At 40.3% G+C, this 115,343-nt stretch carries 113 protein-coding genes and 1 riboswitch (1 of these 114 only partly in view); of the genes, 52 read left to right on the top strand and 61 right to left on the bottom strand.

The window, feature by feature from the left end:
* Positions 1-1,202 carry the 3' portion of an ABC-F family ATP-binding cassette domain-containing protein gene (locus tag ACK8HY_RS03830; protein WP_416132820.1) on the top strand. The gene continues 424 nt to the left of window position 1, outside the view, so the window shows 1,202 of its 1,626 coding nt (coding positions 425-1,626); the start codon falls outside the window, past its left edge; its stop codon occupies positions 1,200-1,202.
* A 153-nt stretch (positions 1,203-1,355) separates the two neighbouring features.
* Here the strand turns inward: ACK8HY_RS03830 and ACK8HY_RS03825 are convergent, their stop codons facing one another.
* Positions 1,356-2,339, bottom strand: a complete 984-nt coding sequence (locus ACK8HY_RS03825) for an endonuclease/exonuclease/phosphatase family protein (RefSeq protein WP_416132819.1) — start codon at positions 2,337-2,339, stop codon at positions 1,356-1,358.
* 204 nt (positions 2,340-2,543) lie between these two features.
* Here ACK8HY_RS03825 and ACK8HY_RS03820 point away from each other — a divergent pair, with 204 nt between their 5' ends.
* Genes ACK8HY_RS03820 through ACK8HY_RS03810 form a run of 3 tightly spaced genes read left to right on the top strand, consistent with a single transcriptional unit; the run spans position 2,544 to position 5,831 of the window.
* Positions 2,544-3,719 (top strand): glycosyltransferase family 4 protein, encoded by a 1,176-nt coding sequence (locus ACK8HY_RS03820; protein ID WP_416132818.1) that lies wholly within the window; start codon positions 2,544-2,546, stop codon positions 3,717-3,719.
* A complete protein-coding gene (locus ACK8HY_RS03815; RefSeq protein WP_416132817.1) occupies positions 3,707-4,708 on the top strand; it encodes a lysylphosphatidylglycerol synthase transmembrane domain-containing protein in 1,002 nt (333 codons plus the stop codon). The genes ACK8HY_RS03820 and ACK8HY_RS03815 overlap by 13 nt, the downstream gene beginning before the upstream one ends.
* The gene (locus tag ACK8HY_RS03810) at positions 4,695-5,831 is read left to right on the top strand and encodes a glycosyltransferase family 4 protein (protein WP_416132816.1); all 1,137 of its coding nucleotides are present in this window, start codon (positions 4,695-4,697) and stop codon (positions 5,829-5,831) included. Before ACK8HY_RS03815 ends, ACK8HY_RS03810 begins: the two co-directional genes overlap by 14 nt.
* Before the next feature lie 19 nt (positions 5,832-5,850).
* On the opposite strand, the gene ACK8HY_RS03805 is transcribed toward ACK8HY_RS03810, so the two are convergent.
* The 7 genes from ACK8HY_RS03805 to ACK8HY_RS03775 all read right to left on the bottom strand — a co-directional run bounded on the left by ACK8HY_RS03805 (position 5,851) and on the right by ACK8HY_RS03775 (position 13,283).
* Positions 5,851-7,080: a sterol desaturase family protein gene (locus ACK8HY_RS03805; protein ID WP_416132815.1), complete on the bottom strand. Its 1,230-nt coding sequence runs from the start codon at positions 7,078-7,080 to the stop codon at positions 5,851-5,853.
* A 347-nt stretch (positions 7,081-7,427) separates the two neighbouring features.
* Complete coding sequence (locus tag ACK8HY_RS03800; RefSeq protein ID WP_416132814.1) at positions 7,428-9,011, bottom strand: MDR family MFS transporter; 1,584 nt, start codon at positions 9,009-9,011, stop codon at positions 7,428-7,430.
* 2 nt (positions 9,012-9,013) lie between these two features.
* On the bottom strand, positions 9,014-10,117 hold the full coding sequence (locus tag ACK8HY_RS03795) for an HlyD family secretion protein (protein WP_077435174.1): 1,104 nt from the start codon (positions 10,115-10,117) through the stop codon (positions 9,014-9,016).
* A gap of 14 nt (positions 10,118-10,131) precedes the next feature.
* Positions 10,132-11,442, bottom strand: a complete 1,311-nt coding sequence (locus ACK8HY_RS03790; RefSeq protein ID WP_077435176.1) for a TolC family protein — start codon at positions 11,440-11,442, stop codon at positions 10,132-10,134.
* Positions 11,432-12,049, bottom strand: coding sequence for a TetR/AcrR family transcriptional regulator (locus ACK8HY_RS03785; RefSeq protein ID WP_077435178.1), 618 nt, complete (start codon positions 12,047-12,049; stop codon positions 11,432-11,434). Before ACK8HY_RS03785 ends, ACK8HY_RS03790 begins: the two co-directional genes overlap by 11 nt.
* A gap of 474 nt (positions 12,050-12,523) precedes the next feature.
* Positions 12,524-12,907 (bottom strand): DoxX family protein, encoded by a 384-nt coding sequence (locus tag ACK8HY_RS03780; RefSeq protein ID WP_077435180.1) that lies wholly within the window; start codon positions 12,905-12,907, stop codon positions 12,524-12,526.
* A 43-nt stretch (positions 12,908-12,950) separates the two neighbouring features.
* The gene (locus ACK8HY_RS03775) at positions 12,951-13,283 is read right to left on the bottom strand and encodes a VOC family protein (protein ID WP_077435182.1); all 333 of its coding nucleotides are present in this window, start codon (positions 13,281-13,283) and stop codon (positions 12,951-12,953) included.
* 213 nt (positions 13,284-13,496) lie between these two features.
* Between ACK8HY_RS03775 and ACK8HY_RS03770 the strand changes: the two genes are divergently transcribed.
* On the top strand, positions 13,497-14,555 hold the full coding sequence (locus ACK8HY_RS03770) for a tetratricopeptide repeat protein (RefSeq protein ID WP_139351079.1): 1,059 nt from the start codon (positions 13,497-13,499) through the stop codon (positions 14,553-14,555).
* Between the two features lie 21 nt (positions 14,556-14,576).
* Here ACK8HY_RS03770 and holA read toward each other — a convergent pair whose 3' ends face one another.
* A complete protein-coding gene (holA, locus tag ACK8HY_RS03765; RefSeq protein ID WP_077435186.1) occupies positions 14,577-15,584 on the bottom strand; it encodes a DNA polymerase III subunit delta in 1,008 nt (335 codons plus the stop codon).
* Between the two features lie 188 nt (positions 15,585-15,772).
* On the opposite strand from holA, the gene ACK8HY_RS03760 reads away from it, so the two are divergent.
* The 8 genes from ACK8HY_RS03760 to ACK8HY_RS03725 all read left to right on the top strand — a co-directional run bounded on the left by ACK8HY_RS03760 (position 15,773) and on the right by ACK8HY_RS03725 (position 25,992).
* Complete coding sequence (locus ACK8HY_RS03760) at positions 15,773-16,234, top strand: type I restriction enzyme HsdR N-terminal domain-containing protein (protein WP_416132813.1); 462 nt, start codon at positions 15,773-15,775, stop codon at positions 16,232-16,234.
* 170 nt (positions 16,235-16,404) lie between these two features.
* Positions 16,405-17,106 (top strand): ATP-dependent Clp endopeptidase proteolytic subunit ClpP, encoded by a 702-nt coding sequence (clpP, locus tag ACK8HY_RS03755; protein WP_077435190.1) that lies wholly within the window; start codon positions 16,405-16,407, stop codon positions 17,104-17,106.
* 2 nt (positions 17,107-17,108) lie between these two features.
* Positions 17,109-18,359 carry an ATP-dependent Clp protease ATP-binding subunit ClpX gene (gene clpX, locus ACK8HY_RS03750; RefSeq protein ID WP_077435192.1) on the top strand — a complete coding sequence of 417 codons (1,251 nt, stop codon included), beginning with the start codon at positions 17,109-17,111 and terminating at the stop codon, positions 18,357-18,359.
* A gap of 239 nt (positions 18,360-18,598) precedes the next feature.
* On the top strand, positions 18,599-19,423 hold the full coding sequence (locus tag ACK8HY_RS03745) for an AMP nucleosidase (RefSeq protein ID WP_416132812.1): 825 nt from the start codon (positions 18,599-18,601) through the stop codon (positions 19,421-19,423).
* Positions 19,424-19,903: 480 nt separating this feature from the next.
* The gene (locus ACK8HY_RS03740) at positions 19,904-21,067 is read left to right on the top strand and encodes an efflux RND transporter periplasmic adaptor subunit (protein WP_416132811.1); all 1,164 of its coding nucleotides are present in this window, start codon (positions 19,904-19,906) and stop codon (positions 21,065-21,067) included.
* A gap of 70 nt (positions 21,068-21,137) precedes the next feature.
* Complete coding sequence (locus ACK8HY_RS03735) at positions 21,138-24,290, top strand: efflux RND transporter permease subunit (RefSeq protein ID WP_416132810.1); 3,153 nt, start codon at positions 21,138-21,140, stop codon at positions 24,288-24,290.
* Positions 24,287-25,753: an efflux transporter outer membrane subunit gene (locus ACK8HY_RS03730; protein ID WP_077435200.1), complete on the top strand. Its 1,467-nt coding sequence runs from the start codon at positions 24,287-24,289 to the stop codon at positions 25,751-25,753. Before ACK8HY_RS03735 ends, ACK8HY_RS03730 begins: the two co-directional genes overlap by 4 nt.
* A 26-nt stretch (positions 25,754-25,779) precedes the next feature.
* A complete protein-coding gene (locus ACK8HY_RS03725) occupies positions 25,780-25,992 on the top strand; it encodes a DUF6965 family protein (RefSeq protein WP_077435202.1) in 213 nt (70 codons plus the stop codon).
* Between the two features lie 149 nt (positions 25,993-26,141).
* Here the strand turns inward: ACK8HY_RS03725 and ACK8HY_RS03720 are convergent, their stop codons facing one another.
* The 7 genes from ACK8HY_RS03720 to dinB form a co-directional block, all read right to left on the bottom strand.
* Positions 26,142-26,510 (bottom strand): response regulator, encoded by a 369-nt coding sequence (locus ACK8HY_RS03720; RefSeq protein ID WP_077435204.1) that lies wholly within the window; start codon positions 26,508-26,510, stop codon positions 26,142-26,144.
* Positions 26,511-26,762: 252 nt separating this feature from the next.
* Positions 26,763-26,966 carry a YwbE family protein gene (locus tag ACK8HY_RS03715; protein ID WP_077435206.1) on the bottom strand — a complete coding sequence of 68 codons (204 nt, stop codon included), beginning with the start codon at positions 26,964-26,966 and terminating at the stop codon, positions 26,763-26,765.
* A gap of 66 nt (positions 26,967-27,032) precedes the next feature.
* Positions 27,033-28,358, bottom strand: a complete 1,326-nt coding sequence (gene rseP, locus ACK8HY_RS03710; RefSeq protein WP_077435208.1) for an RIP metalloprotease RseP — start codon at positions 28,356-28,358, stop codon at positions 27,033-27,035.
* A gap of 15 nt (positions 28,359-28,373) precedes the next feature.
* Positions 28,374-29,531: a 1-deoxy-D-xylulose-5-phosphate reductoisomerase gene (locus ACK8HY_RS03705; protein ID WP_077435210.1), complete on the bottom strand. Its 1,158-nt coding sequence runs from the start codon at positions 29,529-29,531 to the stop codon at positions 28,374-28,376.
* A gap of 15 nt (positions 29,532-29,546) precedes the next feature.
* Entirely contained in the window at positions 29,547-30,353 is an 807-nt protein-coding gene (locus tag ACK8HY_RS03700) for a beta-carotene 15,15'-monooxygenase (protein ID WP_077435212.1), read from the bottom strand.
* A gap of 153 nt (positions 30,354-30,506) precedes the next feature.
* On the bottom strand, positions 30,507-32,633 hold the full coding sequence (locus tag ACK8HY_RS03695; protein ID WP_416132809.1) for a DPP IV N-terminal domain-containing protein: 2,127 nt from the start codon (positions 32,631-32,633) through the stop codon (positions 30,507-30,509).
* A gap of 118 nt (positions 32,634-32,751) precedes the next feature.
* Positions 32,752-33,849, bottom strand: coding sequence for a DNA polymerase IV (gene dinB / locus ACK8HY_RS03690; protein WP_416132808.1), 1,098 nt, complete (start codon positions 33,847-33,849; stop codon positions 32,752-32,754).
* Positions 33,850-34,160: 311 nt separating this feature from the next.
* On the opposite strand from dinB, the gene ACK8HY_RS03685 reads away from it, so the two are divergent.
* Entirely contained in the window at positions 34,161-34,565 is a 405-nt protein-coding gene (locus ACK8HY_RS03685) for a hypothetical protein (protein WP_077435220.1), read from the top strand.
* A 22-nt stretch (positions 34,566-34,587) separates the two neighbouring features.
* Here the strand turns inward: ACK8HY_RS03685 and ACK8HY_RS03680 are convergent, their stop codons facing one another.
* From ACK8HY_RS03680 to ACK8HY_RS03650, 7 genes are all read right to left on the bottom strand, one after another.
* Positions 34,588-35,541 (bottom strand): exonuclease, encoded by a 954-nt coding sequence (locus ACK8HY_RS03680; RefSeq protein ID WP_416132807.1) that lies wholly within the window; start codon positions 35,539-35,541, stop codon positions 34,588-34,590.
* Positions 35,542-35,545: 4 nt separating this feature from the next.
* Positions 35,546-36,127, bottom strand: coding sequence for a dephospho-CoA kinase (coaE, locus tag ACK8HY_RS03675; RefSeq protein ID WP_416132806.1), 582 nt, complete (start codon positions 36,125-36,127; stop codon positions 35,546-35,548).
* 9 nt (positions 36,128-36,136) lie between these two features.
* Positions 36,137-37,087 carry a hypothetical protein gene (locus tag ACK8HY_RS03670; protein ID WP_120258309.1) on the bottom strand — a complete coding sequence of 317 codons (951 nt, stop codon included), beginning with the start codon at positions 37,085-37,087 and terminating at the stop codon, positions 36,137-36,139.
* Between the two features lie 137 nt (positions 37,088-37,224).
* Positions 37,225-37,521 carry a hypothetical protein gene (locus ACK8HY_RS03665; protein WP_416132805.1) on the bottom strand — a complete coding sequence of 99 codons (297 nt, stop codon included), beginning with the start codon at positions 37,519-37,521 and terminating at the stop codon, positions 37,225-37,227.
* A 340-nt stretch (positions 37,522-37,861) separates the two neighbouring features.
* On the bottom strand, positions 37,862-38,344 hold the full coding sequence (locus ACK8HY_RS03660; protein ID WP_416132804.1) for a hypothetical protein: 483 nt from the start codon (positions 38,342-38,344) through the stop codon (positions 37,862-37,864).
* Between the two features lie 232 nt (positions 38,345-38,576).
* Entirely contained in the window at positions 38,577-39,557 is a 981-nt protein-coding gene (locus tag ACK8HY_RS03655) for a BtrH N-terminal domain-containing protein (protein ID WP_416132803.1), read from the bottom strand.
* Between the two features lie 131 nt (positions 39,558-39,688).
* Positions 39,689-40,351 (bottom strand): ATP-binding cassette domain-containing protein, encoded by a 663-nt coding sequence (locus ACK8HY_RS03650; RefSeq protein WP_416132802.1) that lies wholly within the window; start codon positions 40,349-40,351, stop codon positions 39,689-39,691.
* A 778-nt stretch (positions 40,352-41,129) separates the two neighbouring features.
* On the opposite strand from ACK8HY_RS03650, the gene ACK8HY_RS03645 reads away from it, so the two are divergent.
* Positions 41,130-41,765, top strand: coding sequence for a hypothetical protein (locus tag ACK8HY_RS03645; RefSeq protein ID WP_416132801.1), 636 nt, complete (start codon positions 41,130-41,132; stop codon positions 41,763-41,765).
* 138 nt (positions 41,766-41,903) lie between these two features.
* Here ACK8HY_RS03645 and yajC read toward each other — a convergent pair whose 3' ends face one another.
* The 4 genes from yajC to ACK8HY_RS03625 are packed head-to-tail and all read right to left on the bottom strand — an operon-like array spanning position 41,904 to position 44,814.
* The gene (gene yajC / locus ACK8HY_RS03640; RefSeq protein WP_077435254.1) at positions 41,904-42,224 is read right to left on the bottom strand and encodes a preprotein translocase subunit YajC; all 321 of its coding nucleotides are present in this window, start codon (positions 42,222-42,224) and stop codon (positions 41,904-41,906) included.
* Positions 42,225-42,250: 26 nt separating this feature from the next.
* The gene (locus ACK8HY_RS03635; protein WP_077435256.1) at positions 42,251-42,712 is read right to left on the bottom strand and encodes a DUF1573 domain-containing protein; all 462 of its coding nucleotides are present in this window, start codon (positions 42,710-42,712) and stop codon (positions 42,251-42,253) included.
* A gap of 14 nt (positions 42,713-42,726) precedes the next feature.
* Positions 42,727-43,674: a transcription antitermination factor NusB gene (gene nusB, locus ACK8HY_RS03630; protein WP_077435258.1), complete on the bottom strand. Its 948-nt coding sequence runs from the start codon at positions 43,672-43,674 to the stop codon at positions 42,727-42,729.
* 60 nt (positions 43,675-43,734) lie between these two features.
* On the bottom strand, positions 43,735-44,814 hold the full coding sequence (locus ACK8HY_RS03625) for a Glu/Leu/Phe/Val family dehydrogenase (protein ID WP_077435260.1): 1,080 nt from the start codon (positions 44,812-44,814) through the stop codon (positions 43,735-43,737).
* Positions 44,815-44,995: 181 nt separating this feature from the next.
* Here ACK8HY_RS03625 and ACK8HY_RS03620 point away from each other — a divergent pair, with 181 nt between their 5' ends.
* A complete protein-coding gene (locus ACK8HY_RS03620; protein ID WP_416132800.1) occupies positions 44,996-46,777 on the top strand; it encodes an ABC transporter ATP-binding protein in 1,782 nt (593 codons plus the stop codon).
* A gap of 131 nt (positions 46,778-46,908) precedes the next feature.
* Positions 46,909-47,253 carry a DUF4870 domain-containing protein gene (locus tag ACK8HY_RS03615; protein WP_416132799.1) on the top strand — a complete coding sequence of 115 codons (345 nt, stop codon included), beginning with the start codon at positions 46,909-46,911 and terminating at the stop codon, positions 47,251-47,253.
* A 128-nt stretch (positions 47,254-47,381) separates the two neighbouring features.
* Here the strand turns inward: ACK8HY_RS03615 and ACK8HY_RS03610 are convergent, their stop codons facing one another.
* The 6 genes from ACK8HY_RS03610 to ACK8HY_RS03585 all read right to left on the bottom strand — a co-directional run bounded on the left by ACK8HY_RS03610 (position 47,382) and on the right by ACK8HY_RS03585 (position 54,828).
* The gene (locus tag ACK8HY_RS03610; protein ID WP_416132798.1) at positions 47,382-48,626 is read right to left on the bottom strand and encodes an MFS transporter; all 1,245 of its coding nucleotides are present in this window, start codon (positions 48,624-48,626) and stop codon (positions 47,382-47,384) included.
* Positions 48,627-48,976: 350 nt separating this feature from the next.
* Positions 48,977-50,068: a dipeptidase gene (locus ACK8HY_RS03605; RefSeq protein WP_416132797.1), complete on the bottom strand. Its 1,092-nt coding sequence runs from the start codon at positions 50,066-50,068 to the stop codon at positions 48,977-48,979.
* 1 nt (position 50,069) lies between these two features.
* Positions 50,070-51,176 carry a D-TA family PLP-dependent enzyme gene (locus ACK8HY_RS03600; protein WP_416132796.1) on the bottom strand — a complete coding sequence of 369 codons (1,107 nt, stop codon included), beginning with the start codon at positions 51,174-51,176 and terminating at the stop codon, positions 50,070-50,072.
* A 15-nt stretch (positions 51,177-51,191) separates the two neighbouring features.
* On the bottom strand, positions 51,192-51,656 hold the full coding sequence (locus ACK8HY_RS03595) for a RidA family protein (protein ID WP_120258327.1): 465 nt from the start codon (positions 51,654-51,656) through the stop codon (positions 51,192-51,194).
* A 33-nt stretch (positions 51,657-51,689) separates the two neighbouring features.
* Positions 51,690-53,018, bottom strand: a complete 1,329-nt coding sequence (locus tag ACK8HY_RS03590) for a gluconate:H+ symporter (protein WP_416132795.1) — start codon at positions 53,016-53,018, stop codon at positions 51,690-51,692.
* A gap of 343 nt (positions 53,019-53,361) precedes the next feature.
* The gene (locus tag ACK8HY_RS03585) at positions 53,362-54,828 is read right to left on the bottom strand and encodes an aminoacyl-histidine dipeptidase (protein ID WP_416132794.1); all 1,467 of its coding nucleotides are present in this window, start codon (positions 54,826-54,828) and stop codon (positions 53,362-53,364) included.
* Positions 54,829-54,957: 129 nt separating this feature from the next.
* Between ACK8HY_RS03585 and ACK8HY_RS03580 the strand changes: the two genes are divergently transcribed.
* Positions 54,958-56,442: a glycoside hydrolase family 130 protein gene (locus ACK8HY_RS03580; RefSeq protein WP_416132793.1), complete on the top strand. Its 1,485-nt coding sequence runs from the start codon at positions 54,958-54,960 to the stop codon at positions 56,440-56,442.
* Here ACK8HY_RS03580 and ACK8HY_RS03575 read toward each other — a convergent pair.
* Positions 56,414-58,627 carry a glycosyltransferase family 4 protein gene (locus ACK8HY_RS03575; protein ID WP_416132792.1) on the bottom strand — a complete coding sequence of 738 codons (2,214 nt, stop codon included), beginning with the start codon at positions 58,625-58,627 and terminating at the stop codon, positions 56,414-56,416. The two genes, ACK8HY_RS03580 and ACK8HY_RS03575, sit on opposite strands and share 29 nt — an antisense overlap.
* A gap of 157 nt (positions 58,628-58,784) precedes the next feature.
* On the opposite strand from ACK8HY_RS03575, the gene ACK8HY_RS03570 reads away from it, so the two are divergent.
* Entirely contained in the window at positions 58,785-59,372 is a 588-nt protein-coding gene (locus tag ACK8HY_RS03570) for a sugar O-acetyltransferase (RefSeq protein ID WP_416132791.1), read from the top strand.
* Between the two features lie 262 nt (positions 59,373-59,634).
* Here ACK8HY_RS03570 and ACK8HY_RS03565 read toward each other — a convergent pair whose 3' ends face one another.
* On the bottom strand, positions 59,635-60,033 hold the full coding sequence (locus tag ACK8HY_RS03565; RefSeq protein ID WP_416132790.1) for a GNAT family N-acetyltransferase: 399 nt from the start codon (positions 60,031-60,033) through the stop codon (positions 59,635-59,637).
* Positions 60,030-61,538, bottom strand: a complete 1,509-nt coding sequence (locus ACK8HY_RS03560; RefSeq protein ID WP_416132789.1) for an NAD(P)H-hydrate dehydratase — start codon at positions 61,536-61,538, stop codon at positions 60,030-60,032. Before ACK8HY_RS03560 ends, ACK8HY_RS03565 begins: the two co-directional genes overlap by 4 nt.
* Before the next feature lie 209 nt (positions 61,539-61,747).
* Here ACK8HY_RS03560 and ACK8HY_RS03555 point away from each other — a divergent pair, with 209 nt between their 5' ends.
* The 3 genes from ACK8HY_RS03555 (at position 61,748) to ACK8HY_RS03545 (ending at position 64,590) form a co-directional block, all read left to right on the top strand.
* Positions 61,748-62,584: a DUF4846 domain-containing protein gene (locus tag ACK8HY_RS03555; RefSeq protein ID WP_416132788.1), complete on the top strand. Its 837-nt coding sequence runs from the start codon at positions 61,748-61,750 to the stop codon at positions 62,582-62,584.
* A gap of 250 nt (positions 62,585-62,834) precedes the next feature.
* Positions 62,835-64,037 carry an NO-inducible flavohemoprotein gene (gene hmpA / locus ACK8HY_RS03550; protein WP_416132787.1) on the top strand — a complete coding sequence of 401 codons (1,203 nt, stop codon included), beginning with the start codon at positions 62,835-62,837 and terminating at the stop codon, positions 64,035-64,037.
* Positions 64,038-64,104: 67 nt separating this feature from the next.
* Entirely contained in the window at positions 64,105-64,590 is a 486-nt protein-coding gene (locus ACK8HY_RS03545) for an Rrf2 family transcriptional regulator (RefSeq protein WP_317041797.1), read from the top strand.
* A gap of 606 nt (positions 64,591-65,196) precedes the next feature.
* Here the strand turns inward: ACK8HY_RS03545 and ACK8HY_RS03540 are convergent.
* On the bottom strand, positions 65,197-65,439 hold the full coding sequence (locus ACK8HY_RS03540; protein ID WP_416132786.1) for a hypothetical protein: 243 nt from the start codon (positions 65,437-65,439) through the stop codon (positions 65,197-65,199).
* Between the two features lie 762 nt (positions 65,440-66,201).
* Here ACK8HY_RS03540 and ACK8HY_RS03535 point away from each other — a divergent pair.
* Entirely contained in the window at positions 66,202-66,822 is a 621-nt protein-coding gene (locus ACK8HY_RS03535) for a hypothetical protein (protein ID WP_416132785.1), read from the top strand.
* Positions 66,823-66,863: 41 nt separating this feature from the next.
* Here ACK8HY_RS03535 and ACK8HY_RS03530 read toward each other — a convergent pair whose 3' ends face one another.
* Positions 66,864-67,262, bottom strand: a complete 399-nt coding sequence (locus ACK8HY_RS03530) for an SRPBCC family protein (protein WP_416132784.1) — start codon at positions 67,260-67,262, stop codon at positions 66,864-66,866.
* 199 nt (positions 67,263-67,461) lie between these two features.
* Between ACK8HY_RS03530 and ACK8HY_RS03525 the strand changes: the two genes are divergently transcribed.
* Positions 67,462-67,971 (top strand): GNAT family N-acetyltransferase, encoded by a 510-nt coding sequence (locus tag ACK8HY_RS03525; RefSeq protein ID WP_416132783.1) that lies wholly within the window; start codon positions 67,462-67,464, stop codon positions 67,969-67,971.
* Positions 67,968-68,813, top strand: coding sequence for a metallophosphoesterase (locus tag ACK8HY_RS03520; RefSeq protein ID WP_416132782.1), 846 nt, complete (start codon positions 67,968-67,970; stop codon positions 68,811-68,813). Before ACK8HY_RS03525 ends, ACK8HY_RS03520 begins: the two co-directional genes overlap by 4 nt.
* 48 nt (positions 68,814-68,861) lie before the next feature.
* On the opposite strand, the gene ACK8HY_RS03515 is transcribed toward ACK8HY_RS03520, so the two are convergent.
* Positions 68,862-69,443, bottom strand: coding sequence for a TetR/AcrR family transcriptional regulator (locus tag ACK8HY_RS03515; RefSeq protein ID WP_416132781.1), 582 nt, complete (start codon positions 69,441-69,443; stop codon positions 68,862-68,864).
* Positions 69,444-69,501: 58 nt separating this feature from the next.
* On the opposite strand from ACK8HY_RS03515, the gene ACK8HY_RS03510 reads away from it, so the two are divergent.
* Both ACK8HY_RS03510 and ACK8HY_RS03505 read left to right on the top strand, forming a co-directional pair.
* Positions 69,502-69,690, top strand: a complete 189-nt coding sequence (locus tag ACK8HY_RS03510; RefSeq protein ID WP_077435300.1) for a hypothetical protein — start codon at positions 69,502-69,504, stop codon at positions 69,688-69,690.
* Positions 69,691-70,259: 569 nt separating this feature from the next.
* A complete protein-coding gene (locus ACK8HY_RS03505; protein WP_077435302.1) occupies positions 70,260-70,550 on the top strand; it encodes an RNA polymerase alpha subunit C-terminal domain-containing protein in 291 nt (96 codons plus the stop codon).
* 137 nt (positions 70,551-70,687) lie between these two features.
* Here ACK8HY_RS03505 and ACK8HY_RS03500 read toward each other — a convergent pair whose 3' ends face one another.
* A complete protein-coding gene (locus ACK8HY_RS03500) occupies positions 70,688-71,113 on the bottom strand; it encodes a cold-shock protein (RefSeq protein ID WP_077435304.1) in 426 nt (141 codons plus the stop codon).
* Positions 71,114-71,399: 286 nt separating this feature from the next.
* On the opposite strand from ACK8HY_RS03500, the gene ACK8HY_RS03495 reads away from it, so the two are divergent.
* Positions 71,400-71,681 carry a GNAT family N-acetyltransferase gene (locus ACK8HY_RS03495; RefSeq protein WP_077435306.1) on the top strand — a complete coding sequence of 94 codons (282 nt, stop codon included), beginning with the start codon at positions 71,400-71,402 and terminating at the stop codon, positions 71,679-71,681.
* A gap of 55 nt (positions 71,682-71,736) precedes the next feature.
* Here the strand turns inward: ACK8HY_RS03495 and leuS are convergent, their stop codons facing one another.
* Complete coding sequence (gene leuS, locus ACK8HY_RS03490; RefSeq protein WP_416132780.1) at positions 71,737-74,520, bottom strand: leucine--tRNA ligase; 2,784 nt, start codon at positions 74,518-74,520, stop codon at positions 71,737-71,739.
* Positions 74,521-74,738: 218 nt separating this feature from the next.
* Between leuS and ACK8HY_RS03485 the strand changes: the two genes are divergently transcribed.
* The 5 genes from ACK8HY_RS03485 to ACK8HY_RS03465 are packed head-to-tail and all read left to right on the top strand — an operon-like array spanning position 74,739 to position 78,437.
* Positions 74,739-75,617: a cell division protein FtsX gene (locus ACK8HY_RS03485; RefSeq protein WP_077435310.1), complete on the top strand. Its 879-nt coding sequence runs from the start codon at positions 74,739-74,741 to the stop codon at positions 75,615-75,617.
* 2 nt (positions 75,618-75,619) lie between these two features.
* Complete coding sequence (locus tag ACK8HY_RS03480) at positions 75,620-75,865, top strand: DUF3098 domain-containing protein (protein WP_077435312.1); 246 nt, start codon at positions 75,620-75,622, stop codon at positions 75,863-75,865.
* Between the two features lie 15 nt (positions 75,866-75,880).
* Positions 75,881-76,675: an undecaprenyl-diphosphate phosphatase gene (locus tag ACK8HY_RS03475; RefSeq protein WP_077435314.1), complete on the top strand. Its 795-nt coding sequence runs from the start codon at positions 75,881-75,883 to the stop codon at positions 76,673-76,675.
* Between the two features lie 9 nt (positions 76,676-76,684).
* Positions 76,685-77,407: a tRNA pseudouridine(55) synthase TruB gene (gene truB, locus ACK8HY_RS03470; protein WP_077435316.1), complete on the top strand. Its 723-nt coding sequence runs from the start codon at positions 76,685-76,687 to the stop codon at positions 77,405-77,407.
* 55 nt (positions 77,408-77,462) lie between these two features.
* Positions 77,463-78,437, top strand: a complete 975-nt coding sequence (locus ACK8HY_RS03465; RefSeq protein WP_077435318.1) for a bifunctional riboflavin kinase/FAD synthetase — start codon at positions 77,463-77,465, stop codon at positions 78,435-78,437.
* A gap of 189 nt (positions 78,438-78,626) precedes the next feature.
* On the opposite strand, the gene aroQ is transcribed toward ACK8HY_RS03465, so the two are convergent.
* Positions 78,627-79,046, bottom strand: coding sequence for a type II 3-dehydroquinate dehydratase (aroQ, locus tag ACK8HY_RS03460; RefSeq protein ID WP_416132779.1), 420 nt, complete (start codon positions 79,044-79,046; stop codon positions 78,627-78,629).
* Positions 79,047-79,231: 185 nt separating this feature from the next.
* The gene (locus ACK8HY_RS03455) at positions 79,232-80,905 is read right to left on the bottom strand and encodes a gliding motility protein RemB (protein ID WP_077435322.1); all 1,674 of its coding nucleotides are present in this window, start codon (positions 80,903-80,905) and stop codon (positions 79,232-79,234) included.
* A gap of 196 nt (positions 80,906-81,101) precedes the next feature.
* Here ACK8HY_RS03455 and ACK8HY_RS03450 point away from each other — a divergent pair, with 196 nt between their 5' ends.
* From ACK8HY_RS03450 to ACK8HY_RS03435, 4 genes are all read left to right on the top strand, one after another.
* Positions 81,102-82,517 carry a glycoside hydrolase family 125 protein gene (locus ACK8HY_RS03450; protein WP_077435324.1) on the top strand — a complete coding sequence of 472 codons (1,416 nt, stop codon included), beginning with the start codon at positions 81,102-81,104 and terminating at the stop codon, positions 82,515-82,517.
* Positions 82,518-82,571: 54 nt separating this feature from the next.
* On the top strand, positions 82,572-83,396 hold the full coding sequence (gene murI, locus ACK8HY_RS03445) for a glutamate racemase (RefSeq protein WP_077435326.1): 825 nt from the start codon (positions 82,572-82,574) through the stop codon (positions 83,394-83,396).
* A 68-nt stretch (positions 83,397-83,464) separates the two neighbouring features.
* Positions 83,465-83,710, top strand: coding sequence for a hypothetical protein (locus ACK8HY_RS03440; protein WP_343560067.1), 246 nt, complete (start codon positions 83,465-83,467; stop codon positions 83,708-83,710).
* Positions 83,711-83,879: 169 nt separating this feature from the next.
* Positions 83,880-85,130, top strand: coding sequence for a PQQ-dependent sugar dehydrogenase (locus ACK8HY_RS03435; RefSeq protein ID WP_416132778.1), 1,251 nt, complete (start codon positions 83,880-83,882; stop codon positions 85,128-85,130).
* A 553-nt stretch (positions 85,131-85,683) separates the two neighbouring features.
* On the opposite strand, the gene ACK8HY_RS03430 is transcribed toward ACK8HY_RS03435, so the two are convergent.
* On the bottom strand, positions 85,684-85,812 hold the full coding sequence (locus ACK8HY_RS03430) for a hypothetical protein (RefSeq protein ID WP_262507815.1): 129 nt from the start codon (positions 85,810-85,812) through the stop codon (positions 85,684-85,686).
* A gap of 44 nt (positions 85,813-85,856) precedes the next feature.
* Positions 85,857-86,330 carry a 23S rRNA (pseudouridine(1915)-N(3))-methyltransferase RlmH gene (gene rlmH / locus ACK8HY_RS03425; protein ID WP_416132777.1) on the bottom strand — a complete coding sequence of 158 codons (474 nt, stop codon included), beginning with the start codon at positions 86,328-86,330 and terminating at the stop codon, positions 85,857-85,859.
* A 137-nt stretch (positions 86,331-86,467) separates the two neighbouring features.
* On the opposite strand from rlmH, the gene ACK8HY_RS03420 reads away from it, so the two are divergent.
* Entirely contained in the window at positions 86,468-87,361 is an 894-nt protein-coding gene (locus ACK8HY_RS03420) for a DUF3078 domain-containing protein (RefSeq protein ID WP_077435334.1), read from the top strand.
* A gap of 128 nt (positions 87,362-87,489) precedes the next feature.
* Here ACK8HY_RS03420 and dnaB read toward each other — a convergent pair whose 3' ends face one another.
* Complete coding sequence (dnaB, locus tag ACK8HY_RS03415; protein WP_077435336.1) at positions 87,490-89,103, bottom strand: replicative DNA helicase; 1,614 nt, start codon at positions 89,101-89,103, stop codon at positions 87,490-87,492.
* Between the two features lie 414 nt (positions 89,104-89,517).
* On the opposite strand from dnaB, the gene ubiE reads away from it, so the two are divergent.
* The 6 genes from ubiE (at position 89,518) to ACK8HY_RS03385 (ending at position 93,843) form a co-directional block, all read left to right on the top strand.
* Positions 89,518-90,258 (top strand): bifunctional demethylmenaquinone methyltransferase/2-methoxy-6-polyprenyl-1,4-benzoquinol methylase UbiE, encoded by a 741-nt coding sequence (gene ubiE, locus ACK8HY_RS03410; RefSeq protein WP_416132776.1) that lies wholly within the window; start codon positions 89,518-89,520, stop codon positions 90,256-90,258.
* An 87-nt stretch (positions 90,259-90,345) separates the two neighbouring features.
* Positions 90,346-91,107, top strand: coding sequence for an SDR family oxidoreductase (locus ACK8HY_RS03405; RefSeq protein WP_416132775.1), 762 nt, complete (start codon positions 90,346-90,348; stop codon positions 91,105-91,107).
* A gap of 10 nt (positions 91,108-91,117) precedes the next feature.
* A complete protein-coding gene (locus tag ACK8HY_RS03400; protein WP_077435342.1) occupies positions 91,118-91,567 on the top strand; it encodes a GatB/YqeY domain-containing protein in 450 nt (149 codons plus the stop codon).
* An 85-nt stretch (positions 91,568-91,652) separates the two neighbouring features.
* On the top strand, positions 91,653-92,108 hold the full coding sequence (locus ACK8HY_RS03395; protein WP_416132774.1) for a GNAT family N-acetyltransferase: 456 nt from the start codon (positions 91,653-91,655) through the stop codon (positions 92,106-92,108).
* A gap of 9 nt (positions 92,109-92,117) precedes the next feature.
* Positions 92,118-92,492 (top strand): DUF423 domain-containing protein, encoded by a 375-nt coding sequence (locus tag ACK8HY_RS03390; RefSeq protein ID WP_077435346.1) that lies wholly within the window; start codon positions 92,118-92,120, stop codon positions 92,490-92,492.
* 6 nt (positions 92,493-92,498) lie between these two features.
* A riboswitch (Fluoride riboswitch) is annotated at positions 92,499-92,561 on the top strand.
* A gap of 34 nt (positions 92,562-92,595) precedes the next feature.
* The gene (locus ACK8HY_RS03385) at positions 92,596-93,843 is read left to right on the top strand and encodes a voltage-gated chloride channel family protein (protein ID WP_416132773.1); all 1,248 of its coding nucleotides are present in this window, start codon (positions 92,596-92,598) and stop codon (positions 93,841-93,843) included.
* 92 nt (positions 93,844-93,935) lie between these two features.
* Here the strand turns inward: ACK8HY_RS03385 and mgtE are convergent, their stop codons facing one another.
* The 4 genes from mgtE to ACK8HY_RS03365 form a co-directional block, all read right to left on the bottom strand.
* Positions 93,936-95,252, bottom strand: a complete 1,317-nt coding sequence (gene mgtE, locus ACK8HY_RS03380; RefSeq protein ID WP_077435350.1) for a magnesium transporter — start codon at positions 95,250-95,252, stop codon at positions 93,936-93,938.
* Positions 95,253-95,421: 169 nt separating this feature from the next.
* Positions 95,422-96,132 (bottom strand): dipeptidase PepE, encoded by a 711-nt coding sequence (pepE, locus tag ACK8HY_RS03375; protein ID WP_077435352.1) that lies wholly within the window; start codon positions 96,130-96,132, stop codon positions 95,422-95,424.
* 84 nt (positions 96,133-96,216) lie between these two features.
* A complete protein-coding gene (locus tag ACK8HY_RS03370; protein WP_416132772.1) occupies positions 96,217-96,393 on the bottom strand; it encodes a ribbon-helix-helix domain-containing protein in 177 nt (58 codons plus the stop codon).
* A 10-nt stretch (positions 96,394-96,403) separates the two neighbouring features.
* Complete coding sequence (locus ACK8HY_RS03365) at positions 96,404-97,267, bottom strand: SPFH domain-containing protein (RefSeq protein WP_077435356.1); 864 nt, start codon at positions 97,265-97,267, stop codon at positions 96,404-96,406.
* A 97-nt stretch (positions 97,268-97,364) separates the two neighbouring features.
* On the opposite strand from ACK8HY_RS03365, the gene ACK8HY_RS03360 reads away from it, so the two are divergent.
* The 4 genes from ACK8HY_RS03360 (at position 97,365) to rimK (ending at position 100,573) form a co-directional block, all read left to right on the top strand.
* A complete protein-coding gene (locus ACK8HY_RS03360) occupies positions 97,365-97,847 on the top strand; it encodes a DNA-deoxyinosine glycosylase (protein ID WP_077435358.1) in 483 nt (160 codons plus the stop codon).
* Positions 97,848-97,900: 53 nt separating this feature from the next.
* Positions 97,901-99,079 carry an AIR synthase related protein gene (locus ACK8HY_RS03355; protein WP_077435360.1) on the top strand — a complete coding sequence of 393 codons (1,179 nt, stop codon included), beginning with the start codon at positions 97,901-97,903 and terminating at the stop codon, positions 99,077-99,079.
* A gap of 61 nt (positions 99,080-99,140) precedes the next feature.
* Positions 99,141-99,578 (top strand): ATP-dependent zinc protease, encoded by a 438-nt coding sequence (locus tag ACK8HY_RS03350; RefSeq protein ID WP_077435362.1) that lies wholly within the window; start codon positions 99,141-99,143, stop codon positions 99,576-99,578.
* Positions 99,579-99,637: 59 nt separating this feature from the next.
* On the top strand, positions 99,638-100,573 hold the full coding sequence (gene rimK / locus ACK8HY_RS03345) for a 30S ribosomal protein S6--L-glutamate ligase (protein WP_077435364.1): 936 nt from the start codon (positions 99,638-99,640) through the stop codon (positions 100,571-100,573).
* Between the two features lie 106 nt (positions 100,574-100,679).
* Here rimK and ACK8HY_RS03340 read toward each other — a convergent pair whose 3' ends face one another.
* The 5 genes from ACK8HY_RS03340 to thrS all read right to left on the bottom strand — a co-directional run bounded on the left by ACK8HY_RS03340 (position 100,680) and on the right by thrS (position 104,256).
* Positions 100,680-100,973, bottom strand: a complete 294-nt coding sequence (locus ACK8HY_RS03340) for a hypothetical protein (RefSeq protein ID WP_416132771.1) — start codon at positions 100,971-100,973, stop codon at positions 100,680-100,682.
* Between the two features lie 99 nt (positions 100,974-101,072).
* Complete coding sequence (rplT, locus tag ACK8HY_RS03335) at positions 101,073-101,417, bottom strand: 50S ribosomal protein L20 (RefSeq protein WP_046674462.1); 345 nt, start codon at positions 101,415-101,417, stop codon at positions 101,073-101,075.
* A 99-nt stretch (positions 101,418-101,516) separates the two neighbouring features.
* Positions 101,517-101,717, bottom strand: coding sequence for a 50S ribosomal protein L35 (rpmI, locus tag ACK8HY_RS03330; RefSeq protein WP_002993964.1), 201 nt, complete (start codon positions 101,715-101,717; stop codon positions 101,517-101,519).
* A gap of 41 nt (positions 101,718-101,758) precedes the next feature.
* On the bottom strand, positions 101,759-102,319 hold the full coding sequence (gene infC, locus ACK8HY_RS03325; RefSeq protein ID WP_077435368.1) for a translation initiation factor IF-3: 561 nt from the start codon (positions 102,317-102,319) through the stop codon (positions 101,759-101,761).
* A gap of 11 nt (positions 102,320-102,330) precedes the next feature.
* Complete coding sequence (gene thrS, locus ACK8HY_RS03320; protein ID WP_077435370.1) at positions 102,331-104,256, bottom strand: threonine--tRNA ligase; 1,926 nt, start codon at positions 104,254-104,256, stop codon at positions 102,331-102,333.
* Between the two features lie 368 nt (positions 104,257-104,624).
* On the opposite strand from thrS, the gene ACK8HY_RS03315 reads away from it, so the two are divergent.
* On the top strand, positions 104,625-105,248 hold the full coding sequence (locus ACK8HY_RS03315; RefSeq protein ID WP_416132770.1) for a 7-carboxy-7-deazaguanine synthase QueE: 624 nt from the start codon (positions 104,625-104,627) through the stop codon (positions 105,246-105,248).
* A gap of 101 nt (positions 105,249-105,349) precedes the next feature.
* On the opposite strand, the gene ACK8HY_RS03310 is transcribed toward ACK8HY_RS03315, so the two are convergent.
* From ACK8HY_RS03310 to ACK8HY_RS03300, 3 genes are all read right to left on the bottom strand, one after another.
* Positions 105,350-106,597 (bottom strand): hypothetical protein, encoded by a 1,248-nt coding sequence (locus ACK8HY_RS03310; RefSeq protein ID WP_077435374.1) that lies wholly within the window; start codon positions 106,595-106,597, stop codon positions 105,350-105,352.
* Positions 106,598-106,739: 142 nt separating this feature from the next.
* Complete coding sequence (locus ACK8HY_RS03305) at positions 106,740-107,810, bottom strand: Gfo/Idh/MocA family protein (protein ID WP_416132769.1); 1,071 nt, start codon at positions 107,808-107,810, stop codon at positions 106,740-106,742.
* Positions 107,811-107,831: 21 nt separating this feature from the next.
* A complete protein-coding gene (locus ACK8HY_RS03300) occupies positions 107,832-108,422 on the bottom strand; it encodes a phosphatase PAP2 family protein (protein ID WP_416132768.1) in 591 nt (196 codons plus the stop codon).
* A 457-nt stretch (positions 108,423-108,879) separates the two neighbouring features.
* Here ACK8HY_RS03300 and hisG point away from each other — a divergent pair, with 457 nt between their 5' ends.
* Positions 108,880-109,731, top strand: coding sequence for an ATP phosphoribosyltransferase (gene hisG, locus ACK8HY_RS03295; RefSeq protein ID WP_077435380.1), 852 nt, complete (start codon positions 108,880-108,882; stop codon positions 109,729-109,731).
* A gap of 21 nt (positions 109,732-109,752) precedes the next feature.
* Entirely contained in the window at positions 109,753-111,045 is a 1,293-nt protein-coding gene (gene hisD / locus ACK8HY_RS03290) for a histidinol dehydrogenase (protein ID WP_077435382.1), read from the top strand.
* A gap of 163 nt (positions 111,046-111,208) precedes the next feature.
* Here the strand turns inward: hisD and ACK8HY_RS03285 are convergent, their stop codons facing one another.
* Genes ACK8HY_RS03285 through ACK8HY_RS03275 form a run of 3 tightly spaced genes read right to left on the bottom strand, consistent with a single transcriptional unit; the run spans position 111,209 to position 114,086 of the window.
* The gene (locus tag ACK8HY_RS03285; protein WP_077435384.1) at positions 111,209-112,123 is read right to left on the bottom strand and encodes a YARHG domain-containing protein; all 915 of its coding nucleotides are present in this window, start codon (positions 112,121-112,123) and stop codon (positions 111,209-111,211) included.
* A gap of 42 nt (positions 112,124-112,165) precedes the next feature.
* Positions 112,166-112,834, bottom strand: coding sequence for a DUF2306 domain-containing protein (locus tag ACK8HY_RS03280; protein ID WP_416132767.1), 669 nt, complete (start codon positions 112,832-112,834; stop codon positions 112,166-112,168).
* Positions 112,835-112,841: 7 nt separating this feature from the next.
* Entirely contained in the window at positions 112,842-114,086 is a 1,245-nt protein-coding gene (locus tag ACK8HY_RS03275; protein ID WP_175992005.1) for an ABC transporter permease, read from the bottom strand.
* 183 nt (positions 114,087-114,269) lie between these two features.
* Between ACK8HY_RS03275 and queA the strand changes: the two genes are divergently transcribed.
* The gene (gene queA, locus ACK8HY_RS03270; RefSeq protein WP_077435390.1) at positions 114,270-115,319 is read left to right on the top strand and encodes a tRNA preQ1(34) S-adenosylmethionine ribosyltransferase-isomerase QueA; all 1,050 of its coding nucleotides are present in this window, start codon (positions 114,270-114,272) and stop codon (positions 115,317-115,319) included.
* The last annotated feature ends 24 nt before the right edge of the window (positions 115,320-115,343 follow it).

The raw sequence follows: 115,343 nt of genomic DNA, 5'->3' as shown, positions 1-115,343 counted from the left end.
TGGGCATTAAAGAAGAGCTTCACTACAAGTTAGTATCTGAAATTGATGGTAATCAAAAAGTACGTGTTTTATTGGCACAGGCATTATTCGGTAATCCAGATATCTTGATTCTCGATGAGCCAACCAACGATTTGGACATTAATACCATTGCTTGGTTAGAAGACTTTTTAGCTTCTTATGAAGCAATTGTACTTGTAGTGTCCCACGACCGTCACTTCCTCGATGCTGTATGTACACATACCGTAGATATAGACTTTGGTAAAATGACGATTTATACTGGTAACTACTCATTCTGGTACGAGTCTTCTCAACTGGCATTAAAACAGCGTGCAGACCAAAATAAAAAGATGGAAGACAAGGTTAAAGAACTACAGGAATTTATCCGTCGTTTCTCAGCCAATGCATCCAAATCAAAACAAGCTACATCCCGTAAAAAAGCCTTGGATAAGATCAATATTGATGAGATCAAACCGTCCAACCGTAAATATCCGGCAATCATGTTCAATACCATGAACCGCGAACCGGGAGACCAAACATTACAGGTAGAAGGTTTGAGCAAAACCGTCAATGGTGAAGTATTCTTCAAGGATATCACATTTATGATCAATAAAGGTGATAAAATTGCGGTATTAGGTCCCAACTCTTTAGTCACTACAGCATTTTACGATATTATCACCGGTAGAGATACTGATTTCGGTGGCGAATTCAAATGGGGTGTAACAATCACTCCCGCTGATATGCCGATTGAAAATGCAGCCTTTTTTGAAGGCAAAAACGAAAATTTGGTCGATTGGTTAAGAGATTACACCACTAACCCTGAAGCCGATGAACAGTTCCTACGTGGATTCTTGGGAAAAATGTTGTTCTCAGGTGAAGAAGTCATGAAAAAAGTTTCGGTCCTTTCCGGAGGAGAAAAAATGCGCTGCATGTTTTCAAGAATGATGTTACAGGGAGCCAACTTCTTGATTTTTGACGAACCGACCAACCACTTGGACTTAGAGTCAATCACAGCATTGAACAACGGCATGGTGGACTTTAAAGGATCGATGTTATTCACCTCACGTGACCATGAGTTGACCGAAACTGTTGCAAACAGAATCATTGAATTGACGCCGAAAGGAATTATCGACAAGTTAATGACATATGATGAATACATCAATAGCGATGTCGTAAAAGCGCAACGCGAAGAGATGTATAAATAAGATAATTTATCCCAATTTTATAAAGGCTCCGTAATTTATTTTACGGGGCTTTTTTGTTTATAGGCATCTACAGGCGGGCGATCGAAAACATCAAAAAAAAGCACTGAAGGGGCTCAGTGCTAATCGCGATTGATATGAAAGAATTGAGAAAGTCTACTGTACTGAAGGTTTTATCAGACGCCATCCCAATTGTAGCGATACCGCACAATGGTCGGACAAATCCTGCCCCTCCCTATTTTGAAAAAGTTGCTTTTGAACCTGATAGTTCCTTGCTTCAAATACGATATGATCATTGTTCCGGTAATATATTTTATCAATTCCTTCACAATCATCCGTTAACTCCAATGCGGCCCGCGCAACAAAATTTTTCTCGCTCTGCGGTATTTTACCACTGTTTTTCAAATTTACCCATGCGTCCACCAGGTTTAATTCCCCTTGAAAAGAAACAATATTATCCAATGCATACGCATAATGAGCATTAAAATCTCCCATAATTAACAAAGGTTGCCCCGAAGAGTTCTTTTGAATATAGTCCTTTAACTGGTCCAAATTCTTGCGTCGGGCTGTTGCCGCATTAGGGTCATCCTGGGCCGTTGCATGTACATTATAAACATCAATAAAAACAGTTTTTGCCAGCTGTATCCGTGCATAAGAAAATCCTTTTGGAGTCAGACAGTCAGCGCCATTACATGCCTCCCAACTAACGCGTTCAAAGTCTTGGATCGGATATTTTGACAAAGTACTCAATCCATCCCCAAATGGTACACCACCTATATTTTCAGTTCGATAATTATGTCTATTCTTGCTGTACAAAAATTTATTGTAATTAAAATCCTCCTGTACATTGACAATATCAAAGGGATTCATCAATTCGCCGATGGATGTAATACTTGAAGCCCTTTCAGTTACAGCACTTGAAATTAATTCCGGGAGACCGGCAATATTATAAGTCAATAAACGAAGTTGCCCCTCGCTGACATCAGGCATATCGACATAGACCGTGTTCATCGGCCGAACTTGTTTGGGCTTCAGTTTGAATCCTAACGTGATCCCTGCAAAAGCACAAATGGATAAAATAAGAGCTTTACGAAGGCCTTTAAGCTTGGTTTTCCTTTCGAACAATAAATCTAACAACATGGACTGAATAATTTGTTCATTCCAAAAGTAAAGCCTCAAGATTAGGTTAACTATATTCTTAAATTAATTTTACTTATAAAAAATATTTACAAATTATTAATAATAAACAATTTATAAACACTTTAATGATAAAAAGTTAATATCAAAATAGCTTTGGGGTTATGCTTTTCGAATATTTTTACGAAACCCCTAATTAAGAATACAATGAGAAAGGTAGCTTTTTTTACGGAAATACTCGTTGAGGATTTCGACGGTGCATCTCGCACTATGTTTCAGCTGATAAACCGTATCGATCAACAGAATTTTAGATACTTCTTTATTTATGGTGGTGGCCCCACACAATTTCGCGACTTTCATTCCTATAAAGTACCTACGTTTAAAATACCGGTCAATGATGACTATTGTCTTGCCATTCCACAGCTTATCAAAAAAAAGCTCGAACTGGCTTTGGATGAATTTGCACCCGACATCGTTCATATCGCAACCCCTTCCCTGCTTGGCTTTTTTGCGTTGAACTATGCCAAACGTAGAAATATCCCTGTATTAACAATCTACCATACCCATTTTATATCCTATATTGCCTATTATTTCAAAAATATCCTCCCTTTGGTCAAACCCACTGAGCAATGGATCAAACGGGCAATGAATAATTTTTATAACAAATGTGACATTGTTTATGTCCCCACCAAATCCATCTTAGCCGAGCTGCAACAGATCGGGATCCAACAGCGAGGTTTAAAACTCTGGCAAAGAGGGATTGACACCCAACTATTTACTCCCAAAAAAAAGAACTCAAGCAATATCCAACAATTGACAAAAAATAATAAACCCACAGTATTATTCGTCAGTCGGATCGTTTGGGAGAAAAATATTAAAACCTTAATTGACATCTATCAGCAGATCCATGCCCAACAGCTGGACTATAATTTTATAGTCGTCGGAGACGGAACCGCCAAAGTAACAGCAATGCAAGAAATGCCCAATGCTATTTTTCTGGGAAAAAAGACACATCAGGAACTTGCGGTATTGTACGCTTCAGCCGATGTGTTTGTCTTCCCTTCTGTTTCAGAAACTTATGGTAACGTTGTCGTCGAAGCATTAGCTTCAGGTCTTCCTTGCGTAATTGCTGATGGCGGTGGCTCGGCATCGCTTATTCAACATGGTGTAACCGGATTTAAATGTCAACCCGAAAATGCTGCTGGATATGTTTATTACCTAAAGAAAATAATATCCGACAAGGCGCTAAAGAAGAACATGATTACCGCCGGACTTTCTTATGTAAGTCAATTGGACTGGACACGACTATCACAGCAGTACTTTGACGACATTGAATTACTTGTTGACAAAACGCAAGATGCAGATCTGGCATGGGCAAATTAACAACATCCCGTCAATTGATCAAAGTTGTCTTTTTACTTGTGATCTTGACATCCTTGGTAATTTTTGTAACTCACAGTGACCTTTCGGCTTTGAAAAAAGAGCTGTCAAGGATTGGTTACCGCTTTATTTTTATCGTATTTACCACTTTAGTTGCCTATCTTTTTGGAACGCTAGCCTGGTGGATTTGTCTAGGCCCTTCAAAAAAAAAGATCAATATTTTCGAACTTTTTGCCCTACGTCAAATCGGCGAAACAGTTGGACTCTTTAATCCCACGAGTATTATTGCCGGCGATTTACTGAAAGCCGAGCTGATAACCCGCTATGACATCCCTTTACAACAGGGACTCAGCTCTGTCGCCATCTCACGCATTACAGCCATACTTTCCCAGTTAAGCATTTTCTTACTGGCCATGATCTGGCTGATGCTTTCACCCTTAAAAAACGAGGTGATGCAGTATACGGGATACGCTATCTATGTCGTATGTGTAGTCTTGTTACTATTCGTCGTTTTAATATTCTACTGGTTAGTTTCCACCAAAACACCACCTAAAAATACCCCTGCTGATACTTCCTTTGTATCGAAAGCAAAAAATCAGCTCCAGAAATTAGTTTGGAATACGAAAGACTTTTATCAACAACAAAATAAAGTATTTTGGTACTCCTATCTGTTGTTTGCGATACATTGGGTTATAGGTAGCTTGGAATTCTATCTGATCTTAAAATTTCTGGATGTCGATGTCAAGGTTATTCACGGATTAATTTTAGATATGAGCGTCATCCTATTGAAAAGTGCAGGTGCATTTATTCCCGGTCAACTGGGCGTTGAGGAACTCTCCAACAAACTCCTGCTTAACATGATTGGACTTTCGGGCGGAAGCATCTGGCTGAGTGTCTCGCTCCTGCGTCGCGGCCGTCAGGTATTCTGGACAACTATTGGCGCTATATTTTATCTATGTATCAAAAAAAAAACCGTACATGCTACCGTCTGAAATAGAAATCTTATTTGTTAGTCACAAATATCCACCTGCAGTTGGCGGAATGGAAAAGCAGAGCTTTGAGCTTATTAACCATTCGGCACTCTATCTAAAAGTACACACGCTCTTGTATGACAACGAAGAATCCATTCTCACGTTCTTCTATCGCCTAAATCAACGTATTCTCTCCAAAATCAAAGCTAATCCCCATATTAAGCTTATCCATTTTAACGACGGATTAATCGCTGCTTTAGCAACTTTTCATAAGGGATACGATCATCTAAAGAAAGTAGTTACCCTCCATGGTCTTGATATTGTTTTTCCTCTACCTTATTTCCAACATAAAATAATTCCGCGTTTCAACATATTTGATCAGGTTATAGCGGTCAGTCAGGCCACCGCAGAAGCCGCCAGGTCACGTGGTATCGACCCTTCAAGGATAGCAGTCATTCCAAATGGAGTCGACCCAGTAACCCCGATATCCAAGCTGAAAGATGACAAATTACCACCCTATTTTATTACGCTGGGAAGACCTGTGAAACGCAAAGGATTCTCTTGGTTGATGCAGCAGGTCATTCCCGCCGTTCAAGGTAATTTCCGGCTCCTTATGGTAGGTCCATTTGACCAAGTCCCAACCTGGAAAGAACGCATGCTCAACCTTCTACCTGCCAGACTCTATCATCTCGCTACCCTATTTTTGGGCTATCCAACTGATCAACAGGAAATACGTAAATTATTGAGAATGCATCCCGAAAAAATCCAGCATCTGGGAAAAGTCCCCTTCGATCAGTTAAGGCATCTACTTACCAATGCACATGCTTTCCTGATGCCCAATATTCAAGTTCAGGGAGATATGGAAGGCTTTGGCCTGGTTTGTCTTGAAGCTTCATCTAGGGGCACTGTTGTTGTCGCCGCAGAACTGGAGGGTATCACGAGTGCTATTTCGCATCATCACAACGGCCTTTTACTCCCCAGTCAAGATGCCGATGCGTGGATCGGGCAACTCCAGAACATTTTGGACAATCCGGCTCATTACGAAAAGCTTGGACAGAAATTCCAGAAAAATACGAATGCGGATTTCAGCTGGGATATCATGGCCAGAGGATACTGCGATACCTTTATTAAATTGTGCCAATAAGCAGGGTGAAACGATAAACTTAACCCTTCGACAAATCAAGAATCCGTAGGTAGCGATCTCGCATCAATTTATACGAGATCACCTGCAGTATAGTCGCTGCCAAGAGAATGAGCAGGAAGGGAAAAGAAAAAAATGTAATCGTTATAAATAACAGCAACAGAAATAACCGCAGCATTTCGAGCGAAAAGACCCATCTTTCATGCTCCAATAATCCACCGATACAGATGACACTGCACAAAATAAAGAAGCCACCAACAAGCAATTGCCCAATATCTTGGTAATTGCCATACAGCAGAAAGAAAAACAGAAGGACCATCGTTAACATAGATTGGATAAAAATATATCGGCTCAGATTTTTACCATGCACCTGAGATCTAGTCCCTGCAAACATTTTTTGCTCTAATTCCGCCCTAATTTCAGGTTGTATATCGTCAGGGCTTCCAAATACCGCACGCATTTTGTTTTTAAATCCCACTGCACGCTTAAAAGAAAGCCCTATTTCAAATAGATAGTGGAAATGCTGCCAAAGGAAGGTGTACCGATGGATAGGTTTGGTCAGTCCGTAAACACAGGGGTCTTCTTTCTTCTCGGCGATAAAAGTCCCAAACATTTTATCCCAGATAATTAAAATATCACCATAGTTCTTATCCAAATAAATCTGATTGCTACTATGATGCACGCGGTGATGCGATGGAGTGACAAGTATTTTTTCAAAAATCCCGAGCTTATCTACCGTTTGCGTATGGGAGAAAAAGGGATAGACGCCATGAACCAATAAAATTACGGTCATCATGAAAGGCGGAAAGCCCAAAAGAGGAATAAAAGCCCAGAACAAAGAACGAAATACCGCCTGGAATATAGTAATCCTGGCGGCAACGGTGAAGTTATAATCTTCACTTTGATGATGAACTACATGTGCCGCCCAAAGCAAATTGATCTCATGACTATATCGATGATACCAGTACCACAAAAAATCCGTAAAAAGAAAAAGCAGGATCCATGTCCAGACGTTCGCCTCGATATGAAAAATCGCAAAATTCTGGTAGACCCAAATGAAAAAAAAGTAGAACAGGCTAACCGAAAACATATCGCACATACGCTCGACAATACCGACATTTAGATTAGAGATTGATTCATCGAAGGTATAATACCGCTTTTGTTTCTTCAGACTATACCAATATTCCAACAGCATCAGTACTAAAAACAAAGGGATAATAAAAGCTAAAAAATTAAGTCTTCCTGTGTACATACGGCGCTTATTTTAAACAAATAACTTCCTTGTAACGACTAGCTTATAGACGTAAAACTCAAAAAAAAAATCTTTTATTATTTTTAACAATCAATTCCGAATCAGGTTTTAGTTTTATGCCTTTCTGGAAATAAAAATCTTCATGTTATCACCGAGCGTAAGGACTATTTATCACGAAGACTAAGGGCTATTGAAATTGGCTAAGGGCTGTTTATAGAGGGATTAAGCCAAGTTTGCAAGCTGATGCGTTAAAAAATAAAAGCCCTCAAAAAGTAAAATCCTTTTTTTGAGGGCTAATTAATTATTATATCATTTTCTGGGCTAAAAGGCTCCAGTCCATGCGACCGCTAGTGCACGCTTGACATATCCACCTTGGTCTTACCCTGTTTGATCATTAGCACAAAAGGCACACATATCAAAAATGCAATTCCCAAATAGAGAAATACATCCATATAAGACAATACGGTTGCCTGTTTCATGACAGTCATATCCAGTATCTGGTGCGCTTTGGCCAATGCTTCATTTGGAGCAAATCCTTTTGACTGAAAACTCATTTGCAGCTGTTGCAAACGTTGTTGTACCTCAAACTTGCTGGGATCCAGATTAGCAACTAGGTCAACCCGATGCTTTTGAGAGTCGCGTGCAATAAATGTTGTGATCAACGCAATACCGAATGAACCACCCAACTGGCGCATCATACCTGTAAATGCCGCCCCCTCGCCGATCGACTTACCATGAAGAGTAGATAGCGATAAGGTCATTACTGGCACAAATAGCAGCCCCAAGCCTACCCCACGGAGGATAAGTGGCCAAAACATGTGTTCCGAACCCGTATCATTTGTCATCAGGCTGTACATCCAGAAACAAAAGCCGAAGAAAATGCTCAAACCCACCGCAACCATATATTTCTGCGGAACACCATTCTGGATCATTTTACCAATAAAAGGCATCATGATCCCGGTCATGATTGAGCTTGGTAGCAACAAGAGACCAGCATCTGTTGCTGTCCATCCCAATATGGATTGTGTATAGATCGGAATAATAAAAGTCGATCCAAACAGACCAAATCCAAGGATAAAACTCATCACAACCCCAACCTGTAGGTTTTTATCACGCAATACCCTCAGGTTCACGATAGGTTTTTCATAAACCAGCTCACGCCAGATGAAGAATAATAACCCGAATACCGATAAAATTGATAGTCCTAAAATAAGTGGATCATCAAACCAGTCATCCTGTTGGCCATGTTCCAGCACAAACTGAAGTGAGCCGATAAACATAATCAAAAAGATCATCCCGAACCAATCCACCTCTTTTGCTGATTGTTTCTGGCTATATTTCGGACTACGTACAAACGACAAAGTCAGCAACGTAGCAATAATTCCCAAGGGCACATTGATATAAAAAATATAAGGCCAGGAGAAGTTATCTATGATATACCCCCCTAAGGGCGGCCCCAATGTCGGGCCAATGATCACCCCCATACCGTAGATCGCCTGTGCCATACTACGTTTTTCTTTGGGATAGCTTTCTGTGATGATGGTCTGAGCAGTCACCAACAAGGCGCCACCGCCCATTCCTTGGAGAAAGCGAAATGCGACAAGCTCCCAGATATTGGTCGCGTTACCACACAAAAATGAAGATACGGTAAATATGATAATTGATGCCGCAAAGTAATTACGTCGACCAAACTGTTGGGATAACCAACTCGTCATCGGAATAACTATTACGTTAGCGATTGCATAAGCCGTAATAACCCAGGCCACGTCTGTCAATGTTGCCCCCAACGACCCTTTCATATCATTTAAGGCCACATTCACGATCGTGGTGTCCACGATTTCCAGCAGGGCACAGAGCACTGCTGTAATCGTGATGACCACGCGTCGAAAACCATATTCAACCAGACTATCCTGTTGATTTAAATTTTCCATAGTTATTGAACATGCACATCTACGTCAGCATTCATGCCCGGTCTGAGCAGAGCCACATTTTCAGCTTTATTATCTTTTGTCAATTTGATTTTTACTGGCAGACGTTGTACCGTCTTCACAAAGTTACCCGTGGCATTATCCGGAGGTAACAGAGAGAAACGAGAACCAGTAGCCGGCGAAAATGAATTGACTTCACCTTCAAATTCGATATTTGGATATGCATCCACTTTAATACCCACCTTTTGTCCCGGTTTCATTTTTTGTAATTGGGTCTCCTTAAAGTTCGCTACGACCCAAGTTTCTATATTATCAACAATGTAAAATAAAGACTGTCCTGGGTTGATCATCTGCCCTGGCTGCACTTTGATATTCGATACCTGACCATCTACCGAAGCTAATACTGCGGTATAAGATAGATTCAATTTCGCAGCCTCTAATTGCGCTTTCGCTCTTTTTATATTTGCCTCGGCAACAGATGTTTGCTTCGAAGCTACTGTAGTTTTACTCACGATTGCATTACGTTGTGAAGCACTGGCATTTCGTTGTTGTTGCAAGATCTCCACTTGTTTATCCGCCTCTAACTTCGCTGTTAAAGCCTGCTCATATTGCTGCTTCGTGATGGATTGATTGTTATATAAGTTTTGGTATCGGATATAATCGTTATTTGCCTGTTTTGCACGGATACGTGCCGCATCAATACTTCCTAAATTCGACTGTATCGTCGCGTCCGAGATTGCCACGTTTGCTGATGAAGCATATACATCCGCTTTAGAGACATCAAAGCTGCTTTCCGCAGCAGCCAATGCAGCTTCGGCCTCATCCACACGCACCTGATAATCCTGGCTCTCGATCGTGAACAAGGTATCGCCCTTTTTCACCAAATCGTTATCCTTAACATACACTTTAGAAATAAATCCCCCTACACGTGGAATAATCGGACTCATATTCTTCTCCACCTGCGCATCATCAGTAGTCTCATGCGCTTGACCATGCAGGTATTTATAACCACCGTAAGCCCCGCCAAAGATGACCAAAGCAGCTAGAATAATAGTAAATTTTTTATTTGTACCTTTTTTTTCAGGTGCGTTTTCAACTGTATTTTCCATGTCTAGATTAATTGCTATTTAATTTTTAACGACCCATTTGCTAACAATAGGTCATAGTATTTTTCAATTGTATTTGCTTTGCTTATTGCCAGATTGATTTTGCTCTGAAGCTGTTGTACATCAGCTGTCAATAAATCGTCCGTGTCGGCAATACCATTATCATATTTATCTTTTGTAATACGATAATTTTCAACGGCTTGATCTACCGCCTGATGGTACACCACATCCTGTTTTTGGGCCAGCATATAGTTTTCATTTGCCTGTTGCACCTGCACTTTTACCCGGTCATTGAGCAGTTCCAAATTCTCATCAATTTCCTTGATCCGGTTTTTGACGACATTGACCTCCCTCTTGTTTTTATACAAAGAACCAATATCATAGGATACCCCAATACCCACCATTGCTGCATTCGTTACCGTCACCACCTTCTGCAATCCAAAAGCATTGTAACCTGCCGTTGCCGCAATCGTTGGCAATGTCGAAGATCTGGTGACTTTCAATTGATCTTCGGCAACTTTACGTTGGGAAGCCAGCGATTTTAGATCCGATCGCTCCGTCTTTGCTGTGTCATAAGAAGCCTTCAATCCAAGGTCAATTCCAGTAACCTCAGCCAGATTAATCTGATCCAATTGCGTATCCTCCGCAATCTTTAGCAAATTGGCCAATTGATAATTCAGCACCTTAATATTCTTCTGTGCCTCCTGGAGCGACACTTGATAATTAGACAGTTGTAATTCCGCTTTAAGCAGATCATTTCTTGCGATCAACCCATTTTCTAACATCGCTTTAAAGTCCGAAACACGTTGCTCAGACTGTTTGATGTTTTCCGTAATCAACAAATTGGTTTGCTGCGCTTTATACAAATTCAGATAAAGTGCTATCGCACGTGAGGCCAATTGTTCTTTGCTTGCTACAGCGTTCCATTGTTCGGCTTGTAGCGCATCTTTTGCTATTGCTATTCCTCCTTTGATCTTACCTCCAGTATAAATAGGCATGCTGACAGATGCCTGCCCCAACCACAGTTGATTTGCTGCAATATCCGGAGCCGAACCTCCTCCACCAAGTGCTAACTTCAGATCCACATTCGGTGTAGTCATCGCCATATATTGCCCGCTCAATTTTGCATCCGGAAGCTGTTTCGATTTCGCACTTTCGACCTCTAGCTGTCTTCCCAATACTTTGGTATCGGCAGTTTTCGCTTCCACACTTTGGTTTGCAGCCATGTGAATTATTTCTTCCAAGCTCAGGTGTTTGTTTTCTTGTGCCAGCAAACCCAAAGGACTCAAAAGCAATAAAGCACTTAAATTGGCCAACTTATTTTTCATATGTCAATAAAGCTTTAATTGTTTTCTGTATAAATTCTGTTAACGTTGTTTCTATATATTGGCCATAGCCATCGTCATCGGCTATACCTAGTTGCTCCTGTAAAAAGACCTGATTCATCTGAAAATTCATGAAAGTTCCCATCATCATCGAATGGATTAATATGGGATCATTACCTGTCTTAAAGACCCCTTCTGCAATACCACTGTTGATGATAGAAGCGATGACCTCCAGGTTATGTATTTTTAATTTTTTGAAGGCTTCAGATATTAACATCCGTTGTTTTAAAGTACTTTCTATCGCAATAACCCGATAGAGCTTGCGATGTGAGTTCATCGATTTGACATACCTATCAACCATTACATCGACTTTATCAAGTGCACTTCCTACCAAAGAAAGCTCATCCACATTGATCATAAAATCTGGAACACGCCATTCAAAAAAGGTGTCCAGCAACTTATCTTTCGATCCAAAATAATAGTTGATCATGGCCACATTGACATTTGCCTCCTGCGCTATATCACGCACCGAAGTCCCGTCAAACCCTTTTGTTGCAAAAAGTCGCTCAGCGGCAAGGAGGATATCTATTTGCTTCTCGTTAAATTCCATTTATAACCCAATCTTTTTATAGATAATTGCATCCTACTTTCTCAAAAATGAGATCATCATTTGTTAAATGCGGAGCAAAGTTAAACAAACGTTTAATTTAAACAAGTGTTTAATTATTGAATTAATGTAAAAAATACACCGAAATCTGGGTAAAACCATCATTAACAACATTTAACAAACTATTTTACAGTGAATTAATATTTCAAAAAATAAAATCCGTTTATTGTAATTTCAAATGGAGTACAAATCGTATAGTTTCACATCTACTAAAATGAAAGTGGGGTATCCGAATTGTCGAAAGCCATGCTCTGGCCATAAGTTGCCGGAGAATCTTGCCGAGTTTAAGATTTGTTTGTATATCGCTCCTGGGTGAAGCGACAGAAAATATGAGTATAAAAAGCACATATTCGATCCACAGCCACCTATAATGTTTGGGCGAACAGTATAGGCGACTGATAAGGGAGACCAATGATTCTATAAAAACTTCTTCTCAGCAGGCCTAAAATACCAGGACACTGCAATAAGGACCAAATAAAGCAGCCCCGGGGCGAGCAAGCCAGCGGAATCTCCCACCATAGCATGTGAATAGAGCGCGCCCGTTACCGTAAAGAAAATACCAGCATACGCCCATTCTTTCAAAAGCGGTCTCTTTGGTGACAACAGCGCTACCACTGCCAAAATTTTCCATACACCGAGCAGCGTAAGTATATAATCCGGATAGCCCAGATGGCCCACATTTTGCACTCCTCCTGCTCCCTCAGTTTTTACCCTAAAGATTTGTATAATGGCCGTAGATACCAGCCCCAAGGACAACCATACCGTTGCAATCCAATAAATTATTTTATCCCTCTTTTTCATTATTATGTTTTTTTCGTTTACGATTGGTGGTGTATTGCCTTATTCAGATTTGAATAAGACCAATAATATTGTTGTTGCTGTCTTTCACACTCGCTACCAATTTTCCGCCACCGACATCAATTATATCCCGTATTATTTTGGCTCCCGCATCGACAAGAACCTCCAGACTGCTATTAATATTATCCACATGAAAAAAAGCAGTTAAACCCTCTTCCGGATTATTCGGCACCAGACCGATATCCTGATTATCGACCTTAAAGCCGATATAATACGGACTATCCACATACGGCTCCATAGCCAATAATTTTGTGAATAATGCTTTCGATTGCGCCATGTCCTTCACGGGATAAAGCACTGTTTTGACTCCTTGATTCATTGCTATTCTATTTTTGCCTATTCTTTTGGATTTTCATGTAGCTACTTGACTACAAATATACATGTAGTTATTTAACTACAAAATATTTTTTAATCTTTTTTGACTGATGTAGATTATAATAGCTTTTATTCGATGTGCCGATTCAGCTTATCAAAAGATTGGAACAACAATTGTATACAGTTGAGTCAATATTAAACTTTAAAAGTATTGCCATTGAAAACTTATTTCTTTATCCTATTTATGGGCCTTTCGTTGCTTTCGGCAGCTCAACCCAGACACATACAAATACTAGATATTCTTTCAGCAGACAATTTCACAAAACATTTTAATACAGATACAGTACAGTTACGCCAAATAAACACGAGTAAAACGCCTGCTGGAGTGTTTGTTGTTTACGAAAAAGCGGATACACTTAATTTCAAGCATGAATTTTATAAGAGCTTTGACGGCCCAGGTTACACTAAAGTCGGATTGGCCTTTTATGCGCGAAAAGGGAATGACTATCAGCTGTCTTTTCATAATGATAACGCTTTCTATTGTGCGTCATGCAATAATATGCGTGATTATAGTGTAAGTGCCAGTAGCGATACGGTGAACATATCAATTTCCTGGGGACCGAACGATTTTGGTCAAAGTGAGGGTTATTATTTTGTCTATCGACCGGCTTTAAAACGCTGGCAATTGGTAGAAATACATCGGTCTGGCTCAGGTGATGAAGGTGAAAATCACAGCGAGTACAGAACTTATTCTAAAAACACCGAGGTGTACCTGGACGACTACGATGCAGAGTCACTACCCTACGATTCCACGGTGATCAGCAGTCAGGAGATCAGTCTGAGCTACAAGCCTGGGGACTACGGCAGACTGCTTCGCTCATTAAAAGAAATACCTGACAACAGCCTATTCTTGCTATCTAAAGTTTTTAGCAAAGACGACGCTAAGTATTTCATGGAAGCGGGTCTGGACGAAGGACAGCCTGACAATGCAAACCCTATTTATGGTAAAAATGTCCTTGCGGCCAATGAGATCGGTTATTTTCTGGAGCAGGCAAATCAGCTTGATGCAGCACAAGTTTTTTTAGATAAAATAATTGAGCGTTTTCCCGAGCGTGAGGTTGCCTATTTAAACCGTGGTGATGTATTTTTCAAAAAAGGGCAATCTTCTTACAAAAAAGCCGAAAAAGATTACCGCACCTATGTCGCACTAATGAATAAACGTGGTTTGCAGGCAAAAATTCCACAAAGAATAGTGAACTTTTTGTACACACCATAGTCTTTAGTGACTTTCTAACATTTAATTTAAAATCCTATAGACCATCTCCTTAAGGATCTCTTCACTATTGAAATTACTTGGTACATTGACTCCCTTTGACTTTAGATCCGTCTCCTTAAGGACATTCAAAACATCAAAGGTTTTCCGACGGTTGTAATTTCGGGCCGCCAGTTCATACTCTTTTAGGAAAAACGGATGCACTCCCAATTCTTTTGCAGCAACGGATTTATCAATAAGGTAATGGTATTTTAGTATTTTGGTGAAATAGGTTGCTACCTGTCCGACGACCATCACCAGCGGATTATTCTTTGGATTCGCCACAAAATAATCCACGATCTGATAGGCTTTCAAAGCATTACGTTTGGCCAAAGCTGTGTTGAGCTCAAATACATTGAAATCTTTTGAAATACCGATGTTACGTTCGACATCATCCATACTGATCTCCTGGCTTTTGGGCACATTGAGCATCAATTTATCCAGCTCATTGGATACTTTCGCCAGATCATTCCCAAGATAATCCGCGATCAGCGCTGCCGCCTGCGGATGGATACGCCAGCCTGCATCTTTTAAATACCCTCCTATCCAAGGGGCAACTTTATCATCATATAATTTAGCCGCATCGATTACCAGTCCGGCTTTTTCAAATACCTTATAAATCTTCTTCCGCTTATCGAATTTCCCGTGTTTATAGCAAAAAACCAAAATGCTTGTCGGTGTCAGATGTTCAAGGTATTTGGTCAATAGCTCCTCCGTGTCCGATTTCCACTTTAGTTCCTGCGCTTCCTTGACAATAATCACCTGATAATCACTCATCATTGGATAGCGTTTGGCTGCATTGACAATGTTAGCGATATCGATATCCTTTCCATAAAAAATAGATTGATCAAAGCCTTTCTGTGCATCATTAAGCACTGTGGATTCCAGAGCCTCCGCAATGGTATCAATAAAATAGCTTTCCTCCCCCTGCAGTAAATACACAGGCTTAAAAGATCTGTTCTTAATATCGGATAAGATCGGGTTTATATTCATATAGGCGAAATTACGATTTTACTGTTAAATCCCTAGCAGTCCAGTGCGGAGAATCCGACTTATTATCCGGCCTATTTCAATAAAAAGATCTAACCGACTGATTAAAAGAAGCCATTCAAAAAGTAAAAAACAACGGGGAGAATCGTCTGAATCTCCCTTTTTTTGCTAAATTTTTAGTATATTTGTGTATGTTTTCACCGACACCACTCAATTTGCCACCCTTCAAAGCGAAGATATCCAAAAAGAATAATGCGGTTTATATTTTTGATGAGTTGCGAAAGAAAGAACTGGTATTGACTCCGGAGGAATGGGTCAGACAACATTGGATAAATTATCTGGCATTGGTCAAGAATTATCCAAAGTCGCTGATGAATATTGAGGGTGGAATGAAACTAAACAGTCTCCAGCGACGGAGTGATTTACTGATTTATAATAGTGTGGGGAATAAAGTTGTTTTGGCCGAATTCAAAGCCCCCCATATCAAGATCACACAAAAAGTATTCGAACAGATTGCAAATTATAACACGGTGCATCGGATTCCATACTTGCTCGTGAGCAACGGCATAAATCATTATTATTGCAAAATTGACTTTGAGAACGAATCGTATCAATTTATCGAAGACCTTCCCAATTATAACGAAATCGGCTAAGGGCTTCTAAGTGAAATGGATAGCGTAAAGGCCCTATTATAAAACGCTTTTTTTGCTGAAAGCGACGATATCGAAAAAATGTAAAGTAGATGTAAAACATCTTTTCACTTTATCTGATTTTTAAAATATAGTTTTATATTAGTCCTACATAATAGAAAAAAAACAAAAAGATGAATATAGATAAAAACGAATTCAGAAAATATGCCGTAAAGCATCACCGCATCGGAAGTCAGCATGTTGACAGTTTCATTGCTCGTACAGAGACCAGTATTCCGACCAATCTTACGCCATACATCGTCGAAGAGCGCCAATTGAACGTTGCACAGATGGATGTATTTTCACGTTTGATGATGGATCGTATTATATTCCTAGGAAGTGGTATCGATGATCAGGTCGCGAATATTATTCAGGCACAATTGTTGTTTTTACAGTCTACTGATGCTCAGCGTGATATTCAGATTTACATCAATTCACCAGGCGGAAGTGTTTATGCCGGCTTAGGTATTTATGATACCATGCAGTATATCACCCCGGACGTAGCAACAATCTGTACCGGAATTGCAGCTTCTATGGGCGCTGTCCTACTTGTTGCTGGAGCAAAAGGAAAACGTGCTGCTTTGCGTCACTCACGGGTAATGATTCACCAACCATCTGGCGGCGCGCAAGGCGTTGCAGCAGACATGGAGATCAACTTACGTGAAATGATGAAATTAAAAGAAGAATTATATACCATTATTTCAGAACACTCCGGACAGACCTATGAGTGGGTAGAAAAATCTTCTGACCGTGACTACTGGATGCGTGCCAATGAGGCCAAAGAATTCGGTATGATTGACGAGATTTTACTTCCTAAGAAGGAGATTATTAAATAACGATGGCGAAGAATAACGATAGAGACATTCATTGTTCGTTTTGTGGAATAAGCAAAAATGAAGCTCAGATGCTCATTGCTGGGAATGGAGCGCACATCTGTGACAGATGTATCCAACAGGCAGGAGAAATCTTGGCAGAAGAATTAAAACAACGGAAAAGCAAGACATTACAGACCGCATTAAAATTAATACGTCCCCAAGAGATCAAAACACACTTGGATCAGTATGTAATTGGACAGGATGATGCGAAGAAAGTAATCTCAGTAGCCGTTTATAATCACTATAAACGTTTGAATCAAAAAGTGGATAAAGATGAAATTGAAATCGAAAAATCCAATTTGATTATCGTTGGTGAGACGGGTACCGGTAAAACATTGTTAGCAAAAACTGTTGCCAAAATATTGAACGTTCCTTTTTGTATCGTTGATGCTACGGTACTGACCGAGGCCGGATATGTGGGAGAAGACGTGGAGAGTATTTTAACACGCCTGCTTCAAGCAGCAGATTATGATGTTGCTTCAGCAGAACGCGGTATCATCTATATTGATGAAATTGATAAGATCGCGCGCAAAAGCGACAATCCTTCTATCACACGAGATGTCTCAGGTGAAGGTGTTCAACAGGCGTTATTAAAGATTTTAGAAGGTACGGTGGTCAACGTGCCACCTCAAGGTGGCCGTAAGCATCCGGATCAGAAAATGATCGCTGTTAATACCAGCAACATTCTATTTATCTGTGGTGGTGCATTCGACGGAATCCAAAAGAAAATTGCAAACCGTCTGCGCACACAAACCGTAGGTTATAAGATGAATGAAGACGAAGAGGAAATCGACTTGAACAATCTATACAAGTATATCACACCTCAGGATCTTAAAAACTTTGGATTGATTCCAGAGTTAATTGGCCGTCTTCCAGTCCTGACCTATTTAAATCCACTGGATAAGGAAACATTGTTAAGTATTTTGACAGAACCAAAAAATGCGTTGGTCAAACAATACAAAAAATTATTTGAGTATGAGGGCGTCGAATTGAAATTTGATCCCGAAGTATACACATTTATTGTAGATAAAGCTGACGAATTTAAACTTGGAGCAAGGGGCTTACGTAGTATATGCGAGGCGATCATGCTGGACGCCATGTTTGAAATGCCGTCTACGAAAGAGCAAACGGGACAAAAAAGCTTGGAAATCACCTTGGACTATGCGAAGAAAAAATTCGAAAAATCCGATCTGAAAAAGCTCAAAGTCGCTTAAAAAAATCCCGTTCGCTGAACGGGATTTTTTTTTACCCCTTATGTTCGGACTGTTCCGCCTTGCCGCTAGGTCGCCTGACGGTTACTATCCAACAGCACATTTTGGAAAGAATTTAACGGATAAAAGCGCTTAAAGCATAATAAAAAAAGAATTAAAAATCTTATATTACAATAATAACATAGCCATAATGGAATGTTGACAGACAGATAAGAGATTCGTGAAATTAAAATTAAATGACTATGACAAAGAAAAGTACAAAAAATACAGTAAATAGCCCGATAACACCAGGTTTAAAAACCAAAGAAGAAATCGTGAACAACTGGCTTCCACGTTATACCGGAAGACCATTGGAAGAGTTTGAGGAATATATCTTATTGACAAATTTCTCAAAATATATTCACCTATTTTCAGAAATGCATGACAATGCTCCTATCTACGGCGAAGATAAACCAATGCAATCTGTGACTGCCGGCGGTATCACCATTATCAACTTTGGTATGGGCAGTCCAATGGCTGCGACAGTGATGGATCTCCTATCTGCAATCAGCCCAAAAGCAGTCCTTTTTTTGGGCAAAACTGGCGGGATTAAGAAAAAGATTCCTATTGGGGAACTGATCCTCCCGATTGCAGCTATCCGTGGCGAAGGAACATCAAATGATTACTTTCCACCGGAAGTACCTTCGCTACCGGCATTTGCGATGCAGAAGGCTATATCCACAACAATACGCGACCATCAACGGGATTATTGGACAGGGACAGTCTACACGACCAATAGAAGGGTTTGGGAACATGATAAAGCATTCAAAAAGTATCTGAAGTCAATCCGGGCCATGTGTGTTGATATGGAGACAGCGACCATATTCAGTGTCGGTTTTGCCAACAAGATTCCAACGGGAGCCCTACTGTTGGTTTCCGACCAACCTATGGTCCCTGAAGGCGTAAAAACATCTGTAAGTGATGTCACCGTTACGGCGAAATATGTAGAAGCGCATATCAGTATTGGCATTGATGCACTGAAACAACTTATTAATAATGGCCTGACCGTAAAGCATCTTAAATTTTAAGAATTGCCCTACAAAGCTAAAAATAAGCTACAGTAACGGCTGCGATATTAGACATGCCCCAAGACTTAAACACTTTTGGGGCATGTCTATTTATATTTATCAAGCCTATTTCTTCCACCCTCATTGAATTTTACCTACTCCTGTTTATTGAATTTAATAAAATGCCCTTATCCTCTTTCACCCCAATTAGCAATGATTTTTAAATCTTTCCCCCTTATTTTGCTCCAGTCAAATCATCGAAAACACCCTTTTCAGCTTTATGTTTCGTCTCAGACATTGATTGTATCGATTGATTTTATACAAACTGAAAACCAGTCACTTAAAACCAATACACGGCATACTTGATTATTAGCTGAACCATTATTAACTATAAATTGAAACGTTAACAAATGTTAATTTGTACAATAATTAAACGATTTGGCGTTTTAACTTGTAATAGTATTATTACAAGCACATACATCAAAAATTTAATCAAGCATTGTGAAGAAAAAAACATTATCTATTTTCAGCGTATCCTTATTGATTTGTTCAGTCTTAGCCACCCAGGTAAGTTGTTCTTCAAGTTCTTCCAAAGAAAATAATACCAATGAAAAACCAGTAGCCCTGCCCGTTTACACGGTTGTAAAATCCGATGCCACTACAATCAAGGACTACCTGGGTACCATCGAAGGGAAAGTCAATGTGGAAGTACGCCCCCAGGTTGAGGGTCTACTGCAAGAAATCTATGTTGATGAAGGTTCCTTTGTACAAAAAGGACAGAAGTTATTCAAAGTCGATCCTTCTACCTATCAGGAAAATTTAAACAACATGGTCGCCACCGAACAGGTTGCGCGGGCAAAACTTAAAAATGCACAATTGGAAGTAGACCGTTTGAAACCTTTGGTTCAAAATGACGTCATTTCCGATGTAAAACTGGCTTCAGCCAAATCCGACTATCAGGTAGCAAAGGCAACTCTGGATCAGGCCATTGCCGCCGTACGTTCTGCGCAGATCAGTAAAGATTTTACGATCATCACAGCACCGGTAAGCGGTTATATCGGGCGTATTCCCAAACGCATCGGAAATTTAGTTTCCAAAGGTGACAAAGAGCCTCTCACCTATCTTTCCGATATACAGGAAGTCTATGTTTATTTCTCAATGAATGAATCTGATTTTCTCTACTTCTCAAAAGCACAAGCAAAAAAAGACAGTATTGAAGGTAAAAAGTACAACCAAAATCAAAAACTGGTATTTCCTCAGGTCACACTGGTTCTCGCTGATGGCGAAGAATATGCAAAGAAAGGTATTGTGGACGCTGTCAATGGGCAGATCAACCGGACCACGGGGGCAATTTCACTACGAGCAACGTTCCAAAACCAAGACAATATCTTACGTTCTGGGAGTAGCGGTACACTGAAAATTGCTGAAGTAAAAAAAGATGTACTACAGATTCCACAGATTGCCATCAATGAATTGCAGGACAAAACCTTTGTCTATATATTGGATCAAAACAATAAAGCACAACGCCGCAATATCCAGCTTTCAGGCAAAAGCAAAGGCAATTATATTGTAAACTCAGGTCTCAAAGAAAATGATCGTATCATTACCAGCGGATTTGACAAGCTAACTGACGGTTCAGCTGTAACCCCTATTCCACAGAAATAATTATCGCACATTTTGACATTGCTTTGGGGCTTTTTTAGCTCCGTCGGAGCCATGTCTAAAATTCTATTATATGTTAAAAACCTTTATAAATAGGCCCGTTCTAGCCACGGTCATTTCTATTATTTTAGTCATATTGGGCTTGGTGGGATTAAAGCTGCTCCCTGTATCCCGATTTCCGGAAATAGCACCGCCAAGTGTTCTCGTATCCCTGAGTTACCCTGGAGCAAATGCAGAGACGGTAGCAAAAAGCGTTTTATTACCTATTGAGGAAGCCATCAATGGTGTCGAAGATATGACCTATATCAAATCATCTGCTTCCAACTCCGGCTCGGGCAGTGTATCTGTCTATTTCAAAACGGGAACAAATCCGGACATTGCTTCGGTCAATGTGCAGACCCGTATTTCCAAAGCGATCAGTTCGATTCCTGCTGAGGTAAACGAAGCTGGGATTACCGTTATGCCTCGCCAAACAGGGGTGATTATGACCATCAATCTATATTCAGATCATCAAGATAAGGCTTATGATGAAACCTTTTTACAGGCATACGCCCAGATCAATCTGATGCGTCCCCTCTTACGCGTAGACGGTGTCGCTCAGGTATCCCGGCTCGGAGCGAGGGATTATGCCATGCGGCTCTGGCTGAATCCTGAAAAGCTGGCCCTTTATAATCTGGTTCCCCAGGATATCATGACTGCCATCAAAGATCAAAACTTTGAGATCGCACCGGGTAAATTTGGAGAAACGTCTGACGAAGCATTTGAAACAGTTATTCGGCACAAAGGACGTTTTACTACACCCGAAGAATTTCAGAGTATCGTCATCAAGACAAACAATGATGGTTCGGTGCTCTACCTCAAAGATGTTGCCCGTGTAGAATTTGGTGCTACAAATCTCAGTAGCGACAATAAGGTCAATGGTCATCCCGGACTGACGCTTAATCTGACTCAAACCAGCGGTTCCAATGCCCACGATATTGATATCGCTGTCCGAAAAGTACTCGAAGAACAGGCCAAGACATTCCCAAAAGGATTGCATTATGAAGTTACCTATTCTGTTCGTGATCAAATTGATGAATCTATTAATCAGGTTGAACACACTCTTTTCGAAGCGTTTATTTTAGTCTTTATCATTGTTTTTATCTTCCTACAGGACTTTAGGTCGACGCTGATTCCAGCGATTGCTATCCCCGTTTCTTTGATAGGAACTTTCTTTTTTCTGCAGCTCTTTGGATTCTCGCTCAATGTATTGACTATGTTTGCCCTGGTATTGGCCATTGGTATCGTTGTCGATGACGCTATTGTTGTTGTGGAGGCCATTCATGAGAAGATGCACAGTACGGGGTTAAAACCCAAAGCAGCAACATTGTCCACTATGTCGGAAATTACCGGTGCCATACTTTCCATTACCATGGTCATGGCCGCGGTATTTTTACCCGTAGGTTTTATGGAAGGTCCAGCCGGGATCTTTTACCGGCAATTTGCGTACACCCTGGCAACAGCAATATTAATTTCAGCACTGAACGCGTTGACATTGAGTCCTGCGTTATGTGCGTTATTGCTAAAAGCTCCCAAGCATCAAAAAGAAGAAGAAAACAAATCGAGAATATTGCAATTTAAGGATCGTTTCTTTAAAGCCTTCAATACTTCCTTTGACCGCCTCACTGCGCGATATGTCAGGGTAGTCCAACTATTGATCAATCATAAAAAGATTGCCTGGATAAGCTTGGTACTGATTACTGCTATCGGCGTCATTTTAATGATCAAAACACCGAAGAGCTTTATCCCTACAGAGGATGACGGTTTTATCACCTATAACATTGCACTTCCTCCAGGGGCCTCATTAAGCCGCACGACAGAGGTACTCCGTAGCACCGACAGTCTATTAAAAAAAAGAAAAGATATCGAGGGCATGACCACGGTTTCCGGTTTCAATGCATTGGATGGGAGTTCAAGCCCTGCCTTTGCAGCAGGCTATATCACACTTAAACCCCATGCCAAGCGTAAGCACATCAAAAATATCAATGCTTTTATGGATACGATCCGGAATGATCTCGCTCAGATAAATGAGGCCACATTTACGGTATTTCCAAGACCTACGGTACAGGGATTTGGTGATTTTGCCGGTATTGAGATGGTCCTCCAAGATCGCATGGGTGGCGACGTGCGGGACTTTAATACCATTGCTGATACTTTCATCAGCCAGCTGAATACCCGTCCGGAAATCCGCAGCGCCTATACAAGTTTTAAATCCAATTTTCCCCAATACGAAGTGAACATTGATGCCGTCAAGGCAAAATCACTCGGTGTTGAGATCAAAGACTTGATGTCAACAATACGCTCCTATTTTGCGCGGGTCCAAGCCAGCGACTTTAATCGTTTTGGCCGCCAATACCGCGTGTACGTACAATCCGATTTCGATTTTCGTAAAGATCCTGAATCTTTCAATTCGATTTTTGTGCGGAACAACAAAGGTGAGATGGTGCCCATCAATACTATTTTGACACTGGAAAAAACTGTCGGACCGGAAACCATTACCCGTTACAACTTATACAATGCCATTTCAGTCAATATTACACCAGCAGAAGGTTATAGTACCGATGATGCTATGCAGGCCATCCAAAAACTAGCGGATGAAAAGCTCCCCGGAAACTATGGCTTTGAATGGACGGGCATGAGTTATGAAGAGAGCCAGTCCGGATCACAGACCATTCTGATCTTTGTATTGAGTATCCTGTTTGTATACTTTTTACTCGCTGCACAATACGAAAGTTACATCCTACCCTGGGCTGTTCTATTATCTATTCCTGTGGGTCTGATCGGTGTTTTTTCGGTGATCAATCTTGTTGGTTTACAGAACAATATTTATGTCCAGGTGGGATTGATTATGCTGATCGGTCTCCTTGCTAAAAACGCGATCCTTATCGTTGAGTTCGCTGTACAGGAACGCAAGAATGGAAAATCCATTGTTGAAGCAGCCATCAGCGGTTCAAAGCTCAGGTTAAGACCAATCCTGATGACAAGTCTCGCTTTTGTTGCGGGCCTTGTTCCACTGATGTGGACAGTTGGTCCCTCAGCCATTGGCAACCATTCCATCAGCTTCAGCGCTGCAGGCGGCATGCTGCTGGGCGTTGCCTTTGGTATCTTTATTATTCCGGTACTCTTTGTTGTCTTCAAAGGGCTGGACGAAAAATTACAGGATAAAATCGCTAAAGAAGAAGAATGAAGAACATAAAAAAATACATTTCAGCACTAAGTGTGGCTATGGGGCTACTGGTTTTGATGAATGCCTGTAAAATCGGCAAAGATTATGTTCAGCCCAAACTAAAACTTCCCACGACTTTCCGGGGTGACTCCTTAGATTATTTTGGAGACACCTCCAGTATGGGATTGATTCACTGGAAATCGTTCTTTCATGATCCCACGCTAAAGGTACTGATTGATTCCGCACTGGCCAATAATTTTGAAATGAAGACGGCGCTGCTGAACCTACAGATCTCAAACCGAGTCCTGGCACAAAATAAATCCAATTATCTGCCTAGCGTCAGTGCGACCATAGCCAATGGAAACCGTACCTGGCGATCGAAAGAGTTTGGAAGCGGTCCATTGTCAAAGTACTATGAGCACAAGGAATCAAAAGCACCGGAAAACATGTTTGTGTATCAATCTCAATTTGGCTCTGACATCAGTTTCAGCTGGGAGATCGATATCTGGAAAAAAATTAGCAGTAAACAGGAACAGCTTCTGGCGGAGTACTTAGATACTCAGGAAGCCAAAAATGCGATCCAGACCAATATTATCACATCTGTTGCCAAAGGCTATTTCAATCTGCTGATGTTAGATGCGAAAATTGAAGTCGCCAAACGCAATGTCCAATTGAACGATAGCACATTAAGAATGATTAAGCTGCAATACAATGCAGGTGAAATTACAGCGCTAGCCATTCAGCAGACAGAGTCCCAGCGCCTATTAGCCGCCTCGCTCGTACCCGAATTGGAAAAACAGATTGTCATTCAAGAGAATGCACTTCAAACCCTAACAGGAAGACTTCCGGACAGTATTAAACGAGGCACTTCGTACGAACATCTTTTTGCGGAGAGTAAGGATATATCGCTCGGTTCGCCTATTGAAATCATACGCAATCGACCGGACATCCGCTCCGCCGAGTTTCAGTTGATGGCCGCCAACGCCAGCGCCAATATACAGCAGGCGATGCGCTACCCCGCCCTCAATATCGGTGGTGTACTGGGTGTAAATTCCATGCTTCCCCGTAATTGGTTTAACATCCCCGGTGCATTATTAGGCGGCATCACGGGCAACCTGACAACACCAATTTTCAAGAACAAAACATTGAAAACACAATATGAAGTTGCCAAACTTGAACGGGACAAAGCCGAAATCCAGCTTCAACAGAAAGTGGTTGAAGCTGTAGCCGAGGTCTCCAATGCCGTAGTAACGGTAGACAAACAGCGGGAACAGCTTGAGCTGGCCAGAAAACGGGTGGATAACGCCCATCTGGCGGTAAAGAATGCCAACTTACTCTTTAAAAGTGGCTATGCGACCTATCTGGAAGTTATTACGGCACAAAGCAACGCCCTGGATAGTGATCTGGATCTGGTCGAGCTGCGCCAACAGCATCTGGATGGATTTGTTGATCTCTACCGTTCTTTAGGGGGCGGTTGGAGATAATGAATTAAAAACACTATTTTTGTTGTATGACGCCAGAAGAATTAAAACACTATTTTCAGTCCAGGGACTTACCCAAATCATTGGAAATACAACAAGATATGCAAGTGTTTGATGTGGAAAGATTTATCAGCACCAGTTTTATCCATGTTGGCTTATGGAAAAAAGATCTGAGTAAATGCCCTGCTTGGGTCAGGCTTTTAAAATTTAAGGAAGCACTGGAAAATAATGAAAAAGTCTAACAAATTGTTAGGCTTTTTTTGTGAATGTTTTTGGTGGCTTTTATATTCATTAAGGTATATGAGCTCCTTATGTCCAATCTATCGATCATAGAGAATCTCCAAGTCAACTTTAATCTCCGTGCATTTATGGGCGGATCAAGTTTTTAAGCTTAGCAAATTTGCTGTAACAAAGCAGACATATCTTCCTTGGAGAAAATCTGCTCTACGCCTCCAGCCAACATTTCGATCCGTTCGCTTTCGTCACTACTTGAGGTCAGACCAAATATACGAATAGAAGGAAATTTGTCCCTGACAATCTTTGCAGTCTCAATACCGTTCAGGATCGGCATGTGCAAGTCCAATATGCACACTTCAGGCAACGTTTTAGGATGTTCAATTAAATAATTGATCAGATCTCGCCCATTAGAGGCACAATAAACCAAATCCAATGAATGGGATTGGGCCATAGCCTTCATCATCACATGATGAATCATCGCATCATCTGCGTAGACAATCTTACATTTACTTTTGGTATCCATTCGAAAAAGAGATCATTCAGCTAATTATTACAATAAAATTCTATAAATATGTAATAAAATAAAAAATATGGAAATAAGTTAACAATAATTATGTTCCTATGCAAATCTTATTTCAAAATACACATCACGACACAACGATCTTATTCAATTCAAATTGAATAACAATAACTTCATTGGGGAGCTATAGTTCATTAGCTAAAATAGCTGAACAATTAGGAGTAAGGAAAGATTTAATTTAACGCTAAAGCGTCATTAAAAGTCATCTTCTATAATTTCAGCCACTCGTCCTACTTGACCATCAGTCAGCCTTACTTTTATTCCTCTTGAATGATAAGGTGAGGATGTCAGTAAATCCTTTACAATACCTTCAGTAAGATTCCCTGTTCGCTGGTCTTTTTTTAGAATGATATTTACCAACATTCCGGGCTTTACATCCGCTCTATTTCTTCCGTCCATGGTCAAATTTAAGAAATAAAAAAGGAGTTTTCCAAAAGAAAACTCCCCTATTTTTTGTTGGATAAGCTATTTGAACAACTTAAAAATATCGTTACCAAATATAAACACCATCAGTCCCAAAAGGATAAAGAATCCGACCATTTGTGCTTTTTCGAGAAATTTTTCACTCAGCGGCTTCCCTTGGATCATTTCGATCAGTAAGAATACAACGTGACCGCCATCCAGTGCCGGAATAGGTAGTAAATTCATAAATGCAAGAGCCATTGAAAGCATACCAACCAAAGACCAGAACCGAATCCAATCCACTTCAGTACCGAATAAGGTGGCAATACCGATAGGACCAGATAGGGCTTTATCAGCACGTACCTCCCCTTTGAATATTTTACCGAATCCTTTTGCATTATCCGTGATTACCGTAAATGCTTTTTTGGCACCTATTGGGAAAGCCTCCATAAGTGTATAATTCGTTGTAAACGATTTAATGGAATAATCGTGATTGATACCAATCCCTAACATAGCATCCGCAGGTACATTACCCTTTAGGGCAACCTCTGTTCCTGCACGGATTACTTTGATGACAACAGCTTTATTGGCATTTGCTTTAATCAATGTTCTGAATTGATCAAAGAAAGGTACCTGAATATCATTTACTGCCACGATACTATCCCCTTTCGCGAAGCCCATTTTGCTGGCTACGGATCCAGCAGCTACTTGCGCCACGCTTGTTGTTTTCACGCGGGGTTCAATGAATTTTTCTCCTTTTTTATCAGACAAGGTATTCAATAAATCCGCTGGTACTTTGATTTCTTTTGTTGCGCCATCCCGTTCTACCGTAAGGGCCACACCGCCCATCAGGACTTTAGAACCAAGCAACTCCGAGTAGTTTTCAACCCGGTGCCCATCTATTGCGATCACTTTATCACCCGCTTTAAGACCGATAGATTCACCAATAGAGCCCGGTACGATACCGTTTACCAGTTGATCCATTTTGACATCGGTATTCCCCATTTTAAAGGTCAGCATCCAAAAGACAAGGATACCCACGATGATATTGACGATAATACCACCTAGCATCACGATCAGACGTTGCCAGGCTGGTTTTGAGCGGAACTCCCAAGGTTGTGGCTCTCCTTTCAGCTGTTCGGTGTCCATTGACTCATCGATCATACCGGCAATTTTCACATAGCCACCCAGCGGTAACCAGCCGATACCATACTCACAACCTTTATAGTTGAATTTAAATAATTTCACTCCCCATGCATCAAAGAACAAATAGAATTTCTCCACTTTAATTCCAAATGCACGTGCTGCTAAAAAATGTCCTAGCTCATGTAGAACAATTAAAATTGACAAGCCTAAAATCACTTGTCCGACCATAATTAAAACACCCATGTATGCTTTCTATATTTAATCTTTGATTATTTCTTTTGTTATTAACCTTGCCAGCCGATCCGTCTCCAGATAGTCCTCCAGTGTCGGACTGGCGATAAATTCCACCTTTTCCAGTGTATGCTCAATGAGATCACTCATCTCCAGGAAGCCAACTTTATCCGCAAGAAAAGCAGCCACCACCACTTCATTTGCAGCATTCAATATACAGGATTTATTTCCACCGGCCCGAAGCGTTTCGTAAGCCAAGGCTAGGTTGCGAAAAGTCTCCATATCTGCCTTTTCAAAATGGAGCGTTGGATAATCCATAAAATTGAACCGTTCAAAATTATTTTCAAATCGGGCGGGATAGGTCAACGCATATTGAATAGGCAGCTTCATATCCGGCAGCCCCATTTGTGCTTTCATAGATCCATCTTCAAATTGAACCAGGGAATGTACGATCGACTGCGGGTGTACAATGACATCCACCTGATCGATCGCTAGATCAAAGAGCCATTTCGCTTCGATCACCTCTAGTCCTTTGTTCATTAAAGAAGCGGAATCTATCGTAATTTTGGCACCCATAGACCAATTGGGATGTTTTAGCGCCTGCGCTTTCGTTACCTGCAGCAGTTCCTCCCTTTTTCTTCCACGAAAAGGCCCTCCAGAAGCCGTCACATAAATTTTCTCGATTGGATTCTGATCCTCTCCGACCAGACATTGAAAGATTGCCGAATGTTCAGAGTCTACGGGCAACATGTTGACACCGTATTCCCTGACCAAGGCCATAATGAGTTCACCGGCAACCACCAGGGTTTCCTTATTTGCCAGGGCAATATCTTTTCCGGATTGAATAGCCATGACCGTAGGTTTTAAGCCTGCGGAGCCCACAATTGCGTTTAAGACAATATCGATTTCAGCGTACTGCACCGCTTCAATCAAGCCCTCTTCCCCATATAATACCGTCGTGCGCTGAAGCGCCAAGGCTTCTTTAACTATTTTATATTGGATCGGATCGGTCACAACGACCGATTTTGGTTTAAACTCTAACGCTTGTTTGATCAGTAAGTCACCATTGCTACCGCATGTCAGAACAACAGCTTCAAACTTATCCGGAAAGGCTCTAATAACATCCAAGGCCTGTGTACCAACACTGCCCGTTGCCCCTAAAATGGCAATTCCTTTTTTACTCAAAACCTTCTCTCTTTATTAAAATATATTATTCAAAATCTTCGGATCCTCTCCACCGTGGTAATCCGACATCATTTCCCGGTAAGCTACCGAAACAACGATACAGGCCAAAGGTACCACCAGAAACGAGCTCACAAGGTTCAAAATAATAAAAATTATGTAATATTCTAAATAATTAAAATACATCTGCAGTAATTGAAAAAAAGCAAATACCGCCAAGATTAATAATAATTTGAATACGTTGCCCTTGGTCAATGCAAAGCTAAAGCGTAGTGACTTAAAGGTTCCTGCATGTTTATCAATGATAAAGAAGGGGTAAAATGCAACACGAATAATCAAAATAAAAGTCAATATTGCAGCTACAAAAACGACAAAGACAGTAAACTTACTCATGATTTCTGCCCGATTTTCGCCATTTTCAAACAAATATAAAAACGGAAGCGATACAGCACCCAAAATCATCAATAACGCAATGGATAATACCATAATACTTAACATTGCGCCGAAAAAATAAGCCAGTTCCTTACTGCTCGGTACACAATGAATCAATTTCTTATCCTGGTTGCCATCGATCAGATTGAGGATGTATTTAAACAAAGTAAGGTTCAGTCCAAAATACATGACCATAAAAAAGAAGGCCATAAAACCGCTCAGTACCACATTGAAATCACTGATTGTTGTTGCCAAAAAATTGGATAAACCAGAGGTGATAAATAGCAAAAAACATAGGCCAGCAACAGAAAAATAATGCTTTTTCAATAGCTCCAACGACCTATTAAAAACTTCATTTACGGCAAAAGTACTTTCCTTTAGGAATTGAATCATTTTTTCTTTGAATAAACTTTTACAAAGATGCCATTATTTTTAATTTCCAACAATTTACATTGCTATAAAATTGATATTTTTTGAGTTTTTTAACATAAAAAAATCCCCTATCTTAACAAAAGATAAGGGATTTGAGCAGAATTACTGTATAGGTTACTTAAACTCTTTTGGAAGAGGTTTCTCCAATAGATATTGATAGTAAAAACGGGCACGCTCGTTAAAGTCATATTTACTTTTTGAACGGTCAAATCCATGACGGCTGCCCGGATAGATCATCAGTTCAAAAGGTACACTCCTATCTGTTAATTTATCAACCAGTTGCGTGGTATTCTGCAGATGTACATTATCATCCATATCACCATGCATAATGCGTAGGACACCTTTATAATTATTTACATAAGTTAATACCGATCCAGCTTTATAACCATCCGGATTATCTTGCGGCGTATCCATCCAACGTTCGGTATAATGGGTATCGTAAAGTTCCCAGGATGTTACCGGCGCACCGGCAATACCAAAGTCAAATACATCGGCAGCTTTAGTCATCGCCAAACAAGTCATATAACCACCGTAGCTATGACCTGTGATCAATACCTTGTTTTTAGCCACCCAAGACTGAGATTTCAACCATTTTACGATCGTAGAATAATCGATAATCTCCCAATGTCCCAGATTACGGTGCATATAAGCTACGCCCTGCTTACCAAAGTGACCAGAAGCCCTGTGATCCGCCGAGATCTGGATAACACCTGCATTCGCCCAATACTGATTGCCGGTACCTTTCCAGGTATCCTTCACAGTACCCGCATCTGGGCCACCATAGATAGTGAAAACCACAGGATAAGTTTTCGATTTGTCAAAATCCGTAGGATAAGTGATCGTCAGTGGCAGATCAAATAGACCATCATCCGATTTAACATGTAGATACTCCGTTTTACCGTAGGTGTACGAACTAAAGTCCGCAGCTTTACTATCCGCCAATTGGCGTACCACCTTACCTTGATTGTCGACCAATGCAAAACGATCCGGTGTACTCACATTAGAATATCGAGTGATAAAGTACTTACCGTCAGGCGATACATTTACGTCATGTGAATAATCGCCAAAGGTTAGACGTTTCAGATTTTTACCCGAGTAATCTACACGGTAAAGATCAAAACGGGCCGAATTTTCCTTACGTGCGGTAAAATAAAGCACCTTATTTTTCTCGTCTATCCGTTTGATTTCGGTCACCTGCCAATCGCCGGATGTAATCGGATTTACTAATGTTCCATCCAACTTGTAAAGGTAATAATGTGCCCACCCCGTTTTATCCGACTTTAGAATATAATATTTATTGTCAGCAAGGTAAGTAATGCGCTCATCATGATCCAGATTGATCCAGGAAGACTGACGTTCATCATAGATCTCTTTTTTCGAACCGGTATTTGGATCCACCTGGTAGAATTTCAGGTTATTCTGATCCCTGTTCATCCATTGTACCATGAAATTTTTACTATCGAAAGCCCAGTAAGGTTGTCCGAAATACTGATCGTCTTTTTCATTGAAATCTGCCCAGGTCACCTGTCCACCATTTAGTTGAACAATCCCCACTTTCACTTCAGGATTCGGATCGCCCGCTTTCGGATAACGTGTTTCCTCCAGATAACCATGTTGTCCTTTGGAGGCGTATATCGGGAACATAGGCACCTTGGTATCATCAAAACGCATAAAAGCAATCTTTTTGCTATCCGGAGACCACCAAAAAGCTTTATAATTTGTAGGACGTCCCAAGATTTCCTCATAATAAACCCATGAAGACCAACCGTTGTAGATCACATCGGTACCATCATTAGTATACTGCGCCTCTTTCCCTGTCGCCACTTCTACGCTATATAGATTGCTTTTACGTGTGAAGGCAACATATTGACCATCTGGAGATAAAGTCGGATTCTGCTCAGCAACATCAGGTGAATTGGTCAATTTTTTTGCCGTACCTGAGCCATTTTTGATAAAAATATCATTCTTCTCTACATAGACTACCGTCCCCTCCTTAGCAGGAATGGTATAAATGCTTCTTTTCCCCGATTTGACGTTGACCTGATAGAGCTGGCTATCATTGACGTCATTTTCCAGATAAGCCGTTCCATCCGCCCAGCCCGGATATTGATTTGTGCGCACTGTCAAAGACGGCTTCTGTCCCCAGGATTGCGCAAAATCCAATTTCTTCTGTGCAAAAGTCAGATCATGCACAAAAAACACAATAGATGCACCTAAGAGCACTCTTGATACTGTATTCATTAATTCTCGGATATGTTTATTAATTATTTCAGCTAAGATAAAGAATTGTTGTAAATAACCACGATTTTACCTGTAACAAGCTTATTCAGCTCCCTATACATGTGATGGCTATCCCCTCTTAGCGATAATTCTCAAAAAGAGCAAGTTGGATACCCTCTTTTGGAAAATCTGTCTCCTCGACAAAATTAGAGATCGAAACCCCTAGCAGCCGAACCTTATTTGCTAAGGCGATCTTACTCAGCAAACTATGGGCTGTTGAATAGATTTTCTCCTCGGAGTCGAAACAGGTATCTAAAGTTAAACTTCGCGTCAGCTGAACAAAATCAGCATACTTTAGTTTCAGGGTCAGCGTCCTACCTGATATTTCCTTTTTGCCGATTCGTCCCCAAAGCTGCATGCTCAATCTTTGCAGTATAGCATTGAGTTCTTCAAAAGTTTCGATATCAGCCTCAAAAGTATCCTCTATCCCAACCGATTTGCTGTTTCGATTGGGTGTAACCGGCCGGTCGTCTATTCCGCGGACAATGCGGTAAAAAAAATGTCCGGTCTTGCCAAACCAGCGTACCAGATCGTCTTCCCGTTGCTTTTTGAGATCCATCCCCGTAAATAAACCCAGCTCATGCATTTTTTTCGCCGTCACCTTTCCCACACCAAAGAATTTCTCCACCGGCAAGGACTCCATAAATTTCAGGATCTTTGAAGGACCAATAAATGTAAGGCCATTGGGTTTATCCATATCCGAGGCGATCTTGGCAATAAATTTATTAACGGAGATTCCTGCCGATACCGTCAGATTAAGTTCTTCTTTGATTGCCGCCTTAATGGCTCGGGCGATGTCAATGGCTGAACCGATCCCCTGTTTATCCATTGTCACGTCCAAGAAAGCCTCATCCAGCGACAAAGGTTCAATTAAATCTGTATAGCGCTGAAAGATTTCCCGGATCTGATAGGAAACCTGCTTATATACCTCAAACCGGGGTCGGGTAAATATGATGTCCGGGCAGAGCTGTAGCGCTTTTCGGGAACTCATGGCTGACTTTACACCAAATTTTCGGGCCTCATAGCTGGCCGTGGCCACTACTCCCCGTCCATCCGGTGAACCGCCCACGGCGATAGCTTTACCCCTATACTCCGGAAAATCCCGCTGCTCCACAGACGCATAGAAAGCGTCCATATCCAGATGGATAATTTTGCGATATGTTTGGGGCGAATCCATTACCCAAATTTACAAAAATTAGCAAGAATCACTATATACAGCAACAAATACTAATATAATTAGTCCATAAGACCAGTTCTCAGGCAATTAATTTTTTAATTAGCACCAACTGGTATGCCTGCTGGTGCTTTTTCGCCTCTTAGATACAGATCATGCGCTCCTTGTGGACCATTCTCGCATTTACGCTGATACTTTTTCAAAACTTTATAATTGGCCGAGTTCTTGTGTATGATGAACTTGGACAGCTTTGCGCAAAAATATATTAGAATAAAATGAAAAGTAAATAATACAACAAAAACGAGCAAAAAATTATGGAAGATTTACCGCAACAAAAAAAGACTAAATCTGGATTTAAGAAATTTTTATTTCTTCTGATCCTATTTTTGTTAGTAGGCTTTGGATCTTATGCTTACTGGAAATACTATTATGTATTTGGTGAAGGGGTGAAATCCGGCTACTTAAACTATGCTGTCAAAAAGGGCAATATATTTAAGACCTATGAAGGAAAACTGATTCAGGAAGGGTTTGGTAGTGTTAAAACCGGTGGAATTGCCAGCAACCAATTCGAATTCTCCATTGAGGACGATTCTATATTTCGTCAGCTTGAACTCAATAGCGGTAAATATTTTGATCTTCAATATAAGGAGTACCACGGTGTATTACCTTGGCGTGGCAATACAGTGTATGTTGTCGACAAGATAATCAATATGAAATAATAAGGAGGGGATCAGCCCTCCTTTATGCGGAAAGCACATCTCGTACCATTAACCTATCGCCAAAATAACTTTTGAGTATGGTACCATCACCATGCAATGTCCATACCTCTTTCGGATCAACTATCTTAATATAATGTAGAATATCGTTCCAGTCCACATGATCGGAGATATACAATTCAATGTCATTCTGAGCCTGTAAACGTTTCCATCCAGAAGCGAAAGCCCTTAATACTTTTGTCGCCCTAAAATAACTATTGAAAGTCATGGGGGGTACCAGATAAACCTTGTTCTGTTCCCCCTGCTTCATTTCCTTACGGTTGTAAGGTTCGTAAGTCATTTTTTTAAGTCCATGTTGATCGTATAAGCGATGGTATGGCAATATGCCACTATGTACCAGCACCCTCCTTTCCGGACAGTACCTATTGATCAGGTCTGTGATCCGTTGCGCCTTCCCCAGCACGTAAGTCCCCAGTAGAATATTACTCGCATGTCCCTCCAGTTTCTTGATCTCCTGAATGGGATCTGGATGGATAATCTCAGGATTTGCAAAAGTACTCTCAGTAATTAGTACATCAGCCTGTCGGACTTCGATGGCTTCACAGGTTTCGTCACCCTGAAATTTATAATCACCTGTATATAAATAGCGTACCCCCTGGTATTCCATTAAAATCTGGGCCGAACCTAAGATATGCCCGGCTGCTAAAAAAGTAATTTCGACCGAACCTATTTTAAAACTGCTATTAAACAATTTGATCTGGTACGAATCCTTCCGGTTTTGCTTATAGCGATAGCTCATAAACAATGCTGTTCCGTTTGTACAATAGACATAATCATGTCCTGAACTAGCATGGTCACCATGGGCATGAGATACCACATTATGTGCTACGGGGCTACCCGCATCAATAAAAAAATTGCCATAACGGCAATAATATCCTTCCGGTTTTCTGACCAGAAAGTCAGACAGTATGATAGACATATATTTATTTTAGAAATTTTTGATGCAATTTCCACACCTGCGGTAGTAGTGGAGTGATCCCATCATTAACGATGACAAAGTCCGCAAGTTGCAGTTTTTCTTCGTCAGACAATTGTTTATTGATACGTTCCCTTACCTGTTGTTCCGTTGCGCCATCGCGCTCGATGACACGCTGAATGCGAATATCCATCGGTGCAGTAACCAATATGGTATAATCCAGCTCTTTGTAAGAGCCACTCTCAAAAAGCAGCGCAGCTTCTTTGAGCGAATAACGTGTAGTCTGGCGCTCAGCCCAATCTTTAGCTTCCTGGATGACAATGGGATGTACAATGCTGTTCAGGAGTCCAAGTTTATCCTTATCCGAAAAGACCATATTGGCCAGGAATGCCCGGTCCAGCAGACCATCTTTGTATGTTGCGGCACCAAACTGCGCAATAAGCTTTTCCTTGATCCGTACATCAGTATTCATTAATTTTTTAGCTTCCTCGTCTGCATTATAGACTGGTATACCTAGGGCTTCAAAAAGCCTACAGATAAACGTTTTTCCGGAACCTATTCCGCCTGTTATTCCAATTTTCAGCCCCATTTTTGTTTTCTATTTTCGCACAAAGAAGTCCACATTCTGAGGCACAACGCTGATAATCTTACAATAATCCGGCACCTTGGTCAACAAGATCGGTAAATATTGCACCTCATTTTTTTCCCAGTCGGCCAGGTCCACCACCGCTTCGAAATCACGGGATGTATAATTATTATAATCCTTGACCGACATCAGCACAGTGATCACCACTTTACTCGGATTGGGCCTCACGGAGCTATAGCGCTGTCCATTTTCAACTTTTACGGGCAGTTCGATGACTTTCTCGGTCAACTCTCCTACCGGCATCAGCACCTCCACAGATGTGGGATAGACATTAATATTTCCCTTTTGATTGCGAGTAAGATTTGCCACAGTGCGCACATCAGTCTCCACCTCTTTCCCACGTACGGTATCCGTTTCCCAATATTCTATCGTCGAAACATCCTCATAGGGCCCTGTTATCGTCACGTATGCAGGCGTAACCTTCGTATCAGCGATAACACCATAGCCCCTTTTAAACAAGATATTCGACAAAGGTTTTACAGGAACCTTTCGCTGTGTTTGTTTTGAAAAATCAAAAAACAAGGTATCCGGGCTCACCGACACCACACGTTGTTCATGCGGAAACTGGCGGTTGATAAAACCCAGCTGATTGGAAAACACGATCCAATCTTTTGTTTTCAGCGAGCTAAGGTCCACCTGTACCTTGGGCGTTTCCAACGCAGCTTTCGAAAACAAGAACTGCCAGCCCGTCATTTCGAGCTTTACTTTGACCGTATCCGATTGTTGTGGATGAAAAGCCCGTTTTTCGGGTAGATTGACGTATTCTATCGCAGCCTTGACAGACACGGTATATTGGTTGGAAATCGAAAACAACAACCAAGCCAGCAACGAAATTGCAACACAACGCACAAAGATGTTGATCTTGCGTCGTTGGGTCTTATTTAATCGAACTGCGTTTGCCATGTTACAAACTTAATCAATTTGCGTAAAAATCAGTTCTTAGTGGGATAAAAACTTGGATTGGAAGCAACCTATCCTTTCAGTTTCTTAGACTAAAGCTTGTGGTGGAGGGGTACGATTGATTTATTCATAATCCACAGCTAGCGTGTATTCCGTACCAAGAATCCGCCTTCTTTTTTATCTTCAATAATAAAGTGGTTTGAAAACCATTTATTATTGACTTTTTTTTCATCTAAGATTGCAATATATCCCACCCGTTCTGGATCTTCAAGATACAAGTCTCCATAAATATATTCGTATAAATAAATACCGGAAAAATCACAAGGATCATAAATAATATAGGATTGAGAATTTATATTATAGCGCTTTCGAATGTAGATGACTATTTTTTTGAACTCCAAGGTTTCTGTTGCTGATAATCCTGGAAGTTTTTCCAATTTATTTACCTCTCTGGGATTAGAATGATACCGAGTTCTGTCATTAAAATTTATCTCTTCTTCACCAATTGCTGTTTAAGACAAGGATATCCCTTCATCACTTGAAATAAAAGAAGGAGACATCTCCTGATATCTGGTCATACGATCAATTTTCTTTTCCAAATCCTAAATTTTAACTAAACACTCTCTAAGATCTTTCATCTCTTCTGATGTAAACTTAATTTTATAATCGCTACAACCATAAAAGATAAATTCCACAGAAAAAAAAAGTGCTACTCTCATTTTCAAATATTGGACTTCGATTCTATAGGGACAGGTATCCACGTGTTCTGATTAATTGCTATCCTTCGTCCTCTCGAAGCTTAATAATTTGTTCCAATGCTTCTACATCAATTTGATCTTTAGGTCTATTTACAGCCTTCTTATTAGCAATCAATTGGTTAATATGTAAAAAGGGAATTTTCACTGCCTCAATCTCCGCGATGGAAGCAAGTTGAAGACATTCATCAAAAGAGAAACCTTCTAAACCCTTCATTTCCGTTAAAATATCCAGGCGAAGACCATTATTTAAATGGAAGTCAGTCCATCCAGCAATATAAGGGATTGTTTCCAATTGAGGTATATCACCAAGATCGGATAATCTGAATGCCTCTCTTAATCGTTTTCTATTATCTAAAGAATCTTTTATCCAGATATCTAAATCTCCTGTAAATCTTTGAAAGCCATGCAAATTCGTCGCATAACCTCCAATCATAATATAATCAACCTTCGATTGTTCGAGATTTCTCCAAAAGTTTAATATCTCTTCATCAAATATATCCATAGACTATTTTTGAGGAAAGGGTTTATGTAGAATTTTGGCCTTTTTAAGCGTTTGCTGAATTTTGTAAAGACGTGTAGCCATTTCAAATCGTTCTTTATATGTACGGCTAAGGCCTTCCTTCAACAAAGCAATCTCAGATTCGCTAAATGACCGTGAGGCATTTTCTTTGTTACTATACATAGTATAAACTTAGTTAAAAAGTATTTCTTTACAAAGATACATGATTATTTGGTCATTCATTTAATGTGCTTAATATCTCCATAGCCTTTTTCTCTTTATCAGCTAGGATTTTGAGTATCTCCGAAACCTGTTGCATGTACTCAATCCGAGCTGTCTCACCGATTTGATAAAATAAGTCTGAAACGGATTTCCATAACAAAGCTATTTCCACAAATGCTTGATATGCTTCGCGAAGTTGCTCAGTCTGGAGCAGATCATAACTTTCTTTTAGGAAATCGCGATATAAATTTCGGAACAACGCACCTCCGGTGCCGGCTTTTTCTATCAGATTAGCGGCCATTTTAAATTCGGCAGCGACATCCTTACTCCTATTGAACCATTTTATAAGCTCCTCACTGGCCTTCACAATTCCCTTGTAAGAAATATTTGTGATAGGCGGGTTCAGGTATTCGTTTGCATTGTTAACAATAGCGGTAATGACAGACTTTTTTAAGTCAAAATCTTCACTCCTTCGTTGTATCGTGTAGTATAAATTATTGGATGCCATTGGCCCCTTCTCCGCTCTTGCTAAAGCCAGACTTTCGAGTGAGGTTTTGACTATCCCACCCTGTTGTCTGGTATCGACCAAAAATGCATTTCGGTCGTCGTAACCATAGATTGCAACATAGTGTCCAGCGAAATGGAATGGATTTGTGAAATATTCAAGGTAGTAGGCGTCGAGTTTGAGTCCAACGATTTGCCCCGCATCCAACAACTGTTTGACCTGTTTCCAGGCCTTTGCTTTCGAGCTGGTTTCCCTTACAGTAAGCTCGAGGTTGAGATGGTTACAGAGATTCTTTGTTAGTAGATCAGTCTTAATGCGTCCACCCAGAAAGGGGAAATCCATTGTTTTCATCTTCCAATAGATAAAACTAAGCCCCTCTCCGAGTCCAAAAAGCATGGGTTCGGAAAGTTCAATTCCAAGCTGCCGCAGTAATGTCCCTGTGGCTGTGGTTTCACAATGTTGTCCGTCAAACGGTTTTAGATTGTTCATGATATTTTCTTTTGCCTAAAATTATACGTATGGACTGACATCTTTATGTCAACAGGCCAACTACTCAATAAAACAATAGGATTGTGTTAAAAATAACTAGGCAGACAAAAAAGCTGATGAAGCTATGGCAATTAATCAGACATATTTAAATATTGATGCAATACAAGTTCATCTTTGCCATTAATCTTCAATAATGAACCTTCTTTCATTAGATACATTTCATCGCTAAGCTCCATGACATCATGATAATAGTGATCAGAAATCAAAATCCCCTTATATTGTCTCATGTGTTGAAGATGCTCCTTAAACAATTCGATATATAGTGGACTTAGCCCTACAAAAGGCTCATCAAAAAGTGAATAGCTCGCTTTTGAATATAAGATCAAAAGATTTTCAAATAGTCTGGCGAATCCAAGGGAAAGATTCTCAAACTTGAAATGAATATATTCCTGAATGATTGGAATTTCGGTCAAAGGTGAATCTTGAAGGCCAAAAAGTTCAATGCATCTACGAACAGGCAAGTTTTTAGGCACAAATCCATGTTGTGGCAGGTAGGTAATTTCCTTCGTAAGATACCCATGTTTAAAGACCTTTCCGTCACATTGCATAAAAGCAAAATCGGGCCTGCTGTTCCCAAAGATACAGTTCATTAAAGTTGATTTTCCGCTACCATTTCGCCCTAATATACCGACGATAGTATTGCTTGGCACCTGTAGATATACCCCCGAAAGTATTGCTTTCCCCCCTCGACTGAAAGAAAGGCTATCTATATATAAACTACGATCAGCACACATAGGAAAAGATAAAATATGAGATCAATCAGGTAAATGCTACCGAGTATTTTTGTAGGAGAATATCCTATATTGCATAAAAAAAGCTTTTTTTTTCGAAGGTTAAAAACATATTCCGCGAGAATAGACAGCAACAGGCCAATTACTTTAAACCAAAAAAAGAGCACAAGTGAGACTGTCCCATGCCGCTCAACAAAGCCAGGCATTTGAAATACCAGACATAGCGTTGTAAACAAATTGAATAAGATAACAAAACTAAAGAATTGGAAGATCAGCTTTATCATTATTCACCTTCTCTCGTTTAATGCATCCAATAATATAGCGATCGGCCAAGCATTTCTCCAAAAAACATCCCCAATATCATTAATACTGTAAGGATAATTAATACAGTCAGTCCCTTCTCCCGAGTGTCAATATTTATTCTCATAATTGATTAAATAAAGACTTAAGTTACAAAAAAACACTTTCATTAGTAAAAATTTCAACGCCTTATCCGTTGATACTTCCTAAAGCTAAAACTACTTTCCAAGATCAAGGTATAATGGGAATACTTCTCACCATGTTAGCTACAAGATCATAATAGCTTATTATCAACTTCTGGATTTGTAGGGTAAATATAGGGGATTAACAGGGGGGTAACAGGGGTATTACAGGGGTAAATCCCTATTATACCCTTATTAATACACTGTAAAAATAGTGTTACTTCACTTTTAAGTGGGAATTTGGTATTAACTTGGTAATAAGTTAGATAGCAGCAGTTATAAACAATAAAACAAAGACTATGGCGATTTTACAAAACGGGCCTAATGGTCCAGTTACCGGAAAATTTGGCTCTGTCAGTGCTTATATGTTAAATGGGCAAAATGTTGTACGTGGGCTTAGCAAAAAACGTACTGCTCCCCCTAGCGAAGCAGAGCTTCTAAATAGGGAAAAACAAAAGGTTGCAGGACTGTTCGCTAGAGACAATAAAGGGATACTTAGTTTTGGTTATCAATATATGAGCGAAAAGGGAAGCCGGGTAGGTGCCTTCCAATTGGCTCAGCGCCATATTTTTAAGGAAGCCCTGGAATTGGATTTGGAGAACAATCCTTTTGTAAACCCCGAGAAACTGATCGTCTTTGCAGGACAGTTGACGCCATTGACCAATTGCGAAGTTAGCCTTCAGGGTGACACGATTGATCTCAAATGGACCTCCAATGGTCAGTATGAAGACAATATCTATAAACTCAACCTGGCATTGTTGGGTTTATATGGCGAATCTCATTTGCAAACCTCAATTGCAGAAGTGAAACAGGGAGCCTGTACTTTACAGTTTAAAGGAATAAGTCGAAAAAACTGCGATTACCACGTTTATGTCGGTATATGGAATACCCTATATGGCGATTTTTCAAACTCTACCTACTGCGGAGTAATATAGCACACGCGAAGCAACAATTGACCGTATGAAAACAGCCGGGACAGCTGACATAATCGTACACTGGTTGAAAGAGAGAAGATAAGCAAAAAAGCCAATCTCTTTTGGAGACTGGCTTTGCTATTTTTTTGATAAAGACGCTTATGAAGCGCTTTTTTCAGTTGCGTTCGCAGCTTTTGAAGCATCTAAAGCAATTGCAGACTTGTCAAAACGGATTCTTACACCTGAACCGACATCTACCAAAAACGTAGTGTCAGATACCTCTACAATACGGCCATGGATACCTGCAGTGGTAACAACTTTAGCGTTTACGCCCAATTCTTCAATATATTTCTTATGATCTTTTTGCTTCTTCATCTGTGGTCTGATCATGAAGAAATAAAATACCACAATGATCAAAACCATTGGTAAAAAACTCATCATGCTACTGCCACCTGCTGCTTGTAATAATACTGTATTCATCTGTTATTATATCGTTTAATAATGTGTTATTTTGGTAATACTTCACCCTTTAGCTGAACAGTGGTCATACTGTTGGAAGCATTTGACTGGACCGTAATGATCTTTTGCTGCTTACCAACCTGTCCCTCACTCTTGAATGTCACATGGATATCTGATGTTTTTCCTGGTAAGATAGGGCTTTTTGAAAACTCAGGCTGTGTACAACCACAGGAAGCGGTCACTTTGGACAAAATAATTGGCGCATCCCCCGTATTCTTCAATACGAATGTGTGTTTTACTTCAGCGCCTTCTTTGACTTGCCCAAAATCAAAAGCCGATTCCGCAAATTCTACTTTACCCAATTTCGCCGCAGCGCTAGAAAGACTGTCTGTCGCTACAGCCGCTGGTCCTATCGTAGCGGCCTCCACTTTCTCTTTTTGTGCATTTCCGCAAGAAAAGAAAAGTACCGATGCCAAAGCTAAAACTGAATATTTACTAAAGTTCTTCATGTGTTGATTGATCTTTAATCCCTTAAACCACGACCCGCCTTCTGGATTCTTCCCTGTTGATTCAGGTCGCTTAATATTTTATCTAAGATACCATTAATAAATGTATTACTTTTCAATGTACTGAATACCTTAGAAATTTCAATATACTCATTTATTGTCACTTTCACAGGAATAGATGGAAAATTCACCAATTCGCATATTGCCATGCGCATCAAAAGAGTATCCATCAAAGCAATACGGTCTGATTCCCAGTTTTTTGTTTTCTCAGAAATCAGTTTCTGATACTCATTCGTATTACGGATGGTCTTACCCAACAAGGCAATGACATAATCGCTATCATCATTCCAGTTTTGCGTGATTTCGGCAAGTTTATTTTTACGCGGATCTTCCGAACTGAAGTTCTTAAAAGTTTTCGCGATCAACGCTTGCAACACTTCTTTATCGACAGGCCAGTTGATAAATTTCTCCTCAAAAACCTGTTCGATAACCGGTGATTTCAGGATAATCTTTTTAAAGATATGTTTGATGATATCTTTTTCAGTACCTATCGAGCGGTCTTCTTGCTGTAGATATTCCAAATAGGCTTCAGAATCCTTTAATTGCAAAAATACCGTGCGCACGATCTCTGGATCAAAGCTCCATGAAATCTTATATTTTTTGACGCCCTCAGCATATTGCGGATTTTGTCTTAATGACTCAATAAAAGTATTTGTACTTAACTTGGTCGTTAAAGACAAGTCTTTTTCAGTTGGCAAAAATTTGTTGGCTCTGCCTTCTGCGTCTATCAATACATAATCGGATACTTCATCCAATAGATTCAGTGTCCAGATATACATCTCGTAGACTTCATCCACATTTTTTAATAGTGCTTTTTCAAATGTTTTGATGTCTTTGTCTTCTGAAAGACTGTACGCATAAAGCGTTTGCACTACTTTTACCCTCAGGTGTCTCCTGTTTAACATAGTAATTTTAAAGAACGATTTTTTATAAACTAATAAATAAGAACGATTTTGGAAAGAAGACTATCTTTTGATCTTTTTAATATCTTGGATACGCTTCTCCGCAATGCGATTGGCCGCTTCAAAAGTAGAGATATTCTCTTCTTTTGATTTTTTCAATACGTCTCTAGTCGCATTATATATGTTTTTGATCACGAATTCCGTGTGATCCACCCCATAATTCTGTATTTCTGAATAACAGCTGATCAACGCACCTGCATTAATCAAATAGTCCGGTGCATACAATATACCTCTTTCATGTAGAATAGCACTTGTCGTTACCTCATCTTTCAATTGGTTATTTGCCGAACCTGCAATAATTTTACATTGCATTTTTTGCGCCGATTCGGGATTTACCGTACCGCCCAATGCGCAAGGTGAATAGACGTCAAATTCATGATCGAATACTTCATTGTAAGGAATAGGTTCTGCTTTGTATTTTGCAGCAACCTTAAGCATTTTTTCTTCTGTAATGTCACTTACATAAACACGCGCATTTTCTTCACGCAACATAGCGATCAATCGCTCACCAACACTACCTACACCGTGTACAATCACTTTTTTTCCGGCTACACTCTCTGATCCGTATAATTCTTTCAGACAGGCTTTAATACCGAAATAAACACCTTGGGCTGCAAAAACAGATGTATCGCCAACCCCACTGCCGTGGATCGCTTTTGGTAAACCAGCAACATGGTCAGTCTCCGTATAAATATATTCTAAATCGCGTTGTGTCGTACCTACATCCAAGGAAGCGATGAAATTACCATTCAATCCCTCGATAAACTGGCCCAAACGGCGTAATAAAACCTCAGATTTGTCCAAACGGCTATTACCGATAATAACAGCACTTCCGCCACCCAAATTCAATCCGGTGATCGCAGATTTATAGGTAATGGCCTTGGATAAACGTAAAGCATCCTCAATAGCTTCTTCTGTAGTTTCGTATGGCAACATACGAACCCCGCCTATTGCTGGCCCCAATGTGGTATCATGGATCGCAACAATAGCTTTTAAGCCCACTAATTCATCATTACAGAAAAATAAGTTTTGATGGCCAGACTGGCTCATCAATTCAAAAATAGAATTTTGAGATGTTGACATAAAATGTACTACTCTAATTTGTTTTAATTTTTTAAGGTACTTGATGCAAAAGTAGGAAAATTATTCGTTGTGCATAATATCTTTTTTTATCCAAGACTTAACATTTGATTTCCCAATGACAGTAATTTCATCGAAATATAAAGCAGAGTTGATGAATTAGTCCTATTTTTGTATCCATAATATGAAGGATCTCGCCTACTTAAATAAGTACTTTTATAAATACCGCTGGAAACTGGTTCCAGGGGTGATTTTTGTCATCATTTCCAATTACTTTGGGGTACTCCCCGCTAAGGTAATCCGCGAAGCGTTTGACCTTGTACAGGAAAATATCTATCTCTATCGCCTTTTTGATGGGTTTGATAGACAGGAGCTTATCTATAAGGTATTTGGCACAAGCCTGTTGTTCTTTGGATTTGTTGTCCTGCTGCTTTCTCTGCTAAGGGGCATTTTCCTATTCTTTATGCGGCAGACCATCATTCTGACCTCCCGTTATATCGAATATGATCTTAAAAATGAAATATACAATCATTATCAGGAGCTGAATTTCGGATTTTTCCGTAAAAATAATACCGGTGATCTAATGAGCCGCGCGACAGAGGATGTCAATCAGGTGCGGAACTATCTAGGACCGGCCATTATGTATGCCATTAATACGGTGGTCCTGTCCATTATGGTTATTTATGCCATGTACAGTGTCAATGGGAGATTGGCGACATATGCATTGGCTCCTATTCCGGTATTATCGGTCATCATCCTTTTTGTCAATAAAATCATCAATAAACGCAGCTTAAAAATACAAAAACAGCTGGCGAAACTCTCTTCCTTTGTTCAGGAAACCTTTGCCGGTATCCGTGTCATCAAAACCTATAGCCGGGAGGAAAATAAGATGAAGGCCTTTGAACAGGAAAGTACAATCTACCGCAACACAGCGTTGGACTTGGTCAAGGTACAGGCGGTTTTCTTTCCACTGATCTTGTTACTGATCGGTCTCAGCACTGTCATCACCATTTATATCGGCGGTATCGAAGTCGCAAAAGGAACAGTCACAGCCGGAAATATTGCCGAATTTATTATCTATGTCAATCAATTGACCTTTCCCGCGATGTCTTTGGCCTGGGTAACTTCACTCGTACAACGTGCGGCTGCATCCCAAAAACGGATCAATGAATTTCTGGAAACCCGATCCCCGATTGCCAATGGTAAAATTGAGAAAGAAATCGCCGGTGAAATCAACGTAGAAAACATCTCGTTTACCTATCCTGAGACAGGTATTCAGGCCATTAAAAACGTCTCATTCCAAGTACCGGTCGGGAAAACTCTGGCGATAATCGGAAAAACCGGTTCGGGCAAATCTACTTTGGCCAACCTATTACTACGGATGTATGATATCGATCAGGGTAATATCCACTACGATGGCATTGCATTAAAGGATCTCAATTTCAAAAATCTACGTCAACAAATTGGTTTTGTCCCACAGGATGTATTCTTATTTTCAGACACAATTGCCAATAACATTGGCTTCGGACTGGATCATTTTACACAGGAACAGATCGAACAAGCTGCTAAAGACGCTGCTGTATATGATAATATTATAACTTTTGAAGATGGTTTTGAAACTGCTGTCGGGGAGCGTGGCATTACTCTTTCGGGCGGTCAAAAACAACGTGTTTCCATTGCAAGAGCCTTGGTCAAAGAGCCAAACATACTGATCTTTGACGACTGTTTGTCCGCAGTGGATACCAAAACCGAAGAAACAATCTTGCGCTCATTGAGCCGCATCATGAAGGGCAAAACCTGTATTTTTATTGCCCACCGGATTTCGACCATCAAAAATGCAGACCATATTCTTGTCATGGATCAAGGTCAGATTGTCGAACAGGGTACACACCTTGAATTAATGGAAAAAAGAGGTGAATACTTTGAACTCCACGAAAAGCAGCTGCTAGAAAGCGTGGAGGGGTAATCTCAGGAGCCCAACCATATAATATATACCGCAAAAAATTAAATATCCCTGAATTCAGCTAATGAAAACAGGGATTATCTCTTCTACATTTGTCTTATACATTTACATCAAACTTTTATCGTATAAGTATCATGGAGAGAAACGCAGTGCAGCGCACATCATCAAACGAAGGCAAGACAGTAGCTATTATTTCTTATTTAACCCTCATCGGCCTGATTGTCGCCATCATTATGAACAATAAAGAAAAGACTACGCTTGGTCAGTTCCATATCAGACAAAGTGTTGGCATTACCGTAACAGGATTGGTACTGGGCTTATTCAGCTTTATCCCGGGTATCGGGGGATTAATTATGAATATTGTCGGTGTAATCTTACTTATCGCCCTTATATTAGGTTTAGTGGCGGCATTCTCGGGTGAGAAAAAGGCGCTTCCTTTTATTGGCGAAAAATATCAGCAATGGTTTAATATGATATAACAAGCCTTATATTTAGCCCTATTTTAGAAAAAGGCTGTTCAAAAAACTAGAATGAACCCCAAAAGCACGAGAAGTACTTTTAAAGGCTATTTTAGCGTTTGAGCAGCCTATTTTGTTCCTTGACCAGGTCACTTTATATCGCCTGCTGCCGGTACCATTTTTTCTTCTTTGAAAAAAACAGCAAACAGCAGTAGACAGCACAATGAAATCCCGGCAGGTATAAACCATAAGTATTCCCAAAATTGATCCGCATAGGCTCCTTTGAGGTAATCCGAAACCGCACCGGCCACCCAAAATCCAATCAGCATACCCACACCATACATCGCGATCGTGATCAGTCCCTGTGCCGAAGCTTTATATTTCTCTCCGGCAATCCGGTCGGTATAGATCTGTCCCACGACAAACATAAAATCATAACAGATTCCATGCAGAACAATACCTAAGATCAGCAGAAAGGCTTTTTCCTGTCCATCCCCAAAAGCAAAGAACAGATAGCGTAATGCCCATGCAGCAATACCCAATAAAATCATTTTCTTATAACCCAAACGCCGAAAGAAAAATGGGATCAACAGCAAACAGATGGCTTCCGAAAACTGTCCCAACGCCATTTTTGCGGTCGGATTGGGTATACCGACATTGACCAAAAATGGATTGGCATTCTGATAATAGAATGAAATCGGAATACAGATCACGATGGCCGTAACAAAAAAGATTAAGAAACTCTTTTGCCTTAATAGCCCCAAGGCATCTAAACCGATGGCTTTCCCGAAATCAAACTTCTCGTCCTTAGCACGTATCTGCGGTGGAGTTTTGGGAAGAAATAAGCTGAACAATGCCAAAAAAACGGAACAGACCGCTCCCATAATAAAGGTATTGTGTAGGGCTCCTTGGCCGATGGCCTCAGGACTATCCCAACGGAACAGGTAGCTGATCACAAGCCCCGAACAGATCCAACCGATTGTTCCCCATACCCTTACCCCCGGAAAATACTTTTTGGCATCCCCGATATGGCGGAAAGCAATACCATTGGAAAGGGAAAGTGATGACATATAGGCCATAAAATACACAAAGACATAAGGGTAAAAATGACTGGCATCAGGAGCCTGGGACATTCCATAAAGTAAAGCGGCGCCGAGCAGATGCAAAACCGAGAGCACACGTTCTGCATTAAAATAGCGATCCGCGACAAAGCCGACAAAAAAAGGCGCAAATACCGCGCCCAGGGACTGCGTAGAAAAAATATTGGCTACCTCCATCCCCGATGCATTCAGGGATTTGATCAGATAGGTACCCAAAGTGACAAACCAAGCTCCTTTGATAAAATACTCCAAAAACATCATCAAGGATAATTGGAAGCGTAAAGTAAACGTCATAGCGGTTTAGAATTGTTTCTGTTTACGAATATATCATTTATTTAACCGACATCGTTATCGGGAAAGCGGACTACTTGTAACGATCTGCTTACTTTTAATCTGATTTGATCTATCCGCAATGATTAAGCTTAAAGCGAATTCCCAAAGGACGATCTACCCCTGAAAGGTTTAAATCTGTGTTTTCAATGATCATGTTTGTTAACGATCATGACCTTGATCAGCAAAGACAAAGATCGTATTACGATTCCAGGCATCCCGATAGACCGATCGGCATCCGGAACTGCAATTAGCCTAGTAAGTTTTTTTACTATTCTGATTAAGATATTCCACTATCCAGACAAGGCGTCCAGCTATTCGGGCAAGGCCTCCCGCATAAAATTCAGCCAGTTTTGACTGGCGATCTTTTCAAGATCAGCCCTGCTATATCCGCGTCGTTGCAATATTCCAAAAACCTTTTGGATATCAGCGATGGTCTCCAGATCGTAAGGACATTGTTCCCGACCAAAGGCCCCATCCAGATCACTCCCCACCCCAACATGATTGACATTGCCCGCCAGTTGACAGATATGGTCGATATTATCGGCCATGATTTCCATCGAACAATTGCTGGATTTAGGATCAGACAGACCACGTACCCAGTTGGGTATCATCATCCAGGCATCTAAAGCAACACCGATAACGGCCTCCTTCTCCACCAGCGTCTTGATCATATCATCACTAAACTGTCGGTTGTGATCCACAAATTTGCGACAATTGTTGTGGCTGGCCCAGATTGCGCCATTGTATCGTCCCATCGCATCCCAAAAAGCATCGTCATTAAGATGTGTTGCATCCAGGATCATCCCCAGCCGTTCCATTTCCTGCAATAACTGTATCCCCTGTTCATTCAATTTACCGGAGGAATCGGTTCCATTGGCATATCTTCCAGGCCCATAATGTGCCGGGCCGATCGCCCGCAAACCGTAATTGTAGGCAACTTCTACATGACTGATATCCACCAGGGAGTCGGCACCTTCCAGGCTCAGCAGATAACCGATGGGCTTTTTTGAATGATCAGTTCCCTGGGACCACAAAGCACGATGTTGATCCAAATCGCTCTTTGTTTTAATCATTTTCATGTGTCCGTCAGCTTCCATGGCTTTATACCAGGCCAATTGCCCCTGTGTCTGCGCCCAGGCCTGCTCTGCCGAGTACCAGCCCGGCAAAGCGCTGTCCGGACGGACAAACCGTGCGATCTGTGTGGCGACAACGATACCGATATTCCCTTTACGTAGCTCTTCAAAAGTAACCGTAGCTTTTGCCCGGTCGGGCTTATCTTCCATCCCCTGCTCCCTTCGGTTTAATTCCTGAATGGGTAGCCGGAGATCCCTATTCCACTCCATGGCATTCATACTCAAGTCTAAGTGAGCATCAACCACAAAAGGCATTTCAATTTCGTACATATCAATAATTTATCTTTTTACCTCGTGCAAGTACTTTCCAAACCTGATCCGCAATGCCATTGTTGACGACCTGCAATTCGTCGTAACAGGCGACTGTAGGGCAGATATGCCGCGGCACACAGTACAACGCATCGCCTATCTTAAAGTCGGTACTGTCCCTGACTTCAACGACCAAATGTTCTTCACTCTGCATTTTGATCTCACCGATCCGCTGATCAAAAAATTTGACTCGGGGCTGCGGCGATTCGCTGGCAACAGACTTGTAGCCAAGATCCAGGCAGAGATGTTTGTGATCTACAATGGAAACAATACGTGTCAGCAACACAGGGGCAACTAAAAAGTCCTGTTCGGCATAATTTTCTGCGTAACCAAAATCCCAAAACACGAACGTCCCCGGACTGCATTCTACATCGCTACGCTCGGCATGAAACGGAAAACTTGGCGATCCGCCGATCACCTTTGTTAATGGGGTGGTCGTAGAAACCTGCGCCATGGCATAAGCCGTTTCGAGCACACTGTAAGCCTTTTGACTCTGTTGCTCACGTAGGTTGTAATCTTTATCGTGGATATGACCATCGTAGCCGTGCACACCGACCAGTTGAATTCCATCCAATAGCTGAATGTCTAAGACCAGGCGCTCTATCTGTTCAATCGACGCTCCGGTACGCCCCATACCAACGTTCACATCGATATAAACTGCGATAGGTCGCCCTTTTTGCATCCCTCGTGCTGATAGCTGTAATGCAGCATCTGTATTATCGACCAGACAGGCATAATGGGTATCGGGAAATGCTTCGATCAGGCGTATCAAGCGATCAATCTTAGGCCCAACAGGCTGATAAGCCAATAGCACATCCTTTGCTCCTGCTATACCCAACAATTCTGCTTCGGCAATCGTAGCACATTTGAATTTGCCGATCCCGCGTTGCAGCAATAACTGACAGACCTCTTTGCATTTATTCGTTTTGATATGGGGCCGCAAACGATCCACCCGACCGCCCACGAACTTCAGTGCACGGTCTATATTCCGAACAATACGATCAGGGTACACGAGCAAGGCCGGTGTATCTACCTGATCAACATTATGTACACGATACCAAGTTTCCATGATCAGCGCATTAAATTAATATAGCTCGAACAGCGCTTCGATTTCGACAGGGATATTATCGGGTAAAGAGCCGAAACCAACTGCGCTGCGTGTACCGATTCCATTTTCTTCGCCCCATACCGCAGCAAACAACTCACTGCAGCCATTGATCACCCCCGGATGATATAAGAAGTCAGACGTACAATTGACCATACCCAATACCTTAATGACACGTTTAATTTTATTTAATGATCCCAGATTGGTTTTAATCGTCGATAGCATCGTCAGTCCGACCTGTCTAGCCGCAAGTTTCCCTTCTTCGGGGCTGATATCACTACCAATCCGTCCGATAATCAGGGAAGCATCGTCCTGTACTGGTCCATGTCCAGAAAGATAAAGATACTTACCATCAATAACATATGGTTTATAAACACCTTTTGGAGCTGGGGCCGGTGGTAAAGTCAAACCTAATTTTTCAAATTGTTCATCTGCGTTGTACATCGTGAATGATTTTAATGTTTAAAAATATAATAGCTAATATAAAATTAATTGCAATAGCAAAACAGCCAGCAGTCCGACAATGGAAACGATGGCTTCCATGATCGACCAGGAAAATAATGTATCCTTGACACTCAGGCCGAAATACTCCTTAAAAAGCCAAAAGCCAGCATCGTTGACGTGAGAAAACATAAGGCTGCCCGCCCCGATCGCTAATACCATCAGATTCGGGTCCACCTTACCCGCTGTGACGATCGGCAACAATACGCCCGCTGCTGTAAGCGCGGCAACCGTTGCCGAGCCTACACAGCCCCTAATGACCGCTGTAATTAACCATGCCAGCAGCAAGGGTGAAATAGGAAGTTGCTGTAAGGTATTGGCCAATAATAAACTCACGCCGCTATCTTCCATCACCTGTTTAAAAACTCCAGATCCGGCTATAATCAGGAGAATCATCGCGATATCCCTGACCGCCGACTCATAGATCGACATGACTTTGACCATGGAACGCCCGAGTTTCAATCCCAATAAGTAGGTAGCGACGACCACCGCAACGACCATCACAAAAGTTGGGCTTCCGATAAATTTCAGCCAGCGCTGTACTGTGGCATCATCAGTATGGTACAGATAAGGTATCAGGGTAAATAAGATAATCAATAAGACAGGTAACAGTGCAACGGCCAAACTGGTTCCAACCGTAGGCTGTTTATATTCCTGTTGGTGTGCTGTTTTTTCCTGCCGAAAAATAGACTCCTGACTTGGGAGCATATTCCGCAGGCGACGGCCAAAGATTGGCCCACCCAATATAATTGCAGGGATGGCAATCAAGAGGCCATAGATCAGTGTCAGCCCCATATCCGCATGAAAAAGTGCGACCAATGCAACAGGTGAAGGGTGCGGCGGAATAAACCCATGGGTAACGGATAATGCGGCCAGCATCGGTAGCCCAATGTAAACCGCCGGCAGTTTGTATCTATAAGAGATCGAAAAAATCAGGGGTACCAACAGGACAAAACCGATCCCGTAGAACAAAGGAATCCCCACCACAAAACCTGTCAGCATCAGGCCCCATTGCAAATATTTCTCTCCCATTAGGCGAACCATCTGCGCAGCGATAATTTCAGCAGCACCACTTTCAGCTACTATCTTCCCCAGCATGGCTCCCAGCACAATAATCAGGGTCAGGCTCCCCATAACTCCAGCAATACCTTTTTCAACGGTACCGACCAACTGATCCGGTGCAATACCCAAACATAACCCGCTGAGAATAGAAACCAATAAAAAAGAAAGAAATGCATTAATCTTAAAATAAGTAATGCATAGGATGAGCAAACAAATGCTGATTACAATGAGGATTATGGTCATTATATCACTATTAGGTCCACCCCTCAATAGAGAGGTTTAATAAAATTTTGGTCTAGTAAATCATTTTTTCATTCTGAAAATACAATTATTTTTCGTTTTCTGCAAGGAAAGTGAAAAATAATTGAAAATCCAACGATATATGACGATAATATATGTGGTAAGTTTTTTTGATTCTTTTAGATGCGTACATCCTGTTGTTATTAACCTTTTTCGGATAATGAAATAAGCAACCTAAAAGCGAATGGGAAATAAACAGCATAAAAATACCCCCAAAATAGGCTAAACTTTGGGGGCTGGTATATTGTTAGTATACGCTGCTCTTGCTGCGAAGTAGAGCAGCGGCTTACTTACGTGGAATCTCTTTTAGAATTTCGAGCACAAAACGCCAATATTTCTGAACAGAAGATATCGATGCGCGTTCTGCCGGTGAATGTGCTCCCAATATCGTTGGACCAAAGGAAATCATATCCATGCCAGGGTAATTAGTACCTAATATGCCACATTCCAATCCAGCGTGACAGGCCACAACTTCTGGAGCCTCCCCGTGTTGTTTTGTATAAATGTATTTAAGTACTTCCAAAATTTCAGAATTTGGATTAGGTGCCCATCCTGGATAACTGCCGGAGAATACGACATCAAAACCACCCAATTCAAAGGCTGCCTGTAGCGAATAGGCTAGGTCAAATTTGGAGGTCTCGACCGAAGACCGCGTTAAACATTTGATTGCAATCTGCTGCGCTCCCACTTCAACTTTAGCAATATTATTGGACGTTTCAACCAGGTCCTCGAAATCAGCACTCACCCGGTATACACCATTTAATGCCGCATAAACGCTGTTAATTAAATTTTCCTGTACTGACACAGGAACAACTGAATTCCATACAGCATCCGTTTGCTCCACCAGGATTTCCATAAGCGGCTCCGTCGTAGCGAACTCGGTTTTGATCGCCTGCGCTAATTGCGTCAAAGCCTCAACGAAGGCTGGCGATTTATCTTTACTGACAACAACCTTGGCGACACTCTCCCTTGGAATCGCATTACGAAGGCTTCCACCCAGTAGCGAAGCGATGCGCAGGCCATAGCGCTCATTTGCCTTAAACAGTAGACGGTTCATCACCTTATTCGCATTTGCAAAGCCCTTATGGATATCCATACCTGAATGTCCGCCATGCAAACCTTTCACTGTAAGTTCAAAAGATACGGTATCTGAAGGACATGCTTCTGCAACATAGGATTGTGTTGCCGTAACATCAATACCGCCCGCACAACCGACGTCTATCTCATTGTCATTTTCAGTATCAAGGTTCAATAGGATCTCGCCGGACAACACCCCTCCTTTTAATCCCAAAGCCCCGGTCATTCCAGTCTCTTCATCGATGGTAAACAAAGCTTCAATCGCTGGATGAACAATTGTTGTCGATTCTAAAATAGACATGATCGTAGCCACACCAAGCCCATTATCTGCACCCAAAGTAGTTCCTTCGGCTTTTACCCAGTCACCATCCACATACATTTTAATGCCCTCATTGTCGAAATCAAAAACGGTGTCGTTATTCTTTTGGTGCACCATATCCAGATGTGATTGCAGGACAACCGTTTTACGGTCTTCCATTCCCGCACTTGCCGGTTTCTTGATCAACACATTACCAATTTCATCTACACTGGTTGCTAAGCCCAGGGATTTCCCGAAATCTACCATAAATGCAATGACACGCTCTTCTTTTTTTGAAGCCCGTGGAACAGCATTCAATGCAGCAAAATTTTTCCAAATTGCTTTTGGTTCTAATTTATCTAAACTATTTTCAGCCATATCTAAAAATTTGTATCCGTCAAAGTTACTCCATTTTTACAATATATGCTCGCTTTAACCGATGCTTATAAAAACAAAAACCATTTGTTGATAGTTCTTACAACAGTGTAAAACATCAAAAACACCGACATGTACAAACCCGTAAAAGTAGAGCGAAAAAACATTTATTTCAAACCGGACAAGAAAAGAGTACTGGCAAGGTTCTTTTTTCTGGGCGATGAACGTACGATCAAAATCATCAAACGCACGCTGGAGCTGAGCGAATCCGAGCGTAAAGAGGTTTTTGGTCAGATTCTCCGGAGCTACACAAAAAGACATCGTAGTATTGTCAATATTTTCGAACGCAATTTTGAGCGCGTAAGCCATTTATTGGAAAAAGTTCCTTTTCCAAAAGACAAACTTAGTCAACTGGACAAGCTATTGATTGGTTCATATTTTACGATGGAGTACTCCATTGAATCGGCAGCCCTGTTTAATCCCTCCATCGTAGAGCATCCAGATCAGACCGAACTCTTTCAGGGGGAAAAACGGGTAATACTCAGCTTCAGGGCCACCGGTGAAGGACATGTGTCCTCCATCGTATTTCGGGCCGGCACCCTTGACCTGGACAATAATATTCATATAGATTATATCGGCAACCTGTTGGACAAACCTATTCAGGTCAAAAACCATCGTTACCATAAGGAATCATTCTTAAAAAAGATGAATGAGCTCCATGCTGAGCCCACAGAGGTCAAAACGAAACTTGAGCAAAAATTAACCCCTACCTTTACCTATGAAGAACTCAAACGCTATATTGATGAGGTCAGACAGGACAGCGAAGAAAATCTGGAAAATATCACCTTTTTGCAACAGGCATTATGGTTGGCCTCATCGCATTATGAAATGACTTTTTCACTGGACACCTCTATTTCCGAACGGGTGATCTTTCCCATTGCTGATACAGAAAAAAGGGGGATTGAAGATGCCCGCTTTGTACAGTTCAAAGATGAAAAGGGAGAAAGCATCTACTATGCGACCTATACGGCCTACGATGGTTTTAGCATACTTCCAAAACTTCTGACCACAAAAGATTTTTATCACTTTAAAGTGAAACCAATCTACGGAGAGATTGCCAATAAAGGCGCCGCACTCTTTCCCCGAAAAATCAATGGAAGATATGCGATGCTCTGCCGGATAGACGGTGAAAACAACTATATCGCTTATTCACACAACATCAATGTCTGGCAAGAAACCGCGATACGCATCCAACAACCTGAATATGCGTATGAATTTGTACAGATAGGAAATTGTGGATCGCCAATAGAAACCGCATATGGCTGGCTAATTTTGACCCATGCGGTGGGACCGATGCGGGAGTATGTCCTCGGTGCAGCCCTTTTGGACCTAAATAACCCACATGTGGAAATAGGCCGTCTACACAGTCCTTTGATGACGCCAAACGATGAGGAACGGGAGGGCTATGTTCCCAATGTTATTTATTCCTGCGGAGCATTGGTCCATAATGGACAGCTTATTTTGCCATATGCGATGTCTGACTATGCTTCAACCTATGCCACGATCAATCTAGAAGAACTGTTACTAGCTATTTTGAATCCAGAGCGTTATCAATAAACGCGCGGTAAACAATGATATAGGCGAGATAGAAACAGAGTGTGCTTTCCGCACCCTGATTTCGGTTGATCCCATAGGACTCCAGCCCATCGCAGCATCCTTTGGTCTCTTCATCGTAAAGCCCTAGTTTTAGGTCATTTTCGCCTAAAAACCAGCGAAAGGATGCTACCATACGGGTAAAATATACCTTTTTATTAGTCAGCCGAAATGCTTCACGGTACATAAAGACCATTGCGGTAACATCCAGTGGCTGCTGACCGAATTTACTGATATGTTTTCCCTGTTTTGCCCATTCCTGATTTCCAACTAAGGAAAGGGCGCCATTTTGAATGGTAATACTTTCCAAAAATGTCAGGGTCAATAGGCCCAACTGTTTCACGGCTTCATCGTTAAGAAACGGGTAGGCAGTCAATAAAGCATAGGGTAAAATGGCATTGTCATAAGCCAATACTGGCTCAAACCATTGCCAGCCATCGTCTGAGCTCGCCTGATATTCTTTGATCAGCTTTCCAGTTAACTCCCGCATTAGTTCGATCATAACTTCGTCGTTCGACTGATGATGCAGATACTCTGCAATACCAAGTATGGTATAGGCGATGGCCCGGTTAGACCGCAGCTGCTTAAAATTTGGTACAGACCTGAAAAACAGTTCATATCCCAACTGATAGTAACTCGTCATTTTCGTTTTCCGAAGAAGCACACCCAACGCCCAGATCGTTCGGCCAAAGGAATCTTCCGATCCGACTTCATCCAGGAAATTATGCTGAAAACTCATGAAATTATGAAATAGCCCATCTTCGCGCTGATGATAATAGATATAGCTCAGATAAGTGGAGACACGTCGGTCAAGTCGTTTGTCTGCAAAGTCAGTCTGAGCCAATAAAGTCAGCAATAGGGCCCGCGCGTTGTCATCCAGGCAATAGCCTTCCTTGTAATTGGGCAATGAATAGGTTGCATGTTGCAGTATTCCGACCTGGTTAGTCAGGCGGTCAATATGTTTCCAGCTGAATTTGGGCATTTCATCCCTTGAAAAGGTACCATTTTCTTTAAACCCGTCAGGTGCTGGAACTATTTTATCCAAAAGCCGGGTATAACGAATGCCGATGTTTTTCCAGGTCATTTCTTTTCCAAAAGCCCGAGCATTGTCCCGTAAGGTCGTACGATATTCCTGATTACTAAATAATGCTGCTAAGGTGGTCGCCATTGATGCGGGATTTTTAAAATCGACCAGCACTCCACGACCATCGGCCAGCAACTCTTTTGCATGCCAGTATGGAGTGGATACCACCGCTGCCCCTGCACCAATCGCGTAAGACAATGTACCGCTTGTGATCTGGGCTTCATTCACATAAGGGGTAACATATACATCGCAGGCGGATAAATAAGTCACTAGATCAGACTGGCTTACAAAGGAATTAACAAATTGGACATGATCTTCTAAATGATATGCATCAACCAAACTCTTGAGATATTCACGGTATTCCTCCCCCGAATGGGCGAGGACATTGGGGTGTGTCTTACCTACAATCAAATAGATAAGATCAGGTTCATTTTTAACGACCGTTGCAAGGGACTCAATAACTGTTTCAATACCTTTATTGCGTCCTATAAATCCAAAGGTCAGCAAAATCTTTTTTCCTGACAATCCCTTTTTTTCTTTTGCTTCCTCCTGACTAAGATGAAATTCGGGTACCCCATGATGGATTAGCCTAACTTTTGTGGTATTGACCCGATAAACAGATTTCAACAATGTAATCGCATAGTTACTCATTACGATCACGACGGAAGCCCGCTTGACTATTTCAATTAGGATTGCCTTTTCATCTACACTTGGCTTTTCCAGGATGGTATGTAAATTGACCAGCAAGGGAATGTGAAGCGTATTAATCAGCGAAAGAATATATATTCCGCTATTTCCACCAAAAATACCATATTCATGCTCGAGTACAACGCAATCGTAACCATTATTGTTGATATACTCTGCGGCTTCAATATAAGAGAGCTGATGCTGTCGATCGATCGTAAAAACCACCTCCCCCGGATAAGCATAATCGTCATCCGCAACAGCAATAACATGTTGGATCAGGTCCTGATTGTGCAAAGCTACTGCATGTAGCAGATCTGAAGTGAAGGTGGCAATTCCACATTCTTTGGGCAAATAAGTACTTATATACGCAATTTTCATTAAAATGATTATTTAGAATAAAGCCATTTCCGACGGAAATAGCATGTGTGTGTCCATTATCTAAATGCATCTCAAGCGCAAATTGTTTGCAATGCCTGTATTTTATTTAATCTGGAAACTTCCTGTATATTTGCCACAGACAAAAAACAGGTACAAAATGAAATCATCGAAGGAGAAAATGATTGCCGGAATCCCTTATATTGATACGGATGGACAGCTATTTAAGGAAAGACAATATGCAAAGGAAGAACTCAAACGTTTCAATGACTCCGAACCGAAACAGATCAAATTCAGAAAGCAGATCATCCAAAAGCTTTTTAAAACGACAGGTACCCGTTTCTTTTTGGAGCCACCCTTTCGTTGCGATTACGGTTACAATATTTCTATAGGTGAAAACTTTTACAGTAATTACAACTGTACCATTTTGGATGGAGCTCCAGTGACAATCGGTGAAAACGTATTGTTTGGTCCGAATGTCAGCCTTTTCACCGCTGGTCATCCGATTTATTTTGAAACAAGAAATCAAGGCTGGGAATTTTCGGCCCCCATTGTCATTGAAGATAATGTATGGATCGGCGGTCAGGTAGTTGTTAACCCCGGTGTCCGTATTGGCAGAAATGCGGTGATCGGATCAGGTTCGGTGGTCACAAAGGATATCCCAGCAGATGTTATTGCCGCTGGCAATCCCTGTCGCGTCATCCGACCAATTACAGCAGCGGACCATATTGATTATACAAGCCTTTAGGCAGCATAAAAGATGTCGTCTACTATCAAAACAAGGGCATCATGTACCTGATGATCGTTGTTTTTAGATACTTCGCCACGCGCAACAGACATGACTCGCATTATTGTCTCATGCCACTGCAGACAATAAAAACCTAAGGCAATTCAAAAAATCTGGGTTAATGCCCACTCAGTCTATTATTCCACACGAGGGAAATTTCAAGAACTAGCCCGATCGTGAGAATTCCCTATTCGTGCATTTATCACCGGGATATATCGCCCTCTTATACTTTGGATATAAATCGATCAGGTTTACCCGATTCTTTCATCATGACAAATCCATTTTGTATCCAAAAATGATGATGCTCCGAAGTCGTCCGAACAAAGAGACTACGACCTTCAACTGTTTTAACAAATTGGAACGCATAACGAAGTAGCGCACTACCAGCCCCCTGTTTTCTAAAATCGGGGTGAACGGCAAGATAAAGAATCTCATAATCCCCTTCCCAGCACAGTAAGGTAAGTATGCCAACAACCTCGTCACCACTATAAGCCGCAAAATGAGCCGCTTCAAAATCCCCATCAAGCATAACCTCCGACAGTTGCCCTTTGGCACTGAATATTTCCTTCCGGAGCTTCCAGGTGCGGGCCGCAAATACCTGTTCGATATACCAATCTGTCATCGCTGTATTTCAAGTTCTAAAAATGCCGCTGGAAGGTAACTAATAATGTCTGAAGGCAATAGGGAATAAACGCCAATCGAAGGTACCGCAATATCAGCAGCCCTTCCGTGAACGTATACGCCCATAATCAGTGCTTCCCGGGAAGAATAGCCCTGACCAATCAAAGCCGTCAATATCCCGGTCAAGATATCTCCGCTGCCACCCGTAGCCATTCCGACGTTGCCGGTGCTATTGAAATAAATTACTCCCTCAGGTGTTACCAGCGCACTGTTGGCCCCTTTGATCAAAACGTACAACTGGTATTGAGCTGCAAAGGCCTTCACCTTAACCATCTTTTCGAAGTCATTCTGCCAAGTCCCCAGCAATCGACTTAATTCTTTAGGATGTGGAGTCAATATACTTTGTTTCGGAACGAACTGCCATAATTCGGGATGATGTGCCAAGATATTCAATGCATCCGCATCCAATACCAAGGGGGTATCAAGCCCCTGCGTGATAAACACCTTAAAAGCATCAATCGTAGCTAGGGCTGTTCCCATACCAATACCTATACCGATGGACTGAAAGCTATGCACATCGGGAAACCGTGAGATTAGATTGTCGTCGGAATCTGTAAGTACCATCGCTTCTGGGATGGCAGTCTGTATACTTGTGTAGCCACAGGATGGTATATAGGCAGAAGCTAAACCACAGCCCGAACGCAAAGCAGCCTTTAAGGCCAATTGCACAGCACCCATCTTGCCCTTACTCCCACCGACGATCAAACTATGTCCGAAGGTCCCCTTGTGATCAAATTTATTTCGTTTCCGATAGAACGACCTGAGCAAAGCTGAATCGACATAGTGAAAAGGGGTATCAACCTGATCAAAAGCCGTTGGGCTCAGCCCAATATCCAATACATGAAATGCTTTGACCCGAAATCTATTCTCAGGCATTAACAGGGCCAATTTAGGGGACTGAAACGTATACACCAGATCTGCCTCCACCACGGGTGAATCCTTGGGTGTAGTTTCGTCACTTAAAAGACCTGAAGGTATATCTATCGCATAAACAGCTCCACTAAAACCATTAATAGCTGCAATGAGATTCCGCCAGTCTTCATTCAGCGGGTATTTCAGCCCGTAACCAAATAGACAATCTAACACAATCGCCCCGCCAGGAATATGAACCTGAGTTTTGGTACTGATTTTTTGGATAAGATGAGCAGGCAAGCGATTTTGGTTTGCTAAGTTATCTGCCGAATAATCCGGCGCATCAATTAAATAGACGCGGACCTCAGCTTGCTGTTGATCCAGGAGCCTGGCCAGTACCAATCCATCACCACCATTATTGCCTTTACCACAAAAAATACAAAAGGAGTGCTGCTCCAAGCTTGGATACTGCTGCTTGATTGCTTCAAAAACAGCGGCGGCGGCCCGCTCCATCAATTCAAGGCTACTGATCCCCTCCTCATGCATCGTTTGTTTATCTACCCAGTTCATCTGGGATGCCGAAAGTATTTTCATCCTTATTTTCCTTTTTTAAGCGAATCATGTCCTGTCTGACGATGAAAACAGATTCTCTGATCTAAATTACTTAGAAAAAGGTGCACCACCAAGATATCGCCGATATTGGCTGACGGCTAATGTAGATTTCCGCAGTTTTTTGACCTGGACACTCTTCCTAATTTTGATTATCTTAGTAAGACCGGTAACACTGACATAAAAATTCTGATATGACAACAACATACCTGCTATTATCCATCCTATCCTTACAAGCTCTTAGCGGCTGCGGGCAGTCTAATTCAGCTGTATTCCAACCGAAATCCAAAGACCTAACGGTGGAGACCGGCAATCCTGACGGGAGACAGTTTATTGATCCAAAGGGAATGACTGTCAAATCGAGAATCTTATTGCCTGCAGGTTTTGAAAGGCTCAGCTACACGTCAAAAGATTTCGGTAGTTTTCTCGAAAACCTTCCCTTACACCCCATTGATCATGAGGTACGTTATTATAACGGAAAAATTAAGCCCCGAAACAACATTTATAATAGCGTTATAAAACTCAATATCGGCAAACGCGACCTGCACCAATGCGCCGACGCGGTCATGCGATTACGGTCAGATTACCTCTACCAGCAAAAGAGATATCAGGATATTAAATTCAATTTTCTCTCCGATGGCAAACCACGCACCTATACGGATTATGCCAAAGGAGACTATACGTATCCAAAATATTGGAAGTATATGGAGTATATTTTTGCTTATGCCAACACCGCTTCTTTACACGATGAGCTTCCTCATGTAAAATCGTCCACAACTGTCAAAATCGGAGACACTTTCGTACAGAAAGGCTCCCCTATTGGCCACGCTGTTATCGTCGTTGATCTCGCAAAAAATAAGGAAGGCAAAACAATTGTACTACTCGCCCAAAGCTATATGCCGGCGCAGGAAATACAGCTATTAAACAATTGGAACAATCCAGCGTTAAGCCCTTGGTACGATATCGACAAAGAGGTAATCAATACCCCAGAATGGACTTTTTATGCCCGTAACCTAAAAACCTGGAAATAGTGACATCATCCTGAATATTCTTTCCGCAATTCTTAAACAATAAAATCCAAATAACGATCAACATGAGCCTGCAGGCAAATTAAATAAAAGATATTTTTGTCTTTTATTTAATTTTACTATTTTTGCTTACGATAGTCATTTGCAAATGTACCCTATCAAGGAGTAGTAACAACCTCTAAAAGAGGTAAAATCACATTCATTCCTTTTTTTTAATAAAATAAAAGACAAAAAGGTATTTAAATATTTTATTATGATTACCGAAACACAGAAAGATCTAATCAAAGGCACTATACCCGTTTTGAAGGAGCACGGTGTTGCGCTAACCAGTCATTTCTACAAACGCATGTTTACGCACAACCCTGAGCTCAAGCATATATTTAATATGGGGAATCAGCAAAATGCGAAACAGCAAACGGCATTGGCTACCGCTGTATTGGCTTATGCAGAGCATATTGACAATCCCAATGTACTACTATCCGCCGTCAAACACATCGGACAAAAACACACTAGTCTCCATATTCGTCCTGAACATTATCAGATTGTTGGCAAGCACCTATTAGCTTCTATCCAGGAAGTATTGGGCGACGCTGCTACAGATGAGCTTATCGAAGCTTGGAAAGTTGCCTACTTTCAATTAGCCGACCTGATGATCGGTATCGAAAAAGAGATGTACAACCAAATGGTCCAAAACGAAGGTGGCTGGACAGGCTGGAAACCTTTTAACATCGTTAAAATCGTTTCGGAGACCGAAGAAATCCAGTCAATTTACTTAGCACCAACTGATGGTGGTCAACTTCCAAAACATACTGCCGGCCAATATGTAAGTGTACGTGTGTATCTACCTGAGCTTCACCTTTACCAGCCGCGGCAATACAGCCTATCCGACGCCAGTAATGGTGAGTACCTTCGTATTTCTGTAAAAAAAGAAACTATAACGGGAAAACCGGAAGGAATGGTCAGCAACTACTTGCATCAATACTTTCAGGAGGGAAAACAGCTGGAATTGACAGCGCCTACTGGCTCCTTTAACCTGATCGAGAATAAGCATCCGCATGTCTTTATCAGTGGCGGAGTCGGTCAGACTCCGTTGATGGCCATGCTGGAACAACTTATCAAGACAAAAGGACAAAATACAGTAACATGGATTCACGGCTGTAGAAATAGCGATTTACACGCATTTAAAGGTAGACTCAGGGCACTTGAGGCAGAACATGATCATATCAGATGCTTCTCGTTTTACGATGAAGTCCAGGAAGGCAACAGCGACGATCTCCCAGGCTGGGTAGATCTGACCAAAATCGATCCGGATTATCTGCCTCAAAAAGCCAATTACTACATATGCGGCCCTTCAGGTTTTATAGAAAAACACTTTCAGTATCTGAGTGGCCAAGGCATCCAGACCGAGCATATTCATTATGAAGAGTTTGGACCAGCTTCCCTACAGCTCAATTAGCCAACTGGGATAGGCATCCGTAAATTTTCCATGGTTTGCGGATGGCTATTCTTGTTTTTGTACCTTTGTGGAAAAGCAAGAAAAGATTATGGGTATTTTTTCCAAAACATGTGAATATGGTCTCCGGGCAGTTTTTTTCATCGCACAGAGTTCGCAAGAAAACAAACGTGTCGGCATAAAAGAAATTGCCGAAAATATCCACTCGCCTGAAGCCTTCCTCGGCAAAATCTTGCAAAATTTAAGCCGTGCAGGTATTATTCGTTCCATGAAAGGACCCGGTGGTGGATTCTATCTGGATGCATCCGATATGCATACACCCTTATCAGATGTGGTTAAAGCAATAGATGGGGAGAACCTTTTTGTGGGCTGTGGAATGGGCTTGGAGTTCTGCTCAGAACAGTATCCCTGTCCGCTACATCATGAGTTTAAAAGTATTCGCAATAGCCTATCAGAGATGCTTCAAAAAACGACTGTCGGACAATTCAATGATGACCTCATAAAAGGAAAAATCCTGCTGACAAAATCCAAAATCACGCCAGATCAGCACAACTAAAACCCTGTTCAAAAGTGGACGACATAAGTCCAAAATAGCATATTTTTCACCCCATTATGGATGCCTTCCCTGGATTCCAGTTGCTGCTGTAGTCTTTCACGCCCTATCTTTATTGAGATTTCTTATTGTAAACAAAACAAACAAATAAACCCCATAATTATATTGATATAAAGCAATTTAAACAGATTAAAAACACCAATAAACCAGCAATCTATCTCTTTTTGATCTTATAGCCATTACAGCAGGTATGATGCCGTCTCTTCCTAAAAAGAACAGCTATAAAGAATTCCCTTACACGATTACCTACCTTCCGATACCGTCTGCATTAAATAGCTGTAAACGATACGTTAATCAAGAATAAGTCCGTAGATGAGTAGGTCTATTTGCGAAAAAATGCTAAAATAACAGGGTTCAAAAGCGCATTTCTTATGGGTTAAAATCACATAGACCATGCGCATTATTGGTCAAAACCGCCTTTGACACAAGTTTTCATCCTTTAGCACTAAAATCAACAATATGAGATATATTATTATTTAAAATAGAATACTTTACAAGAATTACATAAATTAAAAAATAATGTAAAAAACAGGACAAAAGCTACGGTTTTCAACTAAAAAAGAGCTTGGATAAAATTTTATCCACACCTTTTTCTCCAATACAACAACCTTCCCTACATCGAGTCAATCTAAAAATATCATCTTTCAACTGCTGTATATTTCTACTGCGCTTTGCTTGCTTGCTTGCTTGCTTGCTTGCTTGCTTGCTTGCTTGCTTGCTTGCTTGCTTGCTTGCTTGCTTGCTTGCTTGCTGCTTGCTTGCTTCAGACGAAACAACTTCCACAACTTCCAAACGAAGGGACTAAACGATCATCCGCAGCTCGCCCCAGCCTGCATCACAGCTACCCTTTATTTAACCGCATTTTTAAGCGATACAAAACATTTACGGACAAAAGAGCAGCAAGACATAGCTTAAACGAAATAATGTCTTAAAAGCCATAGAAAGCGGATAGAAACCGATCAGCTTGCTTAGCACAAAGGATCAGCCGCAGATAGGTACAGCACACATTACAACCGCCTTTCATATAACCGTATTTTTAAGCGATACAAGCCTCTTGCGAACGACAAGCGTACCCAAGATATAGCGCAAACAAAAGATGTCTTAAAAAGCATAAAAATAGAACTACTCCAAATAGCTATTAAAAAATAGGCGAACATCAACAGTTACCCCTCAGCTTGTATTGCCCCGCCCTTACGTTAACGATATGTTTTAAGCGCTACAAGCGCTTCATGTGTAATACCAGCAGATTTACCACATAGAAAAACAGTGAGGAAATAATTAAAAAAGACAAAACAAATTATTCTTCAGCATAATAACAGCATCTAAATAAACAGAAAAATCACATCCATAAAACACAATTCAAATCATAAAGACCAGACAACACAGAATTTTAAAAAACAGATTCAAGCAAAAAGTCTCGCTTCTTTTTATCTTTGCCTTACAATGTAATTCATTATATGCATAATTATTCGCCTGAAGACAGCTTATTTCTGCAGATCGAGATCAATTATCTCTCATCTACTTTGCTACATCCAGACACTATTCATTTATTATATGGAAAGCTATCCATCTGATCACAGTTCTTTTTTACAAACCGAGATACGAAAAATCAAGAAAATCCGCAATGCAGGTATTGGACTATTTATAGCAATGTTTCTTCTTTGCTATGGCTTTTTCTTCTATGTTTTCTTGGATAAGTGGACAGCTGCTTCAGATAAACTGACTTTTTTTTACAAGTCCCTCCCGCTCTTGAGTACATTGTTCGTCTATTTCGGAGTTCTATTCGGCGGGCTCTGCTGGTTTGTTTATGCAAAAAATCAGAAATTTATTATTGTCCTACGCTGTCTCAATAGTCGCGACCTTGCTATTTATCAACGATACACCCAAAGACTTGTCCGTATCTATGCAAGCATTGCTCCTTATCTTTTTCAGGAGCACGAGCTTGTATTTTTTCCTTTTTTTGGAAATAAAAAAATTCCGATCAGTCAGATTCACCGTATAGAGACCAAGATTATACGGAACCACCGTGGCCCGAATAGTTTTCGCATCTATTTTTACAATGAATTCTCCAAGATTCATCAGGTGACAATGAACCAAAGAGGTGCATTCGATTTTCTACAGGAACAGCTTTTAGAGGAAAACCCGCACCTCAGCATAATTTCTAGAAATCATTAAGTTCCTTACCCACAGCCAGCATGTAAAAAGTATCCTCCACCCTACCCTTCGATATAACAGCTATAATCTCCGGATTCGGCAACCAGCTTGATGATATGATTGCGTTCTTCGAGAAAGCGTCTCATATAACCTGCCAGGAAAGACCATTCGGCAAACCGCCCCAAAAGCCCTAGGGGTGCCCTAAAATTAAATACATCCCGCATCAACACGGTACCATCAGACTGCTCATCAAAAACATGCTGATGATCCATGGACTGAAATGCCCCCTGTATCATTTTATCTTCGAAAAAATAAGGTTTTTCCATTTTTGTGATCCGCACAGTCAACGTTTGATATACCCCCAGATGTCTTGCCCGCCACTGAACGGTCTGTCCGGCTTCGATCAGCCCACTGGTCACACCTGCTATCGCTTTCTCGTTTGTCTTACCAGTCGAATACATGTGCAGATCTATACTGCGGGGCAAGGTCAAAAACAATCGCTATAGGCGCGTTTACAATGGTATCTAAGATAAGTGTTGGCATAAAATCTTACTATCGGTGAATTCGGAACAAATTTCGTAAAAAACACGAATTTCTTAGGAAAGCGGCCAACAATTATCTAATTTAACCCTCCAATCTAATATCAAGAACAAGAAGGCTATGATCACATTGCTTCCATTTGAAGAAGCTGACTTTGACCGCTTCAAATCCTGGATCAGATCTCCAGAAGAACTCCTGCAGTTTGCAGGTCCATATTTTTCATTTCCAGTGACTGATGAACAATTAAAAAAGTATATTGACGATCCCAGACGCCGTCCCTATAAAATTGTCAGTACAGAAACGCACAACGTTATCGGACATTGTGAATTGAACTTTGAAAGAAGTATACCGCGACTATCCCGCATATTGATTGCTGACAATACGGAAAGAAATAAGGGCTATGGTAAGAAAACCATTAATGCGATGCTGAAACTCCTTTTTATCGATGATATATACGATAAAGCAGACCTAAATGTGTTCGAATGGAACAGCAGTGCAATAAAATGCTATGAAGGCGTGGGATTTGAAATCAACGAAAGCATCACATCCGAAACCTCCATTGGAAATGAAATTTGGAAAGGTCTCAATATGCAGATTACAAAATCGGACTGGATAGCCAAAACACAATGAAGAAGAAACGTTTTTTTAAGAAAGCCTTTATTACCCTGACCTTAATCGCTGCACTGCTTGGTTATTATGCCTGGCAGATCGAACCACATTGGGTCAGATTCGACCAGTTAAAACTCCCGATAAAAAACCTTCCCGAAAACCTTGAAGGGAAAACGCTGGTTCAGATTTCGGATATCCACATCGGCGACTATGTCAGTAAAGATTTTATCAAAAACAACTTCGCGAAAGTTGGTATAACACATCCGGACATTATTGTTTACACAGGCGATTTTGTCCGATTGGTCCACAATACCCTCCCACTCGCTGATCTCGACGAAGTCATGCAATTAGCCCCAAAAGGAAAGCTACAGACATTGGCCATTTTGGGAAATCATGACTACGGACGGGCTTTTAAGGATGGTGCTGCAGCTGACTCGATCACTGCATTATTAACAAAGTATCGTATTACCGTTTTAAGAAACGAAAGTTTGCAAATAAATGGCCTCCGTATCTATGGCATGGACGACTATTGGGGAACAAACTTTGACCCTGTAAAAACTATGCAGAACTACAACCCTAACCAAGCGAGCCTTGTCCTCTGCCACAACCCCGATGTTGCGGATCTGGATGTATGGAACGGCTATGAAGGCTGGATTTTATCCGGACATACACATGCTGGACAAGTTCGGATACCATTCCGGGGTTCTCCCATTATCCCCGTCTCGAATAAAAACTATGATCAGGGCATTAAGAAAGTTTCCGGAAACCGAACGCTCTATATCAACAGGGGCCTTGGTCATAGTATCCCTATCCGCTTTAATGCACGTCCCGAAATAGCCATTTTCACCTTAACAAAGGGCTAAGATCAGGGATACGGCCTAGTTTAACGCTTTCATAGACATAATATCGAATTAAATGAGGTATGGGTAAAAAGCAACCGCTATCGTTTGACGATAGTCTTCCAAGGCATCCGATTCAAATCGACCGCCCAATACCGCAAAACTCGAATACCAGAAATCTGATATAATAAAAATCTGACGTACAAAACCCTTCAGAATGGCTATTGGTATATCCTGTCTAAACATCCTCAATTTGGAGTAGTGCTCAAAGAGGGAAATAAACTGTTCCTCACGTCGTGCAACAAGAGTCCGGTAGGCATCCCCAATAGCAGGTATCCAAGTACAGATCTCGACAAAATTGACAAAAATAAACTTATATTTATTGATTAACTGATAAGATCCCTTGGTAAATTCCAGCAATAAATCCTGAAATGTCACATCTTTCTTTTGAAACAAAACCATCATTTGGTCATAATCGTTCCTGAGCTGCTCAAAGACAGTAAAGATAATATCTTCTGTATGTTTGAAGTGATAATGTAGATTTCCCGCACTAATACCCATTTCCTGCGCAATCTGCCGTGTGGTAACGGTACGTATCCCTTCTTGATTATATAAACTTAATGCTGTATCAATAATTTTTTCTTTCGTATTCATGACACAAAATTAGAACAATTGTTCTAATTTTGTGTCATGAATAATAAATGAAGATCATATGAATGGCGAAAAGAAAGGAAACTGGCTAAAAAATCAATACCTTGATCTAAAGCAAACGCTTATTCCAGCCCATCCAAATGATGGCCCTTGGAAGAAATTCGGTAAACAGACAGCTTTTTTTATGTTTTTAACTTTGATGGTATGCGGCGCAATTGCCATGTTGATCGCCATTTCGTTTGCGCACTAGTAAAGAATCTTTTTGACGGTCTATTTATTTTCTATTGGTTATGCTGGTTCTTTATTCGATTTACACGGTTACAGCATTTCCCTATTCCATTTTTAAACAATTGGCTTACGGATTTTGCATTTGTTCCTATTATTGCTCATGTCGCATCTATCATAGGAAGCTTTCTATTCAATAAAGGAAAACCGCATGGATATCCTTTATACCAAATTTGGATTATATCGGCGATCGTATCACTATTGTTTGAGTACGTGATGCCTAACTACACAGACTATAATACGGGAGATCCGTATGATGTCATCGCTTATTTTATGGGAGGATTATTTTACTTCTTATTCCATCAGCCCCGTTATATCAGAAAAAGTTCAGATAGAACCAATCATATTGTTTGCAGCCAAAATTAAAGCACAACTGATAAAAATACGTTCTGGAACAATATAGAATATACGTTCAGAAAAATCCTGCTCAAAGCCACTACAGAATATCTTATCGGTAAACAGACCTTCAATAGCAAAAAAACTATAATTGAAAAATAGTGTTGATATTGTAATTAATTAGCAGATATAGGTCATATGACAAGAATCAAAACCAAAAGAACATGTAGTAATGGGCACAGCTTCTATAAGAGTACAGATTGCCCAACCTGTCCAATATGCGAAAAGGAAATGAAACCTGAAGATGGTTTTCTAGCTCTTTTGAGTAGCCCCGCTAGAAATGCACTGTTAAACCATGGTATAGATCAACTTGAAAAGCTGGCTCAGCACTCGATAAAGGACCTATTGAAGCTCCATGGTCTTGGAAAAGCTTCCTTGCCCCTGTTAAGTCAGGCATTAATGGAAAAGGGATTAAAATTTAAGGAGTAGACTGCCCCAAAGACCATTCTGTGAGTTGACAACAAAAAAATAAGCCCTCGATTAGCTTCCATCTAGTTTCTCGCTACTTAGAAGTGCTTGAGGGCTTTATCGTTCAACGCTTTTAACACAAGCGGAATTTTCGTTTATTAATATTCAATCAAAACTTCAGTTACCTGAGCACCCTGTTTTGCACTCTTGAACTTGAACTTAACTTTTTGATTCAGGTTTAATTTTTGCCCAACAAGTCGATCATTGAAATAAATAGATTGTTGCGTCTCATTATCTCTGATGAACCCATAATTGGAATCGGTATTGTAATGGACAACTTTTCCGAAGGAATAGTCATCTTGATGATTGGAAGCCATACTTGGGCTCTCCCCTTCTTTTAATTTGATTGCAGGTCTATCTGAGATATTCCCATGCTCATCAACATAAGCAAACAATTCTTCCAAAGATTTTCCTTTGTCGTTGTTGGTTTTGTTGAATTCTTTTTTCTCAATCTTTTGTTGTTTTTTGAGTAATTTCTTTTTTTCTCGTTCTTTTTTGTTAAATGTAATTTGGCTTTTGCTCATTCAATATGGATTAAAATAAAATGTTCCCGAGGAGGTTTCGGACCTTTAGAGCTTTGTTGAAAAGATAAAAATGCGAGGTGTTCTAAGGAGATAATTGCAAAGGTACGAAAAAAATAGAAGAAATCCATGACATCCCCATTAGCCCCAGCAACTCTCTCTGCCTAAACTATAAGAAATCGTGGTCCCTGGGCGACAGACCTATCGTCTATAATACCGCAGCACCACAAAAATTGAAGGTTTTCATAAAACAAAAATATCTTTTGGACGTTATTTTGAAAAAAACACTATGGAAGTAAAAAATATCGAAAGAGATGACAGAGGTAATTTCATTGCTGAAGTGGAAAATAACGAAGCCGGAATACTCGAATATACATGGCAGAACGAAAACGAATTCTCCATAGACCACACGGAGGTTTACGACGAATATAAAGGGATGAGTGTCGGCAAAAAACTCGTCCTTGAAGCGGTGGATTATGCCCGTAAAAACGAAGCGAAGATTATCCCAAACTGTCCTTACGCAAAATCAATTTTTGATAAAACAATTGCTTTTCAGGACGTATTGGCATAAAAAAGCCATTTTATCCTGGTGATAAAATGGCTTTTATTTTTAATAGTTGTATGTACTAAGCGACGATATTGATTATTTTTCCTTTTACAAAAATAATCTTCTTAATGGGCTTACCGTCAAGATGTCTTTGTACATCTGCGTGTGCCCTGATCGTCTCTTCAACAGTTTGTTGATCCAAATCAAGTGCTAGTGACAGATTAAACTTCATTTTGCCATTGAAAGAAACCGGATATGCAAATTCAGACTCAACCAGATATTCCGGTTTGAACGTAGGATAAGTTGCTTGGGAAAGCGTACCCGCCTCGTGCCCTAATAAGTTCCATAGCTCCTCCGTAATATGTGGTGCATACGATTGAAGAACGATAACAAGCTGCTCCAATATCTGGCGCTTATTGCATTTCAAATCGGTCAATTCATTCACACAGATCATAAAAGCGGAAACCGAAGTATTAAACGAAAAGCGTTCAATATCATCCTCCACTTTCTTGATAATCTTATGCAAAGCCTTGAACTCCGCTTTTGAGGGTTCTTCATCCGATACATTAAAATTACCTTCGGCATCGTGAAACAGGCGCCAAACTTTCTTTAGAAACTTATAAACCCCTTCTATACCATTGGTATTCCAAGGCTTGGCTTGCTCCAACGGCCCCAAAAACATTTCGTAAAGACGTAAGGTATCAGCGCCATACATCTCAATAATATCATCTGGATTAACGACATTGAATTTCGACTTGGACATTTTTTCCACCTCACTGCCACAGATGTATTTACCGTTTTCCAATACAAACTCCGCGTTTGCAAAATCAGGTCTAAAATTTTTGAATTTTTCCAGATCCAATACGTCATTCGACACGATATTGACGTCCACATGCAGCGGGATAGTGTTGTACTCATTTCGCAATCCATAAGATACAAATTGATTTGTCCCTCTGCCTTCTTCATCAAGTACACGGTAGACAAAATTCGAACGCCCTTGAATCATACCTTGGTTGATCAATTTTCGGAAAGGCTCTTCCTCATTATGATAACCGAGATCTTTTAAAAACTTATTCCAAAAACGTGAATATAACAAGTGACCTGTAGCATGTTCTGAACCGCCAATGTATAAATCAACGGCTTTCCAGTAGTCAACCGCTTCTTTTGAAGCAAAGTTACCCTCATTTTTTGGATCCATGTATCTGAACCAATACCATGAAGAACCTGCCCAACCTGGCATTGTACTCAACTCATATTCATACTGATCCTCATATTTCCAGTCTTTAGCACGTCCCAAAGGAGGTTCCCCAGACTCTGTTGGCAAGTATTTATCAACCTCAGGTAATAATAGAGGTAGTTCTTCTTCTTTAATAAGGTATGGTAGACCATTTTTAAAGTAGACTGGAACAGGTTCGCCCCAATAACGTTGACGGCCAAAAATCGCATCGCGCATGCGGAAGTTGATCTTTGCTTTACCTAATTTCAATTCTTCCAGCTTGGCAATCAGCGCAGGCACAGCCTCCTGATAGGTCATACCGTTGATGAAATCAGAATTGATGTATTTTCCATCTTTATTCGGATCAGCTTCTTCTTCAATCTGCTGTGTATCCGAAATCGGGATAATTTCTAAATTAAAATGTTTAGCAAAAACATAATCACGTTGATCGCCACTAGGTACAGCCATAACCGCTCCTGTGCCATATCCCGCCAAAACATAATCTGCAATCCATATCTGTACGTCCCGGCCTGAAATAGGGTGCTTAGCATAAGCCCCTGTGAAGGCTCCCGATACTGTTTTGGTATCGGCCATACGATCTAGTTCAGATTTTTTTGCCGTCTTGTCAATGTAAGCCTCTACTTCCGCTTTTTGCTCAGGGGTAGTCAACGATGCCACCAATTCATGTTCAGGTGCAAGAACGATAAATGAAACGCCAAAAATGGTATCCACACGTGTTGTAAAAACTTCAATGGAGGTTTCTAGTTGCGGAACGGGGAATTTAACCGAAGCTCCAACCGATTTACCGATCCAGTTACGTTGCATTTCAACCAATGGCTCTGGCCAATCAATGGTATCCAAACCTTTCAACAGCCGGTCGGCATAAGCTGTAATGCGCATGGACCATTGCATCATCTTCTTTTGCTCCACAGGATAGCCGCCACGCTCCGAGACGCCGTTAATTACTTCGTCATTGGCCAATACTGTTCCCAAAGCGGCACACCAATTGACCGTGCTCTCGCGCAAATACGCAATACGATATTTTAACAACTCACGTTGTTGTTTTTCTTCATCAAAAGCTTTCCATTCTTCCGAAGTAAAATCCAGCACGTCTTCGTCAGAAACAGCCTGAATAGCTGTAGAACCACTTGTAGAAAATTTCGCAATCAATGTGTCGATAGACTCCGCTTTATCCGTCTCTTTATTATACCAGGAATCGAATAATTTCATAAAAATCCACTGCGTCCATTTATAATAGTCGGATTCAGAAGTACGGACTTCTCTACTCCAGTCATAAGAGAAACCAATGTTGTCCATCTGTTCGCGGTAGCGACTGATATTTGCTTCGGTTGTAACCGCAGGATGTTGCCCCGTTTGGATAGCGTATTGTTCCGCAGGAAGTCCAAAGGAATCATAACCCATTGGATGCAAAACGTTGAAGCCTTTTAGTCGTTTATATCGTGAAAAGATATCCGAAGCAATGTATCCCAGTGGATGACCAACATGCAGTCCCGCCCCAGATGGATAAGGAAACATATCCAACACATAGTATTTTGGCTTCTGGTGCGTATCTGATGTTTTATAGGTTTGATGATCCGCCCAAAACTTTTGCCACTTTTTCTCTAATGATTTGTGATTATACTCCATTTTTGTTCGTAAGGAATTTTTATGACTTGCGAAATTACGATTTTAATACTGAAATGTGATAAAAGTTTTGTAGTTTGAACAATAAATTCTAGTATTGAAAAGTTATTTAAACATAGGTAGAAAACAAAATTCGAATTGATTTTTATCAAAGTAATTACAAGATAAATTCGAAATCTTCCGCTCAATTAGTTACTTTCGCAAATAAATTTTTGCTTATTATGTCAGAATACGAATTAAGCACACAAAAAAGAAAAACAAAGTCTGTATATGTATCCACGGTCATCAGTATTGCGCTGGTGCTATTGGTAACAGGTATGTTGGGCTTACTATTGGTGCACGCTAAAAATCTTTCAAAGTACGTTAAAGAAAACATTGTCCTGAATGTCATTGTAAATGATGGCACCAGTGAAGGTGATGTGCTTTCTTTGCAAAAAGATCTTGAAAAAGACCCTTATGTCCTTCGCTCGGTGTATATCAGCAAGGAAATTGCTGCGAAAAACCTGAAAGAAGATCTAGGCGAAGATTTTGTACAGTATCTTGGACACAATCCTTTATTACCATCATTGGATGTCTATATGAAGGAAAATTATGCTAATACTGATAGCATCAAAACATTCATCGAAAAAATCTCTAAAAACAACAAAATAAAAGAGGTTGTCTATCAGGAATCACTGATTGATATGGTCAATAAAAACGTGCGGATCATTGGGATGATCGTTTTGGCATTTGCCGTGATCTTATTGATCATTGCTGTTGCCTTAATCAATAATACAATACGTTTGGCCATTTATTCGCAGCGTTTCTTAATTAAAAGCATGCAGTTAATTGGTGCGACCAAGAATTTTATTCGTAAACCTTTTATCACCTACGGCATTATACATGGTTTATTAGGTTCACTGATTGCAATTCTACTATTGATATTGACCCTTAAATTAGCGCAACAACAGATACCAGAATTGGTCTTTTTACGCAACTGGTTTGAGTTTGCTGTCATCTTCCTAGGTGTTATCTGCATCGGGATTTTAATCTCTGGCCTTAGCACTTACTTTGCTGTAACGAAATATTTAAAAGCTCAATCTAACGATTTATATAGATAAAAATGGCTCAAATAAAGAAAACAACTGAATCTGTAAATAAAGGTTCCTTCGTATTTTCCAAAATAAATTATCAGCTTTTCATAGCTAGTTTGGTTATTGTGGTTATCGGCTTCGCATTGATGTCCGGAGAGAGTGATATTTATAGCTTTACCAAAATTACCTTAGCACCTATTGTCGTTGTTCTAGGCTTTGCCTTAGGCTTTGTAGCGATTTTATATCGTCCCAAAACAACGAAAACTGAAGAATAACTTTATTAAAAACAGATGTCTATTATTGAAGCTATAATCCTTGCTATTATCGAAGGATTAACGGAGTTTTTGCCTGTCTCCTCCACAGGTCATATGATTATAGCAACGGCGTTGATGGGTATCCAACCCTCAGCCTTTGTTAAGTTATTTACGATTGTCATTCAACTGGGAACAATATTATCTGTTCTTGTTTTATATTATAAGCGTTTCTTTAAATCGCTTTCATTTTATTATAAGCTGGTGATTGCGGCTATTCCGGCATCGGTGCTGGGTTTACTTTTTAACGATTACATCGATTCACTTCTGGAAAGCCCGCTAATGGTTGCCATCATGCTGGTCATTGGTGGCGTTGTTTTACTCTTTGTGGACAAATGGTTTAATAAGCCTATTGTTGAAGATTCGGACAACGTTTCCTACAAGCAAGCCTTTATGATCGGTGTATATCAGTGCCTTGCATTAATCCCGGGTACTTCCAGATCTGCAAGTACCATTATCGGTGGTATGGCTGAAAAATTAACCCGTAAAGCAGCTGCAGAATTTTCATTTTTTCTCGCTTTACCGATGATGTTTGGCGCATCGGCTGTTAAACTTCTAAAATTCTTCAAAGAAGGAAATTCCTTTACAGGCGAGGAACTAAATCTTCTTATCGTTGGTAACTTAATTGGTTTTGTTGTTGCAATTATTGCCATTAAATCTTTTATTGGGTTTTTAACAAAATATGGCTTTAAGGCTTTCGGATGGTATAGAATAGTTGTTGGAATTATTATTTTGGCACTACTTCTTTCTGGTCACAGTTTACAAATTATCTAAAATTTTTTCATGGAAAATAACGAGGTTGGTGAAAGCTCAGCAAGGTTTAATTTTGCTGATGGTGAAATGTTGTTGATTGATAAACCTTTGACATGGACAAGTTTCGACGTTGTTGGTAAAGTCAGAAACTCACTGAAACCATTGAAATTAAAAGTTGGCCATGCAGGTACGTTGGACCCCTTAGCAACGGGATTACTGATCGTCTGCACAGGTAAGTTGACAAAGAAGATCGACGCTTATCAGGCCGAAGACAAGGAATATACAGGAACAATTACATTGGGCGGAACCACCCCCTCCTATGACCTGGAAACCGAAATAGACGAGACATTTCCGATCGATCATATTACCGAACAAATGATCTTTGATGCTGCAAAGACTTTCGAAGGCGATATTCAGCAATTTCCGCCAGCGCACTCGGCCATAAAAATAAATGGTGAGCGCGTCTACGAGAAGGCCCGCCGCGGGGAAGAAGTCGAAATAAAATCCCGTCAGGTGCGGATCAACAGCTTCGAAATCGAGAAGATAGAACTTCCGAATGTGTATTTTCGCATTTCTTGTTCAAAGGGCACTTATATCCGATCATTGGCGTACGACTTTGGAAAAGTATTGCATAGCGGATCCCACTTGAGTTCGTTGAGACGTACCAAAAGTGGTGATTATCATGTTGAAAACGCCTGGAATCTTGAACAGCTTATCGCCGAAATAAAACGTCATAAGGAAATCATTAAATAAGCCCATCGGTACAGTTTATTGATTCTTTATCTTATTTTTGCAAAAAATCCTATAAATGAAAATCTACAGAAGTTTAGAAGATTTCTCCCCCGTTGAAAATGCAGTAGTTACCATTGGTACTTTTGATGGTGTCCATATCGGTCATCAGAAAATATTAGTCCACTTAAAGGAGGCTGCTCAAAAAATTAACGGTGAAACCATATTACTTACTTTTTTCCCGCATCCGCGATTAATTATTAATCCAGATGATGATAGCTTACGTTTAATAAATGATATTGAGGAAAAAGTAAGTCAACTGGGTAAGGTCGGTATTGACCATCTTATCATTATCCCCTTTTCCCGAGATTTTTCCAATCAAACTCCTGAAGAATATATCAGCAATGTGCTCGTAGGTAAATTGGGTACAAAGAAAATCGTTATCGGATATGACCACCATTTCGGAAAAGATCGTAAAGGCACATTGGGCGATCTGGAACAGTTTGCTTCCATATTTGACTATAGTGTAGAAGAAATTCCTGAACAGGATATCAATGATATCGCTGTCTCCTCTACCCGTGTGCGTGAAGCGCTTATTAAAGGCGATATCAAAACAGCTAATCTATACTTGGGTTATCCGTTTGAGTTAACGGGCACAGTCATCAGGGGAGATCAAATTGGCCGGACAATCGGTTTTCCTACCGCCAATCTACAAGTGCATGAACCGCATAAGTTAATTCCTGCTTATGGGATATATGCGGTTGAAGTTTATATCTACGATCATATCCAGAATATCACTACAGGCGAATATAAGGAAGAAAAGCCTATTTCTATTGCCAAAGGGATGGGATATATCGGCACGAGACCTACCGTCGACGGAATGAACCGTGCCATTGAAATCAGTCTATTTGATTTTGACCAGGACATCTATGGGAAGACACTCCGTGTCAAATTCCTTCATTTTATCCGACATGATGAACGTTTTGGGTCACTTGAAGAAATGAAAGCGCAGATCAAAGCAGATGAAATCGCAATAAGAGATCTTATTGCATAAAATCTGAGGACAATATATATAAAGCAAAAGAGCGGGAATTCCCGCTCTTTTGCTTTATATATAACCTATTATTAGCTTCCTTATTGCTTTCGCATAATCCGCTTATTTCATTGTCTTATTTATTCCCCACTTTCATCGCCCCTGCTCCACTTGACAAATTCCCAGCATATCCAAATACCTGTTGTATTTTTAAACTAAAAGCGCTTCGATACCAAGTCTATAACTATCTAATCCAAAACCACAGATCACACCCTTACAATTTTTAGCCAGAAAAGAATGATGTCTAAACTCCTCGCGTTGATGGACATTGCTGATATGGACTTCAATGACTGGCGTCTGAACCGCTGCAATCGCATCTCCAATTGCAACGGAAGTGTGCGTATATGCACCAGCATTCATTACAATTCCATCGTATTCAAAGCCGACCGCATGAATTTTATCAATTAATATTCCTTCGGAGTTGCTCTGAAAATATTCCAAATGAACTGCTGTAAAGCGTTTTTTCAACTCCTCGAAATAACTCAGAAAATCCTGACTTCCATAGATTGACTTTTCTCTAACCCCTAAAAGATTTAAGTTCGGGCCATTTAATACAAGGATTTTTTTCATCGGTATTTAGTGATTTTTTCTATATTTTTCTATTAGACAATACGCTATTGCTGCCGTTACGTTGTAAATGATATAAATTGGTTCATTAAACAAGAAACATCATGATTATACATTCCTTTGTACGGCCTGATTAATCATGATGTTCAGATAAGCTCAGTAATGTGCTTCAAATATATAAAAACTTCCTATAAATCATTATAGATTGCTCTAAAGCTTGAACGAAGTCCAAATGTAACCACACCTGATTTATTCACGACCGGAGTATCATACTGTGCTTTCGCATAGCGCTGCATATAACCCAATTCTAAACGAAGATTGTATTTAGGATTAAGGACATACGCTGCTTTCGCATCCGCATAATAGATATTATTTTTTATCCCTTGCGCGATATGGTTTCCATACATATTTGGAATGGTGTTATACGATTGAAAGATATTTCCGCCCATATTAGTTCCGTCAGGTAGATCCAATCCATTCTGTGTATACATTCCCTGTAATGAAAAGTCCCATCTGTCCCAGGCATAGTTTACGAGACCGACCAACTCTCTAAAGTTAGCTCCTTTCGGGTGTGCCAATGGCTCGGCATTGTTACTGTAATTGGAATAAGATTTAAAGTGCGCATAGGTATAGGGTCTAGCCGTATTATACTCCGCAAGGAAGTTGAGGTTTTTAACGCCAAACATATCATAACCTCTTACCCCTAACTGTGCCCCCCATTTGTTATGGGCGTAACCATTACCCGCAAAAAATTCCTTGGCCGTAAATTCGCCTAATAAAAACTGACCATATACAGTCAGGTTATAAGGTAATTTATATTTTGAAGTGGCTCCTAGGAACATTTTATCCGGTGAAGATCGACTGTTACTTTCAACAGGACGTATGAAAATAATCGGGCTTATGTAACTAAAGTCAAAACCTCTCTTTCCAGCGTCATCCTGTGCTGCCCAAACAACAGACTGGAAAAATCCCACAGATAATTTATTGGTCACATTCCAATCCAAATATTGGAATGCCCCCCATTTCTTACCGTCACCCAAACGTTTATTTACTTGTCCTTCCATCGGATAGATACCGGTCATATCTTGTCTCGGATGTGTCGGATCATTCATATAGGCCCAGATGGAGGTGTACTGCACATTGCCGATTGTACCGGTCAGCTTAAGATGGGCATAATTGGATGAAAAGTCAGAAAGCAGCATCGAGCGGTAACCATCCCCAATAAAGTTTTTATCGTAAGCTAAGGTCGCTTGAATATACTTGTGCGCATCATAGGTCATACTTGCTGTCGCATACATCCAGTCCATTTTATTTTTAGACTGAAATTTGGTATTTCCCTGACCAGGAATTACTTTATTAGCGACAATATAATCGTCAAGATACTTGGGAAAAACAGCTTGGCTCTCAAAAGCCGAAGAATTAAACGTAAATTTATTGCCTACATTCAATCCCACCTGAAATCCTCTGCCATTCATCCATGTACGACGTTTATCTCCTTGCATGTCTTTTCCGATATACATATCCGGCAAAAAATCCGCATAGAATGTATAATCATCTTTCTCCACTTGAACCAAATGCTCATTAAAGATCTTACGCATAAACCAATTTGATGAGGAAACTGGTTTATTGGATTGAATCGAGTCAAATTTGGCCAATAACAGAGAATCCTTAATGACAAAGGGTTTGGCTGATGTATGCATTCTCGTTTCAGTAGAATAAACGACATCGTTCATTTTCTGATAAAAGTGATACGAATAAGGCTGACTTTTAATTTGTCCAAAACCTGCAAACGAGACACCTACCCCGATGCCTGCCAGCACAATTCGAAGTAAATTATTTTTTTTTGATATATTAAGCCCCATAAAATTATTTCAAAGATTATTTCTTCTAGCAAAATGCATTCCTAACTGCAAATTAACCGAATAAAAATGACTTTATTAACATCTGTAGTCAATTTTATGATGCTAAAACGTATTTGCTGTTCGTTATATTCAAAAATATTTATATCTTGCATCTTTGTAAATAACCTTGTATAACAAAAAATCAGCCCTAATAAGCATGAAACGCAGAACATTTATCCAAAATGCAACCTTATTGACAGCAGGTGCATTTGCAAGCAAATTTTCATTTGCTCAGGAACATTCTTTTCCTACTGTACGTACAGCGAAAGAAAAACGACTTTTTTCGAGTAAAGTAATTGAAGATGCCATTATAGAGTTTCAAAAAAATGTCAAAAACAGAGAACTGGCCTGGTTATTTAACAATTGCTTTCCAAATACGTTGGATACAACCGTGTTTCCTTATGTTGAAAATGGCAGAAACTATACCTACGTTATTACGGGAGATATCGATGCCATGTGGTTACGTGATAGTAGTGCACAGGTATGGCCCTATCTTCCTTTCATGAAAAGAGATAAAAAACTACAGAACCTCATTGTAGGATTGATACAGAAGCAAAGTAAATGCATCAACATTGACCCTTATGCCAATGCATTTTATAATGATCCAACAAAAAAAGGGGAATGGTTCAGCGATCATACCAGCATGAAACCTGGAATTCATGAACGAAAATGGGAAATCGACTCACTATGTTACCCAATCCGATTAGCTTATCACTACTGGAAGGAAACAAATGATAGCAGCCCATTCAATGAAGAGTGGTTAGAAGCACAACACAAGATCTACCAAACTTTTGTTGAACAGCAACGTAAAGATAATTTAGGTCCTTATAAATTTGAGCGGACAACATCTAGAGGCTCCGACACACTACAAGTAGACGGTTATGGCTATCCTGTAAATCCGGTAGGCTTGATCTGCTCAAGCTTTAGACCTTCGGACGACTCAACGATCTTTTCGTTCCTAATTCCCTCCAACCTATTTGCGATTGTCAGCTTGAGACAAGCTGCTGAAATTCTTAAAAAGGTCAAAAACGAACAAACGCTTTCGGCGAAAATGGAATCCCTCGCAAATGAAGTTGAAGCTGCTGTAAATAAATACGGCATCATCGATCATCCGACTTTAGGCAGGATATATGCTTTTGAAGTAGATGGTTATTCAAGTCACCTGATGATGGATGACGCTAATATACCCAGTTTATTAGCACTGCCTTACTTAGGAGCAGTGGACATCAATGACGAGGTATATCAACGTACCCGTAATTTTGTATTGTCGGATAAGAATCCATTCTTTTTTAAAGGTACCGCAGCTGAAGGGATCGGCGGCCCACATATCGGTCGTGATATGATTTGGCCAATGTCCATTATTATGCGTGCACAGACCTCAACAAACGATGAAGAAATCCGCAACTGCATCAAAACGTTGGTGAGTACACACGGTGGAACGGGATTTATGCATGAATCGTTCCATAAAAACGATCCAAAAAAATTCACAAGACATTGGTTTGCCTGGACCAATACATTATTTGGCGAATTAATTTGGAAATTATACAAAGAGAAACCATCTTTGCTTCAATAAAACTGAAGCTGATAACGCAATGTTATAGGTGGATGTTACTTATAGCATTGCGTTATGGATAATACTCTAACTTCTGGTCCCATTGGAATTTTTGATTCAGGCTATGGTGGCCTTTCTGTATTTAAAGAAATTCAGCAACTCCTACCCCAATATGATTATATTTATTTGGGGGACAATGCACGCGTTCCCTATGGTACACGCTCATTTGAAACCGTATATAATTACACCAAGCAGTGCGTATTTAAACTATTTGACCTAGGCTGTAATCTCGTTATCCTAGCCTGTAACACCGCCTCTGCAAAGGCGTTAAGAACAATTCAGCAAAACGATCTTCCGCCGGGGAAAAAAGTACTTGGAGTCATCAGGCCTACGACTGAGATTATCCATAATTACACGAAAACAAATAAAATAGGTATTCTGGCAACAACCGGAACCGTAAAATCTGAATCGTATAAGATTGAGATACATAAATTTAATCCTGAAATTGAAGTTTTTCAACACGACTGTCCTTTTTGGGTTCCGCTCGTCGAAAATAATGAGATCAATACGGAGGGGGCACATTATTTTGTCCAAAAAGACCTTCATGAGCTGCTACAGAAATCTGACCAGATTGATACTATCGTATTAGCCTGCACACATTACCCTTTACTATTACCGGTCATCGAAAAATATGTCCCGAAAAATGTCAATATTATCTCGCAAGGGCCTATTGTTGCGCAGAGTCTGCAAAACTATCTTAGCCGTCATGCAGAAATAGAAGCATGCTGTTCAAAAAATGGCCAATTGGCCTTCTATACCACAGATGATCCCAGGGATTTTGAAACCAAAGCAAAAATATTCTTTGGGAAACATGTAGATGCCAGTCATATCAGTGTTTAAAAATAAAAAGCTGCGAATTCTTAAAACTTTTATGCTTTACCTTTCGTTATCAGGTAAAGGAGTGTAGAATGAAAAAGAATTTTGTAACGATAGCATACAATCAAGAAACACAGCATTGTGAGTCAAAAGAGTTTTCAACTTTCCAGGAAAGTGCGGACTATTTTAAGACCTTTGAAACATCCGCTCAGCCAAATTATATTCCTGTATGTGTCTATAATTTAAGCACAGATGCAATATTAGAGGTAAGCGATTATTTTGTCAATAAGGACAATGAATTACAACAGATATTAAATCACTGTCTGAACACGCTCTAGTTCTCCTTAAAAATACCCCCCAAAAAAAGATGGAATTGTATCCCATCGTCCCCACTGTGGGTTTGTGGCAGGATGTCGATAAATTTATTACATTATATCAAACCTCATTTCAATTAATTTTTAATATCTTCAAGCTAATAATCAGACCAAAAAAAACAAGTCATTAATAATGAAGAATAAACTGACAATAAGCCTCTTAACAATAGCGATAGGCTTGACTGCCTGCAACTCCAATCATGCGAACTCAAGTGCCGGATCAGATAGCACAGCTAACTCTACGGATACCACAAGCTACCCTCCAGTAGAGACACAAAAAGCGAACTCGGATTACAAACCTGCTTTTGCCGGACAGACTCGAATTGCAGGCGCTAAAACAAAGACAGCCTTTGAGGGCAAGGTTATCGCTGAAGGATTAAAATCTCCTTGGGGGATTGTAGCGCTACCGGATGGCAGATTACTGATTACGGAGAAAGAAGGTGACATGCGTATGGTGGCTGCCGATGGTAAATTAAGCGAACCGATAAAAGGTATACCCGCTGTCAATGCCAGCGGCCAAGGTGGATTGCTCGGTCTACGGCTCGACCCGAATTTTGGTTCAAATCGTATGGTATATTGGGTGTTTGCGGACAATACACCCGCAGGGACATTAACGGCTGTTGCCAAAGGTAAACTTTCAGCCGATGATAAATCAATCGAAGACGCCAAGGTCATTTATCAAGCTACACCGGCTCATAAAGGCAATCTGCATTATGGCGGACGTATTGTTTTTGATAAAGAAGGAAATATTGTCTTCAGTACGGGAGAACGTTCCGATTTAGAGACAAGGCCTTTGGCTCAGGATTTAAATGCTGCGCTAGGGAAGATTTTGCGCATTACAAAAGATGGGCAGCCTGCATCTGGTAATCCGTTTGTCGGAAAAGCCAATGCACGACCAGAGATTTATAGTTATGGACATCGCAATCCGCAAGGGCTTGCTTTCCATCCTGAAACCGGGGATTTATGGGAGACTGAATTTGGCCCTCGTGGTGGAGACGAACTCAATCGGATTCAAGCTGGTAACAATTATGGTTGGCCAACCATAACCTACGGAATCGAATACAAAGGTGATAAAGTCGGTGCTGGTATACAGCAAAAAGAGGGACTTGAGCAACCAGTCTATTACTGGGACCCGGTACTTTCTCCTAGTGGGATCACATTTTATACTGGACAAAACATACCTGAATGGAAAAACAACCTCTTTATATGCGGATTAAGTAGCACCCATATTTCCAGAATTATTTTGAAAGATAACAAGGTTGTTGGTGAAGAAAGACTATTGGGCAATGAAGGTCAGCGATTCAGGGATATTACACAGGGGTCTGATGGCGCATTATATGCCATTACCGATCTTGGTAGACTCTATAAAATAGATAAAAAATAAGTATGATACTGCACTGGGGCGTTCCAAAGGATACGCCCCGTTTTTCTTTAGCTGTATTGATATACCCAAGCTATTTATTTCAAACATTTGAATTTCACATGCTCGCATTCAGATTAGGAACCTTATACTGCAATTAATTCCGCTCGCTGAATACGAGGCGATGAAGATGTTCTGGCCCACTGCTCCTATTTTATTTCTCCAGCGCTAAATCTCAAAAGAGTAATTTATCAAAGGCAATTTGACATGATCTAAAGTTTGGCTTGATTATTGAAGATATGTTGTCGAAACAATAAATTATTATATGGTAAAAAAAGAAAAAATGAAAAAATTATTAGAAATTACCCCCCTATCATTCTATATGACCAACTGGGGATTTATCAACAACACCGAACCCAAAAGAACGCGCAAAACCTCCCAACCTTCTCCAAAAAATTAAGCGTTCTCTTCCAACAATTTCAATTAAATTTACTAAAATCATCTGCTGATATCCTCCATACGGATATTAAGTAAGAGATTTATTCTTTTACTTAATCCGTAATTAGAGGATATCAAATTATGCAAAATAAATTGCCAATAAAATCACAATAACGATACAGGCTATCATGATGTATTTGTTCAATTGGCTATTTTTCTCTCCTTCGTCACTTTTATAGTGATAATCACGTTTGTTCGGCAAATTCATAAGTCTGTTTTTATTCATGATGAAGTTACGGACTTTTTTCCATATTATTCATGATGATAAGGTTCACCCTTCATAATTGAAAACGCCCGGTAAAGTTGTTCAGTAAAGAATAAACGGATCATCTGATGTGAAAATGTCATTTTTGACAAGGACATTTTGGAACAGGCACGGTCATAGATCTTTTGGTCAAATCCGTAAGGCCCTCCAATAATAAACACCATATGTTGCACACTATTGATCATCATTTTCTCCAAATAAGCAGAAAAATCCAAGGAGCGAAACTCTTTACCGAACTCATCCAAGAGAATTACCATATCCTGTGGCTGCAATTGTTTTAAAATCAACCCGGCCTCTTTATCTTTCTGTTGCTCCTCAGAAAGACTTTTGCTATTTTTAATATCAGGTATCACAACAATATTAAAATTAACATAGAACTTGAGTCTTTTGATGTATTTATCGATCCCTTCGATCAAATATTTATCATCAGTTTTTCCAATACAAAGTAACGTTATTTTCATAGTATCAATCAAGTCCCCAAAGTTCCGATTTTATTTAAAATATACGTAAACAAAAAGCCACAAAACAATAAACAATATTATTCGTTTAGTAATAGAACATTTATTTTCGCAAAATATGCACAAAAACCAAATTTAATATGAAAAAAATTAAATCGATCTTTCTTATTGCCTTAAGTTTAATTAGCTTTCGAAGTTTCAGCCAAGAAGTCCCCACAGATACCGCCAAAACATGGACAATCAAAGGTGAAAACACTTTTTTGATCAACCAAAGTTCTTTCTCCAATTGGGCTGCAGGGGGTGTCAATTCATTTTCAGGAAATCTAACCTTAAATTATGATTTCAATTATAAGAAAGACAAATGGTCCTGGGACAACAAAGTATTAGCAGCCTATGGTTTAACTTTCCAAAAGGAATCTGACTGGCGCAAAAACGATGACAGATTGGTATTGAACAGCTTACTTGGACATAAAGCCTCAGCATATTGGATGTATACCTTTTTCTTGAACTTTAACACACAATTTGCCGATGGATTTGATTATACCAAAACTCCCAAAGAGCGTATTTCACGATTTCTAGCGCCAGCATATTTGAGCTTTGGGCCGGGTTTTGCCTATAAGAAATCTGACAATCTGCGATTTAATTTGTCTCCGGCGGCGGTAAGATTTGTTTTCGTTAATGACACACTCCTTTCTACGCGATATGGACTTGATCCTGGCAAGAAGGTAAGGACAGAATTTGGCGCCTCTTTTGATGCTTATTACAAAGTAAACCTTATGGAAAATGTTTCCTTTGAAAATATCTTGAAACTCTATTCAAATTACTTGGATAAGCCACAGAATGTTGATATTGATTACACCGCAAACCTCTTTATGAAGGTCAATAAATTCATCACTGTAAATGCAGGTGTACAGATGATCTATGATGACAATACAGCCATTCCGATTATTAAAGAAGGAAAAGAAATTGGGAAAAGAAACTCCGCTTTACAGATCAGACAGATCGTCGGAGCTGGGGTGACTTACAAATTCTAGCTGCCTAAAGCGAAAGCATACAACTATCCATCAGACTACAACAAAGAAAGAGTAACCTTTGATCAATAAAAACGCCGAAATAGTATATTTCGGCGTTTTTATTATGAATATTGATGTAAAATTACAGATTAAAAAGGCGCGTCGTCGGGCATATCATTCATACGGGAAGGCATCGTAATGCCCCCACTAAAGCCTGCTCCACCGAAGTCATCCCCAAAGTTTGGCGACGGATTCAATGCCGATGCAGAAAATGTAGTTGGCGCATCTCCAAAGCCATCTGCACCTCCCATTCCGGAAAACTCATCTTCAAGATCGACGAATTTAACGAATTTACCAACAAATCGAAGCGGCACAATCCCTGTTTCACCATTACGGTGCTTGGCAATAATAACTTCACCAACACCGGCTGTCGGGCGTCCCTCTTCATCTTCGGTCAAACCATAGTACTCTGGTCTATATAGGAAAAGTACCATATCGGCGTCCTGCTCAATAGATCCAGATTCACGCAAATCCGATAGCATCGGTCGCTTACTATTTCCAGGTCTGGATTCCACCGCACGACTCAATTGAGATAGGGCTAAAACTGGAATATTTAACTCTTTTGCAACAGATTTCAAAGCGCGGGAAATACTACCGATCTCTTGCTCACGATTACCACCGCCTTTACCTTCCGCTTTACCATGCATCAGCTGCAGATAATCGACGATCACCATCTGGATATCGTACTGGGCTTTCAGACGACGGCATTTTGCTCTAAATTCAAAGACGTTCAGTGCCGGTGTATCATCGATAATAATCGGAGCATCTGTCAATCGGCCGATACGTGAATGCAATTGCTGCCATTCGTGATCGGCAAGATTTCCTTTTTTCAATTTTTCTTGTTCAATTTCGGTTTCACCCGCAATCAGACGATTAACCAGCTGAACAGAGGACATCTCCAGCGAGAACACAGCAACAGCTTTACCGTGTTCTACGGCTGCATTTCGCGCGACAGACAATACAAACGCCGTTTTACCCATCGCTGGACGAGCGGCGATTATCACTAAATCAGAGGGCTGCCAACCGGAAGTCATACGGTCTAGCGCGGTTAACCCTGAGGGCACACCGGTAAGACCATCTGTACGGTCGCGCAACATCTCCAGATTCGAGATAGCCTCACGCATAATATCATCCATTTTACGGGAGTCTCTTCGCAAGTTATTTTGTGCGATATCAAACAAACTCTTTTCGGCATGGTCCAATAGATCGAAAATATCCGATGTCTCATCATAAGAGCTATTGATAATTTCAGTAGAAACTTTGATCAGCTCCCTTTGAATATATTTTTGCGAAATAATACGCGCGTGATACTCAATATTGGCAGCAGAAACAACCCGATCTGTAAGCTGTGTAATATAATAAGCCCCCCCTACCATTTCGAGCGCACCCATTTTACGCAACTCGGAGGTAACTGTCAAAATATCGATCGGCGAGGTTTTTTGAAATAAGCCGAATATAGCTTCGAAAATTTTCTGATGTGATTCTTTATAAAAAGACTCCGGCTTTAAAATATCAATAATCTCACTTAGCGCATTTTTTTCAAGCATCAATGCCCCCAAAACAGCCTCCTCAAGATCTACTGCCTGGGGCGGTAGCTTACCCAAGCCGCTTACCATGTTGTTTAATTTGGTCCGGCGCTCACCATAACTACCTCTTTTGTTATTATCCGTATTATTCGCTTCAAAATTGCTCTCGTTCATCATGATATTATATCAGAAATATAGCTTCCCAGCTCTTAAATTTAAGACGGGATAACAAATGTATAAAAAATAAAATTCACAGAGACGTTGAATTACAAACAGCATAATTAGTCCCTCAGGCAACAACTGTTAAAACGCTTTGAAGGACACAGTTTTACAGCAACACTTTTCAACACACCTTGTGGAAAACATGTTGAAAATAAAAAATAAGCACTTAAAATCAATGCATTAAAAAGTGTGGATAACTTAGGCCATTGTGAATAACCAAAATCATCGAAATTCAAAATGATTGCCTTTAATTCTAACATTACAGCGCTCCAACATGGCTTTGTTGAAGAGAAATAGACTTCAGCTTTAAATCAAAAAACAAATCCTATTTTAAGCGTTAAAAATATACTTATATCGTATATTTGTAAAATGACGCACGATTCTTCAACATTAAAGCCCTATAAAGATGCCAATGATGGCAAGAAAAAACAGGTTGCGGATATGTTCAACAATATTTCCCATTCCTATGATTTCTTAAATCACTTCATGTCCCTGGGGATTGATATTATATGGCGAAAGAAAGCCATTAATTCCCTAAAGTCCATTAAGCCTCAGCTCATGTTAGATGTGGCTACCGGGACAGGTGATTTTGCACTGGAATCTATCAAGATATTGAACCCCAAAAAAATAATTGGAGTCGATATCTCTCAAGGCATGCTTGATGTGGCTAAAAAGAAAATCGCAAACAAAGGACTGGAAAACCAATTTGAAGTACAATTAGGGGATTCGGAAAGGCTTCAATTTGAAGACAATACCTTTGATGCTGTTACGGTCGCATTTGGTGTTCGTAACTTTGAAAATCTGGAAAAAGGATTATCCGACATCTACCGTGTATTGAAACCTGGCGGTAAGGCTGTTATTTTGGAATTTTCGAATCCCAGGAAATTTCCGATAAAGCAGCTCTACAATTTTTATTTCAAATATGTAACTCCGACCATTGGAAAATTCTTCTCAAAAGATGCCAGTGCTTACGAATATTTACCGGAATCCGTTGCTCAGTTTCCCGATGGACAGAAATTTGTCGCAATAAATAAAAGAGCTGGCTTCGACCAAACGATTGTGAGACCACAAACATTTGGTATCTGCACGATTTATATTGCGACCAAATAGGTCTATCAAGGACTTTTGGGCTGCGTTCCATCAACAGATGAAATCGCAGTCAGCAATGAAATTTACTATTTCAACACGTTAAAAAATATGACAAAGACAGTTTTCATCACAGGAGCAAGTTCAGGTATTGGTCAAGCCTGTGCTGAAGTGTTGGCGAAGGAAGGTTACAATCTTTTGCTTTGTGCGCGTAGACTAAATCGGCTGGATATATTGAAGGACAAATTAAATTCAATCTATCCACACATCAAAATTCATACCTTTGAATTGGATGTCAGAGATTCAGAACAGGTTCAAAACCAAATCAATGGTTTACCCGAAGAGTGGAAAACAATCCATGTATTGATCAATAACGCTGGTCTTAGTCAAGGTTTGGATCCGATTCAGGATGGTGATATTGGAGACTGGGATAGAATGATCGACACCAATGTAAAAGGGCTACTTTATGTCAGCAAAGCCGTTATTCCGTTACTAGATACTGCCAATGGTGCACATATTGTCAATTTAGGCTCCATTGCAGGCAAAGAAGTTTATCCAAATGGCAATGTATACTGCGCGAGCAAACATGCAGTAGATGCGCTTACAAAAGCAATGCGTATCGACCTGCTTTCCAAAGGTATAAAAGTAACTTCCATCGATCCGGGAATGGTTGAAACGGAATTCTCTGAAGTTCGCTTCCACGGAGATAAAGAAAGAGCAAAAAGTGTATATACTGGTCTACAGCCCCTGACCGGAACTGACATTGCCGAAACCATACTTTTCGTCATCACTAGACCAGCCCATGTTAATATCAACGATCTATTAATAATGCCAACAGCACAAGCTTCAGGCACGATTGTCAATCGAAAATAATTTAAATATCATGTCATTAGAAACGCAAATAAATCAAGACATTAAAGCGGCAATGATTGCAAAGGATACAGCAACATTGCGTGGGTTACGTGCCATTAAAGCGGCTATTCTCCTTGCTAAAACAGAGAAAGGCCATGCAGAAGAATTGAATCAAGAAGCTGAAATCAAAGTTTTACAGAAACTGGTAAAACAACGTCGCGAATCTGCTGAAATCTATAAAAATCAAAACCGTGAAGATCTTTATCAAATTGAGGTAGAAGAGGAAAAAGTAATCGAAGCTTACCTTCCAAAACAATTGAGCAAAGAGGAAGTGGAAGCCATTATCAAAGCGATCATTGCTGAAACCGGCGCTTCTTCCATTAAAGATATGGGAAAAGTAATGGGTGCTGCCAATCAAAAATTAGCCGGACAGGCAGACGGGAAAACGATCTCTGAAGTGGTAAAAAGCCTTTTGGCTTAATTCTCCATTTTCATAACATTGATTTATCAACCCTAATTGCTCTTATATAGGGTTGATAAATCATTTTTTCTCTTTATCAGCCGTCATGGAATATAATTGGAAACTCAAGAATTTTGAAGAACTTACGAATCGTGAACTGTACCGTATTTTAAAATTACGTCTGGAGGTTTTTGTATTGGAACAAGAATGTCTTTATCCTGAGCTGGATGACAAAGATTACAACTGCTTACATCTTTGGGCAGAACAGGATGGGGATATTATCGCTTATACCCGTTTAGTTCCAGCAGGAATTTCTTACCCACAACCATCCATCGGCCGTGTCATTGTTGCGAGGGAAGCCCGTGGAACAGGTCTTAGTCAATTACTGATGCACAAATCTATCGCAGCAACGTTGGAAGCTTTTGGTCCGCAGGATATTCAGATCGGCGCGCAATTTCACTTAAAGTCTTTCTACGAGAAATTTGGATTTAAACAAAACTCTGAACCCTATCCAGATTATGGAATTCTACACATTGATATGACGAAATCAGTTATTAAGTAAGTTCTATTTATGAATAATATTGTAATCATTACTGCAGCCGTTTTTGGTTCATTAGCCATTATCCTTGGTGCATTTGGGGCGCACGCATTTAAAAAAATATTATCGGCTGAGAAACTGGACTCTTTTGAAGTTGGTGTTCGCTATCAAATGTATGCGGCGATCACCTTATTGGTTCTTGGGCTAAATCTACCCTTTGACCATCAATCTGAAAGAGCAGCCTATTATCTAATTGCTTTGGGCACCTTATTGTTTTCTGGAAGCATTTATTTTCTTTCTTTTGCGGAACATTGGAAAAAAAATCTAAAATTTCTTGGCCCTATTACTCCTTTGGGAGGTTTACTGATGATTCTTGGCTGGCTTGCAATTATCATACGCTTTTTATAACTTAGCTGAATATATGGCAATGATGTCTGCCTTGAACTGCCCTAATAAGCTGATGACGTCTACTTTAAGTATAAAAACAACAAATTTTATATAAAGTAGATTTATGGCTTTCAAAATATCAGATCAACCAATTCAAATTAATTTCCATTTCTTTTTTAAGTGGTTTATCGCTTGTTGCGCAATAGGTTTCATTGTTGGCTCAATCTGTGCATTCTTTCTTTTTTCGCTAAACTGGGTAACTTCCTATCGGGAAACCCATTCCTGGATCATCTACGGATTACCGCTTGCTGGTCTTATTATTGCCTTATGCTACCAGCGCTGGGGCAACCCTTCAAGTAAGGGAAACAATCTCCTGATTGAAGAATACCTTCATCCACAACGGAGGATACCCCTTGTTATGGCACCACTGGTGCTATTTGGAACCTTAATCACCCATCTATTTGGCGGATCGGCCGGACGCGAAGGCACGGCAGTCCAGATTGGTGGAGCAGTCTCCGATCAGCTCAACCGTTGGTTTAATTTTGATAAAACCGAACGCCGCATTCTGATTTCCATTGGTATTACAGCGGGTTTTGCGGCCGTCTTTGGCACTCCGCTTGCCGGAACAATTTTTGGCCTGGAAGTATTGCTCATTGGTAAAAAAAGATATTTTGGTATTCTCCCCTGTCTTATCACGGCCTATGTAGCAAACCTTAGTTGTCAGTTATGGGATATTCCACACACTCATTATCCTATACATGAAAGTATACCTATATTATCTTTAACCAATATCGGTCTCAGCTTGATTGCCGGAATTTTATTCGGTGCAGTAGCGTGGTTATTTACCTTCACGGGGGACTTCTTCAGTGTTCAATTTAAAAAGATCAAATCCCCTTTGCTCCGGCCCGTGATCGGTGGCATCATAATCGTTATTACTGTAGTATTACTAAAAAGCACGAAATATATCGGTTTAGGTATCCCAATGATTCAGGAGGCTTTTAACACTCCTTCGGATAACTATGATTTTCTTCTCAAATTGGTACTAACCACATTTACCCTTTCCGCTGGTTTCAAAGGTGGCGAGGTGACCCCATTATTTTTTATAGGGGCGACGTTTGGAAGTGCTCTCAGCACGATTATCCCACTCCCCTTAGGACTGTTGGCAGCCATGGGCTTTGTTGCCGTATTTTCCGGAGCGACAAATACCCCTTTGGCCTGTATTATTATGGGATGTGAACTTTTCGGTTTTCAACCTATTGTTTTCATAGCAATTGCCTGTATAGCAGCTTACCTATTTTCTGGAAAGAAAGGGATCTATATTGCTCAAAAAGGAGGAATTAAGGAAAAATTATATCGAAAATTGAACCTGTAATTCGATCAATATAACTACAATCCGCTCAAATAAAAAAGCATACAACCAAAGTAAACGGTTGTATGCCCTTTCTTATATTTTTTCTGGAAGATTTACAATAATTTACCTTGCAAAAAGAACGCTGCAACGGTAAAGTAAATGACCAAGCCTGAGACGTCTACCAATGTAGCCACAAAAGGCGCCGATGCTGTGGCCGGGTCCAAACCAAACCGACGTAATATAAATGGAATAAAAGAGCCAGACAAAGTTCCCCAAAGAACTATAAACAATAAAGAAACGGCTACTGTAAGGCCTATTGCTATCCAATAAGGGCCGTAATCATACAGACCGAGGAAATGCCAGGCTAATATTCTTAAAAAGCCAATGCTGCCCAATATTCCGCCCAAAATCAGTCCAGAAGACACTTCCCTTTTCATCACATACCACCAGTCCTTAAGTTTCAATTCACCCAGGGCCATAGCACGAATGATGAGTGAGGCAGCTTGGGAACCTGAGTTCCCACCACTGGAAATAATTAGGGGGACAAATAATGCCAGTACTACTGCTTTCTCCAGTTCCCCTTCAAAAAAGCCCATAGCTGAAGCCGTAAGCATCTCACTGAAAAACAAAATAATAAGCCACCCCGCCCGTTTTTGGATCAATTGAAGTAAAGGAGTCTTCGTATAGGCCAAATCCAGTTCTTCCATACCCCCAAATCGTTGTATATCCTCCGTATCGCGATCTTCGATACGGTCCAACACATCATCAAATGTCACAATCCCAACCAATACACCGGCTTCAGTAACAATAGGCAATGCACTTCGATCATATTTCTGAAAAATTTCGAAGGCTTCCTCCATGGGTGTTGAAGCCTTAATCGCCGCAAAATTATAATCGATCAAGTCTGAAATCTTGGTAGATCCATCGGACAAAAGCAATTGACCGATTTTTAAATCGTCAATCAATACATTTTTCTCATCAACGACATAGATAAAATTGAGTGTCTCCGCTTTTCTTCCAAAGACTTTAATATGTCGAAAAACATCATCAACTGTATAATAGGGACGTACCTGCACATACATGGGGGTCATCAGCCGCGCGATGCTGTCTTCTTTATATCCAATCAGCTCCAGCGCCATCTGTTTTTCACGCTCGTTCAAGAGATTAATCAAATATTTGATCAGATCGTCGGGCAGTTCAGACAGCAATTCGTTACGCGTATCCGGCTTTAGATTATTCAGCAACTCAGACAATTCCTGCTCAGTCATTGATTTGATCAATGTGTATTGGACATCTACTTCCAAAAATGAAAAGATCTCCAATCTATCCTCCAGCGGATAGTCCATAAAATGTTGATGTTGTTCCCCTTTATTTAGACGCGATATTTCTTCCGCAATATCGGCTGGGTGTAATGCTGAATTTTGTTCCATTGGAAGAAAATTTTAATGGATTTAGCGCAAAAGTAGCTTATTTTGTATGATATTCAATCATCTACAAAAGTATTTTTTAAGAGAAAGACCGTTATTGTGATTTAGATAGACTGCTAACCCTGTTTCCTTTATGATTAAGTTACAAAAAGAGTGTAGAATTCACAAAACCTTAAAAATTAATTAATCCGGGCGCAAGCTCAACGGCTTCACTATTCGCCCTGAATAACCGGGCAGTCAACGATCCCTCTAATCTTATTTCTCCTTGATTTACGCTCAACCAACTTCCTTCGCGTAATCCAAGTACGGGCTGCGGATTAAATTGATGAAATTCCTGTATACGGGTTTCCCTTGTTTCTCCTTTATGGGTCGAATTTAAGTCGGGATCCAAAAAATGGGGGTTAATATTAAAAGGGAGGAATGCCAACGCATCAAAGCTTGCTGGATAAACGATAGGCATGTCATTTGTCGTGCCAATGGTCAATCCTGTAAGATTAGATCCGGCGGAGGTGCCTACATAGGGTGTTCCTTTGCCTATCTGTACACGTAATTGATGTACAAGATCCAAATCGTACAATGTCTTTAACAATAAGAACGTATTACCGCCACCCACAAAAATTGCTTTTGCTTCCTGAATGGCCTTTTTCTTGTTCTGAAACTCATGCAATCCGGCAACTTTGATATTTTGGTCATTTAAAGCTTCCTGTACTTTGGCCGTATACTCTTCAAAAGATATTCCAGATGGCCGTGCATATGGAATAAACAGCAATTCATCTGACGCGATAAATTTGACAAAATCTTCTTTAATATATTCGAGAAACCCACTACCATGAATGGTACTTGTGCTTACGACCAATAAATTATAAACTGGATTGATCTCCATATCTTATTTACTAAAATGATAAAAAAATGTACCTTTTACTTCGTTTGTGACGATGCCAAAGGTACATCTTTAGTTTCTGATTCTTTATTTTTTATCAGCAGACTTTTTCTCTACACTCAATCTTTTATTTTCTTGCAGCGCTCTATGTAAAAGATATTCGATCTGCCCATTGACACTCCTAAACTCATCCGCGGCCCATTTTTCCAATGCCTTGTACATCTGATCGTCAAGCCGCAACATAAAGTTCTTTTTATCTGCCATTTTAGTCAATTTATTGGTACAGCGTACCAGTATTTACAATTGGAGTTGCAGCCTTTTCGCCACAAAGTACCACCATCAGATTACTCACCATAGCCGCTTTTTTCTCATTGTCTAATTCTACAATATCTTTTTCAGACAATTTTTTAAGTGCCATCTCAACCATACCTACAGCCCCATCTACAATCTTTGAACGTGCAGCGACAATTGCGGCAGCCTGTTGTCTTTGTAGCATGGCACCAGCAATTTCGGAAGCGTAAGCTAAATGGCTGATTCTAGCCTCTTTAATAATCACTCCTGCAGGTGCAAGACGATCGGAAAGCTCCTGTTCAAGAATATGATTCACCGTATCGCCGCCTTCACGTAAAGTGATCTCCGCACCTTCATCTTCAAGGTTATCGTAAGGAAAACTTCCAGCTAGATGCCGTACAGCTGCTTCGCTCTGTGTACGCACATAAGAAGTATAGTTACTGACATCATAGGCTGCTTTATACGTATCCCCAACTTGCCATACGATAACGGCGCCTATTTCAATTGGATTTCCCATCTTATCGTTTACCTTTAATGTCTGCCCTTGCAGGTTGTCCGAACGTAAACTGATCTTGATCGTAGAGTACAAGGGGTTGACAAAAAACAAACCATTCTCTTTAACAGTGCCCACGTATCGGCCAAAGAAATTTAAAACACGTGAATGATTTGGATTAATAATCATTAATCCTTTCAGGATAAAGAATGTTCCGATCATCAAGACCACACCAAGTACTACATAAAGCGAACTCTCGTCGACGTTGGCAAATGAAAATATGGCAGCTATAAAAGAAGCTACCGCAATTAATAAGGCTAAATAGCCTGACATAGGTTTAATCAATTTTTCCATAATTTATTAATATATATTTGATATCATTTTAATATCATAAAAATAGTAAAAAAAAGTTCATATTTCAAAGCTCAAATTTTTATTATTATTTTTGAGTATGCTCAAAAAATCCTTTTTACCACTCGTGAATGCCCATACCACAACGCTTATCCTCGGATCCCTGCCAGGCGACAGATCGTTGGAGCAAAATGAATATTATGCACATCCACAAAATCGCTTTTGGAAAGTGATGAGACAGCTATACAACCGCCCTCACGCAACAGATTATAGCGAAAAAGTAAACCTGTTACTTGAAAATGGCATTGGTTTATGGGATGTATGTGCCGAAGCATCCCGCCCCGGCAGTATGGACCTTGCGATCAAAGACGAAAGTCCGAATCCAATCATAGCCCTCCTTGATGCAAATCCAACGATCAATAGGGTCGTTTTTAACGGACAAAAGGCCTACAATTTGTATTTAAAGCATTTCGAAAAAATAGATCACGTTACCTATGTATGTCTCCCCAGCACAAGTCCAGCTAACGCTAAAACAAATCTTGAGAAACTGATCGCGCATTGGCGTATACTTATAAGTGATTAAATTACATAATTAAGGTTCGTTAATTCAGCGCTATTGTTTATTTTTGCGCTAAGATGTCAGATTTAAAATACAATCAACGAGGTGTATCCGCTGGAAAAGAGGATGTGCACAATGCGATAAAAAATATCGACAAGGGTCTTTTTCCCAAAGCATTCTGTAAAATCATTCCCGATATTTTGGGTGGAGATCAAGACTGGTGCAATATCATGCATGCTGATGGCGCAGGCACCAAGTCTTCCTTAGCTTATGTCTATTGGAAAGAAACAGGAGATATTTCTGTATGGAAAGGTATTGCACAAGATGCAATCATTATGAATATCGACGATTTGCTCTGCGTTGGAGCGACCGATAATATTCTACTTTCTTCGACAATTGGAAGAAATAAAAATCTTATTCCAGGAGAAGTTATTGCAGAAATCATCAATGGTACAGAAGAAATATTGGCTGAACTTCGTGATTTAGGTATCGGTATTTATTCAACTGGCGGGGAAACTGCTGATGTTGGGGATCTCGTACGTACAATAATCGTCGACAGCACAGTGACTTGTCGTATGAAGCGCGAGGATGTCATTTCAAATCACAGAATCAAAGGCGGAAACGTAATTGTCGGTTTGGCATCCAATGGAAAGGCGACCTATGAGAAATCCTATAACGGTGGTATGGGGTCCAATGGCCTAACCTCTGCGCGTCATGATGTATTTAACAAAAAGGTAGCCGAGAAATATCCGGAGGCATATGACCCTGCGGTTCCATACGAACTTGTTTTCGCAGGAAGTCAGGATTTAACCAATGACATCGTCGTGGAAACGGGCGAAAAAGTAACTGCAGGTAAACTTGTACTTTCAGCTACACGTACCTATGCTCCAATCATTAAAAATATATTGGATAAATACCGTTCTCAAATCGATGGAATGGTACATTGTTCAGGTGGAGCGCAAACTAAAGTACTGCATTTCGTTGACGATGTGCATATCATTAAAGACAATCTTTTCCCAATTCCGCCACTCTTCGAATTGATACAAAAAGAATCTAATACAGACTGGAAAGAGATGTACAAGGTGTTTAATATGGGGCACCGTATGGAACTGTATGTACCTGAAGCGATTGCTTCGGACATCATTGCTATCTCAGAATCTTTCGGCGTTCCGGCACAAATTATCGGCCGTGTGGAAGAAGCTACCTCTAAAAAAGTAACGATTACGTCTCCTTTTGGAGAATTTATATACGAATAAAATAGGAATGTACCAAGCTCTACTAAAGAAGAGCTTGGTGTATCTATTCCATTTGGTTTAAATGAAAGAAAAACTTTTCGTGGGGTGGAAAGAAACCCTGGATCTTCCGGAATTAGGAATATTTGGCATAGAAGCAAAGGTCGATACTGGCGCGGCTTCTTCGGTTTTGCATTGTAATTCCTATAAAATCGTTCATGAAGATGGTCAGGATTGGATTTTTTGCGAATTGATTACCAATTTCGAAACAGCGGAAACCAAAATTCTCAAATTAAGGCTTTATAAAACCAAATTGGTTAAAAGTTCCTTTGGCCAGGAGGAAAAGCGTTATTATATCCGGACCACGGCGAAGCTCTATGATCAGGTTTTCAGTATCAAGATTTCATTTAGAAACCGCTCCAAAATGACTTACCCCATGCTTTTGGGAAAGAATTTTCTATACCGCAGATTTTTGGTCGACGTTTCCAAAGACAATCTCTCCTTGAAGTCCCTGTCAAAATAAAAACAAATAGCAAAGCTATTTTGTTATCTTAGCACAAAAATATATTCAATATACAAACCGTGAAAATTGCCGTATTATCGACAGTAAAGAGTTTATACTCAACTCGTCGTCTCGTAGAAGCCGCACAACAAAGAGGACATGAATGTGTTGTCATAGACCACAGCAAGTGTTACGTTGGCATTCAACAAGGTAAACCCAGTATTCATTACAAAGGACAGGATCTCAGTGGTATTGACGCTATTATTCCCCGAATAGGCGCTTCGGTCACTTTTTATGGTTCGGCTATTGTCAGACAATTTGAGGTAATGGATGTGATTTCTGCAAACCCGAGTCAAGCGATTACCAGATCGAGAGATAAGTTGAGATGCTTGCAGATTTTGTCCGGTGCTGGCATCGGCCTTCCCATTACGGGGTTTGCCCGCACGGCATCTGATGTTGACGACCTGATCAGTATGGTTGGTGGCGCCCCCTTGGTGATTAAACTATTGGAAGGCACCCAAGGGATCGGTGTTGTTTTAGCTGAAACTAAAAAAGCAGCATCATCTGTTATAGAAGCTTTCTACGGGCTCGGAAACAATATATTGATACAGGAATTCATCAAAGAGTCAAAAGGCTCCGATATCAGAGCTTTTGTCGTTGACGGAAAAGTTGTGGGGGCAATGAAACGTACAGCTAAAGAAGGTGAATTTCGTTCGAACATACACCGGGGTGGTACAGCACAGGTCATCCGCTTGAGTAAGGCGGAAAGAGAGACTGCCATTGCTGCTGCAGCCCAATTGGGGCTTACAGTATGTGGTGTGGATATGATCCCCTCGGATAGGGGTCCATTGGTGCTCGAAGTCAACTCTTCCCCTGGGTTGGAGGGAATAGAAAAAGCTACAAAAAAAGATATTGCATCCGAAATCATTCAATATATTGAAAGACAATATGAAATGAAACAGGCGCAAATGCCAAAAGTAGTGAAGAAAAAGAAAAAGAGAGAGAGTAAACTTTAATAGCTCAGGATTAAAAGATAAAAGGGTTGTCTTGCAATACCTCCATAAAGTGTCTAACTTTTTAGTGGTATTGCAATGCAACCCCTTTTTTATTGGTCATTTTTTATCATTTCACCTTCATAACCATATTGTCAGCACCCTCGGTAGAGGCCTTTGCTTGGCCAGATTTGTTTTTAGTCGACTTGTAGTGAACGTGGTTTTTAACACCTTCAATTTGGATTGTTTCCCCACCTTTGGCTTCTATAGTTCGGGTGTTTCCTCCCCCCTCAATTGATATAACTTTCCCTTGTTGATCAGCTACAACCTTTATGGGAGCGTTGTAGTCTGGCCCATTAGCCACAACCATACCACCTAATAGAAGGAGTGAAAAACCTAATGCCCGTGCAGGTATGGTCCCCAAAAAACGACACTAGTCTACTAGGTCAATAGAGGCTAACAAAAAAGGAGCCCAAAGGGCTCCTTTAATATCTCTAACAAATTGACAGCGGATTAAAAAACTCTATTTTACTGCGTCTACAACTGCTTTGAAAGCTTCTGGGTTATTTAAAGCTAAATCAGCTAGAACCTTACGATTCAAACCAATGTTTTTAGCATTTAATTTACCGATCAATTGGGAATAAGAAATTCCGTGTTGACGAGCTCCAGCGTTGATACGTTGAATCCATAAAGCTCTAAACTCGCGTTTTTTGGTTTTACGATCGCGGTAAGCGTATTGTAAACCTTTTTCTACTGTATTTTTAGCAATAGTATAAACTTTGCTACGTGATCCAAAGTAACCTTTTGCAAGGCCTAGGATTTTTTTGCGTCTTCTTCTTGAAGCTACTGCGTTAACCGAACGTGGCATATTTTTAAAATTAGTTTGGTAAAAGGTGCCATGTATTTCAATGAACTTACGACCCTGTACCCGGTTAAAAAATTATTATTAAATAAAATCGAATAAAACTTATTTACCGATAGCAAGCATACGTTTTACGTTGCCCATATCGCCATCAGATACATAACTTGTTTGTGTTAAGTTACGTTTACGTTTTGTGCTCTTTTTTGTCAAGATGTGGCTTTTGAAAGCATTTTTTCTTGCAATTTTACCTGTTCCAGTCAATTTGAAACGTTTCTTTGCGCTGGAATTGGTTTTAACTTTTGGCATAATACTTATAAATTTTATATCAATCTGTTAGAATTCTTTTATTATTTTTTAGGAGCCTTTGGAGCTACTGTTAAAAACATACGTTTACCTTCCAATTTTGGTAAAAGTTCTACCTTACCGTAATCTTCAAGTGCCTGAGCGAAGCGTAACAACAAGATCTCACCTTGATCTTTGTGTACGATAGCACGGCCTTTGAAGTGTACGTACGCACGCACTTTCTCACCACTTTCAAGAAACTTAATCGCATGTTTCAATTTGAAATCAAAATCATGTTCACCAGAGTTAGGTCCGAAACGAATTTCTTTGATAACAGTCTGTTTTGCATTAGCTTTGATTTCCTTTTGTTTCTTCTTCTGTTCGTAAACAAACTTACTGTAGTCGATAATCTTACAAACCGGCGGTACAGCATTTGGCGAAATCTCCACTAAATCAAGTTCCAACTCATCAGCCAACTCTAACGCTTTGCGTGTAGGGTAAACTCCTTGTTCCACATTATCTCCTACCAAACGTACTTCAGGTACCTTGATTAACTCATTAATGCGGTGATCTGGTTCTTTCTTTCTCATTGGTGGTCTTGGACCACCGGGTCTTTTTAATGCCAAATGTTTAAAAATTAAACGGTTATTTCCTTAATTAATATATCTCTAAATTCGTCAGCAGTCATAGATCCTAATTCTACTGAGCCATGTTTACGTACAGAAACTGTGCCATTTTCCACCTCTTTTTCCCCTACAATCAACATGTAAGGAAGCTTTTTCACTTCGGCGTCTCTGATTTTTCTGCCCACCTTCTCGTCACGTAAGTCTATCAGTCCGCGAATATCGGAATTATTTAGCGAATTCAAAACATTTTGTGCGTATTCTTCGTATTTTTCTGACACTGGCAAGACGATAAATTGCTCAGGCGCAAGCCATAACGGAAATTGTCCAGCACAGTGCTCGATCAATACCGCTACAAAACGTTCCAAAGATCCAAATGGTGCACGGTGAATCATAACTGGACGATGCTTCATGTTATCACTGCCAGTATATTCTAATTCAAAGCGTTCAGGTAGGTTGTAGTCTACCTGAATGGTACCTAGCTGCCATTTACGTCCCAGCGCATCCTTCACCATGAAGTCTAATTTAGGGCCATAGAAAGCCGCTTCACCATATTCCACCACCGTTGGTAATCCTTTTTCTTCCGCAGCTTCAATAATTGCCGACTCAGCTAAAGCCCAGTTTTCATCGGTACCAATGTACTTAGTGCGGTTTTCAGGATCACGTAAAGATACCTGCGCAGTATAATCATTGAATCCTAATGCTCCAAATACATAAAGGACTAGATCTATTACTTTCTTAAACTCATCTTTCACCTGATCCGGACGACAGAACAAGTGTGCATCGTCTTGCGTAAACCCACGTACCCGTGTTAATCCATGCAACTCACCTGATTGCTCATAACGATATACAGTACCGAATTCAGCAAAACGAACAGGTAGATCTTTATATGAACGCGGCTTTACCTTATAGATCTCACAATGATGTGGACAGTTCATCGGTTTCAACAAGAATTCTTCACCTTCGATAGGCGTTTTGATCGGTTGAAAGGAATCCGCACCATATTTTTCATAGTGACCAGAAGTCACATACAATTGTTTGTGGCCAATATGCGGAGTAACTACGGGCTCATACCCAGATTTCAATTGCGCTTTTTGCAAGAAATCGATCAGCTTTTGACGTAACGCAGCTCCTTTTGGTAACCATAAAGGTAATCCAGCACCAACTTTTTCTGAAAATGCAAAAAGCTCCAGCTCTTTACCTAATTTGCGGTGGTCACGTTTTTTCGCTTCTTCAATAAACTTCAAATATTCAGCAAGTTCAGACGCTTTCGGAAAAGTTACCCCATAGATACGGGTCAACTGTTTACGGGATTCATCACCTCGCCAATATGCACCAGCGACGTTAGTCAGTTTGATAGCTTTGATAAAGCCTGTATTTGGAATATGAGGGCCACGGCACAAATCTGTAAAATCCCCCTGAGTATAGAATGTAATTTTTCCATCCTCTAGATCCTTGATCAGATCAAGTTTATACTCATCGCCTTTTTCAGTGAAATACGCTAAAGCGTCAGACTTTGAAACAGCTTTACGTTCAAAAGTTTCCTTACGTTTGGCAAGTTCCAACATCTTGTCTTCAATTGCCTTAAAGTCATCCGAAGAAAATTCACGGTCGCCAAAATCCACATCGTAGTAAAAACCTGTTTCAATTGCAGGTCCAATGCCAAATTTAATTCCCGGATATAGGGCTTCTAAAGCCTCCGCAAGTAAGTGGGCCGAAGAATGCCAAAAAGTAGATTTTCCTTTTGTATCGTTCCAGGTCAACAATTTAACACTAGAGTCTTCTTCAATAGCACGGGCTGAATCCCATACTTCACCATTCACCTCGGCCGCAAGAACATTTCTCGCTAGCCCCTCAGAAATAGATAAGGCAATTTCGGCTGCAGTGATTCCTTTTTGGTATTCTCTTACGGAACCATCAGGTAGTGTAATTTTAATCATTTACAACTATGATTTTTATATTGTTAAAAAATAGAAAACATAAAACAACATGTACAATTATGTTATTACACTTATGTTTTCGATAAATAAATTGTGAAACAAATTTAGCAAAATTTCTGGTAATAGACAGACTTTTTACGATCTCTTATCCCTTTTGAACATTCTGTCCTTATTTTATAGACAAGATTGATTTTCATATATAGGCAAGTTTGATTTTCTACATATAGAATATTAGACAAGATCCCCCAAAAAAGGATCGTCATTCATTTTCCAATCCTTATAAAAATGACACCAATTCTACCGAAATCGACAGGACAAATTGAGCATATCATTAATATTTGCTACCTTTGCAGACTCAAATTTTAACTATGTCGAATCAAGTACCAGAAGACGGAACACGATTACCTTTGATGGAAGAATTCTACACCATCCAAGGAGAAGGTTACCACACCGGGACTGCTGCTTATTTTATCAGATTAGGTGGCTGCGATGTGGGGTGCCATTGGTGCGATGTAAAAGAAAGCTGGGATGCGTCAATCCATCCACTGACAGAAGCAGATTCAATTATTGAAAATGCTAAAAAATATCCAGCTAAAACAGTTGTTATCACGGGTGGTGAACCGCTTATCTATAATTTGGATTACCTCACAAAAGGTCTCCATGCTGCTGGCATAAAAACTTTTATTGAAACATCAGGTGCCTACCCCTTAAGCGGAGAATGGGACTGGATTTGTCTGTCTCCGAAAAAATTCAAAGCTCCACGAAAAGATGTTCTTGATGCCGCCGGTGAACTTAAAGTGATTGTTTTCAACAAGAGCGATTTTGCCTGGGGTGAAGAATATGCGCAGTTAGTTGGACCAAATTGCAGGTTATATCTGCAGCCAGAATGGTCCAAATCCAAAGAAATGACCCCTTCTATCATTGATTATGTCAAGGAAAATCCAAAATGGGACATTTCCCTGCAGACACACAAATTTCTTAATATCCCTTAACCGGATTATAAAAATAACCCATATAAAAAAAGCATTCAACACGAGATGGTATGAATGCTTTTTTTTCGCTGACTTCCGTTGGTCTAGCCAATAAATCAAAATTACTTTATATATTCTTTTATAAATGCATCAAGTTCCAGCGTTTTGGTTTCCTCCCCCTCTTTGTCTCGGACCAAAACTTTACCGGCGCTATCCACATCCAAAAACATTAGGTTAGGATTAATAACAATTTTCCCGTTCTCATCCAACAAACCTATTTTCCCATCTTCAGAAAACATTAGATAATTGTTTAAAAATTTACTTATATTTTCCTTCTTATCAAGCAACACCTTACCCTCCTCCGTGACCAATCCAAAACTTCCATCTTTTTGGAAAATAGCCAATCGCTCAGTTGCCGGAGTAAGCCAGTCAAACCCTGCCTTATTCACTTTACTCCCTTTCTTATCCAATAACCAAAAATAATTGTCCTTGTCTGAAACGATCGCAATCCGATCATTAAAGTAGGCCAACGAGAAAAGTGAACACGGCAAGACCTCTTTGCCGGCCGAACTTTTGATCCCATAATATTCATCATTCGTCTCACTATCTTTCACCATTACCCATTTGAGGGATTTATCCAACGGAAAAGTATCCTCGAATAAACTGACATCCTCACCTTTATCTGCTTCGCCAGTACCTGATATATCCACAATTTTAACATCCTGAGGTAATTGAAAACCTTCCCCATCCGAAATGCTGGACACTTTTGTTGTCTCAAACCCCAGGTCTGCATTTTTACCTAATGACAATTTAAGCACCGCCCCGGGGAGATCATTTACAAATGAAAATGCAGTCATGTAGTATGAGGGAACTGCCTCTGAATACCAAACTGTCGCTTCAGCAGAATCCGTCTGATTTTTGATAAATAATTTTGCTTTTTTACAGGTCACTCCAGCCACATCTTCAATCTCTCCCATATCCTGCATCCACACATAAGGTACTTGGGATTCTTTTAGCTTATTGCTGACAATTTTGTAGGAAGGATGATAAGATTCCGCCGTTACAATATCATCTCCTGTTGAAAAGGAGTATGTTTTAGCCAATTTTCTATTCAAAATAGCATGTTCTTTCTGATTAACAACAGCCGAAGAGTAATTGGCGTCCGCTAAAACTTCAACATTCTTATAGGCCGTTTTTCCTTTCAGAAAAGGCTCGTAAAACTCTTTTGCAAATTCAGGAATCTCATTTTCAAATTTTTCGGGTGAAATTTCACCTTTAAACACCAATTCCATCTGCCATTGTTTATCCTGCCCATGTGCCACAGAAATGGACAATCCAGACAATAACGCTACTTTGAATAAATTCTTCATAAGAATGATAAATATGTATCTAAATAACAAAAGATAGACCAAAAAGCCTATCCTTCTGCTATATTTTTTATTTAATTACGTTTTTGCACTCATTTTTTTTGAAAAACTAAGTGGAAAAATACAAATCTTTTTTAGAATAAAATTATAATAGTATCGTTTGTTTTGTTTTTACGGCTTCATCACAAGCAAGCGCTATGCGTAAACTGTTGACTGCATCTTCCATGGAAGATGTCAGGTCAATATCCTCTAGGATAGCCTGCTGAAAAAAACGTTGTTCCCTGTTACACAACTCCTGATGATCGGGTTCATCGGCCAAATTCACCCATTCGTCTTTTTTAACAAATTCATTATTCGCATCTAAATCAGCATAGTGTACCCGCAGACTTTCTGTTTGTGTATGCGCCGCCACCGAATCCGAGTTACCCTCGTTGCTTGCTTTGTCAGCAACAATGGACACCGAGCCCTTGGGACCGAAAACATCTTTTACAAAAAAGGCATTTTGACTCACCATAGGCCCCCAACCGGCTTCGTACCAACCTACAGAACCATCCTCAAAATGCAATTGAAGCTGGCCATAATTATAGTTCCAATCTGGAATATCGTCTGTAAGCCGGGCGCCTATCGCCGAAACACGCACCGACTTGACACCTACCATCTGACACATCACATCAATATAATGTACACCACAATCAACTATTGGACTTAGACTAGACATCAGATTGCGATGGACATTCCACATGTAACCATGGCTTTGTTGATTGAGATTCATCCGCATAACTAAGGGTTTCCCCATAGTCTTCGAAAGCTCAATAAATTTCATCCATGAAGGATGATAACGGAGGATATATCCTACAACCAGTTTTTTATTATACTTTATGGCAGCGCTCACTACCTCTTTCGCTGATGTGACATCTTCGGCCAGAGGTTTCTCGATAAAAACATGAGCTCCCGATTCGAATGCTTTAATTGCGTAATCTTTATGTGTATCAGGATAAGTAGCAATACAGACCGCATCGGGTTTTGTTTGCTCCAATGCCTCTTCGTAAGATTCAAAAAGTGTATAATCAGCGCCTAGCTCCGTATTAAGCTTACGCTTACTATCTCCCCTAGCGACCAAACCAACAATTTCAAATCCATCTAAGTCATGATAAGCTTTTGCATGGGAAGCTCCCATATTACCACAACCAACAACCAATATTTTTATTACTTGCATCAATTATTCATTTAATTTCTATTATTTTTTTAACCCATCCAATGCAAAGGCCGACCCAGCCCCCAATACCGACCCAGCGAGTACATCCGTTGGATAATGCACCCCAAGATACATCCTGGAATAACCAACACTTCCCGCCCAAAGTAAAGACGGCGCAACAACATACCATTTGGGGTAAGCACGGGACAAGCTTGACGCTGTTGCAAAAGCCGATGAAGTATGGCCTGAAGGAAAAGAATAACCGCTAGCCGTACGAACAGATATAAAATTAGGGTATTTTTTAAAGGGCCTACTCCGCTTGACCAGATGTTTTATTCCGACATTAACCAATGCCGTCACAGCCGTACTACTTGCTACGTAAAGTGCATTTTGACGCATTGCCTTATCGTTATTGATAGCACCGGCAACTAATAGACCAACAGGAACGGCAACTTGCACATAATTGTTGATGTCAGACAGCACTTTAAAAGTCTGTGTCTGAGGTTCAGTTCTTGTTTCAGCTATTGATTCCAAAATACGAATATCTAAAGTGGATGCTGGCTTTTCCTGAGCGATTACAGTACCAGTAATGCATGTCACCCAACTTATTAATATAAATACTACTCTTTTCATCTGCTATAGATTATTTATCATGTGATATTCAGCTTTTTTAGCCAATTTTATTTTAATCCGCAAAAGCTAATGCAAGTAATACCACCACTTCCTCCAACGGATTCATTTCATAAGCGAATCAAATTAAAAACTTCGCTCCTTAAAAATAAGTAAATTTCTAAGAGTTGCCAGTCAATGTTTCAAACTTTATAGAAAACAGAAAGAAATTTTAATGATTTATATCATCACAGATCGGTTCTTTAAACTTTTTAAAATGATATTTTTGTATTTCCCATTAATTTACTATACATTTGCTCTCGGTTATTAATACAAACATGGTCTATACCTACGTACATCATTTTCATTTGCATTATCGCCATTGTGGCGATATGTTAATTTAATGTGTTCTTACGTAGAATACCTTCCCTCTTGTTTGATTTCTTATTATTAATAATTTACTGCTAACATTTATAAAGCGTTGAAAAATCTTAAAATTGCTATCCAAAAATCGGGTAGGTTAAACGAAAAATCTGTTCAATTACTAAAAAACTGTGGTTTGGATTTCGAAAACTACAAAAGTTCCTTAATTACTACGGTAGGCAACTTCCCTTTGGAAATATTGTTTCTCAGAGATGATGATATCCCGGGCTATGTCGAACAGGGAATAGCTGATCTTGGTATCGTAGGCGAAAATATCATCGATGAAACAGAATCGAAAGTAGCATATATCAAACGGCTAGGCTTCGGGAAATGCACATTGAAACTCGCGATACCGAAAGATAGCTCCATTCAAGATATTAAAGACCTTAACGGCAAAGCGATTGCCACCTCCTACCCCAATATCCTTAAAAATTTCCTCGACGATTACAAAATCAATGCTGATATACGATTGATATCTGGATCTGTCGAAATTTCACCTGGCCTGGGTCTTAGCGATGCCATATGTGATATTGTATCCACCGGAGGGACCTTGAAAAGCAATGGTTTAAAACCCTTTGCCGATGTCAAAAATTCTGAGGCTATTCTCGTCGGTAGAAAAGGGCTTGAAGGAAATGAAATTCTCACCGAGTTGGTTCAACGTATAGAATCGGTTCTCTTGGCAAAGGAAACCAAATATGTAGTATTGAATGTGGAGAAAAAGAATCTTCCTGCCATCACTTCTTTATTACATGGCGTAAAAAGTCCCACTGTAGTTCCGTTGGCCGAAGAAGGCTGGGTGGCGGTACACACCGTTATTACTGAAGACGACTTTTGGGATAAAATCAACAAATTGAAAGCAGCAGGCGCACAAGGCATTGTTGTAATGCCAATTGAAAAAATCATTCTTTAAACTTGACCTATTCATACGACCATGCTAAAAAAATATGAATACCAATCTTTAGGAAAAGCGGAACTGCAACAATTGGTTGCGCGGAATACAGATCCGAACAATTCAATTCAAGAAGTGGTCCAAGATATTATTCAGCAGGTACAGACGCAAGGCGATATTGTCCTGCGTGAATATGCCGAAAAATTTGATAAAGTACAGCTGAACAGACTTTTTTTGGATGAAGCGGACATTGATGAATTAGCCGCAACAATCCAACGTGACCAGCAGCGCGCTTTAGAAATCGCCTTCCAAAATATTCACAGATTCCATAGCACGCAGCTTAAAAGAGAACGCACGGTCGAGACAATGCCAGGAGTAAAATGCTGGCGGGAAATACGTCCGGTTGAAAAAGTGGGCTTATATATCCCTGGCGGCTCTGCGGTACTACCAAGCACATTATTGATGCTGGGTATCCCAGCTCGCATCGCAGGATGTAAGGAAATCGTGGTTTGTTCACCGCCGCAATCCAATGGAAAGATCAACGGATTTGTCGCCTATTGTTTGAAATTACTCAATATTAAGCGGATCTACCTTGTAGGTGGGGCTCAGGCGGTGGCAGCGATGGCATTTGGTACACAATCTATTCCTAAAGTTGATAAAATCTTTGGCCCGGGCAACCAATTTGTCACCAAGGCAAAATCAATTATACAGGGATTAACCAACGTGAGCATAGACATGCCTGCAGGTCCTTCTGAAGTGCTTGTTATTGCTGACGAAACAGCTAATCCAGCATTTATTGCCGCAGATCTTCTCGCGCAGGCAGAACATGGTGTAGACAGTCAAGCGGTATTGGTTGCCACTTCCACAGCTATTGTAGATGCTGTTAACAGGCAACTAGAAGCACAATTATCGGTTTTACCACGCAAAGAACTTGCTTCAAAAGCGATTGAAAACTCCTATGCAGTAACCGTAGGCAACCTTCAGGAGGCCTTACAGTTTTCAAACGAATATGCTCCCGAACATCTGATCCTGGAGACGGATCAGTGGCAATCGCTGATACGCTTTATCAGCAATGCAGGATCGGTCTTCTTAGGCCACCTTACTCCGGAAAGCGCCGGTGACTATGCGTCTGGAACCAACCACACCTTACCGACATCGGGATATGCTCGCTCCTATTCTGGTGTTTCCGTCGACTCATTTGTAAAGAAAATAACATTTCAGCATATCAACGAAACGGGACTCCAACAGATTGGATCTACAGTTGAAATACTCGCTGAATTGGAGGGCCTACAGGCTCATAAAAATGCGATTTCTATTCGAAACCAACAAATATAGCTCTGACAGAATCAAATAAGAGATAACAAGAGCGGGGGGTCCATTTTTCTTTGGACACCCCGCTCTTGTTTAATTTTACCTGCTATATACACGACCACCGGCTGTCCAATAGCCAATCTGCAGTGACGGTTTGAGATAACATGCATCAAAAAACAAATGTGGGTTACCTTCCAAATGTATCGTAATTATCTGTCGCATATTTCTCAAATCTGGTCAGAAGAGCAATATTATCTTTTTCCAACGGACTTAGGTCCGCACTAACGTCTTTGGATACCGGAACATACCAATCTACAGGATCGAAGAACTGACGAATAGAGGGTTTCGTAAACGCATAGCCATGGCGTGCAAAAATCGTATTTCGAATAATCTCTAGATCTAACTTTTTTAGATTTTTCAAGTCTTTCTCCTCCAATTTTTGTTTCGAAGCATTTATACTGAACACAGCTGGAGAGGCGGAACGGTAATATTCCATTACATAGGTATAGGTGGAATCACCATCTTGGTCGGTCGCTTCCTGCTTTTTCGCGTTGATCCAATCCACCAGAGTTCCATATTCTTCATCTTGATTATTTAACATCAGATTTGGATTATAGGCAAATTGCTTTTTCAATAATTTGAAACTCCTTTTCTTAATCTTTACTCCCTGGTCATAGGCTACCCAACTTCCGATTAGTGTATCATCCTTCAATTTTATTTCAAAACGGCCATCCGATTTTTTATCCCCAGGCTCGTCCAATAAAAGCTGTATCGCATTTCCATTACCTTCAAGTTTTCCCGTCAAAGAACGCAAGTTCCCTTTAACTACATTTTGCCCAAAGACGTTTCCTTTATCTGTTATTTTTTTGATGGTTAGATTTATTTTTGGACTATAATCTGTTGTTGGCAACTCCGCTCCCCCTTCAAGCGAATTTTCATCAATCAGAAAGTCCCCTACCCAATTACCGTAAAGTTCCTGATGTGCTTCGCGTTCAAGAACAGTAGAATCTTGTGCCGAGGGCTTAATAGCCGTCTTCTTTGCTTGCTCTTTACAGCCAATTAGGGCAGAAAGCACCAATAGTAAATAGATATTCCTTTTCATATCTCTATAATTTATCGTGTTAAGCTAACGAATATATTCCATTTATGAGCCAGACAGTTCATGATGATTTCTTAAATTGCGATTTTTTCGATAAATAATATATTCCACGAGCAATAAATTCGGTACCCAGCCAAGCCAAGCAATAATCTGATAAAGATCCATCGGATTAGGCTGGAATAGATATACCAAAATCACTTTCCAGAAACGCAATGTAAGGGCTGAACAGGTCAGGGCAAAACTGCGTAACATAAATTCTTGATGCCCTTTAAACTTCCTTTGAACTGCCAGGCGAACAGCCTGTATGGTAAAATAAAACCAACTTAGCGCAAGAAATTCAAAGGAAATGACTGAAAATACCCCTCCATTCGCGACTGCCCCGATCAATACTCCGGAAGGTGCAGCAAACCCCAAAATACTAATAACATAGACGTAACCGATCGCCCGATGCCATAACGGGTATTTTTTTAGCAGACCTGAATTAAATTGGGTAAAACCAGCGGGTAAGGCGAGTATTGCCGTACAGACATGTACATAGAAAGCATATCTATACCACCAAAGCTCCGCTATTTCAGTTTGTTTAATCATTAGAAAATTTGCATCCAATGCAAAACTATGGTAACGCCAGGTGATTTCTGCCATCAACATGCAGCTGTAGGCAAAAAGTAAAAGCCAAAATCCATTCAATAACGATATTTGAGCCTTTTTTACCATAACGAGATTATTTACTTCGAATTGCTTCGACAGGATCTAAACGAGAGGCCATTAAAGCAGGAACGATTCCGGATATCAGTCCAATGAAAGTAGAAAGAGATACTGTAAGAATAACCATCTTTAGACTGACAACAATGGCTACGCCCGTAGCCAATTGAACAATAAATGCCAGAAAATAGACAACAAAAAGACCGATCCCGCCTCCGAGCAGGCAAAGGACAATAGACTCAATGAGAAACTGCGACAAAATAAAAAAGTTTTTAGCTCCCAATGCTTTTTGGATTCCAATAATATGTGTACGCTCTTTGACACTCACAAACATGATATTCGCAATACCAAAACCACCAACTAAAATAGAAAAAATACCAATGGAGAGCCCCGCTAGATTGATAATACCGAAAAGCTGATCCAATGCCCCTGTAATCATTGTTGTTTGGTTAATGGAAAAATTTTCCTCCCGTTGCGGAGAAATACGACGGATTGACCGCATCAAGGTTTTTGCTTCACTTTCAGCTTCCGCCAATGTATAACCGGACTTGATGACCATCGCAATACTTGGTGAAAAATTGTCGTAATTGACAAGATTACGAGCCAATTCAAATGGAATAAAAGCAGTATCATCAGGTGAGGTATTAATTAGCACACCGTTACCTTCTTTTTTTAAAACACCGATGACCTGAATTTTTCTACCCAACATACTAATATACTTTCCTACAGGTTCCTCATTTGGAAAAAGCCCCTCTGCGATATTAGCACCCAAAACGGTGACCAAAGCCCCCCCTCTGGATTCACTCTCGGCAAAATACCGACCGTTAACAATATTTAAATTTTGAATATAAAGGTTTTCATAGGTAGCCGCATTTACCGACGAACCTTGGGCGGAATTGTTCTTATATTTGATCGTTGTGTTACCGATATTAATCATATAAGCCATATATTCTGCGGTTGTCATACGACTTCTTAAATCCTGATAATTATTATAAGTGGGCTCAGGTCTATTCAAATATTTCCACCAGGGATAATTCGGACCGCCGTCCCAAGGCCATTTCTCAATATAAAGGGTCTTGCTACCGATCTTCTTTACAGACTCCTCAATATTATTTCGTAAGGTATCAACCGCCGAAAATACGCCTATGATGGTAAAAATACCGATAGTCACGCCCAGCAGGGAAAGCAGGGTACGTGTACGATTGTCCTTTAATGCAGAAAACGCAAACTGACAACTTTCCAATATCAATCTAAGGAATAACATAATTGTATTCTAAAATACAATATAGTTTTGATTTAATGTCAAAATCAATAAAATATATCTATAAATTGGAAATAAGACCTTTTGATACCCAAAAAAGTTATAACTTTGTATGCTTTTTGCAACCTAGTATTTGGTGCACTGTAATGCACTGAAAGGCAGACATTAAAATATATATCATTAAAGATGAAGTTATCTCAATTTAAATTCAACTTACCAGAATCACTACTTGCTTCTGAACCTTCTGAAAATCGTGACGAATCGCGTTTGATGGTCCTACATAAAGATACTGGTAAAATTGAACACAAAATTTTCAAAGATGTATTGGATTATTTTGACGACAAAGACGTCATGATATTAAACAATACAAAAGTTTTTCCAGCGCGCCTATATGGTAATAAAGAAAAAACTGGAGCTACGATTGAAGTTTTCTTGTTACGCGAATTGAACAATGAACTTCGTCTTTGGGATGTATTGGTTGATCCAGCGCGTAAAATCCGTGTCGGTAACAAATTATACTTCGGTGATGATGACCTGTTAGTGGCGGAAGTAGTTGACAATACAACTTCACGAGGACGTACAATCCGATTCCTGTTCGATGGTACCGATGAAGAATTCCGTCGTAATATCGAGATTTTGGGAGAAACACCGCTTCCTAAATATATCAAACGTAAAGCAACTCCAGAAGATAAATTCCGTTACCAAACTATTTATGCAAAAAATGAAGGCGCTGTAGCTGCACCGACAGCCGGTCTTCACTTCTCACGCGAATTAATGAAACGTTTGGAGCTTAAAGGCGTTGATTTTGCTGAAGTGACATTACACGTCGGTCTTGGTACTTTCCGTACGGTGGAAGTTGAAGATTTGACAAAACATAAGATGGATTCTGAGCAATTTATTATTACCGAGGAAGCTGCAAAAATAGTAAACAAAGCCATTGATAATAAACGTCGCGTTTGTGCTGTCGGAACCACTTCAATGCGTGCCATCGAATCCTCTGTCTCAGCAGATCATCATTTGAAAGCTGCTTCAGATTGGACAAGTAAATTTATCTATCCACCTTACGATTTCAGCATTGCAAATTCAATGGTCACCAATTTCCATACACCGGAATCTACTTTATTGGTCATGATTGCAGCATTTGCAGGATATGAAAATGTGATGAATGCTTATGAAGTTGCTGTAAAAGAAAAATATAGATTCTATAGCTATGGCGATGCCATGTTGATTATTTAGTCAGTTTTAGATAAACGATATCTC

The sequence above is a fragment of the Sphingobacterium sp. NGMCC 1.201703 genome, from assembly GCF_047784615.1.
Lineage (GTDB): Bacteria > Bacteroidota > Bacteroidia > Sphingobacteriales > Sphingobacteriaceae > Sphingobacterium.
The sequence above is the reverse complement of the archived record's forward strand: the minus strand, read 5'-3'. Positions and strand labels throughout refer to the sequence as shown.

Bases quoted from the DNA above. Each gene is read 5' to 3' on its own strand.
- ACK8HY_RS03780 (WP_077435180.1), bottom strand. From the start codon at position 12,907: ATGAAAAAGAGGGATAAAATAATTTATTGGATTGCAACGGTATGGTTG.
- ACK8HY_RS03405 (WP_416132775.1), top strand. From the start codon at position 90,346: ATGACAAAGACAGTTTTCATCACAGGAGCAAGTTCAGGTATTGGTCAA.
- ACK8HY_RS03595 (WP_120258327.1), bottom strand. From the start codon at position 51,656: ATGTACAACGCAGATGAACAATTTGAAAAATTAGGTTTGACTTTACCA.
- clpP (WP_077435190.1), top strand. From the start codon at position 16,405: ATGAATATAGATAAAAACGAATTCAGAAAATATGCCGTAAAGCATCAC.
- truB (WP_077435316.1), top strand. From the start codon at position 76,685: ATGGAAAATAACGAGGTTGGTGAAAGCTCAGCAAGGTTTAATTTTGCT.
- ACK8HY_RS03745 (WP_416132812.1), top strand. From the start codon at position 18,599: ATGACAAAGAAAAGTACAAAAAATACAGTAAATAGCCCGATAACACCA.
- nusB (WP_077435258.1), bottom strand. From the start codon at position 43,674: ATGTTAAACAGGAGACACCTGAGGGTAAAAGTAGTGCAAACGCTTTAT.
- coaE (WP_416132806.1), bottom strand. From the start codon at position 36,127: ATGGGGCTGAAAATTGGAATAACAGGCGGAATAGGTTCCGGAAAAACG.
- ACK8HY_RS03730 (WP_077435200.1), top strand. From the start codon at position 24,287: ATGAAGAACATAAAAAAATACATTTCAGCACTAAGTGTGGCTATGGGG.
- ACK8HY_RS03580 (WP_416132793.1), top strand. From the start codon at position 54,958: ATGTACAAACCCGTAAAAGTAGAGCGAAAAAACATTTATTTCAAACCG.
- rlmH (WP_416132777.1), bottom strand. From the start codon at position 86,330: ATGAAAATAACGTTACTTTGTATTGGAAAAACTGATGATAAATATTTG.
- ACK8HY_RS03585 (WP_416132794.1), bottom strand. From the start codon at position 54,828: ATGGCTGAAAATAGTTTAGATAAATTAGAACCAAAAGCAATTTGGAAA.
- ACK8HY_RS03685 (WP_077435220.1), top strand. From the start codon at position 34,161: ATGGAAGATTTACCGCAACAAAAAAAGACTAAATCTGGATTTAAGAAA.
- dnaB (WP_077435336.1), bottom strand. From the start codon at position 89,103: ATGATGAACGAGAGCAATTTTGAAGCGAATAATACGGATAATAACAAA.
- ACK8HY_RS03360 (WP_077435358.1), top strand. From the start codon at position 97,365: ATGCTCAAAAAATCCTTTTTACCACTCGTGAATGCCCATACCACAACG.
- pepE (WP_077435352.1), bottom strand. From the start codon at position 96,132: ATGGAGATCAATCCAGTTTATAATTTATTGGTCGTAAGCACAAGTACC.
- ACK8HY_RS03805 (WP_416132815.1), bottom strand. From the start codon at position 7,080: ATGTACACAGGAAGACTTAATTTTTTAGCTTTTATTATCCCTTTGTTT.
- ACK8HY_RS03465 (WP_077435318.1), top strand. From the start codon at position 77,463: ATGAAAATCTACAGAAGTTTAGAAGATTTCTCCCCCGTTGAAAATGCA.
- ACK8HY_RS03725 (WP_077435202.1), top strand. From the start codon at position 25,780: ATGACGCCAGAAGAATTAAAACACTATTTTCAGTCCAGGGACTTACCC.
- ACK8HY_RS03530 (WP_416132784.1), bottom strand. From the start codon at position 67,262: ATGTATTCGACTGGTAAGACAAACGAGAAAGCGATAGCAGGTGTGACC.
- aroQ (WP_416132779.1), bottom strand. From the start codon at position 79,046: ATGAAAAAAATCCTTGTATTAAATGGCCCGAACTTAAATCTTTTAGGG.
- ACK8HY_RS03785 (WP_077435178.1), bottom strand. From the start codon at position 12,049: ATGGAATTTAACGAGAAGCAAATAGATATCCTCCTTGCCGCTGAGCGA.
- ACK8HY_RS03810 (WP_416132816.1), top strand. From the start codon at position 4,695: ATGCTACCGTCTGAAATAGAAATCTTATTTGTTAGTCACAAATATCCA.
- ACK8HY_RS03610 (WP_416132798.1), bottom strand. From the start codon at position 48,626: ATGACGTTTACTTTACGCTTCCAATTATCCTTGATGATGTTTTTGGAG.
- hmpA (WP_416132787.1), top strand. From the start codon at position 62,835: ATGATTACCGAAACACAGAAAGATCTAATCAAAGGCACTATACCCGTT.
- ACK8HY_RS03400 (WP_077435342.1), top strand. From the start codon at position 91,118: ATGTCATTAGAAACGCAAATAAATCAAGACATTAAAGCGGCAATGATT.
- ACK8HY_RS03510 (WP_077435300.1), top strand. From the start codon at position 69,502: ATGAATGGCGAAAAGAAAGGAAACTGGCTAAAAAATCAATACCTTGAT.
- murI (WP_077435326.1), top strand. From the start codon at position 82,572: ATGGATAATACTCTAACTTCTGGTCCCATTGGAATTTTTGATTCAGGC.
- ACK8HY_RS03605 (WP_416132797.1), bottom strand. From the start codon at position 50,068: ATGTACGAAATTGAAATGCCTTTTGTGGTTGATGCTCACTTAGACTTG.
- ACK8HY_RS03430 (WP_262507815.1), bottom strand. From the start codon at position 85,812: ATGAATTTGCCGAACAAACGTGATTATCACTATAAAAGTGACGAAGGA.
- ACK8HY_RS03625 (WP_077435260.1), bottom strand. From the start codon at position 44,814: ATGTCAACATCTCAAAATTCTATTTTTGAATTGATGAGCCAGTCTGGC.
- ACK8HY_RS03815 (WP_416132817.1), top strand. From the start codon at position 3,707: ATGGGCAAATTAACAACATCCCGTCAATTGATCAAAGTTGTCTTTTTA.
- ACK8HY_RS03650 (WP_416132802.1), bottom strand. From the start codon at position 40,351: ATGTGTGCTGATCGTAGTTTATATATAGATAGCCTTTCTTTCAGTCGA.
- ACK8HY_RS03635 (WP_077435256.1), bottom strand. From the start codon at position 42,712: ATGAAGAACTTTAGTAAATATTCAGTTTTAGCTTTGGCATCGGTACTT.
- ACK8HY_RS03355 (WP_077435360.1), top strand. From the start codon at position 97,901: ATGTCAGATTTAAAATACAATCAACGAGGTGTATCCGCTGGAAAAGAG.
- ACK8HY_RS03800 (WP_416132814.1), bottom strand. From the start codon at position 9,011: ATGGAAAATTTAAATCAACAGGATAGTCTGGTTGAATATGGTTTTCGA.
- ACK8HY_RS03485 (WP_077435310.1), top strand. From the start codon at position 74,739: ATGTCAGAATACGAATTAAGCACACAAAAAAGAAAAACAAAGTCTGTA.
- ACK8HY_RS03505 (WP_077435302.1), top strand. From the start codon at position 70,260: ATGACAAGAATCAAAACCAAAAGAACATGTAGTAATGGGCACAGCTTC.
- ACK8HY_RS03655 (WP_416132803.1), bottom strand. From the start codon at position 39,557: ATGAACAATCTAAAACCGTTTGACGGACAACATTGTGAAACCACAGCC.
- ACK8HY_RS03670 (WP_120258309.1), bottom strand. From the start codon at position 37,087: ATGGCAAACGCAGTTCGATTAAATAAGACCCAACGACGCAAGATCAAC.
- ACK8HY_RS03495 (WP_077435306.1), top strand. From the start codon at position 71,400: ATGGAAGTAAAAAATATCGAAAGAGATGACAGAGGTAATTTCATTGCT.
- ACK8HY_RS03365 (WP_077435356.1), bottom strand. From the start codon at position 97,267: ATGGAAAAATTGATTAAACCTATGTCAGGCTATTTAGCCTTATTAATT.
- ACK8HY_RS03735 (WP_416132810.1), top strand. From the start codon at position 21,138: ATGTTAAAAACCTTTATAAATAGGCCCGTTCTAGCCACGGTCATTTCT.
- ACK8HY_RS03790 (WP_077435176.1), bottom strand. From the start codon at position 11,442: ATGAAAAATAAGTTGGCCAATTTAAGTGCTTTATTGCTTTTGAGTCCT.
- rplT (WP_046674462.1), bottom strand. From the start codon at position 101,417: ATGCCACGTTCGGTTAACGCAGTAGCTTCAAGAAGAAGACGCAAAAAA.
- leuS (WP_416132780.1), bottom strand. From the start codon at position 74,520: ATGGAGTATAATCACAAATCATTAGAGAAAAAGTGGCAAAAGTTTTGG.
- ACK8HY_RS03385 (WP_416132773.1), top strand. From the start codon at position 92,596: ATGGCTTTCAAAATATCAGATCAACCAATTCAAATTAATTTCCATTTC.
- thrS (WP_077435370.1), bottom strand. From the start codon at position 104,256: ATGATTAAAATTACACTACCTGATGGTTCCGTAAGAGAATACCAAAAA.
- ACK8HY_RS03700 (WP_077435212.1), bottom strand. From the start codon at position 30,353: ATGATTCAATTCCTAAAGGAAAGTACTTTTGCCGTAAATGAAGTTTTT.
- ACK8HY_RS03565 (WP_416132790.1), bottom strand. From the start codon at position 60,033: ATGACAGATTGGTATATCGAACAGGTATTTGCGGCCCGCACCTGGAAG.
- ACK8HY_RS03315 (WP_416132770.1), top strand. From the start codon at position 104,625: ATGTCGAATCAAGTACCAGAAGACGGAACACGATTACCTTTGATGGAA.
- ACK8HY_RS03660 (WP_416132804.1), bottom strand. From the start codon at position 38,344: ATGGATATATTTGATGAAGAGATATTAAACTTTTGGAGAAATCTCGAA.
- ACK8HY_RS03435 (WP_416132778.1), top strand. From the start codon at position 83,880: ATGAAGAATAAACTGACAATAAGCCTCTTAACAATAGCGATAGGCTTG.
- clpX (WP_077435192.1), top strand. From the start codon at position 17,109: ATGGCGAAGAATAACGATAGAGACATTCATTGTTCGTTTTGTGGAATA.
- ACK8HY_RS03760 (WP_416132813.1), top strand. From the start codon at position 15,773: ATGTTTTCACCGACACCACTCAATTTGCCACCCTTCAAAGCGAAGATA.
- yajC (WP_077435254.1), bottom strand. From the start codon at position 42,224: ATGAATACAGTATTATTACAAGCAGCAGGTGGCAGTAGCATGATGAGT.
- ACK8HY_RS03390 (WP_077435346.1), top strand. From the start codon at position 92,118: ATGAATAATATTGTAATCATTACTGCAGCCGTTTTTGGTTCATTAGCC.
- ACK8HY_RS03475 (WP_077435314.1), top strand. From the start codon at position 75,881: ATGTCTATTATTGAAGCTATAATCCTTGCTATTATCGAAGGATTAACG.
- ACK8HY_RS03590 (WP_416132795.1), bottom strand. From the start codon at position 53,018: ATGACCATAATCCTCATTGTAATCAGCATTTGTTTGCTCATCCTATGC.
- rpmI (WP_002993964.1), bottom strand. From the start codon at position 101,717: ATGCCAAAAGTTAAAACCAATTCCAGCGCAAAGAAACGTTTCAAATTG.
- ACK8HY_RS03775 (WP_077435182.1), bottom strand. From the start codon at position 13,283: ATGAATCAAGGAGTCAAAACAGTGCTTTATCCCGTGAAGGACATGGCG.
- hisD (WP_077435382.1), top strand. From the start codon at position 109,753: ATGCTAAAAAAATATGAATACCAATCTTTAGGAAAAGCGGAACTGCAA.
- ACK8HY_RS03615 (WP_416132799.1), top strand. From the start codon at position 46,909: ATGGAGAGAAACGCAGTGCAGCGCACATCATCAAACGAAGGCAAGACA.
- ACK8HY_RS03280 (WP_416132767.1), bottom strand. From the start codon at position 112,834: ATGGTAAAAAAGGCTCAAATATCGTTATTGAATGGATTTTGGCTTTTA.
- ACK8HY_RS03600 (WP_416132796.1), bottom strand. From the start codon at position 51,176: ATGGAAACTTGGTATCGTGTACATAATGTTGATCAGGTAGATACACCG.
- ACK8HY_RS03720 (WP_077435204.1), bottom strand. From the start codon at position 26,510: ATGGATACCAAAAGTAAATGTAAGATTGTCTACGCAGATGATGCGATG.
- ACK8HY_RS03715 (WP_077435206.1), bottom strand. From the start codon at position 26,966: ATGGACGGAAGAAATAGAGCGGATGTAAAGCCCGGAATGTTGGTAAAT.
- ACK8HY_RS03480 (WP_077435312.1), top strand. From the start codon at position 75,620: ATGGCTCAAATAAAGAAAACAACTGAATCTGTAAATAAAGGTTCCTTC.
- ACK8HY_RS03795 (WP_077435174.1), bottom strand. From the start codon at position 10,117: ATGGAAAATACAGTTGAAAACGCACCTGAAAAAAAAGGTACAAATAAA.
- dinB (WP_416132808.1), bottom strand. From the start codon at position 33,849: ATGGATTCGCCCCAAACATATCGCAAAATTATCCATCTGGATATGGAC.
- ACK8HY_RS03820 (WP_416132818.1), top strand. From the start codon at position 2,544: ATGAGAAAGGTAGCTTTTTTTACGGAAATACTCGTTGAGGATTTCGAC.
- ACK8HY_RS03560 (WP_416132789.1), bottom strand. From the start codon at position 61,538: ATGAAAATACTTTCGGCATCCCAGATGAACTGGGTAGATAAACAAACG.
- ACK8HY_RS03680 (WP_416132807.1), bottom strand. From the start codon at position 35,541: ATGTCTATCATACTGTCTGACTTTCTGGTCAGAAAACCGGAAGGATAT.
- mgtE (WP_077435350.1), bottom strand. From the start codon at position 95,252: ATGGAACAAAATTCAGCATTACACCCAGCCGATATTGCGGAAGAAATA.
- ACK8HY_RS03440 (WP_343560067.1), top strand. From the start codon at position 83,465: ATGAAAAAGAATTTTGTAACGATAGCATACAATCAAGAAACACAGCAT.
- ACK8HY_RS03825 (WP_416132819.1), bottom strand. From the start codon at position 2,339: ATGTTGTTAGATTTATTGTTCGAAAGGAAAACCAAGCTTAAAGGCCTT.
- ACK8HY_RS03450 (WP_077435324.1), top strand. From the start codon at position 81,102: ATGAAACGCAGAACATTTATCCAAAATGCAACCTTATTGACAGCAGGT.
- queA (WP_077435390.1), top strand. From the start codon at position 114,270: ATGAAGTTATCTCAATTTAAATTCAACTTACCAGAATCACTACTTGCT.
- ACK8HY_RS03350 (WP_077435362.1), top strand. From the start codon at position 99,141: ATGAAAGAAAAACTTTTCGTGGGGTGGAAAGAAACCCTGGATCTTCCG.
- ACK8HY_RS03535 (WP_416132785.1), top strand. From the start codon at position 66,202: ATGGAAAGCTATCCATCTGATCACAGTTCTTTTTTACAAACCGAGATA.
- ACK8HY_RS03575 (WP_416132792.1), bottom strand. From the start codon at position 58,627: ATGAAAATTGCGTATATAAGTACTTATTTGCCCAAAGAATGTGGAATT.
- ACK8HY_RS03370 (WP_416132772.1), bottom strand. From the start codon at position 96,393: ATGGCAGATAAAAAGAACTTTATGTTGCGGCTTGACGATCAGATGTAC.
- ACK8HY_RS03515 (WP_416132781.1), bottom strand. From the start codon at position 69,443: ATGAATACGAAAGAAAAAATTATTGATACAGCATTAAGTTTATATAAT.
- ACK8HY_RS03300 (WP_416132768.1), bottom strand. From the start codon at position 108,422: ATGAAAAGAGTAGTATTTATATTAATAAGTTGGGTGACATGCATTACT.
- ACK8HY_RS03305 (WP_416132769.1), bottom strand. From the start codon at position 107,810: ATGCAAGTAATAAAAATATTGGTTGTTGGTTGTGGTAATATGGGAGCT.
- ACK8HY_RS03395 (WP_416132774.1), top strand. From the start codon at position 91,653: ATGGAATATAATTGGAAACTCAAGAATTTTGAAGAACTTACGAATCGT.
- ACK8HY_RS03620 (WP_416132800.1), top strand. From the start codon at position 44,996: ATGAAGGATCTCGCCTACTTAAATAAGTACTTTTATAAATACCGCTGG.
- ACK8HY_RS03455 (WP_077435322.1), bottom strand. From the start codon at position 80,905: ATGGGGCTTAATATATCAAAAAAAAATAATTTACTTCGAATTGTGCTG.
- ACK8HY_RS03420 (WP_077435334.1), top strand. From the start codon at position 86,468: ATGAAAAAAATTAAATCGATCTTTCTTATTGCCTTAAGTTTAATTAGC.
- ACK8HY_RS03570 (WP_416132791.1), top strand. From the start codon at position 58,785: ATGAAATCATCGAAGGAGAAAATGATTGCCGGAATCCCTTATATTGAT.
- ACK8HY_RS03695 (WP_416132809.1), bottom strand. From the start codon at position 32,633: ATGAATACAGTATCAAGAGTGCTCTTAGGTGCATCTATTGTGTTTTTT.
- ACK8HY_RS03645 (WP_416132801.1), top strand. From the start codon at position 41,130: ATGGCGATTTTACAAAACGGGCCTAATGGTCCAGTTACCGGAAAATTT.
- holA (WP_077435186.1), bottom strand. From the start codon at position 15,584: ATGAATATAAACCCGATCTTATCCGATATTAAGAACAGATCTTTTAAG.
- ACK8HY_RS03275 (WP_175992005.1), bottom strand. From the start codon at position 114,086: ATGTTATTCCTTAGATTGATATTGGAAAGTTGTCAGTTTGCGTTTTCT.
- ACK8HY_RS03310 (WP_077435374.1), bottom strand. From the start codon at position 106,597: ATGAAGAATTTATTCAAAGTAGCGTTATTGTCTGGATTGTCCATTTCT.
- ACK8HY_RS03285 (WP_077435384.1), bottom strand. From the start codon at position 112,123: ATGAAAAGGAATATCTATTTACTATTGGTGCTTTCTGCCCTAATTGGC.
- ACK8HY_RS03555 (WP_416132788.1), top strand. From the start codon at position 61,748: ATGACAACAACATACCTGCTATTATCCATCCTATCCTTACAAGCTCTT.
- ACK8HY_RS03520 (WP_416132782.1), top strand. From the start codon at position 67,968: ATGAAGAAGAAACGTTTTTTTAAGAAAGCCTTTATTACCCTGACCTTA.
- ubiE (WP_416132776.1), top strand. From the start codon at position 89,518: ATGACGCACGATTCTTCAACATTAAAGCCCTATAAAGATGCCAATGAT.
- ACK8HY_RS03500 (WP_077435304.1), bottom strand. From the start codon at position 71,113: ATGAGCAAAAGCCAAATTACATTTAACAAAAAAGAACGAGAAAAAAAG.
- rseP (WP_077435208.1), bottom strand. From the start codon at position 28,358: ATGGGTGTTTTAATTATGGTCGGACAAGTGATTTTAGGCTTGTCAATT.
- ACK8HY_RS03525 (WP_416132783.1), top strand. From the start codon at position 67,462: ATGATCACATTGCTTCCATTTGAAGAAGCTGACTTTGACCGCTTCAAA.